This is a genomic window from Aquabacterium sp., from assembly GCF_044226965.1.
Classification (GTDB): domain Bacteria; phylum Pseudomonadota; class Gammaproteobacteria; order Burkholderiales; family Burkholderiaceae_C; genus Pseudaquabacterium.
In genome coordinates, this window is sequence record NZ_JBGAGA010000002.1 from 1 (window position 1) to 113,339 (window position 113,339).

Below are 113,339 nucleotides of genomic sequence, written 5' to 3' on the forward strand. Positions count from 1 at the left end.
TGGTTGTACACCGTCGAGGCGGGAATCGTGGTGCCGGAGTTCAGGTGGCCCACCACGCCGTTGACCTTGGCGTCGCACAGCTTCTGCGCCGCGGCCGTGCCCTGCTTCGGGTCGGCTGCATCGTCTTCGGCCACCAGCTCAAGCTTGACCTTCTTGCCGCCGATCGTCACGCCCTTCTTGTTCAGGTCGTCGATGGCCATGCGCGCGCCGTTCTCGTTGTCCTTGCCGTAGTGCGCCTGTGCGCCGGAGACGGGGCCAACGTGACCGATCTTGACGACCTCTTGCGCGTACAGCGCGCCGGCCCACAGGGTGATGGCCGCCGCGGCGACGTGGTTCAGACGAAAGCTCATGGTCTTGGATGCTCCTGGATAGAAATGGATGTGTGCGACCGCGCCGTTCATTCCCCATGGGCGTGCGGGTGGCCGCCCCGGTCGCGAGTCGATTCGAGAGAAACGCCCGCGTTGTGCTATTCCCCGAGGTAAGCGGCCTTGACCTTGGGATCCTCGGCCAGCGCCTTGGCCGGCCCGCTCATCGTGATTTCGCCGGAGTCCATCACGTAGGCGCGATCGGCCAGGCTCAGCGCGCGCATCGCGTTCTGCTCGACGAGCAGGATCGCGGTGCCCTGGCGGTGGATGTCGGCCACCACCTCGAAGATCTTGTCGACCATGATGGGCGACAGGCCCATCGAGGGCTCGTCCAGCAGCAGCAGCCTGGGCCGTGCCATCAGCGCGCGGCCCATGGCCAGCATCTGCTGCTCGCCGCCACTCATCGTGCCGGCCAGCTGGTGGCGCCGCTCCTTCAGGCGCGGGAACAGGCCGAAGACCTTCTCGATGTCGTCCTGCACGCCGCGCGGGTCGTTGCGCAGGAAGGCGCCCATCTGCAGGTTCTCGACGATGGTCATGCGGGTGAAGGTGCCGCGTCCTTCGGGCACCATCACCAGGCCCTGCTTGACCAGGTCCCAGGCGCCCTGGCCGCGGGTGGTCTTGCCCATCAGCGCGATCTCGCCATCGGCCAGCGGCTGCAGCCCGGTGATGGCCTTCAGCGTGGTGGTCTTGCCGGCGCCGTTGGCGCCGATCAGGCTGACCAGTTCGCCGGGGCGCACCTCGAAGCTCACGCGCTTGACGGCCAGGATGCCGCCATACGCCACCTTGATGCCGGTGGCCTTGAGCAGCGGGGTCGTGGAAGTCTGGGACATGGTTCAGTTCCTCGTCAGGCGGCGTGCGCGCCGAGATAGGCCTCGATGACCTTGGGATCGCGCTGCACTTCGGCCGGGCGGCCTTCGGCGATCTGCTTGCCGTAGTCGAGCACCGTGACGCGGTCGCACAGGCCCATCACCAGCTTCACGTCGTGCTCGATCAGCAGGATGGTGCGGCCGTCCTTGCGGATGCGGTCGATCAGCTCGCGCAGCACCACCTTCTCGGTGGCGTTCATGCCGGCGGCCGGCTCGTCCAGCGCCAGCAGCTGCGGGTCGGTGGCCAGCGCGCGGGCGATTTCGAGGCGGCGCTGATCGCCATAGCTCAAGGTGCGGGCCTTGAACTCGGCATAGCGGCCGATGCCCACGTAGTCGAGCAGCACCTGCGCGCGTTCGGCGATGCGTTCTTCCTCGGCGCGGAAGCCGCCGGTGCGGAACACCGCGCCGAGCAGGCCCGACTGCGTCCGCACATGGCAGCCGACCATCACGTTCTCCAGTGCCGTCATTTCCGAGAACAGGCGGATGTTCTGGAAGGTGCGGGCGATGCCGGCCTTGGCCACCTCGTGCACCGCGCTTGGCTTGTAGGCCTGGCCACCCAGCTCGAAGGTGCCACCATCGGGCGTGTAGAGCCCGGTGATGACGTTGAAGAAGGTGGTCTTGCCGGCGCCGTTCGGGCCGATCAGGCCATAGACCTGGCCGCGCTGGATCGTGACGCTCACGTCACTCAGCGCCTGCAGGCCGCCGAAGCGCTTGGACGCGCCGCTGACGCGCAACACCGGGGCGCTCATTGCACGGCCTCCGCGGTGGCGCGCACGGGGGTGGCGGTGGGTTCGGGGTCGACGCGTTTCGCAACGGACTTGCCACCATGCTCAGGCGCCGGCCACAGGCCGCGCGGACGCAGCAGCATCACCAGGATCATCGACAGCGCGATCAACAGTTGCCGAAGGATGGCTGCGTCCAGCCGGCCGTCGGTCATCGCCTGCAGCGGACCGGCCACATAGCGCAGCACCTCGGGCAGCGCGGCCAGCAGCACCGCGCCGGCCACCACGCCGGGGATGTGGCCGATGCCGCCGACCACCACCATCGCGATGATCATCACGCTCTCCTGCAGCGAGAACGATTCGGGCGAGACGAAGCCCTGGAAGCTGGCGAACATGGCGCCCGAGACACCGCCGAAGGTGGCGCCCATGCCGAAGGCCAGCAGCTTCAGGTTGCGCGTGTTGATGCCCATGGCCTTGGCGGCAATCTCATCCTCGCGGATCGCCATCCAGGCGCGCCCGATGCGGCTGCGCTCGAGCCGCCGGCACAGGAAGATGCTGCCCACCACCAGCACCAGGAACAGGTAGTAGTAGTTGCTGACGTTGGCGATCTCGAAGCCGAACAGCTCGTGCGGCTTCATGAAGTTCAGGCCGAAGATCGAGAACGCGTCGATCTGCGCGATGCCCTTGGGTCCGTTGGTGATGTTGACCGGCGCGTCCAGGTTGTTCATGAACACGCGGATGATTTCGCCAAAGCCCAGCGTCACGATGGCCAGGTAGTCGCCGCGTAATTTGAGTGTTGGCGCGCCCAGCAGCACGCCGGCCAGGCCGGCCAGCGCGGCGGCCGCCGGGATGATCAGCCACACCGGCATGTGCAGGCCGTGCGGGAACAGCGCCTGGATGGCCGGGAACGACTCGGTCAGGTGCGGCGAGGCCAGCAACGCGAACAGGTAGGCACCCACCGCGTAGAAGGCCACGTAGCCCAGGTCCAGCAGGCCGGCGAAGCCGACCACCACGTTCAGGCCCAGCGCCAGCAGCACGTACAGCAGCGCGATGTCGAGGATGCGCACCCAGGCATTGCCGAACTGCTGCGCCAGCAGCGGCAGCACGATCAGCGCCACAGCGGTCAGCAGCGTGCTGGCGGAAAGGAGTTTCTTGTTGCTCGTCGTCATGATGTGATCTGCCCTGCCCTGTTCATGCGCGGTCGGCCACGCGCTCGCCCAGCAGGCCGGAGGGCCGCAGGGTCAGCATCGCGATCAGCACCAGGAAGGCGAAGATGTCCTGGTAGTGGCTGCCCAGAATGCCGCCGGTCAGGCCGCCGATGTAGCCGGCGCCGAGCGACTCGATCAGGCCCAGCAGCAGGCCGCCGACCATCGCGCCCGGCAGGTTGCCGATGCCGCCGAAGACGGCCGCGGTGAAGGCCTTCAGGCCCGGCAGGAAGCCCATCGTGTGCGAGGCCGACCCATAGTTGGCTGCCCACATCACCCCCGCCAGCGCGGCCAGCGCGGCGCCGATCACGAAGGTGGCCGAGATCACCAGGTCGGGCTTCACGCCCATCAGCGCGGCCACGCGCGGGTTCTCGGCGGTGGCGCGCATCGCGCGGCCCAGCCGCGTGTGGTTGACCAGGAACATCAGCCCCGCCAGCGCCACCGCGGTGATGCCGAGGATCAGGATCTGCATGTTGTTGATCACCGCGCCGCCGACGTCGAAGGTCTGCACCGGCACCAGGCTCGGGTAGGGCTTGACGTTGGGCTGGAAGATCACCATCGCCAAGGTCTGCAGCAGCAGGCTCATGCCCATCGCGGTGATCAGCGGTGCCAGGCGCGGTGCATTGCGCAGCGGCCGATAGGCCACCTTCTCGATCGAGTAGTTCAGCGCGCAGCTGACGACGATGGCGGCGATCAGCGCAATCAGCAGCAGCAGCCAGCCCGGCAGGCCGTTGTCCTGCAGCACGTGGATGACCTGCCAGCTCGTGAGCGCGCCGATCATCAGCACCTCGCCGTGCGCGAAGTTGATCAGGTTGATGATGCCGTACACCATCGTGTAGCCCAACGCCACGAGGGCGTACATGCTGCCGAGCACGAGCCCGTTGATCAGCTGTTGAATGAAGGTCTCCATCGGATCTTTCTCGCGTCTTGGCGCTGTGTGCTTGGGAAAACCGGCGCTGTATTGCACGGCGTGTGCCAACCCGCGCCGCTGTGCCGGCACACGGGCCCGAAAGCGCTGCGTTTCACTCGTGGGCGGCGCCTGTTCGGCTGAAGCGCCGCACGCCACGCCAGCCGCCGGCAGCGCGGAAATCCACACCACCGAGCGAAGCCGCGGTATGGATTTCCGCCCACGACAAAGCCCGCCGGGCTTGGCACACTGATGGTCCCGGTTCCGCCTCCGTCTCCGCCGTTGCTTCCGCACCGCTCGATCCGTCGTTCGCTGGTCACCCTGGCCATGGGCCTGGTGATGCTTGCCCTGGTGGCCACCGGCGCCACGCTGGGCTATGGCTGGAGCGAACGCCAGGGCCTGGTGCAGCTGAGCGCGGTGGCCACCGAGCGGCTCGAGCTCTATGCCTCGGCGCTCGAAGCGGAGATCGCGCGCTATGCCTACCTGCCGGGGCTGATGGCCATCGACACCGACATTGCCGCGCTGCTGGCCAACCCCGGCGACGCCACCCGGCGCGAGCAGGCCAACCGCACGCTGGCGCGCATGAACGCGCGCGCGGGCTCGCTGCAGATGCAGATCCTGGGCAGCGACGGCAGGCCCATGGCCAGCAGCGATGCCCACCTGGCCGCGGCGCCGGTGGCGCGCCCGCCCTTGCCCGCGGCCGACGACATCACCGACTTCTTCGCCGCCAACCCGGTCAACGGCAACACCGAGTACTACTTCGTCTACGTGCTGCGGCGCGAGGCGGCCGGCAGCCCGAAGATCGTCGTCAAGGTCAGCCTGGCGCCGCTGGAGGCCACCTGGGTCGACCTGGGCGCGCGCTCGCAGAGCGAACGCCTGCTGGTGCTGGACGAGAACAACGTGATCGTGATGTGCTCGGTGCCGGCCTGGAAGTACCGCACGCTGGGCGTGCTGGACCCCGGCCGGCTGCGCAGCCTGGGTCGCTATGCGCAGGCGCCGCTGCTGCCGCTGACGCTGGCCACCGAGGTGCGGATGAACCCCGGCATCGTGCTGGTGCGCGCCACCGACCCGGCCGATGCCGACGGCCGCCAGCGCGTGGCACTGGAGCGCAACATCGTGCCGCTGGCCGCGCGGCTGATGGCAATGTCCGACTCCACCGAGGTCGAACGCAATGCGCGCTACGCGGCCTGGGGTGGCGCGGCGGGCGGCGCGGCGGTGGGGCTGCTGCTGCTGTACCTGCTGCAGCGCTGGCTGGCGGTGCGGCAGCTGCAGCGCGCGCGCAATGCGCTGCAGCGCGCGCACGACCAGCTCGAGCGCCAGGTGAGCGAGCGCACCAGCCAACTGCAAAGCGCGAACGACGAACTGAAGCGCCAGATCGAGCAGCGCCTGCAGGCCGAGGACGAACTGGTGCAGGCCGGCAAGCTGGCGGTGCTGGGCCAGATGTCCGCCGGCCTCTCGCACGAGATCAACCAGCCGCTGACCGCCCTGCGCGCCCTCTCGCGCAACACCATCCGCCTGCTCGAGGCGGGCCGCGTGTCGACCGTGGCCGACAACCTGCGCATCATCGACGAGATGACCGAGCGCATGGGCCGCATCATCACGCAGCTGAAGTCCTTCGCCCGCAAGGGCCAGACCTCCTCCGGTGCGGTCGACCTCGGCCAGGCGGTGCACGACGTGCTGGTGCTGCTGGATCACCGGCTGCGCGAGCTGCGGGTGCAGGTGAAGCTCGACCTGCCGCCCGAGGTGCGGGTGCGCGCCGACATCACGCGGCTCGAGCAGGTGCTGGTGAACCTGGCCACCAATGCCCTCGACGCGATGGCCCAGGCCCCGGTGCGCGAGCTGGTCATCGGCGCGCAGCGCCAGGGGCCGCGGCTGACGGTGAGCGTCAGCGATTCAGGCCATGGCGTCGACGAGGCGACGATGGCCCGGCTGCTCGAGCCCTTCTTCACCACCAAGCCCGCCGGCGAAGGTCTGGGCCTGGGCCTGGTGATCTCGTCCAAAATCATTCACGAATTCGGCGGCACGCTGCGCGCGCAGCGCGCTACCGTCGGCATGCGGTTCGAGTTCGATCTGGAAGTCGTCGAGGAAGAGAAGGACGTGCATGTTTGAGGGCTACAAGGTCATCTTCGTCGAGGATGACCCGCCGGTGCGGGCCAGCCTGGTGCAGACGCTGGAGCTGGCGGCGCTGGAGGTGATGGCCTTCGGCTCGGCCGAAGAGGCGCTGCCGCACATCACGCCCGGTGTGCAGGCGGTGCTGATCACCGACGTGCGGCTGCCCGGCATGGACGGGCTGACGCTGCTCGAACGCGTGGCCGCCATCGACCCCGGCCTGCCGGTGGTGCTGGTCACCGCGCACGGCGACGTGCCGATGGCCGTGCGGGCGATGCGCATGGGGGCCTACGACTTCATCGAGAAGCCCTTCGCGCCGGAACGCTTCGTCGACACCGCGATGCGCGCGCTGGACAAGCGCGTCATGCGCCTGGCTCTCGACGACCTGCGCTCGCAGCTGCAGGCGCGCATCGGCATCGAGGCGGTGCTGCTGGGCGATTCGGCCGCGATGCAGGAGGTGCGGCGCAAGATCCTGCGCCTGGCCGACACGGCCGCCGACGTGATGATCCACGGCGAGACCGGCACCGGCAAGGAACTGGTGGCGCGCTGTCTGCACGACCACAGCAGCCGGCGCGACCGCAACTTCGTCGCGATCAACTGTGGCGGCCTGCCCGAGACGCTGTTCGAGAGCGAGCTGTTCGGCCACGAGGCCGGCGCCTTCACCTCGGCCGGCAAGCGCCGCATCGGCAAGATCGAGCATGCCAACGGCGGCACGCTGCTGCTCGACGAGATCGAGTCGATGCCGATGGCGATGCAGATCAAGCTGCTGCGCGTGCTGCAGGAGCGCAAGGTCGAGCGCCTGGGCGCGAACGAGCCGGTGCCGGTGAACCTGCGCGTGCTGGCCGCAACCAAGGCCGACCTGCGCGAACTCAGCGAGCAGCAGAAGTTCCGCGGTGACCTGTACTACCGGCTCAACGTGGCGGTGCTGCAGCTGCCGCCGCTGCGCGAGCGGCGCGACGACATCCCGCTGCTGTTCGAGCACTTCGTGGCCGCTGCGACGCAGCGTTATGGACTCACCGCCCCCGAGCCCAGCCCGAGCTACCTGCGCGAGCTGATGGCGCACGACTGGCCCGGCAACGTGCGCGAGATGCGCAACGCGGCCGACCGCTTCGTGCTCGAAGGCGGCAGCGGCCCGCTGGACCCGGCCGCCGATTCACCGCTGAGCCTGGCGCAGCAGGTCGACCTGGTCGAGAAGGCGCTGATCGAGCAGGCCCTGCGCCGCCACCAGGGCCGCGTGCCCAAGGTGATGGAAGTGCTGGGCATCGCGAAGAAGACCCTGTACGACAAGCTGCACAAGCACGGCATCGATCCGGACCGCTACCGCGGCTGAAGCGGCGGCGCGGTATCGGCCACCACCACGCCCAGCCGCCACCAGCTCTGCAGCAGGCCGGCGGCCCCCTGTGCGCCGAGCCGCGCGGCCCAGGCCTGCAGCACGCGCGCGACGCTGCTGCCCGGCGCCAGCGCCGCCAGCAGGTCGGCCACCGGCTGGCCTTGCACGTAGCCGACCGGGCCAGGCAGGCCGGGATGCTGCAGCGCCGGGGCCGCGACGATCCAGTCGCCTTCGAGCATCGGTGCCGGCTGGAAGCGGCTGCGGCCGTCCAGGCGGATCGGAAGGTCCAGTGCCGGCAATGGGTCCGCCGGGCTGACCGAGGGCGCGGGCAGCTCGCGGCTGGCCGCGTCTTTTGCGCGCTGTGCCCAGAACGGCGTGCCGAAGTGGCGTGCGGCCTCGGCATCGTATCCGGCACGCCAGCGGCGGTGGCGCTGCCATTCACGCTCGACCTGCTCCTGGAGAAAGGCCTGCGCCAGCGCGGTGTCGGCCGGGCGGCCCAGCATCGTGTGCAGGCAGGCGGCGGCCTGCACGCCACTGCGCATCGCCGCGGCCACACCTTGCGACGACAGTGGATCGAGGCTGAAGGCGGCCTCGCCGGCGCGCACGCAGCGGGGCTCGACCGTGCCGGCCGCGCGGCGCGGCGTGGTGTCGGCCACGCGCAGCGGCCGCGCCAGGTGGCCGCGCAACATAGACGCTATCAACCCATACCCGGCCAGGCTGTCGCGGTACAGCCGCTCGCGCGCGGCGGCATCCAGGCCACCCAGGCGCTGCGCATCGACGAACAGCGCGGCCGTGCAGCCGCCGTCGGGCTGCGGCGCGGCCCAGGCCCAGCCCTCGGGACCGGCCTGCACGCGGCTGTCGTGGCCCAGCGGCTGTCCGTCGCCCGACCAGCGGCCGACCAGTGCGGCGCCGCAACGCTCGCCCGGTGCGGCATCACCACTGCGCCCGGTGGCCCAGACGATGCCGTCGGCCCGCAGCAGCCGGCCATCGTGCAGCGGCAGCTCGAAGCCGCCTTCGGGCGCGCGCCGCGCCGCCCGCGCATGGGCGCCCAGCAGCCGCACGCCGGCGGCGCACGCCGCCTCGCGCAGCAGCGCGTCGAAGCGCTGGCGGTCGATCAGGCCACCGGACTGCACTTCGCCCGCACGCTGCGGGCTGCCGGCCCATTGCACCCAGGCGCCGCTGCTGCGGCAGCAGCCCGCCGCATCGACTGCCTGCTGCAGCCCCAGGCTGGCCAGCAGTGGCCGGAGGCTGGCCGGCGCCGATTCCACCGCCGCCGGCCGCCCCGGGCCGCCGCGCTCGATCAGCGTGACGCGGTGCCCCAGCGCGGCCATGCGCAGCGCGGCCGTGCAGCCCGCCGGGCCGGCGCCGACCACCAGCACATGCGCGGAACGATGCTCAGTCGAACGAACTTGGCCTGGCATCGGTGATGCGCACATAGGCGCCCAGGCAATGCGCCAGCCAGCCGCGGATGAAGTCGCAGGCGATGCGGCCGCGTTGCTGCACCTCATGGTGGCAGCCGCCGCCGCACAGGTAGCGCGCCCAGCAGCCGCTGCAAGGCTGCTGGCGGTCGACATGCCGCGGCCCCAGCCAGGCCTGCCGTGCGCGGTCGTCGACGCCGCCCTGCCCCACATGCCCCAGTGCGGCGCTGTCGTCGCCGACGAAGCGGTGGCAGGCGCTCAGCTGGCCGTCCGCCGCGACACCGAGGTAGGCCGCGCCGGCGCCGCAAGGCCAGGGCCGGTGCGTGCCGCGGTGGATTTCCTGCAGCGCGGCCAGCAGGTTGCTGAAGGGGTAGCGCTCGCTGCGCAGCCAGCGCGCCTCGGCCTCCTGCGCCACATCCGTCATCTGTGCCAGCAACCCCTGCATGTGTTCGCGGTTCAGTGCCAGCGCGGCGTCGCGCGAATGCAGTGCCGGCGAGACGCCGACCGAGTGGAAGCCCAGGCCCATCAGGTGCTCGACGCTGGCACGCAGGTCGTGATGTCGCGTCGTGACGGTCAGGCGGGCGCTGGCCTGCAGGCCCTCGGTGCCCTGCCGCGCGAGCAAGGGTTCCAGCCGCGCCAGGATGCGCGCATGGCTGCCGGTGCCACCAAGCGTGGGCCGCAGCGCGTCCTGCAGTTCGGCCTCGCCGTCCAGGCTGACCGTGACGGTGAAGCGATGCGCGGCCAGGAAGCGCGCGTCGTCCTCGTTCAGCAGCGTGGCATTGGTCGTCAACGCGAACTGCAGCGCCACCCCGCGCTGCGCGGCGAGCGCTGCCGCATGCTCGGTGACGCGCCGCAGCAGCGCGCGCTCGGTCAGCGGCTCTCCGCCCATGAAAGCCAGGCTGGCGCGGCCGCCGCGCTCGACGCCGGCCAGCAAGCCGTCCACCGCCTGCCGCGCAACGTCCCAGGACATCGCCTGCGCGGCGCCGCCGAAGGTGCCGCCATCGGCATAGCAGTAGCCACAGGCCAGGTTGCAGCGCTGCGCGATGGCCAGCGACAGCGCGTTCACCGGCGGCAGCGCATCGTCGCCCGGCCGGATCGCCGGCTCGCCGAGCAGGCCCCAGGCCGCCAGCAGACCGCGCTCGGCCGCCGCCCCCCCTTTGAGCGCCGCGTCAGTCAGGCGCTGCGCGAAGCCCTCGTCGACGTCGTAGACCCGCGAGCCGTCGGCCACCAGCAGGTGGTGGCCGCGCCCGGTGCTGAACGCAAAGGCCTGCGAAGGCCCGTGCGGCGCAGCCGCCTTGCGCGCGATGGCCGAAACCGGGACGCTGGCCAGCTGCATCACAGGGCGGCGAAGAACGGGATGCCGATGCCCTGGGCGGCGAGCGACTCGGCGTTCACCCGCAGCGCGTCCATCACGTTGCGCGAGGTCTGGATCGCCACCTGCGCCTTTTCGGGATGGTTGTGATATTGCGCCAGGTACGCGTCATGCAACGCGGCCAGCAGCGCCTTCACCTGGGCCAGCGCGTCGGCCGTCTGCGCTGGCGTGCCCGGCTGCACCGGCCGCAGGTAGGGCAAGGTCGGGCCCTGGCCGCCGCCGGCATAGGCCATGAGCGTGCGCTTCATCTCGGTGAAACGGTCGAAGTGGTCGATGCCGTCGGAGTCGATCTTCACCGCCAGCTGCCACAGGTTGCGCGGGTAGGCCTTGTCGCGCTCCAGCGTCGCGACGCAGCGGGCATAGTGCTCGTCGATGTTGCCGCCCGAGCGCTCGACACGGATGTAGTCGTCCAGCGCCGCATAGTCCAGCGGCCGCAGCGGCACGGCTTTCGTCGCCAGCACCGGCTGGTACTGCTTGCCCTTGGGGTAGAAGCCGGCCTGGTCAAGCGACCACAGCAGTTGGTTGGCCCAGCGCAGGTGGGTCATCTCGCCGATCGCGACGATGGTGATCGATTGCCGCACCGCCACCAGGTCGGCCGGCATGTTGGGCCACTGCTTCGCGTCGATCTCGTCGGGCGTGTGCAGCGAGAACAGGCCGTACAGGTATTCCAGGCACAGGCGCAGCTCCAGCGGCGCCAGGTGGTTCGTCAGCTCGCCGATCATCTCGGCGGCGTTCTTGTACGGCTTGGCCGAATCGGGCAGTGCCGGCTTGTAGGTGCCGGCGATCTCGTGGCCGCCGATCACGAAGGCCAGCGTCTGCCACTTCTGGTTGATCTCGAAATGGTCGATCTGCAGCGGCCGCGCCTCGGCGCGCGAGGCCGGTGCCGCCACCTCGCCGGCCGGCGTGCGATCGCGGCGCAGCCAGTCGAGCCAGGTGTTGGCGGTGTCGGGGTTGTCGGAGGCCGAGAGCACCACGTCCGGATGGTTCGAGGCCCAGTAGTAGCAGGCACAGTCGCGGAAGTCGTGCTGCCAGGGGTTGCACAGGCTCTGCGTCAGCTCGCCGGGCTTGAAGGCCGCGTCGATCACGCCGCTGTCGGTCACGTACTTTCGGCGATAGCCCGACAGCACCACCTGGGGCACCGGCTGGGGCACGCCGCGCTGCACCAGGCCGATGGTCAGCGGCAGGTCGGGCGCGATGCAGCGGATGAAGCGCCACACCAGTTCGCCGTCGTAGGGCGTGCCGTCGACCTGGTCGCAGCTGATGCGGTTGCTGCCCTGTTCGATCCAGCTGAGGTACCAGCGGCCGCTGGACAGCTGCACGCCGGTGTCGCCCGAGAGCTGGCCCAGCAGGGTCTGCACCCAGGGTTCGCTGCTGGTGGGCGTGAGCATCGGGTCCTGCAGGTAGTCCAGCGCGTGCAGGCGGATGCCGGCCTGGTTGGGCAAGGCCTCCGGCACCGGTGCGGCCGGCGCGGTGACGACCCAGAACACCAACCCCGGAAAGAAGCGGCCATCGAGGTTGCGCACGTCGAGCTCGAGGCCCGGGAAGCAGTTGCCGACGCTGGCATCGAGCCCGGCGCTGGCCGGGTTGCCCAGCACGCGGTGCGCGGCGCGTGCCGTCAGATTGCGGGGCTTGATCGGAAGGTTCATGCGTCCGCCCTGTCCTGCTGCGCCAGCAGGTCGAGAAAGTCGATCATCATCCGGTACTGCCGCCGTGTCAGCGACAGCGGCACGTAATACGCATCGCGCATGTACGGCGGCATGCGCATGTCGTGCATCAGGTCGCGCACCACACGCGGGTCGCGGAAGTTGGGGTCCGGCGGCGGCAGCGGCTCGGGGTGCCATTCGGTGATCAACCCGAAGGCCGGGCGCAGCAGGCGCCGCACGTGCGCGTGGCGGCGGCGCAGGAAGTCGATCAGGATGGCCTCTTCCATCAGCTGCGAGTGCACGAAGGGCACGGCCTGCGTGTAGCTCAGGCGGTCGCCGCGCACGCTGATCGTGTAGTCGCCCGGAGGCTGGTTCAGCGTGAGGTCGGGCACGCGGTCGATGTAGGGCTCGTCCTGCTGCGTCATGCTGGCCGGACCGGTCTGCGGCAGGCGTGGCGCGGGCGGCGCGCTCATGCCTTCGTTGTCCTGCAGCGCTTCGGTGCGGGCCTGGTCCATGTTCATCGACGCGGCGGTCTCGAACACACGGCGGAACAGCTGCACCACCTCGGCCTTGACCTCGTCGAAGTTCCCGGGCGTGACGGTCTTCAGCGGCAGGTCGCGGTCGGCCAGGTCGTCGGCCACCGAGTAGAACGGCCGCCGGTCGGGCGCGAAGGCCGGCGGGCCGACGAACACCCGGCCCTGTGCGGCATAGCGGTTGCCGCGCCAGGCCACCGAAACGGTGATCACCGCATCGCAGCTGTCGTCCACCACGCCCCAGCTGCGGTTGGTGCCGTCATCCGACCCGTCGTAGCCGTCCTGCGGCTGCGGGTCTTCGTACAGGCCGGTCACCATCACGTACTGCGACCACGGCGTGTCGTCGCTGAGGATGCGCTGCTCGGGCGGCACGATGGTGTGCACGCGGCCCTCGACGCTGTTGGCCAGCTGCAGCACGTCCACCGGGCCGGTGATGGTCAGCCGGTCGGGGCCCTGCACCGCGCGCGGCGGGCCGTAGACCTTGCCGGCCGCTGGCGTGAAGCGCAGGCGCAGCACCGACAGGTCGACTTCCGGAAACTTCGCGTCCGGCTTCGCGCTGGGCTTGATCCACTGCACCTGGCCCAGCGGCACCGGCTTGTCCGGCAGCACCAGCGGCTGCACGCCCGAGGTGTGCGGGCTGACGGCCTGCAGCGCGTGCACCGCGTGGTTCTCGCCGTTGAAGGCCACGCGCGCCTCGAAGCCGCAGGCCGAATCGTCGGTGCGGCGCGCGGCCTTCAGGTTCGCGGCCCACACTTCCACCGACAGGTGCCCGAGCGTGATGCGCAGCTCTTCCAGCACCGCCAGCGTGACCGGCTCTTCGTCGATGCCGCCATCGCTGCGCTGCAGCCGCGCCCACAGCTCGAAGAACGGCGCCACCGGCCGCACCTGGCCGTCGGGGTCCTTGAAGTGGATCTCCTTCGGCAGGAAGGGCTTGAGCTTGCCATCGGCGGCGACGTCGAAGCTCAGGGCCGGCTCGACGATCGTCAGCACCCGGCCATGCGCATCGCGCGAGACATGCCACTCGAAGGCCTCGAGCGGCTTGGCCGACGCCCCGAAGCGCGCCACCGCCATCGGCGGATTGAAGAACACTTCGACCAATGAGCGCATCGGCGGCGCCTCCTCAAGGCTTGATCGGTGGGGGGCCGTAGGGCTCGTAGACGATGGGGCCGGGCGCCGGTTTCGGCCACTTCTCGCCGGGCTTCGGCTTCACGCTCTGCTCGTAGTGGAAGAAATTGCCCGGGTCGTACTTGCGCTTGATGGCCAAGAGCTTCGGGAACTGCTCGGCCCAGTACAGCTCGCGGTAGTTCTTCTGCGCGGCGCGCGGGTAGTTCTGGTAGGCCTCGCCGCTGCCGTAGGGTTCCAGCAGCACCATGAAGTCGTCGAGGTAGGCCTCGATCTCACGGTGCTCCTGCTCGTTCATCCAGAACACGTCGACGAACAGGTCCATGTCCGCGTCGCGGTGGATCCACGCGGTGGCGTCGCGCGGCACGCGGTTGATCGCGCCGCCATAGGCCTCGATCGCGACGCAGCTCCAGGGGTTCGGGCTTTCGGCGAAGCGGCGGCAGACCTTCTGCCAGTCGCTCACCTTCAGCTGCTTGGCGATGATGGTGGACTGCTTGTCCTCGCGCGCCAGGTCAGGGCAGTTGGGCACGCCGGTCCACAGCCACTCGTTCAGCTCGTCGTAGGTGCCAGTCTTGTTCAGTGCCAGCTTCTTCAGGCCGGTGGCCTTCATCAGCGGCTCCAGCACCTTGCGGCCCTGCTTCTCGTCGCCCCACCAGATGCCACGCATCACCAGGCAGGGCTCGGCCGGGTCGCCCAGGAAGGTGAGCGCGGCCATGTAGCCCAGCTCGTCGGGCGCGCCGTGGCGCATGTAGCCCTTCTGCATCTCGTACAGCGCCTGCGGCGCTTCCTTCATGCTCCACTGCAGGCCCCAGCCCCACAGCGTGGCCGGCATCGGGTGCAGCTGGTAGATGCATTGCAGCAGCACGCCGAAGTTGTTGCCGGTACCGCCGCGCATGGCCCAGAACAGGTCGGCGTTGACCTCGGGCGTGGCGCGCACGATGCGGCCATCGGCCAGCATCACCAGCAGCTCGAGCACGTTGTCGGAGTTCATGCCCCACTTGCGCGAGGTCTGGCCGTAGCCGCCGCCTTGCATGAAGCCGGCCACGCACACGCTGCCGCAGATGCCGGTGGGCACGTGCAGCTGGTAGTCGGCCAGCGTGGCGTTGAGCTTGGCCCAGTCGGTGCCGGGGCCGCAGGTGACGGTGCGCCGGTCGGGGTCGACCACGATGGAATCGAGCCGCGAGACGTCGATCACCATGCCGTCGTTGGCCGACCAGCCGGCGGTGTTGTGGCCGCCCGAGCGGGTGGTGATCCACAGCTTGTGCTGGTGCGCGAAGGCCAGGCTCTGGTAGACGTCGCTGATGACCTCGCAGTAGACGATCAGCAGCGGGAAGTGCTGGAAGGCCAGGTTCTGCAGCTGGCGCGCGGCGGCGTAGCTGTTGTCTGACAACACCACCACCTCGCCTTGCAGGCCGTTCTGGAAGTCACCGAGCTGCTTCGCGGTGAAGGGTGTGCCGAAGCCCTCGATGACCCCGGCCCAGCCGGAGATGCGTTGCAGGCGTTCGCGTTGCTTGGCCGTTCTGCGCCACATGCGGTGACTCCTCCCGATGATGGCGCCCCGGTAGCGCCGCGGGCAAACATAGCATGTGTGCGGCCAGGCGCCGCCGCGCGTGCGGAAAAATCAACCGCCGCGGGTTTTCACCAGGCGTGCGGCAGCTTCTTGCGGATGACGAGGTGCTTGGTGTTCTCGTCCGGCGTCACGTAGCCACCGATCGCCAGCTCCTTCATCACCCGGTGCACCATCTCGCGCGAAGAGCCCACCCGGTCGGCGATGTCCTGCTGCGTCAGCTTCTGCCGCACCACGCGCGGCTCGGTCTGGCCGTTGGCGGCGTGGGCCGGCGGGTCGGAGAGTTCCATCAGCACGCGCGCGACGCGGCCGTACACGTCCTGCAGCGCCAGGCTCTTCACCTGCTCGGTCAGGCGCCGCACCATGCGGATCAGCTTGCGGGTCAGGTGGCCGGCGAATTCCGGGTGCTCGACCAGGAAGGCATCGAAGCCTTCGCGCTGCACCACGCAGCAGGTGGTGGGCTCGAGCGTCTTGATCGAGATCGAGCGCGGCTCGCCGTCCATCGCCAGTTCGCCGACGAAATGGCCGGGGCCGAGTTCGTCCAGCACGATCTCGCGGCCCTGCGTGCCGGCCGAGTACGCCTTCACGCGGCCGCTCAGGATGATGTACAGCGCGTCGCCCGCATCGCCTTCGTGGATGAGCACCGTGTTCGCAGCGAAGGAGCGTGTGCCACCGTGGCGCGAGATGGCCACCAACAGGCTGTGGGGCAGGCGGTCGTCGGCGGCGGTGGCTTCGGGGGTCGGGGTCATCGGCTGATTATCGACAAAGGACGTGGATGTAAATAAGTCACAAAGGTCCAGTGCATTGTGCCGACGACATCGGGTGCCCCCAAGGCCTACAGTGGCTTCAGACCGCGTCAACGGCACCAGCTCAGGGATGCAACGGCGGGTGGTGTCCTCGGAGGCCCCACCCGCCGATTTGCTTGGCCCCTGGCCGGTCTCAGCCGCCCGCCGGTGCCGGGTAGCGCACGGCCAGCACCTCGATGGTCTCGACGCCGCCCGGCGTCTGCAGCTTCAGCTCGTCGCCCTCCCGCGACTTCAGCAGCGCCCGCGCGATCGGGGCCACCCAGCTCACCTCGCCTTTCAGGTTGTCAGCCTCGTCGATGCCCTTGATCGTGATCGTCCGTTCCTCGCCCTTGTGGTTGGCATAGGTCACGGTGGCGCCGAAGAACACCTGGTCGCTGCCGTGGTGCGCCGAAGGGTCGGCCACTTCGGCTATGTCCAGCCGCTTGGTCAGGAAGCGGATGCGGCGGTCGATCTCGCGCAGGCGCTTCTTGCCATACAGGTAGTCGCCGTTCTCCGAGCGGTCGCCATTGCTGGCGGCCCAGTGCACGATCTCGACGATCTTCGGCCGCTCGTCGTCGATGAGCTGCAGCAGTTCATCGCGCAGGCGCTGGTAGCCCTGCGGCGTCATGTAGTTGCGGCTGCCCGCCGGCAGCGGTGGCAGGCCCGGGCCGCCGTCGTCATCGTCGCCGGCATCGCCTTCGGGCTCGCGGGTGAAGGCCTTGTTCATGGGCCGTGATTCTCGGCCTGCGCGGCCCGCCGCGCCGCACCGGGGGCCAGGCCGCTGCGCCGGTGGAACGCGCGGTGGAAGGCGCTGGCGTCCTCGTAGCCCAGGCGCGAGGCGATCTCGGCCACGCTGTGGCGCCCTTCGGCCAGCAGCTGGCGCGCGCGCTCGTGGCGCAGCTCGTCCTTCAGCCGGCGCCAGCTGCTGCCCTCGGCCTGCAGTCGGCGCCGCAGCGTCGCGGGCGACAGGCGCCATTCGGCGGCCAGGCCCTCCAGCGTCGGCCAGTGGCTGCCCGCGCGCTGCAGCCGTCGGCGCACCCGCTCGCCGAACGCGGCATGGGCATCGGCCACCTGCTTCATGAACACCGAGCGCGGTGCATCGCGCAGGAAGGCCTTCAGCGCGGCCGCATCCACCGCGGTGCGCTGGGCCAGCACGCGCGGGTCGAACACCAGCATCGTGCGCGGCGCGTCGAAGCGCATCTCGGGCGAGAACATGCGGCGGTACTCGTCGGCATGTGGCGGCCGCGCATGCGCCATCTCCAGCCGCGCCACCGGCACGCGGGCACCCGCCAGCCAGCACAGCAGGCCGTGCAGCATGATCAGCAGGGTCTCGTCGGCAAAGCGCCGCGCTTCGGGCTCGGGCCGTGCCGGGTGCGCGGCAGGCACCAACTGCAGGCGCGCCTCGCGGCCCTGCAGCGACAGGCTGGCCAGCACGTCGTCGAAGAACAGGTTGAAGCCGCGCAGCGCCAGCGTCAGGCCGGCCTCCACCGTGGCCGCCCCTGCCAGCGCGTGGCACAGCAGCGCAAAGCTGCCTGGCTTCATGCGCCGGGCGTCGAGCCCGAAGAATTCGTCGTCGATCTCGCGTGCCACCGCCAGCCACAGCGCGCCGAAGGCCGCGGCCGGCACCCGCGCGGCGTCGTCGGCCAGCGCCGCGGGCAGGATGCCGCAACGCTGCAGCAGGGCCCCCTGGCGCGCCGCCGGCACGCGCTGCAGCGCGCTGCGCACGAAGGCGATGGAGATGCTGTTGCGACCGGGGGATGCCATGCCCTGCATTGTGGCAAAAGCGCTCAGCACTGTGAGCGATTCGGCCATGCACGGAACAGGCCCTGCGGCCTAGACTTGCGCCTTCAGGCGCGGCTGCTCCGCGCCCTGCCGGAGACAAGCACCATGACCGACCTGTCCGCCGAATACAAGGCGCTCGCCGACTACCGCCCGCAGCACAAGGTGCGCTTCGTCACCGCCGCCAGCCTGTTCGACGGCCACGACGCAGCGATCAACATCATGCGGCGCATCCTGCAGGGCATGGGCGCCGAGGTGATCCACCTGGGCCACAACCGCTCGGTCGACGAGGTCGTCACCGCCGCGCTGCAGGAGGACGTGCAGGGCATCGCGGTCTCCAGCTACCAGGGCGGGCACACCGAATACTTCGGCTACATGGTGGAACTGCTGCGCCAGCGCGGCGGCGCGCACATCCAGGTCTTCGGCGGCGGCGGCGGCGTGATCGTGCCGGCCGAGATCCGCGCGCTGGCCGACCAGGGCGTGCGCATCTACAGCCCCGAAGACGGCCAGCGCATGGGCCTGCAGGGCATGATCGGCGAGATGGTGATGCGCTGCGACAAGGACCTGTCGCCGCACGCCCCGAAGACGCTGGACGCCCTCCAGGGCCATGGCGAAACCGCCTGGCGCGCGCTGGCCCAGCTGATCACCGCGCTGGAGAACGGACGCGCCGATGCCGCCCTGGTGGCCGCACTGCACGAGCGCGCCAAGACGGCCAAGACCCCGGTGCTCGGCATCACCGGCACCGGCGGCGCCGGCAAGTCCAGCCTGACCGACGAGCTGGTACGCCGACTGCGCCTGGACCAGGACGATGCCCTGCGCATCGCCGTGATCTCGATCGACCCGAGCCGGCGCAAGAGCGGCGGCGCGCTGCTGGGCGACCGCATCCGCATGAATGCGATCGGCCCCTGGCAGCAAGGGCCACGGGTCTACATGCGCTCGCTCGCCACGCGCGACACCGGCAGCGAGGTGTCGGCCGCGCTGCCCGACGTGATCGCCGCCGCCAAGGTGGCAGGCTTCGACCTGGTGATCGTCGAGACCTCCGGCATCGGCCAGGGTGATGCAGCCATCGTGCCGCTGGTCGACGTGCCGATGTACGTGATGACGCCCGAGTTCGGCGCCGCCAGCCAGCTCGAGAAGATCGACATGCTGGACTTCGCCGAGTTCGTCGCCATCAACAAGTTCGACCGCAAGGGCGCCGCCGACGCGCTGCGCGACGTGGCCAAGCAGGTGCAGCGCAACCGCGGCACCTTCAACGTGATGCCCGACCAGATGCCGGTGTACGGCACCATGGCCAGCCGCTTCAACGACGACGGCGTGACCGCGCTGTACCAGGCGCTCAAACCCCGCCTGGCCGCGCTGGGCCTGCCGCTGGCCGAAGGCCGCCTGCCCCCCGCGAACACGCGGCACAGCACGCACCAGACGCCGGTGGTGCCCGGTGCCCGCGTGCGCTACCTGGCCGAGATCAGCGACACCGTGCGCGGCTACAAGGCGCGCGCCCGTGCGCAGGCCCGGCTGGCGCGCGAGGTGCAGCAGCTGCGCGAGACCGCCCGCATGCTGCTGGAGGACGATGCCAGCAAGGACGGCGCGCGCAGCACGGTGCTGAAGCTGGCCGACGAGCGCGAGACCCGGCTCGACCCGGCGGCCCGCAAGCTGCTGGCCCAATGGCCCGAGATGCAGAAGGCCTATGCCGGCGACGAGTACGTCGTGAAGATCCGCGACAAGGAGATCCGCACGGCGCTGGTCCACACCACCTTGAGCGGCAGCAAGATCCGCAAGGTGGCGCTGCCGCAGTACGAGGACCATGGCGAGATCCTGAAGTGGCTGATGCTGGACAACGTGCCCGGTAGCTACCCGTACACCGCGGGCACCTTTGCGTTCAAGCGCGAGAACGAGGACCCCACCCGCATGTTCGCCGGCGAAGGCGATGCCTTCCGTACCAACCGCCGCTTCAAGCTGGTGAGCGAAGGCATGCCGGCCAAGCGCCTGTCCACCGCCTTCGACTCGGTCACGCTGTACGGCAACGACCCCGACCTGCGGCCGGACATCTACGGCAAGGTCGGCAACTCGGGCGTCAGCATCGCCACGCTGGACGACCTGAAGGTGCTGTACTCGGGTTTCGACCTGTGTGCGCCCAACACCTCGGTGAGCATGACGATCAACGGCCCGGCGCCGACGATCCTGGCGATGTTCATGAACGCGGCCATCGACCAGCAGCTCGAGAAGTTCGCGCAGGACAACGGCCGCCAGCCGACGGACACGGAGAGCGAGAAGATCCGCGAATGGGCGCTGGCCAACGTGCGCGGCACGGTGCAGGCCGACATCCTGAAGGAAGACCAGGGCCAGAACACCTGCATCTTCTCGACCGAGTTCAGCCTGAAGGTGATGGGCGACATCGCGCAGTATTTCGTGCACCACCAGGTGCGCAATTTCTACTCCGTGTCGATCTCGGGTTATCACATCGCCGAGGCTGGCGCCAACCCGATCAGCCAGCTGGCCTTCACGCTGAGCAACGGCTTCACCTTCGTCGAGGCCTACCTGGCGCGCGGCATGCACATCGACGACTTCGCGCCGAACCTCTCCTTCTTCTTCAGCAACGGCATGGACCCCGAGTACACCGTGCTCGGCCGCGTGGCGCGCCGCATCTGGGCGGTGGCGATGAAGGAGAAGTACGGCGCCAACGAACGCAGCCAGAAGCTGAAGTACCACGTGCAGACCTCGGGCCGCTCACTTCACGCGCAGGAGATCGCCTTCAACGACATCCGCACCACGCTGCAGGCGCTGATCGCGATCTACGACAACTGCAACTCGCTGCACACCAACGCCTACGACGAGGCCATCACCACGCCCACCGAGGAGAGCGTGCGCCGCGCGATGGCGATCCAGCTGATCATCAACCGCGAATGGGGCCTGGCGAAGAACGAGAACCCGAACCAGGGTGCCTTCGTCATCGACGAGCTGACCGAGCTGGTGGAAGAAGCGGTGCTGGCCGAGTTCGAGAAGATTGCCGAGCGCGGCGGCGTGCTGGGCGCGATGGAAACCGGCTACCAGCGCAGCAAGATCCAGGAAGAGAGCATGCACTACGAGATGCTCAAGCACACCGGCGCGTACCCGATCATCGGCGTCAACACCTTCCGCAACCCGCACGGCGACCCGGTGCCCGAGCACATCGAGCTGGCCCGCTCGACCGAGGAGGAAAAGCAGAGCCAGCTCGCCCGCCTGGCCGACTTCCACGCGCGCCATGCCGCCGAGGCACCGGTGCTGCTGGCGCGGCTGCAGCAGGCGGTGATAGCCAACAGCAACGTCTTCGAGGTGCTGATGGACGCGGTGCGCTGCTGCTCGCTGGGGCAGATCACCCGCGCGCTGTTCGAGGTGGGCGGGCAGTACCGGCGCAGCATGTGAGCCGCCGCAGGCGTGCACATTGCACGCCTGCATCGCCGCATACTTGACTTTCGGCACCGCAGTGAACCCGGGTGCCGCGCCAGAATCCCAGCCGATGTTGACCATCGGTTTTGCAGAGGCTGGCATGACTTCGCCCGTCGATCGCCCGCACAGGCGGGTGCAACGCTTCGTCGCCATTGGCTGCGCAGTGATGATGGCGCTGCCGCCGGCCTTTCCGGTGCGCGCCGCAGGGCCCGAGCGCGTGGCATTGGTGATTGGCAACTCGGCCTATGGCGCCGCGGCGCTGCCCAACCCGAAGAACGACGCCCGGGCTGTGGCCGAGCTGCTGCAGAAGGCCGGCTTCCAGGTGGACATGCGCATCGATTCGACGCGCAGCGACATGGTGCAGTCGATCGGCCGTTTCGGCCAGCACCTGAAGAACCCTGAGGTCAAGTTCGCGGTCTTCTACTACGCCGGCCATGGCCTGCAGCAGGATTGGCGCAACTACCTGGTGCCCATCGACGCCAAGGTGGCCAATGCCACCGACGTGCAGAAGCAGACCGTGGACGTCAGCGAGCTGATGCGCTTCATGAGCGAAGCGCGCGGCCGCAGCTACCTGGTGATCCTGGACGCCTGCCGCGAAGACCCCTTCGTCGGCACCTACCGGCCGCCGGCCAAGGGCCTGAGCCCCTTCGATGCGCCTTCCGGCAGCCTGCTGGCCTACGCCACGGCACCGGGCCAGCTGGCCTACGACGGCAAAGGCAGCAACGGCCTGTACACCAAGTACCTGGTGCGCGAACTGGCGGTACCCGACACGCCGCTGGAAGACGCCTTCAAGCGCGTGCGCCTGAACGTGCGAATGGAGTCCGAAGGCCGGCAGATCCCCTGGGAGAGCACCTCGCTCGAACAGGACGTGATGATGTTCCCGCAGCACAAGGCCAAGTTGAGCGATGCCGAGCTCGAGAAGCGCTTCGAGGACGAGCTCGCCGCCTGGTCCAAGGTGCGCAACAGCAACAACATTGCCGGCCTGACCGAATTCATTCGCGCCTACCCCAGCGGCAACGCCAGCGAGCTGGCACAGGCCAGGCTGAACCGCCTGCTCGAAGAAGAGCTGCGCAAGGGCGACGAAGCCCGCCGTGCGGCGGCGCGCCAGAAGGTGGCGGAAGCCGACGCGCTGCGCCTGAAGGCCGAGGCCCAGGAACGTGATCGGCAGGCTGCCGCCATGAAGGAAGCCGCCCGCCTGGCCGCTGAACGCCAGGCGGCGGAGCGCCAGGCGGCGGCCGAGCTCAAGGCCCTGGAAGCCGCGCGCCAGAAGGCCGAAGCCCAGCAGCGCGAGGCCGACCGCCGCGAGGCGCTGCGCGTGGCCCAGCAGCGCGCGGCCGAGGCCGAGGCGCGCCAGCGCAAGGCCGAGGCCGAGGAACGCGCGGCAGCGGAAGCACGCCAGAAGCAGGCCGACGCCGCGCGCCAGGAGCTCGAGCGCCTGGCCTCGGCCGCCGACACGCAGCGCATCGTTGCCAACCAGCCGGCGCTGCTGCCCAGCGTCAGCCTGGCCTCGACACCCTACTTCCAGGGCCTGAATCCGCACCGGCGCGACTACCGCGTCGGCGATACCTACGAGTTCCGCGTGATCGACCAGTTCACCAAGGCCAGCCGGCCGCTGACGATGAAGGTCACGGCAGTGGACGAGGCGGCCGATCGCGTCGAATACAACAACGGCGAGACGAGCTCCGACCTGATGGGCAACACGACCGGCAACGCCCGCGGTTCGCTGAGCACGCCGCGCCAGTTCTACCCGGCCGAGTTGACGGTGGGCCACCGCTGGCGCACCACCTTCAAGCAGGCCCGCCCCAGCGGCTTGACCTACACCTTCAGCTACGACGTGAAGGTGGCGGCCAAGGAAACCATCACCGTGCCCGCCGGCACCTTCGAGGCCTACCGCATCGAAGCGCGCGGCTTCAACGTCGGCCTGGGCGCGCAGGTCAACCGCACGATCTGGGTGTCGCCCGGCATCAATGCCGACATCGCGCACGAAACCTATGTACGCCTGAGCAACGGCCGGATCGAACAGAATGACCGGCAGGAACTGGTGGCCTATTCCAGAAAGTAAGCGTGTCGCGGCCGCCGCGCTGCTGGCATTGCTGTCGGCCGCGGCGGCACGCGCGGCCGAGGCGCCATTGCCGGCGGCCGAGGCCGCCTCGGCACCGGTGGTTGCCGCCTCGGCCCCGCTGACCACCGCCTCGGCCCCCGCTGCGATGCCCCCGGAGGCGGACGCCCTGCCGCGCGTTGCCGCCGCGCCGGACGCCGACCCGCTCCGGTTCGAGCGCGGCACCCTGTGGCGCCTGCATGCCCCCAGCGGCGCGGTGGGCCACCTGCTGGGCACCATCCACATCGGCCAGCCAAAGGAACTGGCACTGCCGCCGCCCACCTGGTCGCTGCTGCAGACGGCCAACCGGCTGGTGGTGGAACTGGCACCCGGCAGCGTCGACCTCGCCGAGCTGGAGCGCCTGCAGCGCCTGCCGGCCGGCGAATCGCTGGTGCGCCAGCTCAGCCCGGCGGAACTGCAACGCCTGCACCTGCGCCTGTCGCGCGCCGGCCTGGCCTTGCGCAACCCGCAGTTGTACCGCCCGTGGGTGCTGGCGCAGCTGCTGCAATCGGCCGCGCCGCTGACGCTGGAGACCCTGGACGACCGCCTGGTCTGGCAGGCCAAGCAGCAGCGGCTGCCGGTGCAGTCCCTGGAAACCCTGAGCGAGCAGTTCGGCGCCTTCGATTGCATCGCGCCGGCCGAACAGCTGGCCTTGTTGAAGGACACTCTGGCCATGCCCGATGGCTTCTTCGAATCGCTGAACCGCGACGCGCTGGCCTTGTACCGCGGGCAGCGCACCGGCGAACTGGTCACGCAGATGGCCGCGCGCTTCCCGGTCAGTGCACAGGCCCGCGACGCCAGCGCCCGCGCGACACAATGCATCATCGGCGAGCGCAACCGGCGCTTCGCCGAGCGGCTGCAGCCGCTGCTGTCCGACAACGGGGTGTTCGCCGCCATCGGTGCGGCCCACCTCGTCGGGCCTGGCGGCGTGCTGGCGCGGCTGGCGGCGGCGGGCTTTCGCATCGAAGCCATCGGCAGCCCGACATTGGCGGACCCGGTGACGACAGGCACGACACCCGAGGACAAGTAGATGGCGCTGCGCGACACATTGCCGGCCGGCACGGTGGTGGGGGAGTTCGAGATCCGGCGCGTGCTCGGCCAGGGCGGCTTCGGCATCGTCTACGAGGCCTACGAGCCGATGCTCGACCGGCGCGTGGCGCTGAAGGAGTACTTCCTGCAAGGCTTCTCGCGCCGCGAAGGGCTGGACGTGCTGCCGGCCGAGGCCGATTCGGTGGAGATGTTCAACAGCGGCATGTCGCGCTTCATCCGCGAGGCGCGGCTGCTGTCGATGCTGAACGAACGCACCCGGGCCGACGGCTCGCTGGTGGCGGTGTACCGCGTGTTCCAGGCCCAGCGCACCGCCTTCATGGCGATGAAGCTGTACGAGGGGCAGACGCTGCGCCAGGAGGTGCTGGCCAAGCCCGAGATCGTCACCGAGCCGTGGCTGGTCTCGCTGCTGCTGCGCATGCTCGACGCGCTGCATGCGCTGCACTCGCTGGAAGGCGAGAACCTGGTGCACCGCGATGTCTCGCCCGACAACATCATCCTGCAGCCCGACGGCCGGCCGGTGCTGCTGGACTTCGGCGCCACGCGCAAGGCCAGCGATGCACAGACTTCGCTGATCTACAAGCCCGGCTACTCGCCGATCGAGCAGTACACCGACGCGATCAAGCAAGGCCCGTGGACCGACATCTACGCGCTCAGCGGCGTGGCCTACTTCGCGATCGCGCGGCAGTCGCCGGTGCCGGCGGTGGACCGCTATGCCGGCGCCGCCTTCCAGACCGCTGCCGAGCGCGGTGCGGGCCGCTTCTCGCCCGAGCTGCTGGCGCTGGTCGACAAGGGCATGTCGGTGCTGCCCGAGCACCGCTTCCAGAGCGCCGAGGCGATGCGCGAGGCGCTGACCCAGCTGCCCGCGGCGCACCACGCACCAGGGGTCACCCGCCAGGCGCCGATGTCGCGCACGCAGGCGGTGGCCACGCCCACCGCCACCGCGGTGTCGTCACCGGCCACCACGCCGCTGACGCCCACGGCGCAAGGCGTGGCCGACGACGACGACGTGACCCGCGTCAACCCCACTCCGACGCGCATTCCCGACGCCGGCGCGCCCACCGTCACCTGGTCGCCAACGGCGGTGCCCGAGGCCGAGCGCGAGGAGACCCGTGCCACGGTGATCCCGCTGCCGCCCAAGCCCGATCCTGGCCGGCGCAAGGGCCTGCTGATCGGCGCGGGCGTGGCCGCTGCGGTCGCCATCGGCGGTGCCATCGTCTACCTGCAGCGCGACGGCGGCGCGCCGGGCCCGCAGGGCGGCACGGCAGGCCTGGGCGGGGGCGCCGCGTCGCAGGCGCTGGCTGCATCTCAGTCCGGCGCCGCATCGCAGGTGGCGCAGGCCGCGTCGCCGGCTGCGGCCAGCGCGCCACCGGAAGAGGCCAGCAAGCCGGTGACGGCCGACACCGTGCCCGGCCTCGCCTGCACCGCCGCGCAGGCCGACTGGGCCTGCGTGCTCGACGGCCTGGCCCGCCTGTCCACGCGGGGCCAGGGTGTGGTGCTGCGGGTGTCTCCGGCCGAGGCCAGGCTCGGCAACGCGATCACGCTCGAAGTGGTGCCGGCCGCCGACGGCGTGCTGCAGATGCTGGCGGTGGACGACACGCCGGACGGCCGGCTGGTGTCGATCTTCCCGAACAGCCACGACAGCAGCAACCGCGTGAAGGCCGGCCAGGCGCTGAAGCTGCCGCGCCGCCCGCAGTGGGACATCGTGGCGCAGCCGCCCAAGGGCCGCAGCTGGATGATCGCGGTGCTCAGCCCCGAGCCCCTGAAGTTGCCGCCCAGCCTGAAGCAGGGCCTGGCGCTGAAGGATGCCGTGCGTGCCTTCGCCGAAGGCCAGCCCTTGCGCCTGCTAGGCGTGTCCGATTGCACGAGCGGCGGCGCAGGGTGTCCAAAGACACTGTCGATTCAGCCGGCGGACTTCATCATTCGCTGATGTTCACGCCGCATGCTGGTATGCGGCGACGCACGTTGGAGATACACATGGCACGTTCCTCGATTTTCGTCGCGCTGACCCTGGCGCTGGGCCTGTGCAGCGCCGCCGCGCTGGCCACCGATTTCGGCAACCGCACGCCCGAGGTCAAGGAGCTGGTCGATGCGCTGAAGCCCGCCGAGCGCACCCGCGGCATCGCGATCGTCGGCGCCTCGCAGGCCAACCGCAGCAAGGCCTCGATGCAGGTCGGCTTCGACTTCGGCTCGGCGCAGGTGATCCCGCGCGACCTGCCCAAGCTCGACCGCCTGGCCGATGCGCTGAAGAGCGAGACGCTGAAGGAATACCGCTACCAGGTGGTCGGCCACACCGACGCCAAGGGACCGATGGAGCTGAACATGAAGCTCTCGCGCGCCCGCGCCGACACGGTGGTGGCCTACCTGATGCAGCAGGGCATCCCGGCCGAGCGCCTGACGGCCGAGGGCAAGGGCCCCAGCGAGCTGCTGAACCCGCAGCAGCCCGAGGCAGCCGAGAACCGCCGCGTGGAAGTGCGCCTGATCCAGTAGCCGCCGGAGTTCAGCCAGCGCCTGGCCAAGCCGGGCATCGCCGGCCCCACCCTGGACTGGCGGCTGATCAAGGCCATGGTGCGGGTCGAGAGCGGCGGGCCCACCAATGCCGCCTGGAAGACCCGGCCGCTGCAGACCGGCAACCCCGGTGACCCGGGCCCGAGCGCACTGCCGGGCAACAGTGAAGGCGGCGAGCCGATCCACACGAGCACGCAGCGCACCACGATCCAGGCCGGCGCATCGACCCCTGCGGCCAACCTGCTGGCCGGCACCGCCTATCTGCCGATGCGAGCGGCCATCGCCCAATTCCAGTCCGTGGCGAGCACCACCACCTTCGCGGCGCAGAAGTACAACGTAGGCGATCCGAAGTACAAGGCCAAGCTCGACCATTGCCTCCAGCTGATGTCGGCCCCATGACGAGCCAGCCGCGCCCGCAACGGGCGGCTAGACATCCGCCGGCAGGCGCCGAGCTGGCGCAGCTCGTTCAGCCGCTGCACGAACCTGGCCTACAGCGCCGAAACCCCGGCGCCGCAGGAAGGCCTGCAGCGCACCGTGTTCCAGCTGGCGCAGCGGCCCGCCGGCTGCCACTACGCACTGATCGAGCTGCGCCACACGGGCAGCCCGGCCGCTGCCGATGAAGGCTGGGAGGCCGTGGGCTATCCCGATCGCGACAGCTGGCTCAAGGGCGACATGAGCCAGGCCATGGCCTGTCCGTTGGTGCGGCTGAAGTAGGCCTGCGGATGAATTAGGCCTGCGGCGGCGCTGCCGGCCGCGGTCAGGGCACCGCGCGGTAGTTCACCGGCACGAAGGTGTAGCCGCTGCCTTCGGCGCGCAGCCGCCCCAGCGCCGGGAACGACAGGTGGGCGGCGCCGACGTAGTAGCCCTGCGCCGCCGCCTCGGCATAGGCCTTGGCGCGGCGCTCGGCGGCGGCGGCCGAATCGCTGTCGAACTGGATCGTCACCGCCGGCTGCGCGAACTGCACCGCGGCCACGTGCATCAGGTCGCCCCAGAGCATCAGCTTCTCGCCCTTGCTCTCGATCGCGTAGACCGTGTGGCCGGGCGTGTGGCCGTAGCTGGCCAGCGCCTTCACGCCGGGCACCAGCTCGGTGTCGCCGTCGAAGGGCTTGAAGCGGCCGGCCGCCTGGTAGGGCCCGATCATCGCCATCGCGCCCTTGAAGCCGCCCTTGGCGGCCTCGGGCGCCTTGTCCATCACCGCGCTGCTGAGCCAGAACTCGGCATCGCGCTTGTCGGCGCGCACCACCGCATTCGGGAAGGCCGGCTTGTCCCCGGCCGTCAGCCCGCCGACATGGTCGCCATGCATGTGGGTGATGTAGATCTCGTCGATCTGCTCGGGCTGGTAGCCGGCGGCCTTGATCGCCGCCTGCAGCTTGCCGAGCGTGGGCCCGAACAGGCTGCCCGCGCCGCTGTCGATCATCACCAGCTTGCTGCCGGTGTTGACGAGGAAGGCATTGACCGAGGTTTCCAGCGGGCTGCGCAGGAAGCTGCGGGCCAGATCGGCGTTCACCTTCTCCGGCGTGGTGTTGGTAAGCAGCTGGTGCATGGGCAGGTTCACGGTGCCGTCGTTCAGCACGGTGATCTCGAAGTCGCCGAGCATCATGCGGTAGAAGCCCGGCGCCTGGGTCTTGACCATCGGCGCAGCGGCCTGGGCCGCGGGCAGCAGCGCGAAGCCGGCCGCCAGTGCGGCCAGCAGGGGGAGGAGGCGCATCGTCTTGTTCATGTGATGGTTCCGTGTCGGTTGTCGCCCCGACAGTAGGGCGGCGCGGACCTTAACCGCTGGAGGCCGACCCTGGCTGCATCAGGGGCGCCACCGTTCAGGCAGGCCGGGGCCTTGGGCTACGCTCGCGCGATGAACCGCCTCGAACCGCTGCAGCACGTCGACGCCGGCGTGCTGAACATCGCCTACCACGCGGCCGGTCCGACCGAGGGCCCGCCGGTGCTGCTGATGCACGGCTTCCCGTACGACATCCATGCCTATGCCGAGGTGGTGCCGCGCCTGGCGGCGCAAGGCTGCCGCGTGATCGTGCCCTACCTGCGCGGCTTCGGGCCGACGCGCTTCCTGTCGGCTGCCACGCCGCGCTCCGGCGAACAGGCCGCGCTGGGCGCCGACCTGCTGGCCCTGCTGGACGCGCTGCAGATCCCGCGCGCGGTGCTGGCCGGCTACGACTGGGGCGGCCGCGCGGCCTGCGTGGTGGCCGCGCTGTGGCCCGAGCGCTGTGCGGGGCTGGTCAGCTTCAACAGCTACAACATCCAGGACATCGCCCGCGCGATGGTGCCCGACCGGCCCGAGAACGAGCACCGCCTGTGGTACCAGTACTACTTCCACAGCGAACGCGGCGAACGCGGGCTGGCGCAGGACCGGCGCGGCGTGTGCCGGCTGCTGTGGCAGCTGTGGTCGCCGACCTGGGCCTTCGACGACGCCACCTTCGAGCGCAGCGCGCTGGCCTTCGACAACCCGGATTTCGTCGCGGTGGCGATCCAGTCCTACCGGCATCGCTTCGGCCTGGTGCCGGGCGACCCGGCCTACGCGGCCATCGAGGCACGGCTGGCGCTGCAGCCCACGATCACCGTGCCGACGCTCACTTTCGACGGTATCGACGACGGCGTGCGCCCGCCGGCCGATGCCAGCCAGCACGGCCACCGCTTCACCGGCCCGCGCGAGCACCGCTGGGTGCCCGGCGTGGGCCACAACATGCCGCAGGAGGTGCCGGCCATGTTCGCCGACGCGGTGATGGAAATGGTGCGCCGCCGCTGAGGCGGCCGCTGCGGCACCGGGCGTCAGTCCTCGTCGGCCGTGACGCGCAGGCCCAGGCGGCGCGCCTGGTGCACCTGCGTCGTCACGACGATGCGCAGCGCCTCGCCGGCCGGCAGCACGCGCCGGAAGCGGTAGTCCAGCGAATCGCGGCCGCCCGGCTGCGTGGCCTCGCGCCGCTGCCACTGCTGCGCGCCGTTCACCAGCACGCGCATCGCATGCCACGCGCCCGCGCGTCCGCCACCGTCGACCGCCAGCGAGCAGAAGATCTCGAAGCGGCGCTCGCGCTGCAGGTCTTCGGGTACCAGCAGCTGCGCCACATCGCCGTCACCGGCGTCGGCCTCCCAATGCTCGGGGCGGGAATCGGAGAAGACAGGCGAGGAGCGGACCATCCTCAGCAGTCTACCGAGGCCGTGCCCGACCGCACGCCCGCGCCCGGAATGGCTGGCACAACGCAATCCGCGCCACGCTGGACGGGCAGAATCCAGGCCCCAGGGCCGCATCGAGCCCATCGGGAGGACTCCAAGCCGTGTCGATCGCCAACTGGACGCTGGCGCAGGTCATTGCGCAGCTGAACACCGGCAACAAGTGGTCGGGCAGCACGATCACCTACGCCTTTCCCACCGATGCCGGCAGCCTCTACGCCGGCGGTGAAGGCGCGGGCTTTCGCGCCGTCAACGCCACGCAGCAGGCGATGATGACGCTGGCGCTGACCAGCTGGGACGAACTGATCGCGCCGAACATGCAGCGCGTCAGTGCCGGCAGCTCGACTACGGCAGCGCGTGGTTCAACGTCACCGAGCCCGATCTGGTGAGCTTGGTGCTCGGCCAGTACGGCTACATGGCGGTGATCCACGAGATCGGCCACACGCTCGGGCTGGACCACATGGGCGACTACGACGGCGAGGGCAGCTGGACGCCTTCGTCGTACCAGGATTCCAGCGTGCTGTCGGTGATGTCGTACTTCGGCCCGCGCGATGCGGCGGCCCTGTACTCGCCCGACGTGATGCAGGCGGACTGGACCGATGCCGCGGGCACCAGCTACTCGCCGCAGACGCCGATGCTCAATGACGTGGCGGCGATCCAGTCGATCTACGGCGCCTCGACGACCACGCGCACCGGCAACACCGTCTACGGCTTCGGCAGCAACGTCAGCGGCAGCACCGCGGCGATCTACGACTTCACGCAGAACGCCCACCCGGTGCTGACGATCTTCGATTCGGGCGGCCAGGACACGCTGAACCTGAGCGGCTGGAACACGCCCAGCCGCATCGACCTGCGCGGCGGCGGCTTTTCATCGACCAACGACCTGACGAACAACATCGCGATCAGCTACGACACGGTGATCGAGGACGCGGTGGGCGGTGGCGGCAACGACGTGATCACCGGCAATGCCGCGTCGAACCAGCTGGTCGGCGGCAGCGGCAACGATGAGCTCTACGGCCTGGCCGGCGACGACACCTTGATCGGTGGTGCCGGCAACGACTTCATCGACGGCGGCGATGGCAGCGCCGACACCGCGGTGTTCGATGGCGTCGCGGCGCTGTACAGCATCAGTGTCTCGGGTGGCACCGTCACGCTCAGCGGGCCGAGCGGCATCGACCGCGTGACGAACGTCGAGCGCTTCCGCTTTGCCGACCTCACGCGCCTGCTGACCGACCTGGTGCCCGGTGCCGACACCACCGCGCCGCTGCTGCAGAGCCTGAACCCGGTGGATGGCGGCGGACCGATCAGCGTCGGCGCGAACCTGGTGATCAGCTTCAACGAGCCGGTGCGCGCAGGCAGCGGCGCGATCGAGATCCACTTCAGCGACGGCACGCTGTGGCGCAGCATCGCCAGCAGCGACACGCAGCAGCTGCAGTTCAGCGGCAACACGCTGACGATTGACCCCGCGGCCAACCTGCCGGCCAGCCGCGGCTTCTACCTGACGGTGGGACCGGGCGCCGTGGCCGACCTGGCCGGCAACCCCTTTGCCGGCTGGAACGACAGCGCGAGCTGGAACTTCAGCAGCTCGGCGGTGGACAACACCGCGCCGCGCATCGTCAGCCTGAGCCCGGCTGACGACGCCACCAAGGTGGCCCTGAAGGCCGCGCTCGAGATCGACTTCGACGAGGCGGTGGTCGCCGGCAGCGGCAACATCGTGCTGCAGCGCGCCGGACAGGCTTCGATCGCCATCCCGGTCGGCGACGGCCAGCAGGTCCGGATCCAGGGCAACGTGGTCACGATCGACCCGACGGCGGATTTCGCCAGCGGGGCCAGCTACACGGTGACGATCGACGGCGGCGCCTTCCGGGACGCGGCAGGCAATGCCTTCACCGGACTCGGCGGCAACAGCGCGTGGAACTTCAGCACGGTCGCGCCGATCGCCGGCGACGACTACCCGATGAGCGTTGACACCACCGGCGTGCTGCGCACCACGGGCAGCATCGTCGGCGCGCGCATCGACGCCGCCAACGACGGCGACATGTTCAAGGTCGACCTCGTGAGAGGCACCCTGTACCGCTTCGACATGCTGGCCGCCAGCGCCGCGCTGAACCCCTACCTGGTGCTGTACGGCCCGCTGCCCGGGCTGGAACTGCTGGGCTACGACGACGACAGCGGCACCGGCAGCAATGCCCAGCTGTACTACACGCCCTCGGTCAGCGGCACCTACTACGTTGCCGCCTCGGACAACGCCGAGCACACCGGCAACTACAACATCTCGGCCTCCAGGCCGACCGACGACTACCCGGCCTCCACCGACACCCCCGGCGTGCTGCTGACCACCGGCTCGCTCATCTTCGGCGTTATCAGCGCGCCGACCGACAGCGACATGTTCGCGGTCGACCTGACGGCCGGCAACTACTACACCATCGACCTGCAGCGCTCGACCGATGGCCTGGTCGATCCCTATCTGCTGCTGTTCAATGGCGGCGGCGAGCTGATCACCTTCGACAACGATGGTGGCGGCCAGGGCAATGCCCAGCTGAACTTCGCGCCCACCGCCAGCGGACGCTACTACGTCAGTGCCGCCGACTTCAGTACCGGCATGGGCGCCTACCGGCTGCAGGCCAAGGCGCTGCCACTGCTTCGCGGCAGCGATGGTGCCGACACGCTCCAGGGCAGCGCCACCGCCGAAGCGCTGAGCGGCGGACCCGGCGACGACCGGCTGGGCGGCGGCGGCGGCGACGACGTGCTCGATGGCGGCGACGGCATCGACACCGCGCTGTACACCGGCGCCCGCGCGGGCTACGCGCTGATGCCCCTGGCCAACGGCTGGGCCGTGTCGGACTCGCTCGGCAGCGAAGGCCGCGATGTGCTGCATGGCATCGAGCGCCTGCAGTTCGCCGATGGCAAGCTGGCGCTGGACCTGGGTGGCAACGCCGGCGACGTGGCCCGCATCCTCGGCGTGGTGTTCGGCCCTGCATCGGTGCACGAGGCGGCCTATGTCGGCATCGGTCTCGGCCTGCGTGACGGTGGCATGAGCTACGAGGCGCTGATGCAGCTGGCGCTCGATGCCCGGCTGGGCGCCAACGCCACGTCGGCCGACGTGGTGAATCTGCTCTACACCAACCTGGTCGGCACCGGGCCGGGGCCCGACGCGCTGGCGCTGTACACCAGCCTGCTCGACGACGGCAGCTACACCCCGGCCACGCTGGCCCTGCTGGCCGCCGAGCAGGAACTCAACCTGGCGAACATCGATCTGGCCGGACTCGTGCAAACGGGCCTGGCCTACAGCTGATTCCGCACCCACGGCCGCGACGCCCGGCGGCAGAATGCCGGGATGACCGAGGCGTCTCGCAACGCGCCCAGTTCGCCACCTGACTTCCAGGACAGCGCGCCGCTGCTGCGGCTGATGTTCGACGACAGCGGCGAAGGCGTCTGCGTGTTCGACGCGCACCTGCGGCTGACGGCCTGGAACGACCGCTTCCTCGGCGCCAGCCGGCTGCAGGCCGGGCAGCTGCGCGTCGGCCTCGGGCTGCTGGCGCTGATGCAGTTGCTGGCGCGCAGCGGCGAGTTCGGCAGCCACGACCCCGAGGGCGAGGCCCAGCGCTGCTTCCTGGCCCTGCGCGACGAGCGGCCCAGCGCGCTGCACCACCTGCGACCCGACGGCCGCATCATCGAGATGCGGCGCAGCTTCACCGCCGATGGCGGGATGGTGCTGCTGTATGCCGACGTCACCGAGCGCCGCGCCACCGAAGCGGCCATGGCCGACAACCAGCGCATGCTCACGCTGCTGCTGGAGCGCACGCAGCAGGGCTTCTGGTTCATCGACAACGCCTTGCGCACCACCGATGCCAACCCCGCGATGTGCCGCATGCTGGGCTTGACGCTGGACCGGCTGCTCGGGCGCAACATCTTCGAGTTCGTCGACGAGGCCAATGCCGAGATCTTCCGCCGCCAGACCGTGCTGCGCGCCCAGGGCCATACCGGCGGCTACGAGATCACGCTGCGCCGCGCCGACGGCAGCCCGGTGCACTGCTTCAACAACGCCACCCCCACCTTCGATGCCGCGGGTCGCAAGATCGGCGCGGTCGGCATGTTCTCCGACATCAGCGCGCAGAAGCGCGCCGAGCAGCAGATCCGCCAGACCGGCGAGCTGCTGGCGCAGAAGTCGCGCGCGCTGGAGGTCACGCTGCAGAGCCTGTCGCAAGGCGTGCTGAGCATCGATGCGCAGGGCCATATCACCACCTGGAACCACCGCTGCCTCGAGCTGCTGGAGATTCCGGAATCGCTGATGCAGGGCCGGCCCACCCTGCAGGACATCACCCGCTACCAGGTCGAGCACGGGCAATTCGGGCCCCACCTGTCGGCGATGGCCGAACCGGGTCGCGAAGGGCTGCGGCGCTTCCTCGGCGGCGACAGCCAGTCGCTGGCGGCGCGCTACCAGCGCACGCGGCGCGACGGCGTGGTGCTGGATGTGCAGACCCATTTCGCCGACGACGGCAGTGTGGTGCGCACCTACACCGACGTCACCGCCAGCGTGCAGGCGCAGCAGGCGCTGCGCGAAAGCGAATCGCGCTTCCGCACGATGGCCGACGCGGCGCCGGCGCTGATCTGGCAGTCGGGCGCCGATGCCCGCCCGATCTGGTTCAACCAGCGCTGGCTGCAGTACACCGGGCGCGACATGGCAGCGGAGCTGGCCGCGACCTGGACCGAGCGCATGCACCCCGAGGACTACCTGCGCTGCCGCGTGGCCTTCGATGCGGCAGCGGCGGCACACGTGGCCTACGACATCGAGTTCCGCCTGAAGCGTGCCGACGGCGGCTGGGGCTGGATCGTCGACAACGGCATCCCGCGCTTCAGCAGCGAAGGCCGCTTCGAGGGCTTCATCGGCTACGGCTGGGAGATCACCGAGCGCAAGGCCGCCGAAGCGGCGCTGATCGCCGCCAAGGACGAGGCCGAGCGCGCCAGCCGCGCGAAATCGGAATTCCTCTCGCGCATGTCGCACGAGCTGCGCACGCCGCTGAACGCGGTGCTCGGCTTCGCGCAATTGCTGGAGTCCGACCGGCAGGACCCGCTGAGCCCCGCGCAGCGCGGCCGGGTGCAGGAACTGATGCGCGGCGGGCGCCACCTGCTGAGCCTGATCAACGAGGTGCTGGACCTGGCGAGCATCGAGGCCGGCACCCTGCACCTGCACCTGGCCCCGGTGGACCTGGCCGAGCTGGTTGGCGACTGCCTGCGGCTGGTGCAGCCGATGGCGGCGGACCGTCGCATCCGCCTGCAGGTGCGACCGGCCGGCGCGCCGGCGAAGCTGGTCCAGGCCGATCCGACGCGGCTGAAGCAGGTGCTGCTGAACCTGCTGTCCAACGCGATCAAGTACAACCGCGAAGGCGGCAGCGTCGAACTGGCCTGGCAGGTCGATCCGGAACTGCCGCAGGCCACGCGCATCGAGGTGCGCGACAGCGGCCCCGGTCTCACCAGCGCCCAATGTGAGCGGCTGTTCCAGGCCTTCGAACGCCTGGACGCCGAGCGTTCGGCGGTCGAAGGCACCGGCATCGGCCTGGCCCTGAGCAAGTGGCTGGTCGACCTGATGCGCGGCCAGATCGGCGTGCACAGCACGCTGGGCGTTGGCAGCACCTTCTGGGTGCGCCTGATGCAGGCCGAGGCCGTGGCCGGCCCCAGCCCGCCGCCCCCGGCCGCGGTGGCGCCGGTGGTTTCGCATGCCGTGACCGCGCCGGCTCCGCTGCTGCCACCGGCTGGCCGCAGCACCCGCACCGTGCTGTACATCGAGGACAACCCGGTGAACCAGGTGCTGATGGAAGGCATGCTGGCGCAGCGGCCGGGCATCCGCCTGCTGATCGCCGGCCTGCCCGGCGTGGGCCTGGCCATGGCCGCGCAGGCCCGGCCCGACCTGGTGCTGCTGGACATCCAGCTGCCCGAGATGGACGGCTTCGAGGTGATGCGCCGGCTGCGCGCCAGCCCGCACACCTGGGACATCCCGGTGGTGGCGGTCAGCGCCAACGCGATGCACGCCGACCTGGAACGGGCCGAACAGGCCGGCTTCGTCGACTACGTGGTCAAGCCGCTGGACATGCAGCGCCTGCTGTCGGTGGTGGACCGGCTGCTGGCCGAAGACCCTGACGAATGACCGATTGTTCACATCAGTCGTTCACCACTCGCGACCTAAATGAGAGAGAATCTCATTTAGATTTGCTTTGCCACCCCCGTCATGACCTTGCTGCTTGCCGATCTGCCCCTGGGTGCCCGCGCCCTGGTGCGCCAACTGCGATCGCCGGCTGACGGTCTGGATGCGCAGCAATTGCAGCGCCTGGGGGAACTGGGTTTTCTGCCGGGCGAGCCTGTGCAGCTGATCCGCCGCGGTCCGGGCGGCCGGGAGCCACTGGCCGTGCTGGTGGGCGACACGATGCTGGCGCTTCGGCTGCTGGAAGCCCGCTGCGTCGAGGTGACGCAGGACGCCGAGGCCCTGGCCGCGGCCTGAACAAGAAGCCCCGCCGTGTCTGCCGCCACCGCCCTGCCCGCCAGCCCGGACGCGCTGCGCTGCATCGCGCTGGTCGGCAACCCGAACTGCGGCAAGACCGCACTGTTCAACCTGCTGACCGGCGCGCGCCAGAAGGTGGCGAACTACGCGGGGGTCACGGTCGAGCGCAAGATCGGCACCGCCCGGCTGGCCGATGGCCGCAGCCTGCAGGTGATCGACCTGCCGGGTGCCTACAGCCTGAAGCCGGCGACGCCGGACGAGCAGGTCACGCTCGATGTCATCGAAGGTCGGCGCCCTGGCGAGGCGGCGCCCGATGCCATCGTCGCGGTGGTCGATGCCACCAACCTGCGCATGAACCTGCGCCTGGTGCTGGAACTCAAGCGCCTGGGCCGGCCGATGATCGTGGCGCTGAACATGGCCGATGTCGCGCGGGCGCGCGGCCTTGCCATCGATGTGCCGGCCCTGGCGCGCGAACTCGGCTGCCCGGTCGTCGAGACGGTCGCGGTCAAGCACGATGGCCATGCCCGGCTGCTGGCGCAGCTGCAGCAGCACCCGCTGCCGGCCGGCGGGCCTGCGGCCACCGGCCCGGCGCCCGATGCCGCCACGCTGCAGCGCGAAGTGCGGCGCCTGCTGGCCGCAGCGGCACCCGCCGCGCTGCACAGCCAGCGCTTCAACCTGCGGCTCGATGCCGTGCTGCTGCACCCGGTGTGGGGCCTGGTGATCCTGGCCGCGCTGCTGTTCGTCGTGTTCCAGGCGGTGTTCTCGTGGGCCACCTGGCCGATGGACCAGATCAAGGCCGGCATGGCCGGCTTGGGCACGCTGGTCCAGGGCCACATGGCCGATGGCCCGTTGCGCAGCCTGCTGGTCGACGGTGCGATCGCCGGCGCCGGCAGCGTGCTGGTGTTCCTGCCGCAGATCCTGATCCTCTTCTTCTTCATCCTGGTGCTGGAGGATTCGGGCTACCTGCCGCGTGCGGCCTTCCTGCTGGACAACGCGATGGGCAAAGTCGGCCTCTCGGGCCGCGCCTTCATCCCGCTGCTGTCCAGCTTCGCCTGTGCCGTGCCGGGCGTGATGGCCACCCGCACCATCGCCAATTGGCGTGACCGGCTGGCCACCATCATGATCGCGCCGCTGATGACCTGCTCGGCGCGGCTGCCGGTGTACGCGCTGCTGATCGGCGCCTTCGTGCCGGACCGTGCGCTGGGCCCTTTCAACCTGCGTGGGCTCACGCTCTTCGCGCTGTACGCCGCGGGCGTGCTGTCGGCCTGTGCGGTGGCCTGGGTGTTCAAGCGCGCGTGGCTGAAGAGCCGCTACCAGCCGCTGATGCTGGAGCTGCCGCCCTACCGGCTGCCGGGCCTGCGCAACCTGATGCTCGGGCTGTGGGAGCGTGCCCGCATCTTCATGCAGCGGGTCGGCACGATCATCTTCGCGCTGATGGTGCTGCTGTGGTTCCTGTCCACCTGGCCGTCGCCGCCGGCCGGCGCCACCGGACCGGCCATCCAGTACAGCCTGGCCGGCATGCTGGGCCGCGCACTCGAAGTGGTGTTCGCGCCGATCGGCTTCAACTGGCAGATCTCGATCGCGCTGGTGCCGGGCCTGGCTGCGCGCGAGGTGGCGGTGGGCGCGCTGGGCACGGTGTACGCGCTGTCGGCGGCCGGCGACGCGGTGGCCGAAAGCCTGTCGCCGGTGATCGCGCACAGCTGGTCGCTGGCCACCGCCTTCTCGCTGCTGGCCTGGTACGTGTTCGCGCCGCAATGCATTTCGACGCTGGTGGCGGTGCGCCGCGAGACCAACAGCTGGCGCTACCCGGTGGTCATGGCGGCCTACCTGTTCGCGCTGGCCTACGCCGCCGCCTTCGTCACCTACCGCGTCACATTGTGGTTAGGAGCCTGATGCCATGCTGCAGCAACTGATCGTTCTCGTGCTGGTGCTCGCCGCGCTGGCCTACGTGGTGTGGACCCTCCTGCTGCCCGCCACCTGGCGCGCCCGGCTCACGGGCAAGCCAGTGGCCGCTTCGGGCTGCGGCAGTTGCTCCGACTGCCCCAGCGGGCGCCGCGGAACCGGCTCTGCCGGGCCGCTGGCGTCGCCCCCCCGGGGGGGAAGCGCCGCAGGCGCTCCGGGGGGGAGTCAAGAGATACAGGTGCGGTTCTTCCCCGTGCGTTTCGCTTCGTACAAGGCCTCATCGGCGCGCTCCAGCGCCAGCTCCAGCGCCTCACCGGGACGGTAGGCCGTCACGCCGGCCGAGAAGGTGACGAACACCTCGCGCCCATCGTGCATGAACAGGCTCGCGCTGAGCTGGCGCTGCAGCCGCGTCAGCACCTGCTGAGCTTCCTCCACCGGCGTCGCCGTCAGCAGCACGACGAATTCCTCGCCGCCGAAGCGCGCCACATGGTCCACCGGGCGCAGCCACTCCTTCACGCGCGCGGCCAGTGACTTCAGAGCCACGTCGCCGGCCGCGTGGCCCAGCGTGTCGTTGAGCTTCTTGAAGTTGTCGATGTCGATCAGGCCGACCGCAAAGGTCGCGCCGCCGCGCTCGATGCGCGCGCGCTCGGCCTCGAAGGACTGCATCAGTCCACGGCGGTTGCTGATCTGCGTCAGCACGTCGGTCGACACCTCGTCGGACAGGCGGCGCAATTCGGCTTCGAGTTGCTGCACCTGGTTCTGCAGGGCGCTGGCACGCGCGTGCTCGTCGTTCATGCGCTGGCGCGCCGCGGCCACCACCTCGTGCACGGCGCGCGTGTCGCCGACCAGGCCGCGCACCACGTCGGCCAGGTGCTCGATCGAGTCGGCCTTCTCGATGACCTCGGCATAGCCGGCCACCTTGTCGTTGAAGCGGCCGGTGACCTGCCCCAGTTCGCCGATCTCGCTGAGCATGCTGCTGATCATCGCCTTCAGCGCGTCGCGCGCCTTGGCACGCTCGCCGCGCACCGCGCGCTGGCGCTCGCGGGTGTCGGCCAGCAGTTCGCGCGCCGCGCGCACCGCGCGCGTGCCGGCATGTTCGTCCAGCCGCTCGCGCAGGCTCTGGCTCTGGCCACGGGCCCAGCTCTCGTCCTCGGCCAGTTCGGTCAGGCCGTCGGTCAGCGAGCGGCACAGCGCCATCAGTTCCTCGACCAGGTGGTGCCGGTGCGCGAACAGCCGCCGCGCGCGCTGGCAGACCTCGACCACCGCCTCGGTCAGCGACAGCGTCGCCCCCTCGGCCTGGATGCGCTGCGCCAGTTGCGCCAGTTCGTCGGCCAGTTCGGCGGCGCGGGGCTGGTCCGGCGGCAGGCCCGCGCGTACCGCGCCTTCCAGCGCCTCGACCACCCGCGGGCGGTAGTCGACCGGCGACGCCGCCACGCGGATGCCGGCCGCGGCCGCCTCCCCGCCGCCCGAGGGCGACAGGTCCAGGCTGAGCTTCTCGATCGTGGGTGCGGGCGCCGCGGCCTGGGTCGGTGGCACCAGCGGGCCGGACCAGGGCCGCGTGCTGGTGACCTCGCTGTCGGCATCTTCGTTGACCTCGACCTGCGTGTCGGCGTCATCGCTCTCCCACGCAGACATCAGCTGGCGCAGGCGCTGCTGCAGCTTGGCCACGTCGCGGCGGCTGGAATCGAGCACGCGCTGCAGGCTTTCCTTCTTGCGCGCCGGCGTCCATTGCCGGCTGCCGCGCTCCAGCGCGCGCGCCAGCCGGTCGATCAGCGTGGCCCAGGCCTGGGCCTGCGCCACGCTGCTGTCGGTGCTGCGTTCCAGCAGGCGCTGCAGGTCGTCGAAGCGTCCCTCGAGCAATGCGCCGCTCAGCTCACCGCGCTGGGCCGGGTCGTCCGTCGCGCGGGCCACCAGGCGCTCGACCAGCGGCTTCGCCCGCGCCGGCAGGGCCCCTTCGGTCGGCGGCGCTTCGCCGGCTTCCTCGGCATAGCAGCGGGCGTAGTTGGCCGGTGTCGGCTCGAGCTTGGACAGGGCCAGCCGGCGCAGCGCGCCCTTGGCCAGGAGCGCTGGGGTCTGAGCGGCGGTACTGCGATTTGCGTCCATGGTCAGCAAGTGTCGCGCCGATCCCCGGCAGGGGACAGGCCGCTTCAGCGGCCAGGGGAGCGCGGTCGTTTCGGAAGGGCCAAACCCGATCCGGGTTGCCCGGTTGGGTTTGGTCAGCCCCTCGGGGGCGGCCGCCAGGCGGCCGGGGTCGTCATGATCAGGGGCGGAGACCCGCCGAACGGGCCGGGTCCGGCGCGCGATCGCCGCCTGCCTGCGCGATCCAGGGCGCCTTGCGCGGCAGCACGGTCTGCTGCAGCCACTTCTCGATGTCGTCGGGCGGGATCGGGCGGCTGAACAGGAAGCCCTGCATCACGCCGCAGCCCAGGCGGTGCAGCACTTCCATCTGGCGCAGGTTCTCCACGCCCTCGGCGATAACGCGCAAACCGAGCGACCGCGCCAGCGCGATGATCGCGGTGACCACGGCCGAGCTCTGCGGCGTGATGCCCAGCTCGCGCACGAAGCTGCGGTCGATCTTCAGCTCCGAGATCGGCAGGGTCGTCAGGTAGGCGAGCGACGAGTAGCCGGTGCCGAAGTCGTCGATCGAGATCTCGACGCCGATCTCGTTCAGCCGGTGCAGCGCCGGAATCACGTTCTGCAGGTCCTTCATCAGGCCCGTCTCGGTGATCTCGAGCTGGATCGAACGGTGCGGCACGCCGTAGGTCGACACCGACTGGTGGATGTGCTCGACCAGGTCCGAGCGCTCGAACAGCCGGTTCGGCAGGTTCACCGCAATGGAATCGGCGAAGCCGAAGCTCACGCCCCAGGCCTTGGCCTGGCGCGCCGCCTCGCGCAGCGCCCATTCCGAGAGCGGCACGATCAGCCCGGTTTCCTCGGCCAGCGGGATGAAGTCGCCCGGCGGCACCAGCGTGTTGCCGCGCTGCCAGCGCATCAGCGCCTCGGCGCCGACCATGCGCGCCGAGCGCACGTCGATCTTCGGCTGGTAGTGCAGCACCAGCTCGTTGCGCTCGATGGCCTTGTGCAGCGCGCTTTCCAGCTCCAGCTTCTCGCGACCACGGCCGGCCAGCTGCGGGCTGTAGATCGCCGACGAGTTGCGCCCGGCCGACTTCACCGAGTACATCGCGACGTCGGAGTTGCGCATCATGTCGGCCACCGAGAGGCCGTCGCGCGGATAGATCGCGATGCCGACCGACGCGGTGACGAAGCATTCCTGGCCGCCGACGAAGATCGGCTCGCGCATCGCATCGAGGATGCGCTGCGACACGCGCTCGGCATCGCTCTCGTCGACCACCTCGGGCAGCAGCGCGATGAACTCGTCGCCGCCCAGGCGGCCGACCGCTTCCAGCGTGCGGTGCGAACGCGAGCCCACCGATTCGAGCGCGCCTTCCATCACCTGGTCGGAATGGCGCACGCAGCCGCGCAGGCGGCGCGCCACTTCGACCAGCAGTTCGTCGCCGGCGGCATGGCCGAGCGTGTCGTTGATGACCTTGAAGCGGTCGAGGTCGATCAGCAGCAGCGCGGCCTGGTGGCCCAGGCGCCGCGCATGGTCCAGTGCGCGCTCGGTGCGCCAGATCAGCTGGCGGCGGTTCGGCAGGCCGGTGAGCGCGTCGAAGTTGGCCAGGTGGCGGATGCGGTCTTCGGCGACGCGGCGGTCGGTCACGTCCTGCACGATGCCGGTGTAGCCGACCGAATGGCCATGCTCGTTGAACTCGGGCTCGGCCTCGACGTGCACGATGCGCTGGCGCCCGTCCAGCAAGGTGACCGGCACGTCGATCGCCAGCACCGACGCGTAGGTCAGCACCTCGTGCAGCACGCGCGCCATGCCGCGGCGCTCGGGCGCCGGCACCATGCGCAGCAGGCGCCGCAGCGACACGCGCTCGTTGGGCATGAAGCCGAACACGCGCAGGCCCTCGGGCGCCAGCACCAGCCCGCCCGGCGAGCTGCCGCTCGGGCGCCGCCAGTCGAAGCTGCCCATGCGTGCCAGGTCCTGCGCGCGCGCCAGCTTGGTCTTGCTGCGCTCGAGCTCCTGCCGCGTGCGCGAGCTGCGCAGCAGGTAGCGCAGCCGGCCGGCCAGCAGGCTCCATTGGGTGGACTTGACGAAGAAGTCCGTCGCGCCGGCCTGGTAGGCGCGGGTGATGGAAGCGTCGTCGTCCAGGCCGGTCAGCATCAACACCGGCATGTTCTCGAAGCCGGCGAAGGTGCGCAGCTCGCGGCAGGTGTCGAAACCATCGAGCCCGGGCATCATCGCGTCGAGCACGATGATGTCGGGCGTCCAGTCGGTCAGCAGCGCGAGTGCGCGTTCGCCGCTGCCGGCCTCGGTGATCTCGAAGCCGCGTTCGCGCAGCGCGACGGCGGTCAACATCAGGTTGACCTCGTCGTCGTCGACCAGCAGCACCTTCGGCCGCTCTGGCGAGTCGTCAGTGTCGAAGGCGTGCGGCAGGATCATGAAGTCGGTGGGCTCAGGCAGACAGCATCGCTTGCACGGCCAAGGCCACGCGCCGGGCTTCGGACTGCAGGCTGTCCACGATGGTGGGCAGCGCATCGAGCTGCCCTTCGCGGATGGTTTGCTCGGCCGTCGCGCACAGACGCGAAAGATCCAGCGCACCAATGCTTGCCGACGAGGATTTTAGGGTGTGCGCCGCGAGCCTCACGGCGGCGTGGTCGGCGCGCTGGCGCCCGTCGTCGATCTGCTGCAGCAGCCGGCCCAGCGAAGCCTGGTAGGTGCTGAGCACGCGCTGCACCAGCTTGTTGGCGCCCGTGGGGTCGAGCATGGTCAGGCCCGCCAGGGCCTGGGCGTCCAGCACTGCCGGGCGGTCGGGATCGGTCTCGTGCGTGGCTTGGGTCATGGAGGGGTCACCGGGCATGGTTCGAGCGCCTGCACCCCACAGCGCCCAACACCCGGGTTCGCGCAAGCATGGTGGACCCATGGCGCCGCGTCAAGACGTAAAAGTCACCGCTGCGGCCAAAGCCTTGCGGCGTGTCGCTCGATTCCCACCCGTGTGCCTGCTTGTCCATGGTGTCAGGGCCTGGGCTACGCCGCGCTGTCGGCTGCCCGCCCGTGTTGGCATTCGTTCACGCTGTTTCGGACATCACCGCCACAACTTGAGTCCGCCAGCGCGGGAATCCACCCGTTCGGCGCAGCCCGCCACGGTCGCCCGGGGCGAACACAGGCGCTGCCTACAATGCCCGCCACCATGCCGCGCGACCGCGAAGCCAGGACCCTGTCTGCCCGCCTCAGCGACGCCGCGTTGCCGTTGGTGCTGGTTGCCGCTGCGGTGGTGGCCGCGCTGCTGGCCAGCCAGCGCGAAGGTGGCGGCGCGCTGGCCGCGCTGGCCCTGCTGCTCACCGCCGCGGCCTGCGTGCTGGCCGGTGCGTTGTGGGCCCGGCAACGCCAGCAGGCCCGCTTGCAGGAGGCTCGCCAGCAGACCCAGGCGCTGATGCAGCTGAGCGAAGCCTGGGTCTGGCAGACCGATGCCGAGCACCGACTGGTGCGCTTCCAGCCGCCGGCCGCGGCCCCGGCGTCGTCGTGGGCTGTCGGCTCCTTCAGCGGACAGCTGATCTGGGAGCGCTTCCAGCAACCCGATGCCAGCTTGCAGGCGCGCATGGAAGCGCAGGCCCCGCTGCCGGAGCTGCCGCTGTGGCAGCAGACCCCCGGCAACGGCCAGCGCCGCTGGCGCCTGCGCGGCCAGCCGCGTTTCGACAGCCGCGGCAACTTTGCCGGCTACATGGGCCTGGCGCGCCCGGCGGACGAGGCCGAGCAGGTCCTGGTGGAGCGCGAAGCCTTCGGCGCGCTGCTGCGCGAAGGACCGGTGGCGCTGTGCCTGGCGGCATCCGGCGCCGATGGCCAGCTGCAGCTGCAGCGCCTGAACCCGGCCGCACGCCGCGTGCTTGCGCTGGACGACGGCCCGGTGACCGGTCTGAGCTGGGGCCAGGCCCTGGCCGGCCTGCCGGAGGGTCTGCGCCAGCGCGTGCTGGCCCTGCAACCCGGGCAGAGCGCCGAGCACGACGGCTGGACCGCCTGGCTGGTGGCGGTGGGCGCCGAGCGCGGCGGCGAGCGCGACGGCGGAGCGGCCGCCGGCGGCCGCCTGCTGGCGCTGGTGCCGCGCGACAGCGACGGCAGCGCGCAGTCGCTGGCGGCCGAGCATGCGTCGTTCAGCTACACCGTCTCGCACGACCTGCGTGCGCCCATCCGCGTCGTCGAAGGCTTTGCCCGCATCCTGAAGGAGGACTACGGCAAGGCGCTGGACCGCATCGGCAACGACCACCTCGACCGCGTGCTCAGCGCCGCCGCGCGCATGAACAGCATGATCGACGCGCTGCTGTCGCTGTCGCAGCTGTCGACACAGCCCTTGCAGCGCCAGCCGGTCAACCTGTCGCAGCTGGCGCAGTTCGTCGTCGACGACCTGCGCCGCGCCAGCCCCGAGCGCGAGGCCGAGATCCGCATCACCCCGGGGATGACGACGCAAGGCGACCCGACCCTGCTGCGCATGGCGCTGGAGAACCTGCTGGGCAATGCGTGGAAGTATTCGAGCAAGTCGCCACGCGCCGAGATCACGTTCGAGCCCGCCGAGTTGCCCGGCCGCAAGGCCTATGTGGTGCGCGACAACGGCGCCGGCTTCGACATGCGGTTTGCCGACCGCCTGTTCGGCGTGTTCCAGCGCCTGCATTCGAGCGGTGACTTCCAGGGCACCGGCGTCGGCCTGGCCTCGGTGCGCCGCATCATCCGCCGCCATGGGGGCGAGATCTGGGCCGAGAGCGAAGTCGGGCAAGGCGCCCGCTTCTACTTCACCTTGAAGGGCTGAACCTCACAGCTGGCCCGGGCGGGCCAGCAACTCCACCGCCTCGATCAGGCGCTCGGCCTGGTCTTCGAGCGTGCGGCCTTCGTCCAGCGCCAGCTTCTGCAGGCGCTGCAGCGCCTCGGTGCGCTGCAGCGAGTAGCGGTGCATCAGCACACCCACCGCCATCGGCACCGTGTCGGCCAGCGGGGCGGCTGGCTGCGGCAGCGGCGCGGGCTCTGCCACGGGGCCGGCGACCGGACGCTCCATCGTGCGCGTCGGCAGGTTCGCGAACGCGGCCTCGACGGTGGGCACGATCTGGCCGATGTCCAGCGGCTTCACGAGGTAGGCCACCGCGCCCAGCGCGCGCACCTGCTGCACCGTCTCGTCGTCGGCAAAGGCCGACAGGAACATGAACGGCGTGTGCAGGTACTCGCGCAGGTAGGCCGCGACATCGAAGCCGCTCTTGCCTTCCATGCGGATGTCCAGCAGCGCCAGGTCGGGCTTGTGCTCGCGCGCCAGCAGGATGGCGTCGTCGCCGTTGTCCGCGTCGATCACCTCGTAGCCGGCCTGCGCCAGGCCGTGGGTCACGGTGGCCAGCACCAGCCGGTCGTCGTCCACCACCAGGATCTTGCCCTTGTCGGCCATCGAGTCGTCTTCCGTGAAACTGCCGGCCGGATTGTCACCGATGCCCCGGTGGCAAGGGGTTCACAAGGGTTCCAGCAGCGCGATGCTGGGCGGCACCAGCACGACGCTGGCCTGCACCTCGCGCCCCACCTGCAGCAGCGACAGCGTGGCCGTTCGCCGCGGCAGCAGCGCGCGCACCAGCCCCAGGCCCGAGACGCCCGGCGGCACCTGCGCCAGGCTGAAGCCGCTGCGCAGCTGGCCCTGGTTGGCCACGGTGATGCCGACACTGCCCTCCTCGCAACGCAGCACGCAGCGCACCGGCCCGCCGGCGCCATGCTTGATGGCATTGGTCAGCAGCTCGTTGACGGTCAGCGCGATCGGGATCGACTCGGCCTCCGGCAGCGCGAAGCGGTGCGGCGGCTGGCCTTCGGTCTCGACCGTGATCGGCCGGCCGAAGGTGCGCTGCACCGAGGCGGTGATGGCTTCGAGCAGCGGCTTGATGCGCAGCGGCCCCGAGATGCCCACCTGCAGCCCGTGCACCTGCGCGATCGCCTGCACCTGGCCCACCGCTTCGCTGATCAGCGTGGCCACCTCGGGGCGGCGCGCCGCCGTCTGCTGCAGCAGGCCGGCCACGCCCTGCAGGTTGTTCTTGATGCGGTGGTGCACTTCCTTCACCAGCATCTCGCGCTGCGACACCGCGGCCTCGAAGCGCGCCTGCTCGGCCGCGCGCTGCTCGGTCACGTCGCTGGCCACCAGCAGCAGTTGCGGCTCGCCGGTGGATTCGAGGCTGACGATGCGCATGTCCCACACCCGGCGCTCGCCGGCGCCATCGTGGCGATGCTGCTCGCGCCGCAGCACCTCGGTCTGCGCCTGCGCCTGTGCGAGTTCGTGGCGCAGCGCCTGCGCCTCGGCGGCCGGGAACCACTCTTCCGGCGCGCGGCCCAGCACGGCCTCGACCGGCTTGCCGAAGAACATCGCCGCCATGTGGTTCAGGCGCAGCACGCGGCCCGAGCCGGCATCGAACAGCGCGATGGCCAGCGGCGCGGTCTCGATGATGCGCTGCAGCGACGCCTGCGCCTGCGCGATGCTGATCTCGGCCTGGCGGCGGCGTTCGATGTCCAGCAGCGCGAAGGTGATCTGCATGCCGGTGGATTCGCGGCCGGTCACCACCGCGTTGCCGACGACCCAGAACTCGCGCCCGTCGCGCCCGCGCAGGCGGCACTCGAAGGTCTCGGCCTGGCCCTCCTCGAGAGACTTCAGGTAGTGGGTCGCGCGCAGCGGATGCTCGGGCTCGGCGGTGGCGACGATGGAGATCGGCTCGCCGACGAAATCGGCCAGCTCGCCGCCGAACATGCGCCGGGCCGAGCGGTTCATCCACTCGATGCCGGTGTCTCCGACGGTGACGATGCCCACCAGCACCGAATCGAGGATGGCGCGCGTGCGCTCGGCCTGCAACTGCACGGCCTCGCGTGCGCGGCGGCGCTCGTCGATGTCGACGTACGAGCAGATCAGCCCCGCCTCGGGCACGCGATCGTCGACGCTGCGCTTGCTGGCCTGCACCCAGGTCAGTCGGCCGTCGCGCCGGCGCATGCGGTACTCGCCACGCCACTGGCCGGCACGCCGCAGCGCGCCCTCCTGCTGTGCCTTCAGGCTCTCGAAAACGTCGTCGCTCTCGAAGAGCCGGTACAGCGGCAGCTGCGCCAGCGCTTCCACCGTGTAGCCGGTGAGCAGCGCCATCGCCTCGTTCGCGCGCTCGATGCGGCCGCCGCGCACGTAGGCGATGCCGACATCGGACAGGCTGAACATCAGCTCGCGCTCGCGGCCCAGTGCCTCGACCTCGGCCTGCTGCTGCTTGAGCCGCGTGATGTCGGTCAGCACCGCCACCGCTTCGGCCTCGCCGTCGGTCCCGGACGCGGCGCCCGGCGCGCGCGAGACCGACAGCGCGAACCAGGCCGCGCGATGCTGGAACTCGCTCTCGAAGCGGCCGTCCTCGGCCAGTGCCTGGCGCAACAGTGCCTGCACCGCCGGCTGGTCGGCGAACACGTCGTCGATCGAGGCACCGGCGCTGTGGCCTTCGGGCCGCTCGAGCATCAGCTCGAAGCGGCGGTTGCAGCGCACCAGGCGCTCGCCGCGCAGGTAGGCAATGCCGGCGGTGGTGCCGTCGAGGATGGTGGAGAGCTCGCGCAGCAGTTGTTCGCTGCGGCGGTGCGCCTCCTCCTGCTCGGTGATGTCCAGCGTGACCACCGACAGGGTGCTGCGGCCACCGGCCAGCTCGCCGGGCTCGACCCGGGTCAGCAGCCAGCGCGTGCCCATGTCGGGCAGGTGCACCGCATAGCGCACCTGGGCGCGCTGGCCTTCGCGCAGCGCGCGCTGCAGGCGCTCGAATTCGTCCATCGACGCGGCATCGACCTGGTCGCGGCCGATCGACTGCAGCGCGGCCTGCGAGCCCGACGCCGCCGAGCTGCCGGTGCGCGGCGCGGCGCGGCTCTTGAGCCAGCCACGCGAGGCCTCGTAGGTCGCGACGCCGACGCCGGCCGTGTCCATCAGCGCACCGATCTCCAGTTGCGCCAGGTCGCGCTCGTCCTCGAGGCTGCGGTCTTCCACCACCGCCATCACGCGCACCTCGCCGGTGTCGGTGCGGAAGGCGCGCAGGCGCGAGCGCAGGCGCAGCCGCCGTCCATCGGGCAGGCTGAGGCTGCCGCGTACTTCGAGTGCAGGGGCATCGGCCCGCAAGGCCGGGTGCGGACGGTCGCCCTCCCAGGCCAGCAGCTGGCACAGCTCGGCCGGGGCATCGCGCAGCATCACCGGCGCCGCGCCGACCAGCGACTCGAAGGCCGCATTGCTGCGCACGATCAGGCCGGTGGGGTCGTACACCAGCATGCCGATCGGGCTCAGGTCGAACCAGTGCTCCAGTTCGTAGACGCTGCGATCGGCCTGCTCGCGCGCGCTGTACTCGGGCGTCACGTCATGCAGGATGGCCAGCAGCAGCGGCTCGCCATCGTCCGCACTGACCCAGCGTGGCGCAAAGCGGAAGTGGCGCTCGCGGCCCTGGGCGTCGGTGAGCCGACGGTCGAGGCGGAAGTCGGGTTGCCGGCCCTCGCGCAGCGCCGCCGTCATCTGCTGGCGCGTCTCGCGCATCGCGGCGTGGTCTTCCGGCGGGGTGAATTCCAGCGGGTCATGGCCGAGCACCTGGTTCGGCAGGCGGCCGAAGGCCTCGCAGTAGGCGCGGTTGGCGGCGACGATGCGGAAGTCGGCCGACTGCACCGTCATCGGCTGCGGCGCGTCCCACAGCAGCCGGACGATCTCGCTGGTGGCCCGCGATGGCGGCGGCGGCTCCTGCGCTGCCGCGGGACCGGGCCGTGCGCGCAGCATGCGCCCGCCGCCGGGCACCACCGACATCACCAGCAGCAGCGGCCGCCCATCGGACAGGCGGGCCTGCCAATGCCCTTCGCCGGCCACCGCCGAGAGGGCGGCGATCAGCCCGGCACGCTCGGGCTCGGCCACCTGCGACAGCGCGGGCAGCGCATCCTGCCCCGCTTCGCAGCCGAGCATGCGCACCGCGCTGTGGTTGCACCAGCTGACGCGGCGCCGGTTGTCGAACAGGATGATCGGGTCATCGATGCTGTCCAGCAGCGCAGCCAGCTGCGCGTGCGAGGGCATCGCCTGGGGACGGGACAGGACCGACATCGGCCCAGTTTAAGCGGCCGACTTCTCGCGCTGATGTCCAGACCTTGAAACCGGCGGGCCTTCGGGCCCGGCGGTCAACGACGGCCGATCGGCGGCAGCCGCTGCGGGCGGCGACGCAGGCGCCAGCCCAGCGCCAGCAAGGCTGCCAGCACGCAGGCCAGCGTGCCGGGCTCGGGCACGGCATGGGCCGGATCGTCCGGGTCGGCCGCCATCAGGCGCAGCAGCGCCGGGCCGCCATGCGCGGTCTCGGCCAGCACCGGCAGCGGCACGCGCTTGCGGTTGCGCTCCAGGCGGGCACCCAGCACCGAGACATTGCCGCACACATCGGGCACCATCACCGAGTAGAGGTTGCCGCGCTTGTCGGCCGCCTCGTACAGGCTGGCCCGCTCGACATGGCCGGCCTTGAAGTTCACGCGCGTGTTCACGCACAAGGTCTTGCCGTAGGTCATGGCCACGTTGCGCGGCTCGAACTCGCGCTCGTCCTTGTGCGTGCGGATGCCGGCATTGGTGATCTCGAGCCGGTCGTCGAGCTGGCCGGCCCGCACCTTCATCGCGATGCGCTGGACCACCTCGGGCGGCAGCTTCGCGGTGACCAGGGCCTGGTCCACCGTGCCGCGGTACGGATTGGTGCCCGGGCGACCCCAGGCACAGCCCTGGCGCAGCGCCAGCCGTTCGATCTCCGCCGGCGCGCCGTCCTCGGCCTTCAGCAGCGGATGCTGCGGGTTCATCGCCACGCCTTCATGGTGCTCGCCGGGCGCCAGGAACTTGCCGCCCGCATGCGGCGCGGGCTCGGCATGCGGCAGCAGCTGCCACATCGCGGCGCTGGCGAGCACGGCGCCCGCCAAGCCGGCCAGCGCCAGCGGCAGGGCCGGGCGCACGGCCTTGAACCATTCACGCGCCCGGTTCGGTTTCGCGGCCTCGGCCACCGCCTCGAGCGTGCGCTGCGAGGTCGGCTGGCGCGGCAGCAGGCCCTGCCAGCCACAGCTGGCGCTGGTGCAGGCGTAGCGCCGCATCTGCGTGGCATAGCGCCCGGCATGATCGGCCTCGGTGCGGGGCACGCGGCGAATCTCCTCGCCACAGGCGGGGCAGTTGCTGCGGCGGTCGCGCGAGTCGTAGGCGTCTTCCATGGGCAGGGGTCGTGGCCGGTAGTGGCCCGGGTACAAATGCACGGGCCTCAACGACTTATCGGCCAAAGCCGCACAAGGTTGAGACCGGCTGCGCCACACTGGCGGGCCCATGACACAGCACCGCACCAGCCCCCTCGTCGTCCGCAGTCCCGTCCGCCGTGTCGTCCGCCGTGTCGTCCGCCGCCTCGGCGCACTGCTGCTGGCCGCCGCGCTGGCACCGGCCGTGCAGGCCGGCGCGGACGCGGCCTACGCCGATCGCGTGTTCGCGGCGATCAATGGCTACCGGCAGAGCCAGGGCCTGGAGCCGCTGCGGGTTTCGGCGGCCCTGACGGCGCTGGCGGCCGAGCACAGCGCCGCCATGGCCGGCCAGCACCGACCCAGCCACGACGGCTTCGCCGGCCGGGTCGAGCGCACCAGCAGCTCGCTGTGCGTCGAGAACGTCGCGCACAACTTCCAGGTGCCGGAGACGGTGATCAACGGCTGGCGCCGTGTGTCCACGCACCACCGCAACCTGCTGGAGCCGCGCGTGGCCTTCGCCGGTGTGGCGATGAACGACCGCTACGTGACCTTCTTCGCCTGCGACCTGGGCGAGTGAGTCGCTGCGGCGCGCGGCGGGTTCAGTCCAGCTGCCGCGCCGCGGCCAGGGCCCGCAGCACTGCGCGGTTGACCTCGGCCACCGCCAGCAGCATGGTGTCCGCCGCGGTGCGGATGTCGTAGATCGAGGCCGATTCGATCGCCCGCACCATCTCGAGGTACGGGTAGTACGGGCCGTCGTCGTCGACCAGCGCGGCGCGCACGCCCTCCGGCACCGGGATGGTCTGCAGCAGCTCGGCGAAGGGCTGGCGCATCATGCGGTCGAGCAGCGAGAACACGCCGCAGATGAACAGCTCGCCGCGCTTCTCGGGGTCGCCGTGCTCGCGCACCAGCTCCTCCATCAGCAGGCCGCGGCGCACCGCGGCGTAGATCACCGGCTTCATGTTCACGTCGCGGCTGGCCGAGGCCAGCAGCAGCGCCAGCCAGCGCTTCAGGCGCTGGTAGCCCAGCAGCATGATGGCGTGGCGGAACGAGGTGATCTCGACCGACAGCCCGAAGGCCGGCGAGTTGATGTAGCGCATCAGCTTGAACGCCATCGTCGGGTCGTTCTTCATCACCGCTTCGAGCCGCTCGACCGGCTCCTGCCGGTCGACGCGGTTGATCAGCTCGACGATCGCCTGCAGGTCGGGCTGCGCGGACGACTTGCCGGTGTTGACGATGGCGTCGTCGATCGGCCAGCCCAGCACCGCGATCGCGCCGCGGGCGAAGGCGTCGTTCATCTGCACCAGCGTGCGCACCTCGCCCTGCACGTGCGGGATGGTGCGCGAGACGCCGCCGGGCGCCGGCGTGCCGTCGCGCCGCTCGTCCGACAGGTCGATGATCGAGTAGGCGAAGCACGGCAGCACCTCGCGCGGCAGCGGCGTCAGCGGCCGGCCCTTGATCAGCAGCGTGTTGCCGCGCTGGTGCAGCGCGATCAGCGCCTCGGTGTGGGCGATGTCGGCGGCCATGAAGGCCGGCACCTCGACCATCATGTTCAGCGGCAGCTCCATCTGCATCAGGTCCTGCAGCAGGCTTTCGCCGACGATGTTCAGCGACACGCGGCCGGCATCGGCGGGCCAGGTCTCGGCAATCGCGGCCAGCAGGTCGCCGGCCTTGGGGTTGACCTCGGGCCGGATCGGAAACACCGTGACGCGCACCGCGGTGACGCTGCGGTGGCGGTCGATCATCGGTGCGTAGCCCAGGGCCACCTGCCCCAGCACGGGATGTGAACTCATCGCTTGGCTTGTACCCTGAATCGTCTCTGGCGTATCACTTGATGTAGTCGAACAGCGACAGCTTCTGCACCATCGAATAGCTCTGCAGGGCGGCCTGGTAGCTGGTCTGCTTGTTCTGGAAGTCGGACACGGCCTGCACCATGTCCAGGTCTTCGGCATCGGACTGTACCGACTTGGCCCACAGATCGCGATCCTGGTTGCGCGTGTCGATGCTGTCGAGGCGGCTGAGCGTGGCGCCGGCCACCGAGCGGGCGGCCGAGAACTGGCTCATCACCTGGTCCACGTCGCGCACGCCGTTGCTCACCGCCTGCGCCACGGCGCCGGCATTGGCGTTCGGGTTGTTCAGCACCGCGATGGCCCTGTCCAGCGCCTCGAAGGGGTCCAGGCCCACGGTGCTGGGCTTGATCGTGAACTGGTCGCCGTCGGCGGGCTTGCCGGCGAGCTTCAGCGACATGCCGTCCACGGTGATCGTGCCGCCGTCCTGGTAGGTGCCGGTCTGCCCGGTGGGATTGACCGTGTAGCTGGTGACGCCGGCGGCGACGCTGAACGTGATGTCGTAGTTGCCGCCGGTGAGCAGCGACGGGTCCGCGATGCCGCCCGGTGCGATGTAGGCGCTGCCGGTGTTGGTGGGCGCGGCATCGGTCTCGTAGACGCCGTTGCCGCTGCGCACCGAGAGCCAGACCTGCTGGCCGTCGACCGAGGTGGGCATCTGCTCGTTGACCGACAGCTGGCCCTGGCCGCCGGTGCCGGCGAAGGTGACGCCCGAGGGCGAATCGAGGAAGGGCTGCGAGGTCGTGCCCTGGCCACCGAAGATGTAGCCGCCCGCACCGTCGGTCTGGTTGGCCACGGCCAGCAACTGGCCGCGCAGCTGCTGCAGCTGCACCGCCAGCGCCTTGCGCTCGGCCGGGCTGTAGCTGGCGTTGCCGGCGGAGATCAGGGTCTCGCGGCTGCTCTGCAGCAGGTCGGTGGCCTGGCCCAGGGAAGACTCCACCAGCGTCATCGCATTGCGGCTGACGGAGACCGCGCGCTGCTCGGCGGTGATGCGCTGCTGCGAGATGAAGGCGCGCTCGGCGCGGGCCGCGGCGGTGGGGTCGTCGCTGGGCACGTTCACGCGCTTGCCGGCGGTCATCTGCATCTGCGCCTTGCTCAGCTCGGCCTGGCGCTGCTGCAGCGTGTCCAGCGCGCTGGCGTAGCGGCTGACGTTCGAAACCCGGAAGCTCATTCAAACACTCCTCGCGCCGGGGCTCAGTGGCCGAGCTCCAGCAAGGTGTCCATCATCGTCTGCGCGGTCTGCAGCATCTTCGCGGCAGCCTGGTAGTACTGCTGGTACTGGATCAGCTTGGCGGCTTCCTCGTCGAGGTTGACGCCGGTCTCGCTGGTCAGCGCCTCGTCGGCACGCTGGGCGACGGCGGCGCTGGTCTGCGCCGCGGCGCTGGCGCCCTGCACCCGCACGCCCACCGACGACAGCGTCTCGGCATAGGCATCGGTCACCGTCTGGCCGTCGACCAGCGGGCGCCCGGACATGCCGTCGAAGGCCAGCGCATTGCCGTTGCTCGCGTTCGGGAAGGCCGTGGGCACGACCGAGATCGCGTCGCCACTGGCGGGCACGCCGTTCAGGTGCAGCTCGAAGCCGTTGTAGGCAATCGGCGAGCCGGCGGTCCAGGTGCCGGTGGCCAGCACCGCGCCGCCGCTGTCGCGCACCTCGTAGTCGCCGGTGCCGCTGGTGAAGGCGATCGTCAGGTCCTGGTACGGCGCGCTGGGCGCGGCCGTCACCACCAGCGAGCTGACCGCCGCCGAGCCGGTGTTGGCCACCGCGACCGAGGCGGTCACCGGGCTGGCCGCGGCAATGGCGCGCGGGTTGGTCAGCGCACTGGCAGCACCCATCTGCGCGGTGCTCACCGGCTTGAGCAGGAAACGATCGCCAGGGCTGGGCGCCGGGCTGCCGAAATTGAAGGTGAAGCCGTCCACCGTCGCGCCATCGGCAAGGCCGCTGAACTGCTGCCCGTCGGACAGCCGGGTCACGCGGTACTGGCCCGGGCTGGCCGGATCGTCTTCCAGCGTGTACTCGCTGGCCTTGAGCTGGCTCGCGTCGGTGATGCTCAGGCTCACCTGGCCCGGGGGCTGCGTGTTCGAGCTGGCCGGCAGGGCCACCGGGGCGCCCAGCTTGAACAGCGGCGCGCCCGCCGCGCCGGACAAGTCGATGCCGTAGGACTGCTGGTTGTTCACCGCAGTGCCCAGGCTGGCGACGAGCTGGCCCAGCCGGTTGCGCGCGTCGACCAGGTCGCTGTCCTGGAACTGCATCAGCCCGGCGATCGCGCCGCTGCCGAGCGATCGCGTCGGCAGCGCGGTGACGGAGCCGGACACCGAGATGCCCACCGCCACGCGGGCGGGGTCGAAGGCATCGGGCAGCGCCACCAGCTTGTTCGCCAGCCCGCCCAGCACCAGGCTCTGGCCACCGGCGACGAAGACGCTGGTGCTGCCGTCCGCCGCATGGATGGTCTGCACCTCGATCTTCTCGCTGATCTGGCTGATCAGCCGGTCGCGCGCGTCGATCAGGTCGTTCGGCTCGTGGCCGTTGCCCTGCGCGCCGGCGATCTTGGCGTTGAGTTCGGCCACGCCCTGCGCCATCTCGTTGACGTCCTTCACCGAGTTGCGCACGTCGCTGACGACGTTGAGCTGCATCGCCTCGAGCTGGTCGCTGTTCGAGCGCGCGAGCGAGGCGAAGTCCTCGGCGCGCGACAGCACCGCCTGGCGCGCGGACAGGTCGCCCGGCGAGCCTGCCAGGTCGGAGAAGGCGTTGAACAGCTGCGTGGCCGAGTTGCCCAGGCCCGCGCTGCCGGTGCCGAACACGCGCTCGAGCTGCTGCAGCATGCCCAGCCGCGCCGAGTCGGCCGAGGCCACTGCCTTGGTCGCCGCGGCCTGCGAGGTGAGGAACATGTTGGAGGCACGCGTCACCGTCTGCACCGTGACGCCGCGGCCGAAATAGCCCGAGCCGGTGTACTGCCCCGGCGTGGTCGTCAGCACCACCTGCTGGCGCGAATAGCCTACCGTGTTGGCATTCGCGATGTTCTGGCCGGTGGTCTGCAGTTGGGCGTAGGCCGCGAACATCGCCCGCGTGCCCAGTTGCATCAGCATCGACATGGCGTGTACTCCGTCAAGCCTGCTCGCGCTGCAGGCGCAGCGTGGTGTTGATCACGCGGGTCAGCTTCTCGGCATAGGCCGGGTCGGTGGCGTAACCGGCCTTCTGCAGGCCCTGCGCGAAGGCGCGCGCGTCGCTGCCGGCGGCGACCACGGCGTGGTAGCGCGGGCTGTCCTTCATCAGCTTGGCGTAGTCGGCAAAGGACTCGGCATGGCTGGCATAGGCGCGGAACTTCTGCACCACCTTCTGCGCACGGCCGCCGATGTACTCGGTGGTCATCACGTCCACCGTCGGGCCGCTCCAGTTGGCACCGGCCTTGATGCCGAACAGGTTGTGCGAGTTGGTGCCGTCGCGGCCGATGATTTCCTTCTTGCCCCAGCCGGTCTCGTGCGCCGACTGCGCCAGCATGAAGGCCGCCGGAATGCCGGTGGCGGCTTCGGCGGCCTGTGCGGCCTGGGTGTGCTGCTGCACGAAGCCGGCCGCGCTCTTCTCGGGGATCTTCGGCGTGCTGTTCGGGCTGCTGACGAGCGGCAGGCTGGTGTTGGCCGGCTTGGTGCTGGGAATCGGTCCCGGCGTCAGGCCCATCTGGCGCTCGAGCTGGCGCGCGATGATGTCGGCCAGGCCGCCGGGCTGGCCGCTCAGTTTGGTCGCCAGCTGCGCATCGAGCATCTCGGTGCCCATCTTGCTGGCCTCGTTGTCCATCATGCCGCTGCTCATGCTGGCCGCGCGCATGCTCTTGAGCAGCTCGTTCATGAACAGCGATTCGAACTGCTTGGCCGCCTCGCGCGCCGCGGTCTTGGGGTCCTTGGCCGCCGTCTGGCGCAGCGACTCCAGGCCCCGGGCGTCGGTGGCCAGTGCGGTGGTGGGGATGGTCGCCATGCGGTGCTGCCTGTGAACGGCGTCAGATCACTTCGAGCTCGGCCCTGAGGGCGCCTGCGCTCTTCAGGGCCTGCAGGATGGCCAGCAGGTCCTGTGGCGTCGCGCCGAGGGAATTGAGCGCCTTCACCACCTCGGCCAGCTTGGCGCCGGCGGGCAGCTGGATCAGCGAGCCGCCCTGCTGCGTGATGGCGATGTCGGTCTTCTCGGTCACCACCGTTTGCCCGGACGACAGCGCGCCGGGCTGGCTGACCACCGGCGTCGAGCTGATCGTGACGGACAGCGAGCCATGCGCCACCGCGCATTCGGCCAGCGTGACCGATTCGTTCATCACCACCGAGCCGGTGCGCGCGTTCAGCACCACGCGTGCCGCCGGCTTGGCCAGCGTCACCGGCAGGTTCTCGATGTCGGCGATGAAGCCCACCAGCTCGCCGGCGTCTGCCGGCAGCCGCACGCGGACCACGCGGCCGTCGATGGCCTGCGCGTTGCCGGCGCCCTTGGCTTCGTTGATCGCGCCGGCCACCGCGCGGGCGGTGGCGAAGTCGTTGCTGTTCAGGTCCAGCTGCAGCACGCCGCCCTGGCCCAGCGGCGTGGGCACCGCGCGTTCCACCGTCGCGCCCTCGGGCAGCCGGCCCGCGGCGAGGTGGTTGATCTGCACCTTCGAGCCGCCGGCCGCGGCACCAGCGCCGCCGACGATGATGTTGCCCTGGGCCATCGCGTAGATCTGGCCGTCGGCGCCCTTCAGCGGCGTGGCCACCAGCGTGCCGCCGCGCAGGCTCTTGGCATTGCCCACCGACGAGACGTTGACGTCGATGCGCTGGCCCGGCTGCGCGAAGGCCGGCAGCTCGGCGGTGATCAGCACCGCGGCCACGTTCTTCGGCTGCATCTGCACGCCCGGCGGCAGCGCCACGCCCATCTGCTGCAGCATCGCGGCCAGGCTCTGGGGCGTGAACGGCGCCTGGGTCGACTGGTCGCCGGTGCCGTCGAGGCCGACGACCAGGCCGTAGCCGGTGAGCTGGTTGGAGCGCACGCCCTGCACGCTGGCCAGCTCCTTGATGCGGGCGGCCTGCGCCGGCCACCACACGGCGGCGAAGGCGACGAAGAAGCCGGCGGTGATGACCCAGCGCAGCGTGCGGTCGGTGTTCAGGCGCATGGTGGTGCTCAAATCGGCATGAGGGTCAGGAAGAAGCGCGACAGCCAGCCCATCGACTGCGCCTCGGCCTGCTGGCCGCGGCCGCGCTGCTCGATGCGCACATTGGCGATCTGCGTCGAGGCCACGCTGTTGCCCGGCACGATGGCGCGCGGGTCGACCTGGCCCGAGAAGCGCAGCACGTCGACGTTGGCGTTGACGCCGATCTGCTTCTCGCCGGCAATGATCAGGTGGCCATTGGGCAGCACCTGCACCACGGTGGCGGTGATGGTGCCGGAGAAGTCGTTGCTGCTCTCGGTGACGCCCTTGCCGTCGAACTTGTTGGCATTGCTGCCGGCGGCGTTCAGGCGCGCCAGCTTGCTGACGTTCTTGACGCCCGGGAAGGCGGTGAGGCCGAAGTCGGTCTCGCCGCTCTTGTCGATGGTGCTGGTGGCCTTCTGCGTGGCCGAGACCTTCTCGGTGATCTGCACCGTCAAGGTGTCGCCCACCAGGCGCGCCCGGTAGTCCTCGACCAGCGGGCGGTAGCGGTCGGCCTGGAAGATGGCGCCGTTGGCCGCCGGGGCCGGCGCCGCCTGCGGCGCGGCGGCCACGAAGACCGGCTGCTGGGTGGGCAGCACGTCGACATGCGGCACGCGCTGCATCGACTCGCAGCCGCCGAGCAGCATGAAGCCGGCGCAGGCTGCCAGCGTGAGAGCGGAGCGGAAGGTCATGGCGCGGTCCGTGCGAGGTCAGGTCAGAGCTGCGCGAGCTTCTGCAGCATCTGGTCGGAGGTCGTGATGGCCTTGGAGTTGATCTCGTAGGCGCGCTGGGTCTGGATCATCGTGACCAGCTCCTCGACCATGTTCACGTTGCTGGTCTCGACGAAGTTCTGCGCCACCGAGCCCAGGCCGTTGGCCATCGGCGCGCCGGTGCTGGGGTTGCCCGAGGCGGCGGTCTCGACGAAGAGGTTCTCGCCACGCGGATCCAGGCCGGCCGGGTTCACGAAGGTCGCCAGCTGCAGCTGGCCCAGCGCCTGCGGTGCGGTCTGGTTCGGCAGCATGACCGAGACGGTGCCGTCGGTCGACACCGAGATCGATTGCGCATTGGCCGGCACCGTGATGCCGGGCTGCACCACGTAGCCGTTCTGCGTGACGATCTGGCCCTGCGCGCTGAGCTGGAACGAGCCGTCACGCGTGTAGGCGGTGGAGCCGTCGGGCATCGTCACCTGGAAGAAGCCCTGGCCCTTGATGGCCATGTCCAGCGAGTTGCCGGTCTGCTGCAGGTTGCCCTGGCTGAAGTTGCGGGCCATGCCGACCGCGCGCGTGCCCAGGCCCATCTGCAGGCCGGTGGGCAGCGCACTGCCCTCGGAGGTGTTGGCCCCGGCCTGGCGCAGGTTCTGGTACATCAGGTCCTCGAACACCGCGTGGCCGCGCTTGTACCCGTTGGTGCCGGTGTTGGCCAGGTTGTGCGCAATGGCGTCCAGCTGGGTTTGCTGGGCTTCCATGCCGGTCTTCGAGATCCACAGCGAACGCATCATGGCGACGCTCCTTCGGTCGTGATGCCATGATGATCCGCGCAACTTGAGGCCGGCGATGCCGCGAAAAGCGGCCGCGGAAGGCGCTATTCCGGCGCCATGTCCGGTCGCGCTATTCCTTGTAGTAGACGAGCTGGTGCGATGTGGCCAGCAGATCGCCGGCTTCGCTCCACAGTTGCGCGCTCTGGTCGAAGTAGCCGCGCCGGTAGCCCTGCGCCTGGGCCTGGCCCAGCAGGTAGCCGCTGCCGACGCGGTGCAGCTGGGCCGCATCGGCGTGGAAGTACACCGTCATCGTCACGGTGCCGATCGGCACGCGCATCGCGCGGCGGCGCCAGATGCGCGGGAAGAAGGCATCGCTGAGCGCGGTCAGCGAGGCATGGTCCAGCGGCCGCGGCGGCGCGTCGCGCAGCCACAGTCGGGTCAGGCTGCTGCCGTGGTCCTCGCCGTCCCATTCGGTCGGCAGGCTGCCTTCGACGAAGCGCATCTCGTAGCGCTCGAGCCAGGCCACGCCGCGCGCCGGGGCCTGCGGGCATTGCGCGGGCGCCGGCACCGCGGGCTTGCGCAGCTCGTCGCTGCCCCAGGTGTCGCGCCGCAGCGCGGTGAACACGGTGGCGCTGAGCTGGGTCTCGCCCTGCTGCTGCAGCTCCACCAGCCAGTGCTGGGTCGAGCGGTTGGTGCGCAGCGGCCGCGCGATGGCGGTGAACGGCCCATCGGCCAGCGCGGCACAGAAGTTGACGGTCAGCGCGGTGGGTTCGCCCAGGCGCTGCGGATGCTGCATGACCACCTGGAGCGCCTGCGCGGCACTGATGCCGCCATAGGGGCCCACCATGTTGGCGTAGGCCGGGCTGGTGTGGCCCAGCCAGCGTTCGTGGTCCTGCGGCTCGAGCGCGATCGCGCGGTCGAAGGGGTGGCGGGCATCGTCGGCGTTCATGCCGACATTCTGGGCGGCAGCGGCCGCCGCATCAGTCCGCAGGGCGACAGTCCGGGCTCAGCTCGCGCCGAGCAGCTTGGTCGCCGCCTGTTCCTTGTCCTGCGCGGTCTGCAGCATCTTCATCTGCTGCTCGAACTGGCGGGCGGCCGAGATCATCGCCACCATGCTCTCGATGGTGCTGACGTTGCTGCCCTCGAGCGCGCCATCCTGCAGGCGGGCGTTGGGGTCGGCGGGCAGCTCTTCGGCGGCACGCATCAGGCCGTCGGCGCCGCGCGTCAGCGGCGCCTCGGGCGTCACCAGCTTGAGCTTGCCCACCTGCTGCGGCCGGCCGGTGCTGCCGACCTTGGCCGTGATGGTGCCGTCCTCGCCGATGGCGTACTCGCCGTTGGCCGGCATCGTGATCGGTCCGCCATCGCCGATCACCGTCAGGCCGCTGCTGGTGGTCAGCAGGCCGTCGGCATTGATCTGCAGGTGGCCGGCACGGGTGTAGGCCTCGGTGCCGTCGGTGGCCTGCACCGCGAGCCAGGCCTTGCCCTGCATCGCGACGTCGAGGTTGCGGCCGGTGGCCTGCACCGGGCCGGCGTCGGGGTTGTAGCCCGGCGTCGACTCCAGCGTGTAGGCCCGCGTGCTGGCGCCCTGCCCCACCACCGGCACCGCGCGGAATGCCGCGAGCTCGGCCTTGAAGCCGGTGGTCGAGGCATTGGCCAGGTTGTGGGCCACGATGTCCTGGCGCTGCATCGTGGCCTTGGCCCCGCTCATCGCCAGGTAGATCATCCGATCCATGTCGCAGCCCCGCTCTCTTTACGAATTAGCGCAGGTTGACCAGGGTCTGCATGACCTGGTCTTCCGTCTTGATCGACTGCGCATTGGCCTGGTAGGCGCGCTGCGCGGTGATCATGTTCACCAGCTCGGCGGTCAGGTCGACGTTGGACTCTTCCAGCGCGCCGGCCTGCAGCATGCCGATGTTGCCGTCGCCCGGCTTGCCGACATTGGGGTCGCCCGACGCGAAGGTGGCGGCCCAGGCGTTGCCGCCCAGCGGCTGCAGGCCCTGCGGGTTGCGGAAGGTGGCCAGCATGATCTGGCCGGCGGCCTTCGACTGCCCGTTCGAGTACTGCGCCTTGATGATGCCGCTCTTGTCGATCGAGATGCCGGTCAGCTGGCCGGGGGCGTAGCCGTCCTGCGCCAGGTCGGTCACCGCATAGTTCGAGCCGAACTGCGTGGCCCCGTTCAGGTCCAGCGTCAGCCCGGTGATCGGCACCGAATTGCCGCCGGTGGTCAGCGGGATCGAGGCGATGTCGGGCACCGTGAACGAGGCCGGCGGCACCAGGGCCCCGGTGTTGGTGTCGAAGGCCAGCGAGGTCACCAGCGTCGGCGTGGTGCTGGCGCCGTCGAGCGACTTGCCGTTGACCGTGGCGTACACGTCCCAGGCATCGTCGGCGGTCTTCGAGAAGTAGTAGGTCAGCGCCATCTCCTGACCCTTGTTGTCGTAGATGGTGACCGAGGTGGCGTTGTTGTAGCTGGTGCTGTCGTTGGCGTCGATCGGCGTGGTCGTCGGCACGGCCAGGCGCGAATCGAGGTTCAGCTCCAGTTCCACCTTGGTGGTGGCCTTGGGGTCCACGCCCTTGGTCGGCAGGTTCAGCGGCGCCGGGGTGCCCTGGCCGGCCGGAATGCCCAGCAGCTTCTGGCCCGCGGCGTTGACGATGAAGCCTTCCTGGTTCAGCTGGAACTGGCCGTTGCGCGAGTACACCGGCGTGCCGCCCGCGTCGAGCTGGAAGAAGCCGTTGCCGTTGATCGCGAGGTCGAGCCCGCTCTCGGTGGTGGTGATGTTGCCCTGCGTGAAGCGCTGCGTCACCGCGGCCAGGTTCACGCCGATGCCGATGGCGCTGCCGGTGCCGCCGCCGCCGATGGCGTTGGCGTACATGTCGGCGAACTCGGCCCGCGAGGCCTTGGCACCAAACGTGTTGGCATTGGCAATGTTGTTGCCGATGACGCTGAGGTTCTTGCTGGTCGCGTTGAGGCCGGACAGGCCTTGCTGGAATGCCATGGTGGGCTCCTTCGGGGAATCGGGATTGCGTTGTGCTGCGGGCGGGTTTGGGGCGGCGGCCTAGCTCACGGCCTTCACGTCGCTGTAGGCCACGATGCCGTGCTTGAGGGTCTCGACCTTCAACTGCCCGCCTTCGGTGTAGACGGCGCCGACGGTGTCGGCCACCAGCGCGGTGCTGCCCACGGCCACGCCGCCGTTGGTGGCCGAGACCTCGAAGGTCAGGCCGGTGGCGTTGGCGTCGGGCGACTTCCAGGTGAAGCCGTGGCGGCCCTGGTCGACCGCGCCGAGCTTGACGGTGTCGATCAGCTTGCCGCCCTGGTCGTAGATCTTCACGTTCACCTGGTCGGCCGGGCCGGCCAGCTCGAAGCCGCCCGCGGTGCTGCCGTCCTTGGCCAGCTGCAGCTCCTTGCCGGGCACCAGCACGTTCTTGCCGACCAGCGAAGCCGCCTCGAGCGACTGCGACTGCAGCAGCATGGTGTTCATGCTGGTGATGCTCTTGTTCAGGTCGTCGATGCCGGTGACGGTGGAGATCTGCGCCATCTGCGTCGTGATCTGCGCGTTGTCCATCGGGTTGAGCGGATCCTGGTTCTGCATCTGCGTGACCAGCAGCTTCAGGAAGCGGTCGCTCTGCTCGGTGGCCGAGTTCGGCGCGGCCGTCTTGGTGGTGCTGGTGACCGGCGTCGGCGGCGCCTTCGCCGTGGTGTCGACGGTGCTGAAGTCAAACGTGGAGGCCATGGATGTTCCCGAGGTTCAGCGTGCCGATCACGACTGGCCGAGCTGCAGCGTCTTCAGCAGCAGGCTCTTGGCCGTGTTCATCACTTCGATGTTGTTCTGGTACGAGCGCGAGGCCGAGATCATGTTGACCATCTCCTCGACCGGATTGACGTTGCTGTAGGTCACGTAGCCCTGCGCATCGGCGGCCGGGTGCTTGGGGTCGTGCACGCGGCGTCCGGGCGAATCGTCCTCGCGCACGGTGGACACGCGCACGCCGGCGGCGGGCGACGCGCCATCGGCCGTCTCGCCCATCAGCACGGTCTGGAACACCACCTGGCGCGCCTTGTAGGCCTGGCCGTCGGGGCCGGCCACCGTGTCGGCGTTGGCGAGGTTCGAGGCCACGGCGTTGAGCCGCTGCGACTGCGCGCTGACCGCGCTGCCCGATACGTCGAAGATCTGGAACATGCTCATCGCCGCGGCTCCTGCAGGTCAATCAACCCTGGCTCGGGTTGCGCATCGCCTCGGTGAGGTTGCGCACGTGGTTGTTGATGAAGCGCAGCGTGGCTTCGTACTTCACCGCGTTCTCGGCGAAGGCGGCACGCTCGCGGTCCAGGTCGACCGTGTTGCGGTCCAGGCTGTCCTGCGGACCGGTGGCGTACAGCAGCTCGTTGTCGCTGGCCGCGCCGGCGGCCACGCTCATGTGGCCGGCATGGGTCGTGGTCATCGCGCCGGGCACCGGCAGCGCGCCGGTGGCCTGCTGCAGCGCCTTGCCGAAGTCCATGTCCCGCGCCTGGTAGCCGGGCGTGTCCGCGTTCGCGATGTTGCTGGCGATCAGGCGCTGGCGCTCGGCACGCAGCATCAGTGCCTGGGCGTGGAAATCGAGCGGGGAGATCGTGCTGGACATGGTGGCGTGCGGGGCGGCGCGAGGTTGCTGGAAGGCCGAGGGCAGCGGATGAGGGTTTCGATGCCAGGCATTCTGGGCAAGCGCCCGCCGGACATGAGCCGGAAAAGGGGCCCTGCAACCGCCCAATTCGCGCCACTGCGGCTGGGCCTGCGGCCTCAGCATCGCGGGGTGATGAAGATCGCCCTGCCCCTGCCCCGCGCGCCCGTCGCACTCGCCTGTGCGCTCGCCTGCGCGACCGCCGTGCTGCTGCCGCTGCCGGCCCGCGCCGAAGGTGTCGATGCCGGCCTGGCCGAGCAGCTCCAGCGCCTGGCCAGCCATTCGGCCACCCAGGCGCTGGGCAACCACCAGGATGGGCCGCCGGTGCGCGTCGAAGTCGAACTGGGCCAGCTGGACCCGCGACTGAAGCTCGCGCCGTGCGAACAGATCCAGCCCTACCTGCCGGGCGGCGCACGGCCGGTGGGCCGCACCCGCATCGGCCTGCGCTGCGTGCAGGGGGCGGTGCGCTGGAACGTCTACCTGCCGGTGACGGTCAGGCTCTTCGGCCAGGCCCTGGTGACCGAGAGCGCGCTGCCCGCCGGCACGCTGCTGGAAGCGCGCCACCTGCACTTCGCCGAGGTCGACCTTGCGGCCAGCGCCGACCCCGCCATCACCACCGGCGCGCTGGCCATCGGCCGCACGCTGGCACGGCCGCTCGCCGCCGGCGAGACCCTGCGCCGCACCGACCTGCGTGCGCGCCAGTTCTTCAATGCCGGCGACGTGGTGCGGGTGGTGGCCGTGGGTGCCGGCTATGCCGTGAGTGCCGAGGGCCAGGCGGTGACGCCGGGCATCGAAGGCCAGCCGGCCCGCGTGAAGGTCGAATCGGGCCGTGTGCTCAGCGGCACGCCCACCGGCAATCGGCGCGTGGAGCTGGCACTTTGATCAGTTGCATCACAATGGCGGGCGCTGAAGGGCTCTGCCCCCCGCGAACCGGGGATCGGATGAAAAGAATGTGCGAAAGCCCTAAAGTCCCGTTATTGCGGGCCGATACCCCGAGCATGTCTCAGGGCAACGCTAGGTGACCCGCCCTGTTGGAGTCCACCATGAAGATCGGTTCAATCGAAAACAAGGCGATCACACCCGCCGTCACCGACCGCAAGTCGGCCTCGCCCAAGCCCGCTGGCGGCTCGGCCGAGCCCAGCGCCAAGGTCGAGCTGTCGGCCGGTGCCCTGCTGGGCGCCGGTGGCACTGACGCGGTGTTCGATGCGGACAAGGTCAAGCGCATCTCGGACGCCATCCGCGACGGCAAGTTCCAGGTCAATCCCGAGGCGATTGCCGACAAGCTGATCGCCAACGCGCACGAACTGCTGGCACCGAAGTCGCGCGGTTGAAGCCGCGGCCGATGGCGCTGCAGGCCATCACCCGCCTCGACCGAGTTCCCTGTCCCCCGATTGCATTCACGGCCATACCGCAATGATCACCACGCACAACGAGCAGCAGGCCCTGGCGCAGACTTGCGAGCTGGAATCGGCGGTGGCCCATGTCGAGCAAGGCCTGGCCTTCCTGGCCGAATCGTTGCGCGAGCGCGACGCGCGCGCGGTCGAATCGCGGGCCAATGAATTGCATCGCGCCCTGGCGGCCGCGGTGCAGCGCTTCATGCATGCGGCCCGCCACGGCGGCGTGCCCGAGCCGATGCGCCGCCGACTCGCACGCGCCAGCGCGCAGGTTGCGCTGCAGCGCGAAACCCTGGCCCGCGCCACTGCGGCCCTCGATCGCGCGATCGATGTGCTGATGCCCGACAGCACACCCGGCAACGCGTTGTACGGCGCCCGCGGGCTGCCCGATTCGCCGCTGCGCGGCGGCTCGCTGCAGGCCTGAGCAGGCCCTCGCCGCCGCGCCCGGCGCGCGCGGTCTTCCCGGTGCGACGCTGCGCACCGCTGCCCCCGGTACAAAACTCCGATTGCCCTCGTCCGCGACGCAAGGCACACTCAGCCTCGACCCCGTACATTCCGAAACGTCGTTCTAGGCCTCACGGCCAAGCCCGGCGACAAAAAGAGGTCGTTGATTGGGAATCGCAGTTCTTCGGCCGCGCACGCGGCCCGATGCCACATTGCACGCTGAAGGCGAAACTTTGCCGTGGTCCGAGACCGCGGCGCCATCGGCCACTGACACCGGCTCCAGCCGCCGCATTCGTCGCCTCGTGTTCGTGCTGGGGCTGGCGTGCCTGGCCAGCGCCGTGCTGGCGCTGATCTGGCTGATGCCGGTGCTGGCCGATGACGGCGCGGACGCCGCCACGCTGCGCCGCCACCTCGCCCCCAGCCTGCTGGCCGGCGGCACCTGCGTGCTGCTGCTGGCGGCGCTGGCCACGGCGCTGTGGCGCTCGCAGCGCGTGGCGGCCAACACGCTGCGCCAGACCGTCAACGAGCTGCGCCGCGGCACCTGGGAATCGGCGGTCGCCGGCCTGCGCGAACCGCGCCGTGCGGTGCCCTCGGCCTTCGGCGACCTGGCCACGCAGGTCGAAGGCGTGCTCGGCGAGTCCGAGCGCCGCTGGCGCGCGCGCGCCGAGCTGTCGACCGACTGGTACTGGGAGATCGACGCGCGCTACCGGCTCTCCTCACTGTCGGCCGATGCGCCCATCGCCAAGCCCGCGGGCCGCGCGCTGGGCGACCTGCTGGGCCGCCGGCACGACGAGCTCGGCTTCTGCCAGCCGCCGGCCATGGGCTGGCACGGCTTCCACGACCTGCTGGAACGGCAGGAACCCTTTCGCGACATCGAGATGGCCGTCAGCGGCCTGGGCGAACGCGCGCAGGGCTGGGTGGCGCTCAGCGGCCGCCCGCGCTTCCACCGCGACGGCAGCTTTGCCGGCTACGAGGGCGTGGCGCGCGACATCACCGCGTCGAAGGAAGCCTTCCGCCGGCTGCAGGCCAGCGAGCAGCGCTATGCGGTGATGGCCGGGCTCTCGTCCGACTGGTACTGGGTCACCGATGCCGAGCACCGCTTTCCGCCGCCCTCGCCCGAGCTGCTGCGCCGCTTCGGCAGCATGGCGCAGCGCCAGGTCGGCAAGACGCACTGGGAAGCCTATGCCGATGCGCTGACGCCCGAGCAGTGGGAGGCCCACCGCCGCGAGGTGGACGCGCGCCAGCCCTTTCGCGCGCTGGAGTTCGCGGTGCAGCGCGACGACGGGCGCACCATCTGGCTGTCGCTGGCCGGCGCCCCCCGCTTCGACGAACACGGGGACTTCATCGGTTATCACGGCGTCGGCCGCGACATCACGCTGCGCAAGATGACCGAGCAGATGCTGGTGCAGCACAACCACGAACTGCAGCTGGCCGTGACGGCCCGCACCCGCGAGCTGGAGCTGGCCAACCGCGACCTCGACGCCTTCGGCCGCCAGCTGGCGCACGAGCTGCGCACGCCCATCGGCCATGTGCAGGGCCTGGCCGACCTGCTGCGCCAGCGCCTGGGCGACCGGCTGCAGCCCGGCGAGAGCGAACTGCTCGACCTGCAGTCGCGTGCCGCGCACGAGATGCTGGTGACGCTGGAAGCCCTGCTCGAGCTGGCACGTTCCTCCAGCGCGGCGATCGAGCGCCAGGCGGTGGACCTGGGCGGGCTGGCGCAGGACGTGATTGCCAGCCTGCCGGCCATGGAGCGTGCCGCGCCGGTGAAATGGGACATCCAGCCCGGGCTGGTGGTGTGGGCCTCGCCGCCGCAGCTGCGCATCGTGCTGCAGAACCTGCTGGGCAATGCCGCGAAGTTCACGCGCCGCACGCTGCAGCCCGAGGTGCGGCTCAGCGGCATGCGGGACGAGGACGGTCAGCTCACGATCACCATCGCCGACAACGGTGCCGGCTTCGGCCCCGACCAGGCGCGCCGGCTGTTCCAGCCCTTCCAGCGCCTGCATCGCCACGACGAGTTCGACGGCACCGGCATCGGCCTGACCATCGTGCAGCGCATCGTGCAGCGGCACGGCGGCAGCATCAGCGCACGGGGCGAGCCCGGCGTCGGGGCCACCTTCGAATTCACGCTGGGTCAGCGCGAATCGTCACGGCCCGAACCGATCACCGTGCCCGACCGCCTGCCCCAGGTGATGCTGTAGGCAGGCGCTGCGGGGGCTGTCAGTACACCCCGCCCTTGCGGTAGACCTGCTGGCAGGCCGGCGACCGGCCTTCGGGCCGCTCGACGAAACGCTGCACGATCTGGCGCGTCGGCGGCTCGCTGCGCAGTTCGTAGATGGCCACGTCGCAGTCCTGCTCGCGCCACGAGAAGAACACCTCGTAGGCCTTGCCCGCCTGGAAGACATGGTTCCAGGCCACCGCGCAGCGCTGCGCCGAATCGGACTCCGAGCCCTGCCCGACGAACAGTCCGTGCACCGGCTGGCCGGCATCGACCGTGGTCTCGGGGTACTGGCCCGCGTACTGGATGCGCGCCACCTCGCGCTCGCCGCTGCGGCAGCTGGCATCGGCATAGGTGAACAGCCGCACCGGGCGCACGGCATCGGTGGCCAGCCGCAGGCGGGCGTGGGGCCCGCTGGGCGGCACGGGCGGCGGCGGGGGCTCGGGTTTCGTCGGGGTGCCGCACGACGCGACGAGCGCGGCGAGCAGAATGGCCAGGATGCGCGTGTTCATGCCCGGCATCGTACCGGGCCGGCGCGCGGTGTCAGCTCACCATTCGCGCAGGCGGCTGCGCACTACCACTCGCGCAGCCTGCTCCGCAGGCGGGCAATGCTCTGGCTGTGCAGCTGGCACACGCGGCTCTCGGTCACGCCGAGCACCGCGGCGATTTCCTTCAGGTTCATGTCGTGCTCGTAGTACATGCTCATCACGTACTGCTCGCGCTCGGGCAGGTTCTTGATGGCCTCCACCAGCGCCGCGCGCATGCGGTGGTCGTTCAGCAGCGACAGCGGATTGCTGGACTCGTCGGCGACATGGCGGTCCAGGTAGTCGTCGTCGCCGTCGTCGCCGGTCATGTCCTCCAGGTACACCAGCTGGGTGCCGCGCACCTTGCTCAGCAGTTCCTGGTAGTCGATGAGCGACAGGCCCATCTCCTTGGCAATCTCGCTCTCGTTGGGCGCGCGCCCGAGCTTCTGCTCCAGCTTGTGCACGGCGGCCTCGATCGAGCGCTGGTGGCGGCGGTCGCCACGGCTCATCCAGTCGCTGCCGCGCAGCTCGTCGAGCATCGCGCCGCGGATGCGCTGCGTCGCGAAGGTCTCGAACTGCACGCCCTGCGCGGAATCGAAGCGGGTCAGCGCGTCCGACAGGCCGATCATGCCGACCTGGATCAGGTCGTCGATCTCCACATTGGCCGGCAGCTTGGCGATCATCTGGTGCGCAAGCCGGCGCACCAGCGGGCTGTACTGCTTGAGCATCGCGTTGGCGTCGAGGCGGCCTTTGGCGGTGTACATGGATCGAGGCTCCGGACAGGTCAGTTCGCGTGGGCGGCAGCCATCCGGTACGCCTGCGGCGCCCGGGCCGCTGGCACCAGGGAATGGGATTCGTGGGTGAGGTCGTCGCCGCTGCGCAGCTGCGCGGCGGCCAGCCGCCGCAGTTCAGGCGGCAGCGGCTCGTCGTCGTCGACCAGCGGATCGGCCAGCGCCCAGTCGGACAGCGCGGCACCGAGGAAGCGGTCGGCACAGTCGGCCAGCCGTTCGGCGATGCGCGGCACGCGCGGCGAGGCACCGTCGGCGGCCACCAGCAGGTCGTAGGCCATCACGCCCAGCCGCTGCGTCAGCAGCTTCATCGACGCGTAGGCATGGGTCAGGCTCTCGGGATGATCGGCCGCCTGCAGGATGGGACGCGGCAGGCGGTGTGCGAACAGGCGGGCGATGTCGGACGCGCCGGCATGCACCAGCACCACGTCGGCGCGCGGGGCGGCGTCGGCCACCGCGGTCAGGAAGCCGCTGGTCGCGCCCCGGGCGTCGAGGTAGCGCATCGGCAGGCCGCGCGCGGCCAGGTACGAGACATCGGCCGACAGCGGTTCGATGCAGGCCGAGAGATCGACCTGCGCCAGCTCGTGCGCGGCGCTGGCCGTGTCGGCCGCGTCGACCACCAGCGTGTGCAGCTGGCTTGCAGCGAACGCGGCGCACAGGCGCTCCATCGACACGCCGCCGAAGGCCACGTGCGGGTTGTGCACCAGCGGCACGAAACGCCGGCGCCGTGCCGCGAACAGCTGGCGCAGGCCGTGGGCCTGGTCGAGCGGAGCGTGGCGGCTGTTCATGTGGAAATCGTGCATGTCTCGAGTGGACGTGTTTTTCGGACGTTATCTCTGATCAGGCATGCGCGGCCGCGCTGGTGACCGCATGGCGGCCCGCGAAGATCAGGTTGATCTCGCCGGCATCCAGCCGCCAGGAGGAGCCGCCACCGCCGCGCAGCGCGCGCTGCACCAGCGCCTGCGCCGACAAGCGGTGCCAGTCTTCGGGCACCCGCTGGCCGTTGGCCACGCCCACCACCTTGCACTTGTGGCGGATCACCGCGTCGAGCGCGGGGCCGAGCTTGACGGCCTCGTCCAGCTTGCTGATCACGATGCCGCGGCAGGAGGCGGCGTTGTAGGCCGTCATCACGTCTTCCACCGTCTCGCCCTGCGCGGCGGCGTTCACCACCAGCAGCTTCTGGATCGAGCGGTGCGACAGCATGTCCAGCAGTTCGCGGGTGCGGCTGTCGCGCTGGGCCATGCCGGCGGTGTCGATCAGCACCATCTTCTTGCCCGCCAGCAGCTCCAGCAGGTCTTCCAGCGAGGCGCGGTCGTGCGCGGTGTGCACCGGCACGCCGAGGATGCGGCCGTAGGTGCGCAGCTGTTCGTGGGCCGCGACGCGGTAGGCGTCCAGCGTGATCAGGCCGAGGTTCGCGGCGCCATGCTTGGTGGCGAAGGCGGCGGCGATCTTGGCGGTGGAGGTGGTCTTGCCGACACCGGTGGAGCCGATCAGCGCGAACACGCCGCCCTGGTCCTCGATCGCGGCCTCGTTCTCGTCGGTGAGCACATTGCGCTCGAGGATGCTGGCGGCCCAGGCCATCTCGTCGCTCGCGTCCGCCGGCAGGCTGGCCACCAGCTTGCGGATCAGCGCGGGCGACAGGCCGCTGTCGAGCAGGCGCTGCGACAGCTCGGCCTGGCGCGGGTTGCGCTGCAGCTTCTCCATGAAGGCCAGCATGCCGAAGCGCTCTTCGATCAGGTTCTTCATCGAGCGCAGTTCGCCGAGCATCTCGTTGCGCTCGCGCTGCACGGCCGCAGCGCTCAGGTCCACGCGCGGCGCGGGCTCGGGCTCGGCCAGGCGCACTTCGTCGCGCAGCACCGGAATCTCGCGGCGCGCGGCCGGGGCCGGCGCGGCGGCGGCACGCGCGGCGGCTTGCGGCGCGGCGGCCGGGGCCGCGGCGCGCGGGGCGGCTTGCGCCGCCGCCATGCGCGGCGTGCCTTGCGGTGCGCCGGCAGCGCTTTGTTCCAGCTCGGCCTGGCGGCGCTTCAACATGCGTTCGCGCACGTAGTCCTGGAAGGTCAGCGTGCTCATGCCCAGCGCCTCGACATCCTTCTCGACACCGGCGTCCAGCGGCGACTCCATGCGCGGCTCGATGCGCTCGCGCGCGGCGCGCTGCGCCAGCGTGGGCCTGGGTTCGGCGGCGCGGGCGCGCGGCGCGGCCTGCGCGGCGCGCACCGGCGCGGTCTGCGCGGCGGCCTGCTCGATCTGCGCCAGGCCGTCCGGCGCCATCGCCAGCACCTCGACGCCCTCGGCACCGGGCCGGGTGGACAGCACGATCGCGTCCTCGCCCAGGGCCTGCTTCACGAGCGCGAGCGCATCGCGCGAGGTCTTGCCGGTGAAGCGCTTGACTTGGGGAGTGGTCATGTCGTGCCTCCGATGATCGAGCCGATCCGGATCGAGTGGGTCTCAGGAATCTCGCTGTGGCCCAGCACCTTCAGGCGCGGGGCGGAACGCTTGAGCAGGCGGGCCATCGGCGCGCGGATCAGGTCCGGCACCAGCAGGCAGGCCGGGTGGCCCATGTCTTCGGCGCGGCGCGCGGTGTTCGCGGCCTCGCGGGTCAGCGTGTCGGCGACACCGGGGTCCAGCGCTGCGCCGTGCGGCGAGGTCAGCGCCTGGGTCACCAGGCGTTCGAGTTCGGGGTCCATCGCGATCACGTCGAGCTCGCGCGTCGGGCCGTAGATCTGCTGCACGATCACCGGCGCCAGGTGGATGCGGATGCGGCGGGCCAGTTCGCCCGGGTCGGTCACCGTGGCGGCATGCTCGGCCAGGCATTCGACGATCGAGCGCATGTCGCGGATGTGCACGCCCTCTTCCAGCAGCAGCTGGAGGACTTTTTGCACCGCGGCGATACCGACCATCTTGGGAATCACGTCTTCGATGAGCTTGGGGGCGAGCTTGGTGACATGCTCGACCAGCTGTTGCGTCTCCACGCGGCCCAGCAGCTTGGCGGCATTCACCTGCATCAAGTGTGAAAGATGGGTCGCCACCACGGTCGAGCAATCAACGACCGTAAACCCATTCATTTGGGCCATCTCGCGCTGCCGCTCCTCGATCCACACCGCGGGCAGGCCGAAGGCCGGGTCGGTGGTGGCGGTGCCGGGCAGCTTGATGGTGGCGCCGCCGGGGTTGATGGCCAGGAACATGCCCGGGAAGGCCTCGCCCTCGCCCACCACGGCGCCGCGCAGCATCACGCGGTACAGGCTGGGCTTGAGTTCCAGGTTGTCGCGGATGTGCACCGGCGGCGGCAGGAAGCCGACCTCCTGCGCGAACTTCTTGCGCACGCCCTTGATGCGGCTGAGCAGGTCGCCCTGGCGTTCCTTGTCGACCAGCGCGATCAGCCGGTAGCCCACTTCCAGGCCCAGCGTGTCCACCGGCTGCAGGTCGTCCCAGCTGGCCTCGGCATTGGCCGGCGGCTCGGCCCGCGCGGGCAGCGCCGGAGCCTCGGCGGCCTTCTTCTGCTGCTTGGCCATCCACCAGGCGCCGTAGCCGATGCCCGACGAGAGCATCAGGAACACCACGTGCGGCATGCCCGGGATGACCCCCAGCGCGCCGATGATGCCGGCGGTGATGGCCAGCGCCTTCGGGCTGGAGAAGACCTGCTTGCGGATCTGGCTGCCGATGTCGGTTTCCTTGCCGACGCGCGACACCACCATCGCCGCGGCCACCGAGATCAGCAGCGCGGGAATCTGCGCCACCAGCGCGTCGCCGACGGCCAGCAGGATGTAGCTCTCGGCCGCCTGGCCGGCCGACAGCGCATGCTGGGCCACGCCGATGACAAAGCCGCCGATGATGTTGATGACCAGGATCAGGATGCCGGCGATGGCGTCGCCGCGCACGAACTTGCTGGCACCGTCCATGGAGCCGAAGAACTCGGCTTCCTCGCCCACCTCGATGCGGCGGCGCTTGGCTTCCTTCTCGTCGATCAGGCCGGCGTTCAGGTCGGCGTCGATCGCCATCTGCTTGCCGGGCATCGCGTCCAGGGTGAAGCGCGCGCCGACCTCGGCGATGCGCTCGGCGCCCTTGGTGACGACGATGAAGTTGATGACCACCAGGATCGCGAACACGATCAGGCCGACCGCGAAGTTGCCGCCGATCAGGAAGTGGCCGAAGGATTCGATCACCTTGCCGGCCGCGCCGGTGCCGGTGTGGCCTTCCATCAGCACCACGCGGGTCGATGCCACGTTGAGCGACAGGCGCAGCAGCGTGGTCACCAGCAGGATGGTGGGGAACGCGGCGAAGTCCAGCGGCCGCACCATGTTGGCGGCCACCAGCATCACCATCAGCGCCAGCGCGATGTTGAAGGTGAAGAACAGGTCCAGCGCGAACGGCGGCAGCGGCAGCACCATCATCGCCAGCACCATGACGATGAACAGCGGCAGCACCATCATCGCCAGCACCATGACGATGAACAACGGTGCCATCAGCGCCTTCAGCACGCCGGCCCGGGGGCCGACGAGCGATTGCAGTTGGGCAAGGAATCCGTTCATGGAGCGGGATTGTTTCCGGCCCCGCCGAAATCTTTAGCGCGAAAAGCGGGGAGAAAGGCCGGCTAAAGCGGCGGTCCCCTCACCGGCGGCGGCTCACCCCGCGTCGGGCTCTTCGGCCGCCTTCGGCTTGTTGTGCGGGTCCAGGTCCTCGGGCACCACCACCTGCGGCAGTTCGCGCGGCGGCGCGCCGCGGCCGGTGGCCGCCGCCCGCAGCTGGTAGACATAGGCCAGCACCTGGGCCACGGCCTGGAACAGGCGCGAGGGCACTTCCTGGTCGACCTCGGTGTGGGCATACAGCGCGCGCGCCAGGGCCGGCGACTCGAGCACCGGCACCTTGTTCTCGCGCGCGATGTCGCGGATGCGCAGCGCCAGCAGGTCGGCGCCCTTGGCGGTGACGCGCGGCGCGCTCATCGTGCCGTCCTCGTACTTCAGCGCCACCGCGTAGTGGGTCGGGTTCATCACCACCAGGTCGGCCTTGGGCACCGCGGCGAGCATGCGCTTCTTGGCCATCTCGCGCATGCGCGCCTTGACCTTGGCCTTGACCTCCACGTTCCCTTCGGCGTCCTTGTGCTCCTGCTTCATTTCCTGGTGGCTCATCTTCAGCCGCTTCAGGACCATGAAGCGCTGCAGCGGCACGTCGATCACCGCAAACACCACCAGCGCCAGCAGCAGCAGCACCAGGCCGCCCAGCAGCGTGGCCTGCACATGGCCAAGCGCGCGCGGCAGCGGCATCGCCAGCGCGTCGTGGAAGTCGCCCAGGTGGCCAACCAGGTAGAAGCCGCCGATGGTGCCCAGCACCAGCGCCAGCGCGCAGGCCTTGCCCACCTGCGCCAGCTGTTCGCCCGAGACCATGCGGCCCAGGCCGGACAGCGGGTTGAGCTTGCCGAAGTTCGGCGCCAGCGGCTTGAGCGTGAAGTTCCAGCCGCCGGCGGCAATGCCCGAGGCCACCGCCAGCCCGATGCCGATGGCGCCCAGCGGCAGCAGCACCAGCAGCCAGGCCCAGGTCAGCTCGGCCAGGCGATGCGTCAGCACGTCGGGCCGGGCCAGGAACTGCGCGTCGAAGCGCAGGCCGGTGCCCAGCAGGCGCAGCAGCCAGCCGCCGAGCATCGGCGCAAAGGCCACCAGGATCGCGCCGCCGCCGCCCACGATGGCCAGGTGCGCCAGGTCGCGCGAACGGGCCACCTGCCCGTCTTCACGGGCCTTGCGGATCTTTCTTTCTGAGGCGGGAAGGTTGCGGTCCTGTGCGTCGGCCATGGCTCATCGCGCGGTGCGCCTGATGCGCCCGCACACCCCCGATGCTGCCGGCCCGGCGTGCGAAACAGCGCGAAAAAAGCGACGCGAATCGGGCCGTATTCGTTCGCGCGCGGCCGGCCGGCGGCCGAAAACGGCAAATAAGTCGGCTTTTGGCCGCCAGATCGGGTCGCGGCTCAAGTTCCCCAACCCCGGCCCGATAACCCGACGAAGGCTGGTTTGAAGCACGTCCAGCCGCCCGAACGACCGACCCGAACGATCCGACTGACCGACCAGCACCCGCTGACCAGTTACCGCCACAAGGAAGACGACCATGGCAACGACCATTCCGAGCAAGACCACGACTGAAATCGCGGCGCTGACCACGACGGAAATCGCGGCATTGACGACGGAAGACTGGGCAGCGTTCAGCGCCGCACAGGTCACGGCCCTGCAGGCCAGCCAGATGCCGGCGGTCTCGACCAGCGGCCTGCGGGTGCTGGACGCCACGCGGCTGGCAGCACTGGACACGACCGACCTGGTGGCGCTGTCGGTCACGCAGCTGAATGCGTTGACGACGACGCAGGTCGATTCGCTGACGACCTCACAGTTCAACGCGCTGACGCCGACGCTGTTCTCCGGCCTCACGACCAGCCAGCTGCATGCCATCGGCGCAGCCGACCTGGCGGCGGTGGGCACCAGCTCGCTGGCCGCGCTGAGCGCCACGCAGGTCGGCAAGCTGCTGGCCGATTCGGTCAACGGCATGTCGACCACCCAGCTGACGTCGCTGGGTGCCACGCAGCTGGCCGGCCTGACCAGCTCGCAGGTGGCCGGCCTGTCCAACAGCAACCTGGCCGCGTTCACCACCACCCAGTACAGCGAGCTCAGCACCACGCAGCTGCGCTCGATCACCGCAGCCCAAGTCGTCGCGCTGGAAACCAGTGACCTGGCCGCACTCGGCAACTCGCAGCTCGCCGGCTTCAACACGACGCAGATGGATGCGTTCTCGACGACGCAGCTGGCGGCCTTCAGCGCCTCGCAATTCGGCGCCTTCAGCAGCTCGCAGCTGCGGGCGCTGTCGGCGGCCGATTTCGCCACCGTCGGCACCAGCCAGATCGCCGGCCTGAGCACCAGCCAGGTGGGCGCGCTCACCGCCGCGCAGGTCGACGGCATGACGACCACGCAGCTGTCCGCGCTGGGCACCAACGTGGCCGCCCTGAACTCGGCCCAGCTGGCCGGCCTGGGCACCACCGAGCTGAATTCGCTGTCCACCACGCAGTTCGCCGCCTTCCGCAGCTCGCAGCTGGCCTCGCTGACCGCCTCGCAGGTCGGCGCGCTCGAAACCAGCGACCTGGCCGCGCTGGGCACGAGCCAGGTGCGCGGCTTCACGACCACGCAGATGGACGCCTTCACGACCAGCCAGCTGGACGCGCTGAGCGACACGCAGTGGAGCGCCTTCACCACCACGCAGCTGCGCGGCATTTCCGCCGCCGACATGGCCACGGTGAGCACCACGCACCTGGTGGCGCTGGGCACCGGCCAGATCGCCGGCCTGACGACCACGCAGGTCGACGGCCTGGTCACCAACCAGCTGGTGGCGTTGAGCGCCGGCCAGGTGGGCGCATTTACCAGCGCCCAGCTGCGCGCATTGGACTCGAATGACCTGAACAGCTTCACGACCTCGCAGTTCGCGGGCATGAAGACCTCGCAGCTCGGCGCGCTGACCACCACGCAGATGGCCGGCCTGGAAACCGCCGACCTGAACGCGCTGAGCACCGCGCAGATCCGCGCCTTCAACAGCGCGCAGATCGATGCGATGACCACGGCCCAGCTGGCCGCGCTGTCGACCACGTTGGTCGGCGCGCTGACCAGCGCGGAAGTCCGCGGCCTCTCGACCACCGACCTGGCCGCGCTGGGCACCACCTTCCTGGCCGGCCTGTCGACCGCGCAGATCGCCGGCCTGTCGACCTCGCAGGTCGAGGGCCTGGGCACCGACCAGCTGTCGGCGCTGAGCACCGGCCAGGTGGCCGCCTTGACCAGCGCCCAACTGCGTGCGCTGGATTCGAACGACCTGGACAGCTTCACGACCACGCAGTTCGCGTCGATGAAGACCTCGCAGCTCGCCGCGCTGACGACCACCCAGGTCGCCGGCCTGGAAACGGCCGACCTGGCCGTCCTGAGCACCGCGCAGCTGCGTGCCTTCAGCTCGGCGCAGACGCTGGCCATGACCAGCGCCGAACTCGCCGCGCTGAGCACCACGCAACTGGCCGCGCTGAGCTCGGCCCAGATCCGCGGCCTGGACACCACCGATGTCTCGACGCTGGGCACCACCCAGCTGGCCGCGCTGACCACCGGCCAGATCGCCAGCCTGACGACGGCGCAACTGGATTCGCTGGACACCAACCAGCTGGTGGCGCTGACGACTGGCCAGGTGGCCGCGCTGACCAGCGCGCAGCTGCGCAGCATGGGCACGACCGATCTCGACGCCTTCACGACGACCCAGTTCGCCGCGATGAAGAGCTCGCAGATCGCCGCGCTGACGACGGCGCAGATCGCCGGACTGGAAACGGACGACGTGGTCGCGCTGAGCACGTCGCAGATCCGTGCCATGACCACTGCGCAGGTCGCCTCGCTGACCTTCGGCACCAGCTCCGCGCTGGAAGCGATGTCGACGACGCAGATCGCCGCCTTCAGCAGCTCGCAGATCCGTGCGTTGAACACCACCGCCTTCTCGGCTTTCAACTCGAACGAGATTCCCTCGCTGACGACCGCCCAGGTGGCCTCGCTCACCACGGCGCAGCTTGACGCGCTCGACGCCACGCGGCTCGGCTACTTCTCCACCACGCAGATCGGTGCGCTCACCTCCGCGCAGCTGCGCTCGCTGTCGACAACCAGCCTCGACGCGCTGACGACCACGGAGTTCGCCGCGCTGAAGACCTCGCAGATCGCCGCGCTCACGACCACGCAGGTGGCCAACCTCGAGACCAGCGACCTGGCTGTGCTCGGCACCGCGCAGATCCGTGCCTTCTCGACCGCGCAGATCAATGCGATGAGCAGCGCCGAGCTGAACGCGCTGACGACCACGCAGTTCGCCGCGCTCACCAGCTCGCAGCTGCGCGGCCTGTCGACCACCGACCTGGCCGACATCAGCACCACCAACTTCGCCGCGCTGACCAGCGGCCAGATCGCCGGCCTCACCACCGTGCAGATCGACAGCCTGACGACCAACCAGCTCGTCGCGCTGACCACCGGCCAGCTGATCGGCCTGAACAGCGTGCAGCTGCGTGCCCTGGGCACGACCGAGCTCGACGCGCTGACCACCACGCAGTTCGCCGCGATGACCAGCGGCCAGCTCGGCGCGCTGACCACCACGCAGGTGGCCAACCTCGAGACCAATGACCTCGTCGTGCTGAGCACGGCGCAGCTGCACGGCTTCAGCAGTGCCCAGGTGGCCGCGATGAGCAGCGCCGAACTCGGCGCGCTGTCGACGACGCAGCTCGCCGCGCTCGGCACCGCGCAGACGCGCGGCATCGAGACCAGCGACCTGTCCTCGCTGAGCACCACGCAGATCGCCGCGCTGACCAGCGGCCAGATCGGCGCGCTGACCACCGCGCAGGTCGACTCGCTGACCACGAACCAGCTCGTCGCGATGAGCACCGGCCAGGTGGCCGCGCTCAACAGCGCCCAGCTGCGCGTGCTGCCCACCGACGACCTGAACGCCTTCACGACGACGCAGTTCGCCGCGATGAAGACCTCGCAGATCGCCGCGCTGACGACGACGCAGGTGGTCAACCTCGAGACCAACGACGTCGCCGCGATGACGACGGCCGAGTGGGCCGCCTTCACCACCGCGCAGGTCAATGCGCTGGCCTTCGGCACCGCCAATGGCCCGGCCGGCCTGTTCGACGATGAAGCCGCCTACCTGTCCAAGTTCGGCACGGCGCAGATCCGCGCGCTGTCGAGCACGCTGCTCAACGGCTTCGGCACCTCGCACATCCAGGCGCTGAGCACGGCGCAGATCGCCGCGATGACCTCGACGCAGCTGGACGTCTTCAGCGGCACCACCGACCTGCAGGCCTTCACGACCGCCCAGCTGCACGCGTTCACCACCGCGCAGATGAAGGCGTTCAACGAGCTCGACCTGGCCGACTTCTCGACCACGCAGATCCAGGCGCTGAGCACCTCGCAGATCGGCGCGCTCGACGGCGCGGTGATCGGCGCGCTCGGCACCAACGTGATCGCCGCGCTGTCGACCGCGCAGATCCGTGGCCTGACCTCGGCCCAGGTGGATGACCTGACCGCCACGCAGCTCAATGCGATGTCCACCGCCCAGGTGGCCGCGCTGACCAGCTCGCAGATGCGCCGCCTCGACCCGACCGACCTGGGCCAGATGGACACCACCCACATCGCCGCGCTCAGCACGGCGGCGGTGGCCGGCATCAACACCACGCAGATCCAGTCCCTGAGCACCACCCAGCTGCAGTCGCTGACCACGGCCGAAGTGGCCGCCATCGCCACCGCTTCGCTGCGTATCCTGGGCACCTCCGAGCTGGATGCGCTGACGACGACGCAGTTCGCCGCACTGACCACCGGCCAGATCGCCGGCCTGTCGGTGACCCAGGTGAACAACCTCGAGACCAGCGACCTGGCCGCACTGAGCAGCGCGCAGATGCGCGGCTTCACGACGGCGCACATCGTCGCGATGTCCACCACCGAGCTGAGCTCGCTGACGACCGCGCAGCTCAGCGGCCTGGGCACCGCGCAGGTGGCCGCGATCACGACGACGCAGTTCGCCGCGCTCGACACCACCGACCTCGGCGCCTTCACCAGCGCGCAATGGCATGCGGTGAGCACCGGCGACATCGCCGCGCTGGACACCATGCACATCGCCGCGCTGATGACCGATGACCTGCAGGCGCTGAGCGCCGCGCAGCTCAACGCGATGGGCACCACCGGCTTCAACGCGCTGACGACGTCGCAGTTCGCCGCGCTGACCACCGGCCAGATCCACGGCCTGGGCACGACGATGATCGAGTCGCTGTCGACCAACGACATCGTCGCCTTCACCACCGCCGAGATCCGGGCGCTGACGACGGCGCAGATCCATGCCTTCACCACCACCCAGGTGCAGGCGCTGGAAACCAGCGACATCGCGGCGATGACGACGAGCCAGATCCAGGGCTTCGAGTCGGCCGACATCCAGGCGATGAGCGGCGCGCAGCTCTCGGCCCTGCTCAGCGTGACCCCGCTGGTGCTGGACCTCGACGGCAACGGCGTCACCACCCAGGCCATCGGCCAGGGCGCGGTGTTCGACCTGACCGGCTCGGGCCATGCCACGCAAGTGAGCTGGGTCGGCGGCAAGGACGGCCTGCTGGTGATGGACCGCAACGGCGACGGCCTGATCAACGACGGCCGCGAGCTGTTCGGTGCCGTCACGCCGCTGGCCGATGGCAGCCGCGCCGGCAACGGCTTCAACGCCCTGGCCGCGCTGGACACCAACCACGACGGCATCATCAACGCCGCCGACGCGCAGTTCAACCAGCTGCGGGTGTGGGTCGACGCCAACCACAACGGCCGCACCGACGCCGGTGAGCTGAAGACGCTGGCCGAGCTGCACATCACCAGCCTGAACCTGGCCCACACCGCCAGCGACAAGGTGGACCACGGCAATGCCGTGGGCCTGGTGTCCAGCTACACCACCGACGACGGCAAGACGCACGAGATGGCCGACGTGTGGTTCCAGCGCCAGAACGGCAGCGGCAACGCCAGCAGCGACGCGCCCACCGCGGCCGACCTGCTGGCCCCGGCACCGGCCGAGCTGCTGGGCAGCACGGCCAGCGTGGCAGCCACGCCGTCGCCGAGCACCGAGCACCAGGCCCACGCCGCCGTGATGCCGGGCCACCGCACCGCGATGGAAGAAGAGCTGCTGCGCAACCACCAGCCGCTCATGTAAGCGACCTGTCCTCCGGCCTGCTCGCCATTGGCAGGCACCTGCGCCGAGCATCGCCCGAATAGCGGGAATGTTCGGCGCTTTTTTTCGTGATCGGCCGCCGCCAGCCGTGCTGGCCGCTCAAGGCCCGTGTCATCGCAGTCGATAAGACCGCATGGCCTCCTCGATCCCCAGCAAGAGCACCACCGAGATCGCGGCACTGACCACGACCGAGGTGGCCGCGCTCACCACGCAGGACTGGGTGGCCTTCAGCGCCGAGCAGATCGTCGCGATCACCGAAACCCAGGTCCCGTACATCTCGACCGCCGGCATCCGCGTGCTCAGCGGCGCGCAACTGGCGGCGCTGGACACCAGCGACCTGGTGCTGCTGTCGGCCAGCCAGTTCAATGCCATCGGTTCGTCGCAGATCAGCGGCCTGAGCGCGGGCCAGTTCGCCGCGCTGACGCCGGCGCTGGTGGGCAGCCTGACGACCACGCAGATGCGCGGCATGGCAGCGGACGACCTCGGCGCCATCGGCACCACCGCGTTCGGGTCCTTCAGCGCCGCGCAGCTCGGCATGCTGAGCGCCAGCGCCGCGGCCGGCCTCGGCTCCGACCAGATGGGCGCGATGAGCGCCGCGCAGCTGGCCGGCCTGGGCAGCACGCAGATCCGCGCGCTCGGCGTCGACAGCCTCAACGGCCTGAGTGCGGCCAACTTCGCCGCGCTGCGCAGCTCGCAGATCGCCGCGCTCACCACCACGCAGCTGGGCTCGCTGGAAGTGGCCGACGTCGAGGCGCTGGGCACCGGCCAGATCCGCGCGCTCACCACCGCGCAGGTGGCCAGCCTGTCCTTCGTGCCGCTGGTGGGCAACACCAGCACGATGGACGCGCTGAGCGAGGCGCAGATCGGCGCCTTCAGCTCCTCGCAGATCCGCGCGCTGGCACCCGACGTGATCGGCGCCTTCAACTCGAACGAGATTCCCGCGCTGGGCACCGCGCAGGTGGCCGCGCTCACCACCACGCAGCTGGCGGCGCTGGACGCCACGCAGCTGGCCAGCCTGGGCGGCGCGCAGGTGGCGGCGCTGACCAGCACGCAACTGCGCGCGCTGGATTCGAGCGTGCTCGACGGGCTGACGACGACGCAGTTCGCGGCGCTGCGCAGCTCGCAGATCGCCGCCCTCGCCACCAGCCAGGTGGCCGGGCTGGAGACCGGCGATCTGGCCGTGCTGTCGAGCGCGCAGATCCGCGGCTTCACCAGCGCGCAGATCGACGCGCTGGACACCACGCAGCTCGCGGCGCTGAGCACCACGCAGTTCGCCGCCTTCACCACCTCGCAGATCCGCGCGATCTCCACCGCCGACTTCGCCGCGCTGGGCACCACCGTGCTGGCGGCGCTGGGCACCGGCCAGATCGCCGCGTTCAGCACCACGCAGTTCGACGCGCTGGGCACCACGCAGCTGGTGGCGCTGGGCACCGCGCAGGTGGCCGCGCTGACCAGTGCGCAACTGGCCACGCTGAGCAGTGGCGAGCTCGACGCCTTCGGCACCAGCCAGTTCGCCGCGCTGCGCAGCTCGCAGCTGGCCAGCCTGTCGACCAGCCAGGTGGCCGGACTCGAGACCACCGACCTGGCCGCGCTCTCCACCGCGCAGATCCGCGCCTTCAGCAGCGTGCAGATCGCCGCGCTCACCAGCGCCGAGCTGGCCGCGCTGAGCTCTTCGCAACTGGCCGCGTTCAGCAGCTCGCAAACGCGCAGCCTGGACAGCGGCGACATCGCCTCGCTGGGCACCAGCTCGCTGGCGGTGCTGTCGAGCTCGCAGATCGCTGCGCTGTCGACCGCGCAGCTCGACGCACTGTCCACCACCCAGCTGGTCAGCCTGAGCACCACCCAGGTGGCCGCGCTCACCAGCGTGCAGCTGCGCAGCCTGGACACCGCCGACCTCGACGCACTGACCACCACGCAGTTCGCCGCGCTGCGCAGCTCGCAGATCGCCGCGCTGACGACCACGCAGGTGGACAAGCTCGAAACGGCCGACCTCGCGGCGCTGAGCACCGCGCAGATCCGCAGCTTCAGCAGCGCACAGATCGACGCCTTCGGCACCGCGTCGCTGAGCGCGCTGTCCAGCAGCCAGCTTGGCGCGCTGACCAGCGGCCAGCTGCGCGCCATCGGCAGCACCGAACTCGGCGCGCTGGGCACGACGACCCTCGCCGCCTTCGGCAGCGGCCAGATCGCCGCGCTGACGACCGGGCAGGTCACCGGCTTCGACAGCGTGCAGCTGATGGCCCTGTCCACCGCCCAGGTGGCGGCCTTCACCAGCCTGCAGCTGCGCGCGCTGGATTCGACCCACCTGGACGCACTGACGACCACGCAGTTCGCCGCCCTGCGCAGCTCGCAGATCGCCGCGCTGACGGCCACGCAGGCCGCCAGCCTGGAGACCAGCGACCTGGCGGTGCTGGGCAGCGCGCAGATCCGCGGCTTCAGCACCGCGGCCATCGCGGCCTTCGAGACCAGCGAGCTCGCCGCCTTCAGCTCGGCGCAATGGGCCGGCTTCAGCACCGCGCAGGTCCTGGCGCTCACCACCACCCAGGTGGCGGCCTTCGACTCGGCCGACTTCGCGGCGATGAGCAGCTCGCAGATCCGCGCACTCGGCACCGACGACATCGCGGCGATGAGCAGCGCGCAGCTGGTGGCCTTCGACACCACGCACATCGCAATGCTCACCACGGCCCAGCTCAATGCGCTGGGCTCGGCCGACCTGAACGCGCTGACGACCACGCAGTTCGCCGCGCTGACGACCGGCCAGGTCGCCGGCCTGTCGACCAGCTACATCGCGACGCTGGAAACCGCCGACATCGCGGCGATGACAACGGCTGAAATACGCGGCCTCACCACCGCCCAGATCCAGGCTTTCACGACCACGCAGATCCAGGCGCTGGAAACTGCCGACATCGCGGCGATGACCACCGCGCAGATCCGCGCCTTCGACACCGCCGACATCCAGGCGATGAGCGGCGAACAGCTGAGCGCGCTGCTGCACGTGACGCCGCTGGTGCTGGACCTGGACGGCAACGGCGTGACGACGCAGGCCATCGGCGCCGGCGCGGTGTTCGACCTGACCGGTACCGGCCATGCCACGCAGGTCGGCTGGGTCGGCGGACACGACGGCCTGCTGGCACTGGACCGCAACCACGACGGCCTCATCAACGACGGCCGCGAACTCTTCGGCGCGGTGACGCCGCTGCTGGACGGCCACCGCGCCGGCAACGGCTTCAATGCGCTGGCCGCGCTGGACAGCAACCACGACGGCATCATCAGCGCCGCCGACCGGCAGTTCCACGACCTGAAGGTGTGGGTCGATGCCAACCACGACGGCCGCACCGACCCCGGCGAGCTGAAGACGCTGAAGGAGCTGGGCATCGTCAGCCTGAACCTCGCGCACACCGAGAGCGACCGCGAGGAGCATGGCAACGGCATCGGCCTGATCGGCAGCTACACCACCGCAGACGGCAAGGCGCACGAGATGGCGGACGTGTGGCTAACGCGCGAAGCGAGCGCCACGGCAGGCACCGGCAGCGAGCCGCCGCCCGGCGCTGCCGACCTGCTGGCCGCACCGGCCGATGCATTGCCGGGCCTGGCCGGCGACAGCGCCGCGCACACCGCGGCAACGACCGAAGTCCCTGCAGCGCCGATGAAACACACGCTGCCGCTCGACGAGGAATTGCAACGACACGGGCATGTGCTGCTTTGATGATGTCCGCCGGTTGCGATGCGTTGCAATCGCGGCCGACCAAAGTCAATAGCGGCTGAGGCACACGGTTCCTAGACTGCTCTCCATCGACGCCCGGTCCTTTTCCCCGGGACGCAGGAGCACCCGATGACCGTGACCCTTCTGGCGCCGCAATGGGCGGCTAACCAGCGGCTTCAGCGCGCCGCGAACAACAACCCGCCGATGCGCCAGGGCGAGCCCGACAAGGCCGCCGTCAAGCTGCTGCAGCAGGCCTTGATCGCCGCGGGCTTCAACATGGCCGCCGGCGCCGACGGCGCCTTCGGCCAGCAGACCGCGAACGCCGTGATCGCCGCCGAGAAGCACTTCGGCTTCACGCCCGACAACGGGGTCGCCGGCCGCGAGGTGCTGGGCGCACTGGACCTCGCGCAGCGCGGCTGGAAGCCGCCGGCCACCGGCGCGCACTGGGGCGGCCAGCTGGCGCGCACCATCGTGCCGCTGGCCCAGCGCAAGATCGGCCGTGCGATTGCCGCGCTGACCGACGTGCGCACGATGCTGGCCACCGGCGGCTTCGACTTCGTCACCGCCGACGGCGTGACGATGACCGCGCTGAAGACCCATTTCAAGCTCGTGCCGCCCGGCGGCGCACGCTTGCCGATCGAGGCCTTCATCGCCACCGGCACCATCGACCCGCTGCTGGCCAACTTCCGCGCCGTGCAGCGCACGCTGAACAACGCGCTGATGCTGAAGCACTCGATCTGCACGCTGGGGCTGGACATCGCGGCCGAAGCTCCGTTCGGCGGCCCGGTGCTGTTCGGCCCGGCCTACTCCGACTTCAAGTTCGACCCGGTGGCGGTGACCAACATCGACGTGACCGGCCCGAACTCGCTGGCCGCGATGATGATGCACGAGGCCACGCACGTGATCGACAACCTCTCGGGCAGCGACGCGACGCACATCTCCGAGTTCACGCCCGAGTACGAAACGCAACCGGCCGCGCAGGCGCGCCACAACCCGAGTGCCTACGCCACCTTCGCGGCGCACATGGACGAGCGCGCAGACCGCCCGCGTGCGCAGCGCTACGGCCTGGGTACGGGCCGGCCGCTCTGAGACCGCCACGCTGAGGCAGCCACATCGAACTGCCGGGCCTTCCGGCCGCTGTTCGCGGCATGTGCCCCGGGCCCGCCGGCCTAGACTGCCGGCGACATGGAAACGGCCGTCCACCTCTACCAGATCGCGTATTCCGAGGCCTCGCGCGCCGCGCTCGAGCCCGGCTACCGCATGCTCGACAACCTGGGCAACGAGCGGCCCGACTGGTACGAGTACTGGCCGATCCGCCGCCACCTGCTCAGCGAACCGCTGGACGACGCGGCCTTCTACGGCTTCTTCTCGCCGAAGTTCGGCACCAAGACCGGCCTGAGCCACGTGCAGGTGCAGGCCTTCGTGCGCGAGGCCGCACCGCAGGCCGACGTGGTGCTGTTCTCGCCTCAGCCCGACATGGGCGCCTTCTTCCTCAACGTGTTCGAGCAGGCCGAGGCCTTCGATGCCGGCCTGATCGCCGCCTACGAAGCCTTCCTGCAGCACATCGGCCGACCGGTGCCGCTGGCGCAGCTGGTGATGGACTCGCGCCAGACGGTGTTCTCGAACTACTTCGTCGCGCGGCCCGCGTTCTGGCGCGAATGGCTGGCGCTGAACGAGGCAATGTTCGCGGTGTGCGAAGGCCCCGACAGCGCGCTGAGGGCGGCGCTGTGCCAGGCCACCACCTACTCCGGCCCGAACGGCGCCGCGCAGCGCAAGGTGTTCCTGATGGAACGCGCCGCCTCGCTGCTGCTGACCACGCAGCCGCACTGGCGCAGCGTGGCGCACAACCCCTTCGGCATGGGCTGGTCGATGTCGCGTTTCCGCGAGCATCCGAACGAGGCCTTCATCAGCGACGCCTTGAAGATCGCGTGGCGCGACCAGCGCTACCCGCAGTACCTGCAGGCCTTCATCGCGGTGCGCGAGCGCTTCCGCGCTGGCGCATCGCGCTAGCCCCTCCGGCCGCGCGCCTGTCGCACGAAGCCGGCCGCCAGTGCCGCCGGCGTGCGGAACATGCTGTTGGGCTGCGTGAAGGCGGCGGTGGACCAGCCGAAGTCGAAGCCGACATCGCGGGCCACGTCTTCCAGCGCCAGGCACAGTTCCACCAGGTCGCGGGTGTCGAGCAGGCCGCCTTCGCCGGCCAGCAGGCTTTCGGTGCCGATGGCGATGCCGAGTTCGTCGGTGATGTCGCGGATCGCGGTGTAGACCCGGGCCTCCAGGATCGCCGGGTCCAGCTTGTGGGCGGGGCGGTTCATCTCGGCACCGCCCGGCCGTTCCGAAGGGGCCGAGCGCCCCCGCGGGGGGCAGCGCACGAAGTGAGCTCGGGGGCTCTCATCGCAGCAGCTCCCAGGCCACCGGCGTGCCGCGCCTGGCACCGCGCGGCACGCGCATGCCCAGCACCAGGTCCAGGTGCTTGGGCGGCAGGCCCAGGCCGGGGCGGATGGCGCGCACGTTCTCGCGCGTGAGCACGTCGCCGGGCTGCAGGTCCTGCACGATGTAGAGCGAGCGGCGGTGCAGCATCGACTGCGCCTCGGCCTTCGAGCCGCCGAAGCGCACCTCGCCCAGGCCCTGCCAGGCGCGCTCGGTTTCGATGCGCAGGGCCTTCAGCTCGGCCGGCTCCAGCGAGAAGGCCGAGTCGACGCCGCCGTCGGCGCGCGCCAGCGTGAAGTGCTTCTCCACCACGCAGGCGCCCAGCGCCACTGCGGCCACGGCCACGCCGCAGCCCATGGTGTGGTCGGACAGGCCGATGTGCACGCCGAAGGTCTCGCGCATCACCGGGATCGTGCGCAGGTTGGTGTTCGCTGGCGTGGCCGGGTAGGTGCTGGTGCACTTCAGCAGCACGATGTCCGGGCAGCCGGCGGCACGGGCCTCGCGCACGGTCTCGTCGATCTCGGCGACCGTGGCCATGCCGGTGGAAATGATCATCGGCTTGCCGGTGGCCGCCACCTTGCGGATCAGCGGGATATCCGTGCATTCGAACGAGGCGATCTTGTACGCCGGCGCGCCCAGCGACTCGAGGAAGTCGACCGCGGTGTCGTCGAAGGGCGTGCTGAAGCAGTGGATGCCGCGCTGGGCCGCACGCTCGAAGATCGGCCCGTGCCAGGCCCAGGGCGTGTGCGCCTCCTCGTACAGGTCGTACAGGTGGCGGCCGGCCCACAGGCTCTTCGGGTCGTCGACCACGAAGCCGGGCGCGTCGACCTTGATCGTCATCGTGTCGGCGGTGTAGGTCTGCAGCTTGATCGCGTCGGCCCCGGCATCGGCCGCGGCGTCGACGATGGCCAGTGCGCGGTCCAGCGACTGGTTGTGGTTGCCCGACATCTCGGCAATCACGTAAGGGCGTGCGTTCGGGCCGATCTCGCGTTGGCCGATCTTCATGGGGGCAGCACTCCGGGCAAGGGATGGAACGTTGCCGCCGATCTTCGCGCGCGGGCGCTGCCGCCGAGCGCCGGAAAAGCAGGGGAAACGGCGCTCAGTCGTCCACAAAACCCGCTTTGAAGAAGCTCCAGCGCGTGCCGTCGTGCAGGTAGAAGCTGCCGTTGTCGCAGGCGTCCTTGCCGGGAAAGTAGTCGCGGTAGGCCTTGGGCACCAGGCGCTCGAGCTGCTCTTCGTCGAGCTCGTCGAACTGTTCGGGCGTGATTGGCCGGCCCACGCGCAGCCTGCGTTCCTGTTCCATCGTTTCAGTGTAGCGACAGCCTTCCTACGGGCCCGCCTACGGGACGGCGTGTCCGCTTAAGGGATCGCTAAGGCACGCCCTCCACAGTTCCGCCGCGCCGCTGCCAGGCGCACACTCGACTTGCCCGTGACCACCGCCAACACCCTCGATGTCGACCGTGCCGGACGCGACGGCGCCGCCGCCGACGCACGCCCTGCCACGCCCGCCAGTGCGGGCCGGCCGGGCACGCTGCATCGCCGCACCCTGCCGCCGGCCCTGTCCTGCGTGGTGCCTTGCCGCAACGAGGCGGCCAACCTCGACCTGCTGCTGCCGCGGCTGCGCGCCGCACTGGACGGCCTGGTGCCGGTGTGGGAAATCGTGCTGGTGGACGACGGCAGCAGCGACGCCACGGCCGACCGCATCGAGGCCTGGGTCGCCGCCGGCGGCGTGCGCGTGCTGCAGCTGTCGCGCAACTTCGGCAAGGAAGCGGCGCTGACGGCCGGCATGGAAGCGGCCCAGGGCGATGTGGTGGTGCTGATGGACGCCGACCTGCAGCACCCGGTCGAGCTGATCGAGACCTTCCTGCGCCACTGGCGTGCCGGCGCCGACGTGGTGTACGCGCTGCGCCAGGACCGGCAGCAGGAGTCCTGGTTCAAGCGCATCGGCGTGCGCGGCTTCTATGGCCTGCTCAACGGCGGCGGTCGCTTCGAGGTGCCGGCCGGCGCCGGGGACTTCCGCCTGATGGACCGTGCGGTGGTCGACGCCCTGCTCGCCATGCCGGAGCGCAACCGCTTCCTCAAGGGCCTGTACGCCTGGGTCGGCTTCGAGTCGGTGGCCGTGCCCTACACGCCCAACGAGCGCCAGCATGGCCGCAGCCACTTCGACGCGCTGCGCCTGGTCGGCCTGGCGCTCGACGGGCTCACCGCCTTCACCACGCTGCCGCTGCGCGCGGTCAGCGTGCTGGGCTTCGCGATGGCGCTGCTGGCCTTCGGCTACGGCGCCTACCTGAGCGGGCGCTACCTGCTCTACGGCAACGAGGTCAGCGGCTGGACGACCATCGTGGTCAGCCTGATGCTGCTGGTGGGCATCCAGCTGATTTCGCTGGGCGTGGTCGGCGAATACGTGGGCCGCATCTTCGAAGAGGTGAAGTTCAGGCCGCTGTACGTGGTGAAGCGCCGCTGGGGCCGCGGCCTGAAGCGCGAGGACGCATGACGGCCGCCGTCGCTGGAGCCAGCCAGTCCGCGGCCGTGCGGCGCGAGGCCTGGCGCATCGGACTGCTGGTCTTCGCCTGGCTGGCCTTCACCGCCTGGGCCCGGCCGCTGATGCTGCCCGACGAGGGCCGCTATGCCGGCGTGGCCTGGGAGATGATGCGCTCGCAGGACTGGCTGACACCGACGCTGAACGGCCTGCCCTTCTTCCACAAGCCGCCGCTGTTCTACTGGATCACCGCGGCCTCGATGTCGCTGCTGGGCCCGGGGCAATGGTCCGCACGCACCGCTTCGCTGCTCGGCGCCACGCTGGGCGCGATGGCGCTGTACCTGTTCACGCGGCGCTGGTATGGCGAGCGCCCCGCGCGCTCGGCCCTGCTGGTGCTGCTGGTGCAGCCGATGTGGTTCCTGGGTGGCCAGTTCGCCAACCTGGACATGCTGGTGGCCGGCTGCATCGTCGCCTGCACGCTGGCGCTGGCCCATGCCGCGCTGCTGGTCGAGGCGGCGCGGCCGCATCGCGCCAGCCTGCTCGCGGCCTACGCGCTGGCGGCGCTGGGCGTGCTGGCCAAGGGCCTGATCGGCTTCGTGATCCCGGCCCTCATCGTGACGGCATGGCTGCTGCTGCGCCGGCGCTGGGGCAGCGTGTGGCGGCTGCTGTCGCTGCCCGGCGCGCTGCTGTTCCTGGCGATTGCCGGGCCGTGGTTCTACGCGATGGCCACGCGCTTCGAAGGCTTCCTGCACTACTTCTTCGTGGTCCAGCACTTCCAGCGCTTTGCCGCCGGCGGCTTCAACAACGTGCAGCCATTCTGGTTCTACCCTGCCGTGCTGGCGCTGTTCAGCCTGCCCTGGCTGCCCTGGTGGCGCGCGCCCCTGCCGGCGAGCGACCAGGCGCCCGCGCCGGCGCAACGGGCCGGCGTGCTGCTGATGCAGGTGGCGCTGGCCACCGTGCTGCTGTTCTTCTCGCTGCCGCAGTCCAAGCTGCTCGGCTACATCCTGCCGGCCGTGCCGCCGCTGGCCTGGCTGCTGGCCCGGCACCGCCCGGCGCCGCAGGCCACGCTGCGGGCGCAGCGCTGGTGGTGGGCCACCGTGGCGTTCACGGCCTGCGTCGGGCTGGTGGCCGTGGGGGCCCTGGCGCTGGACCGCAAGCACAGCGCCCGCGCGCTGGGCCAGGCGCTGGCCGCGGCGCGCCAGCCCGGGGAACCGGTGCTGATGCTCGGGCTCTACCTGTACGACGTGCCGCTCTACGCGCGGCTGACCGAGCCGGTGATGGTGATGGACGACTGGACCGACCCCGACGTGACGCAGCGCGACTCCTGGCGCAAGGAGCTGTGGGACGCCGGCCAGTTCGCGCCCGCGCGGGCCGCGCGCCTGCTGGTGGGCGCCGACGCGGCCCGGGCCGCGCTGTGCCATGCGCCGGTGGCCTGGGTGATCGGCTGGACGCCGGCCGGCAATGGTCCCGGCCTGCCGCGCTGGATGGGGCAGGCCACGGCCATCCGCCAGGGGCATGCGCAGACGCTCTGGCGCGTCACTCCCGCGCCGTGCGCGCAAACGCCCAATGGCGGCTGAGCAGGTAGGTCAGCCCGGCGACGCCGACCAGCACCGCCGCCAGCAGCAGCCCGTAGTGGGCGGGTGCCCAGGCCAGCAGCAGGGCGTAGGCGGCCTCGTTGATCGCGAAGCTGAGGGCCGACAGCGCGACGAAGCGCAGCGCCGCACGCCCCAGCGGCCCGCCATGGCCGCGGAAACTGAGCCGGTGATGCCCGCTGATCGAGACGCCCAGCGCCACCAACCAGGCCCCGACGTTGGCCAGCAGCGGCGGCCAGCCCGCCTGCCCGACCAGCAGCATCGCGACGCACCAGTGCACGGCGGCGGCCGCGCAGCCGACGGCGACGAACCAGCCGACGCGGCCATGCGGGGCGGCACTCATGCAGGGAAACGGAAGCTGTGCATCTGCGCCGACGATTTTGGCCTGCATCCGGCCGTCGACGCGGGCATCCTGCAGCTGGCCGCCCGCGGCCGTCTGCAGGCGGCGTCGGTGATGAGCCTCGGGCCGGCCTGGGCCGCCGATGCGCCGGCCCTGTGCGCCCTGGCCGACGCCGCGCGGCAGGGGCCGGGCCTGGACATCGGCCTGCACCTGGACCTGACCGCCTTCACCACACCCGGGCTGCGGCACGGCCTGGCCTGGTGGATCGCGGCGAGCCACCTGCACCTGGTCGACCGCCCCGCGCTGGCCGCCGAGATCGATCGCCAGCTCGCCGCCTTCGAGCGCCATCGCGGCGCGCCACCGGACTACATCGACGGCCACCAGCATGTGCACCAGCTGCCGGTGGTGCGCGACAGCCTGCTGCACGCCCTGCTGCAACGCTGGCCGCAGCACCGCCCCTGGCTGCGCGCGACGCGGCAGGCGCGCGGCCCGGGCGACGGCGCGGGCCAGGCCTTCAAGCGCCGCGTGATCGAAGGGCTGGGCGCCCGCGGGCTGCGCGACCTGGCCCGTCGCCACGGTCTGGCGCAGAACCGGCGCCTGCTCGGCGTCTACGACTTCCGGGGCGGCGAGGCCCGCTACCGGCAGCTGCTGGCCGGCTGGCTGGCCCAGGCCGAGGACGGTGACCTGCTGATGTGCCACCCGGCGATCGACAGCGTCCCCGGCGACGCCATCGCCGCGGCCCGGGTCGCCGAGTTCGCGGTGCTCGCCTCCGACGCGTTCGCCGCCAGGTGCGCCAGCGCGGACCTGCGGCTGTCAGCGCCGAGCCGCTGGCCTCCGTCAGGCCGCTGAGCGCCCGACCTGGCCGGTTTTCCCCGGCTTTTCCGCGGCTCGGCGGGCTCAAGGCCCGACTACAGTGCCCCAGGCAATGCCCGGAATGCCGCTGGAGAACCCATGGAAGCCTGCCTGACGACCGAGAACCACGAGAAGCTGACCCACGCCTTCGTCGAGGTGATGAAGATCGACGCGGCCCGCGTCGTCGACAGCCTGGCCTATGGCGAAGCGCCCGAGTGGGATTCGCTGGCCCACATGGCGCTGGTGGCCGAGCTGGAGAACGCCTTCGGCCTGATGCTGGACACCGAAGACATCATCGCGATGAGCTCGGTGGCCGAGGTGCGCCGCATCCTCGGCAAGCAGGGCGTCGAGTTCTGATCCCGCACCGATGGTTCAGACGCTCGCGCTGACCGGCCGCGTGGCCGTCGTCACCGGCGCCGGCCGCGGCATCGGCCGCGCCTGCGCCGAAGCGCTGGCCGCGCAAGGCGCGCACGTGCTGCTGGCCGGCCGCCAGGCCGAACCGCTGGAGGCCCTGGCCGCCGCGCTGGCCGAAACCCAAGGCCGTGCCTGCGCGACCGCCCTGCCCTGCGACGTGGCCGACCCCGCCGCGGTGCGCGACCTGTTCCAACGCGTCTTCAAGGACCACAAGCGCCTGGACACGCTGGTGGCCAATGCCGGCGTGATGGACGATGCGCTGATCGGCATGGTCACGCCCGAGCTGATCCAGCGCGTGTTCGCCACCAACACCTTCGGCCTGCTGCACTGCGCGCAGTACGCCAGCCGGCTGATGGCGCGATCCGGCGGCGGCAGCATCGTCGCGCTGTCGTCCATCGTCGGCGTCGAAGGCCACGCCGGCCAGTCGGTGTACGCCGGCAGCAAGGCCGCGGTGCTGGGCATCGTGCAATCGCTGGCGCAGGAGCTGGCGCCGCAGGCCATCCGCGTCAATGCGGTGGCGCCCGGCTTCATCGACACCGAGCTGACCCGCACACTGCCCGAGGCCAAACGCGCCGCAGCGCTGGCGCGCATCGCACTGCAGCGCGCCGGCACGCCCGAGGACGTGGCCGCCACCGTGCTGTTCCTGGCCAGCGACATGGCACGTTATGTCACCGGCCAGGTGATCGGTGTCGATGGCGGCATGAAGATCTAGCGCCGGACTGCCATGCGTGCCCTCGACCTGCCCCTGCCGCTGAACCTGACGCTGAACCGCACCCGCACGATCGAGGCGGCGCCGGGCACCTGGCATGCGCCGATCTGGGCGCTGGAACGCTTCGGCGACCAGCCGGCCCTCACCGAGGCCGATGGCCGCACGCACAGCTACCGCGCACTGGCCGCGCTGGCCGACGAAGCCGCCGCGCCGCTGCAGGCCGGCAGCGTGTTCGCGCTGGCCTGCAGCAACACGCTGGCCAGCGTCAGCACCTACCTCGGCGCGCTGCGCAAGCACGCGGTGCCGCTGATGCTGGACGCCGCGCTGCTCCCCGAACAGACCGAAGCACTGCTGCAGCGCTACGGCATCCGCCAGTGCTTCGACGGCGCCAGCGGCCAGTGGCGCGAAGTGCCCGGCACGGTGCCGGCGCCCACGCTGCACGCGGACCTGGGCCTGCTGCTGTCCACCTCCGGCAGCACCGCCTCGCCCAAGCTGGTGCGCCTGTCGCGCGACAACCTCGCGGCCAACGCCGCCAGCATCGCGCACTACCTGCAGCTCGATGCCGGCGAGGTGGCCATCACCACGCTGCCGCTGCACTACTCCTACGGCCTGTCGGTGCTGAACTCGCACCTGGGCTGCGGCGCCCGCGTCGTGCTCACCGAGGCCTCGGTGGCCCAGGCCGGCTTCTGGCAGCAGATGCGTGACCACGGCGTCACCAGCCTGGCCGGCGTGCCCACGCTGTGGCGACTGCTGCGCCGCCTGCGCTTCGAGCGCATGAGCCTGCCCGCGCTGCGCACGCTGACGCAGGCCGGCGGCCGGCTCGAACCCGAAGAGATCCAGTGGCTGGCCGATGGCGCACGCGCCGCCGGCCGCCGCGTGTTCATCATGTACGGCCAGACCGAGGCCACCGCCCGCATCGCCTACCTGCCGCCTTCGCTGCTGCCCACCAAGGTCGGCAGCATCGGCGTGGCCATTCCCGGTGGCCGGCTGCGCGTGCTGGACGCCGAGGGCCAGGCCATCACCGCCCCCGGCGTCGACGGCCAGCTGGCCTACAGCGGTCCGAACGTGATGATGGGCTATGCCGAGACGCCCGAACAGCTGGCCGACGGCGCGCAGCTGAACGAGCTGCTGACCGGCGACCTCGGCCATGTCGACGACGAAGGCTGCTTCTGGGTCACCGGCCGGCTGAAGCGCTTCGTCAAGGTGTTCGGCCACCGCGTCAGCCTCGACGAGGTCGAGCGGGATGTCCGGGCGATCGTCGGCGCCATCGGCCTGGAGGCCGGCGTGACCGGCCGCGACGACTGCGTGATGATCGGCCTGGCCGGTGGTGCCGATGCCGCGCGCTGTGCCGAGCTGCAGCGCACGCTGGCACAGCGCTATCGCTGGCTGCCGGCCGCGCTGCGGGTGCTGCCGGTCGCGGCGCTACCACTGGCCAGCAACGGCAAGCCGCAGTACGGCGAACTCCTGGCGCTGCTGGATGCGCAGGCCGAAAGCCCGAAGGCCGCTGCAGGAGCGCGTTAGGTGCCCGACGAGACCACAACCTCCTTCCTCGACTGGCCAGTCTACGAACTGCCACGCGAGGACAAGCGCGCCCGCCTCGAAGCCGAGCTGAACGCGCTGACGCGCCACCACGCCGCGCACTGCGAGCCCTATGCCCGCGTGCTGGCCGCACAGGGCGTGGACCCGCAGCAGGACCGCCGCCTCGAAGACCTGCCCTTCCTGCCGGTGCGCCTGTTCAAGCACCGGCTGCTGGCCAGCGTGCCGCAAGACCAGGTGTTCAAGGTGCTGACGTCCTCCGGCACCAGCGGCCAGACGCCTTCGCGCATCACGCTGGACAAGACCACCGCGGCGCGCCAGACCACCGCGCTGGCGCGCATCATGCAACGCTACGTCGGCCGCGCGCGGCTGCCGATGCTGATCATCGACCACCCCGGCGTCATCAAGGACCGCAAGAGCTTCTCGGCGCGCGGCGCCGGCATCCTGGGCCTGGCCAACCTGGGCCGCGAGCATGTCTACGCGCTGCGCGACGACATGAGCCTGGATATCGAGGCCGTGCAGGCCTTCTGCGCCAAGCACGCCGGCCAGCCCAAGCTGCTGTTCGGCTTCACCTTCATGGTCTGGCAATATCTCGTTCTATCGCTTGAAAAGAGCGGCCATACGATCGACCTGTCCGGCTCGGTGCTGATCCACAGCGGCGGCTGGAAGAAGCTGCTGGACATCGCGGTCGACAACGAGCAGTTCAAGGCCCGCTTCGCGGCGGTGGCCGGCGGAAACGTGAAGGTGCACAACTTCTACGGCATGGTCGAGCAGGTGGGCTCGGTGTTCGTCGAGTGCGAAGCCGGGCACCTGCATGCGCCGGCCTTTGCCGACGTGCTGGTGCGCAGCCCCGAGGACTGGCGCGTGCTGCCGCACGGCCAGGCCGGCGTGGTGCAGGTGCTGTCCTGCCTGCCGGGCAGCTACCCCGGCCACAGCCTGCTGACCGAGGACCTCGGCACCGTGCTCGGCGAAGACGATTGCGCCTGCGGCCGCCTGGGCAAATACTTCGCGATCCACGGCCGCGTGCCCGCCGCCGAAATGCGCGGTTGCAGCGATACCCACGCCGCCGCCTGAGCCCCATGCCGCACGCCCTCGTCCTGTCGCCCGAACAACTCGACCTGCCCCGCCTGCAGGCGCTGGACGACCTGCCGCCCTTCGGCACGCTGCAGATCGACTTCGCGGCGGCGCTGTCGCGCGCGCTCACCACCTCGGCCGCGGCGCGCGCGCATCCGGAACTGGTGGCGCTGGGCTTCTGGCTGCGGCCGGCGCACGTCAAGCGCCTGATCGACGAGCTGCTCTCGGGCCACGGCCAGCAGACCGAGCTGCTGCCGCGCGGCCTGGCCTTCCACATCGCGCCGGGCAACGTCGACACCATCTTCGTCTACTCGTGGCTGCTGTCGCTGCTGTGCGGCAACCGCAGCATCGTGCGTCTGTCCTCGCGCGCCAGCGCGCAGACCGAGCTGCTGCTGGACACGCTGGCCACGCTGCTGGCCGAGCCCGCCTGGGCGCCGATTGCCGAGCGCGTGGCGCTGCTGCGCTACGGGCATGACGAGGCCATCACCGCGCGCCTGTCCGCCGCCTGCGACCTGCGCGTGATCTGGGGCGGCGACGCCACCGTGAACACCGTGCGCGCGCTGCCCTTGCCGCCGCATGCCACCGAGCTGTGCTTCCCGGACAAGTTCTCGCTCACCGTGCTCAAGGCCGGCAGCGTCGACGCGCTGGACGACACCGCGCTCGCCGCGCTGGCCCGCGCCTTCTGCAACGACGCGTACAGCTTCGGCCAGATGGCCTGCTCGTCGCCGCGCCTCGTGCTGTGGCTGGGCGACGACGCGGCCACGCAGGCCGCGCGCCGGCGGCTGTGGCCCGCAATCGAGGCGCGCGCCGCGCAGATGGCCCATGGCCTGGGCACCGCCGACATGGTGAACAAGACCGTCGCCGCCGACCTGCTGGCGATGCAGGCCGCGGTGCGCATCGAGCCCGGGCCCAACCTGGTCACCCGCGTGTGGCTGCACGAGCCCGCGGTGCACGCCGAGCTGCATTGCGGCGGCGGCCTGTTCCACGAGGCCCGGCTGGCCACGCTGGACGACATCGCGCCGCTGCTGAACCGCCGCATCCAGACCGTCTCGCACCACGGCTTCACGCGCGACGAGTTGCAGACCTTCGTGCGCCGCGCCCGGCCACGCGGCATCGACCGCTTCGTGCCGGTGGGCCAGGCGCTCGACTTCGCGCCGGTGTGGGACGGCCTCAACCTGTGGCGCGCCTTCCTGCGCGAAGTCGACATCCGCGCTTGAGCGCCCCTGCCACGATGCGCGCCGTCATTCGCGCCGATGCTTCCGCCACCATCGGCCATGGCCATGTGATGCGCTGCCTGGCGCTGGCCGGCGCCTTGCGCGAGCGCGGCTTCGCGTCCATCCACTTCCTGCTGCGCCGCCAGCCCGGCGATGCGGTGGCCGCCATCGAACAGGCCGGCTGCGACTGGCATGCGCTGCCCGATGACGCGGCCGACGCGCAGCGCGACGCCGAAGCCAGCGCCGCGCTGCTGCGCACGCTGGGCGGCACCGACCTGCTGGTGCTGGACCACTACCAGCGTGGTGCCGACTGGGTGACCACCGTGCGGCCGCAGGCCCGCTGCGTGCTGGTGATCGACGACCTGGCCGACCGGCCCCTGGCCGGCGACCTGCTGCTCGACCAGAACTGGCATGACGACGCCTTTGCACGTTATCGGCCCGTCTGGCCCGCCGGCGGCAAGACCCTGTTCGGCCCTGCCTACGCGCTGCTGCGCCCCGAGTTTGCTGCCGCGCGCGCGGCCCGCGGCCCGCGTGACGGCCCACTGAAGCGCGTGGTGATCGCCTTCGGCGGTAGCGACCCCGACAACGCCACCGAGGCCTGCCTGGCCACGCTGCATGGCGCACACCCGGCGCTGCACTACGACGTGATCATCGGCAGCGGCGCGCCGCAAGGGCCCGCGGTGCGCGAGCGCTGGGCCAAAATGCCGCAGGTCGAGGTGACGATCGGCGCCCACGACATCGCGCGCCGCTTCGCCCTGGCCGATCTCTTCGTCGGCGCCGGCGGCTCGATGACCTGGGAGCGTGCGAGCCTGGGCCTGCCCGGCATCACCCTGCCGATCGCCGCCAACCAGCAGCCGCTGTGCGCGAAGCTGGCCGCGGCCGGCGAAGGCATCGACCTCGGCGCCTTCGATGCCTCGAAGATGCCGCCGCTGTGCGCGGCGCTGAGCGTTCTCGCAGCGCGTCCGGAAGCCGTTCGCGACATGGCCACGAAGATCGCTCGACGCTGCGATGGGGCAGGCGCGAGCCGGGTGGCTGCAGCCGTGCATGCAAGACTGGATGCCGTGTGACCCTTCGTTAGGGATGGGCTGTCCCCTTCGCGGCCAGTAGTCTGCCGCACCGCATCAGCCTCGCCAGGCTGCGCAAACAAGGGGGAACAACGAGTGAGCGATGACTTGAGCAGTGGCGGCATTCCGTATGCCATTGGGCAGAGTTCGGTGGTGCGCATCCCGATCCCGGGTACGCAAGGCTTGGCCATCGAACTGACGCCGCGCGGCTGGGTACCTCGCGGCGGATCGACTTCCGTCCTGTTCTTTCAGGACCTCACCGGCAAACGGCACCTGCGGCTCGACTTTGGCTACAACGTAGCCACCAAGACGATTGACTACCACTGGAACCAGGCCCGCACGCATCAGCAATTTGGCATCGCAGACCACACGCCGGTCGGCCGAGCCGGACCGAGCGCCTATGCCGTGGCCAAATACTTTCGATACGCTGGCCGCGTCTTTCTGGTGGCGGGTGCCGCGCTCGACATTGCCTCAGTCGTTTACTCCAGCCAACCGATTCGACGCGCTACCGAAGTCGTCGCGGGATGGGCAGGCGCGTGGGTTGGCTGCAAGGCAGTCGGTGCCGGCGGTGCCGCGCTGGGCACGCTCGCGTCGCCACTGGGGTCGGCCATCGGTGGTGTGGGCGGCTGCATCATTGGCGGTGCAGCCGGCTACTATGCTGCATCGACGGCAGCCGGACAGGTGTATGTCTGGATAGAGGGCACGACCTTCGCCAGGCTTCCAGAGTCCGCTGCGCCATGAGGACAGCAACCTGCGAGCCGCAATGACTGCAGATGGCGAACAAACCCTCCTGCTTTGCAGGGCACCGGCTGGCCGACAGTGGGAGCTCGGTCCTGTTGCGGAATTGCCGTTTCCACACTGGCTGATCGGCTGGCCCCCCGCCGGTCGCATCGACGCGATCGTGCCGACCGTGGTGCGCCGGGTCCTCACCGGGGCCTTGACATCCTTGGCACCACTCGCCTTTCTGGCTTCGTCGGCCAGCGGCGGCGACAAGCCCTTCGATGGCAGTTCCACGCTGGCTGACTTGGGCCGAAGCATTGCGCGGCGTGTCGGGTTGGCCAGTCCGTCTCCAGCTTGCTGGCGCCAAGAAGCCGCTGCCAAGGACGCGGAAGCAGTCTTCGACCAGCACGGCTTCGACTGGGCATTGCGTGCACAGCTTGGCCTCGTGTGTCCAGCGGTCTCGGATCTGCCGACCCCTTCCAAGGAATTCGTCGACGCGATCCTGGGTGAGCGTTGGGCCGACCAACTGCCTGCGCTTGTTGGCCGCGGCGTTCTGGCCATGTTGCGACCCGGTGTCGACGGTGACGTCGCCCTGCTTGTCGCGGCCACGCCTGCGGTCGAGGCCAGAATCGCCGACGCGCTGGATCGGACCGCCGCCGAAACCGGCGTTCGCCTGATCACACTCGACGAACCCGCATTCGCAGAACGGCTGGCGCAGCGACGCCTGGGCATCCCGAGCTGAGCAGCACAAGGCCGGCGATCCGGCGACGACCTGGACCTGCGGGCCGCGCTGGGCTGACGCCCGTTCAGGCCACCGGCGCCGGCGCGAATTCGCGGTACAGCCGCACCACCTCGTGCGTCTCGCCGCCGCGCGGGCGCTGGTAGCGGTCGCGCTCGGTGAAGCGGAAGCGCTTGTGCAGCGCCAGCACCGCGGCGTTGAAGCTGAACACTTCGCAGTCGATGCGCCGGGCCTGCAGCTGCTGTTGCGCCCAGGCGATCGATTGCTCTTCCATCCCGCTCCACGCGCGCAGCTGCTGCAGTGGCTGCGCGAAGGCATCGGGGTCGAGGTAGAAGCCCCAGTCCCACACGCCGGCTTCCTTCGCTTCGGTCTTGCTGCGGGTGAAGGTGACGACGCCGCAATCGCGGCCCTCGTGCACCAGGATCAGCAGATGGTGATCCGCCGACGCCAGCACGCGCGCGAACCAGGCCGCATGCTCGTCCGGCCCGATCACGTGATCGGTGAACATCACCCGCCGCACCGCCGGATGGTTGCGCCAGGCCAGCACCGTGGCGCTGTCGGCGGCCTCGGCGGGCCGAAGGCGCGTCGTCAGCGACATCAGCGGACCTTGAAGAGAGGCACCAGCGGATCGCAGCGCAGCTGCTGGCGCAGCGTGCCAGCGTCCAGTGCCTTGCCGATCATCGGCAGCACCTCGCGGTACATGCCCAGCAGTTGCTGGATGTCGGCGTCGCTGTGGGCATAACTCAGATTGTGAGCGCCCAGGCACAGGATGCCGCGCTGGTGCTGTTCCTGCATCAGCAAGGTCTTGATGTCGAACACCGTCGAGCCGCGGGCGTCCTTGATGTTCAGGAAGCTCCAGGTCGGGTGGCCGCTGACCGAGAACACGTCGTCGAGCCTATGCTCGGCAATGGTCTGCTTCAGCCCGGCCTGGATGGTCTCGCCGTGCTGCGTGAGGCGCGCCACCACCGGCTCGCGTTGCAGCTTCTGCAGCGTGGCCTTGGCCGCGGCCAGCGAGAGTGCCTCGCCGCCGAAGGTGAACGAGAAGAAGATCTCCTCCATCAGCTTCATCACGTCGGCGCGGCCGGCAATCGCCGACACCGGGTAGCCATTGGCCATGCCCTTGCCAAAGGTGGCGAGGTCGGGCGTCACGCCGAACCAGGCCTGCGCGCCGCCGTTGGCGAGGCGGAAGCCGGTGATCGTCTCGTCGAACACCAGCAGCGCGCCATGGGCATGCGCCAGGTCCTTCACCGCCTGCAGGTAGCCCGCGGCCGGCGCGGTGGCGCCCACCGGCTCCATGATCACCGCGGCAATCTGGCCCGGGTGCTTGGCGAACAGCGCTTCCAGCGCGGCGATGTCGTTGTACGGGAACGGGTGCGTCAGCTCGCGCGTCGAGACCGGCACGCCGCGGTTGCGCGCCGTGGTGCCGATGTACCAGTCCTGCCAGCCGTGGTAGCCGCATTGCGCGATGTGCTCGCGGTTGGTGAAGGCGCGCGCCAGGCGCACCGCGCCGGCGGTGGCGTCGGACCCGTTCTTGCCGAAGCGCACCATCTGCGCACAGGGCACCATCTCGCAGATCAGCTCGGCCACCTCGGTCTCCAACCGGTGCGGCAGCGAGAAGATCACGCCGTCCTGCAGCTGCGCTGCCACCGCGGCGGTGACGTCGGCATCGCCGTAGCCCAAGGTGATCGACGCCAGGCTCATGATGAAGTCGACGTACTCGTTGCCGTCCATGTCCCACACATGCGAGCCCTTGCCGCGCTCGATGAAGTACGGCGACACGCCCTTGGGGTACTGCGTGCGGCTCTTGCTGAAGGTCTGGCTGCCCAGCGGAATGACGCGCTCGGCACGCTGCAGGAAGGCTTCGGATCGGGTGAACTGGCGCATGGTGGTTCCTTGCGGGAAGTCAGGGGGAGTCGGTCTCAGGCCGCGAGCGAGGCCGCGTCCTGCTGCAGGCTTTTCAGGTAGCCCTCGTTGCGCTGGTGCGGGTTGACCTTCAGCAGCGCAGGCCGGGCATCCAGCACGCGCAGGAAGTCGAACAGGTCGGCCTGCAGTGCGGCCTCGGCGCCGAAGGCGTCGACCAGCGCACGCACCACGGCCAGGTCGTCGGCATGGTCCACGGTCCAGCGCAGCGAGGACAGGTCCACCGCGCCGGCCAGGCTGCCGCGGCGGAAGCCGGCTTCGGGCACGCGCAGGTAGGGCGTGACGTGCTCGCGCTCGCTCGGCAGCTTCGCCTCGACGAAGGCGCGCTGCAGCGCGGCGTGCGTGAAGGCCTCGACGTCCAAGCCGTCGGGGTACATCGCCGGCTCGCCGTTGGTCACGTAGTCCAGGCCGTTGCCGCGCAGGTGCTCCACCGCGCGGTCGATCAGCGTCGGGTCGATCAGCGGGCAGTCGCCGGTCAGGCGCACCAGCACGTCGGCGCCGCGGCCTTCGGCGGCGCCGGCAAAGCGCGCCAGCACGTCGTCCAAGCTGCCGCGATGCACACCGAAGCCCAGGGCCTGCACGGTGGCGGCCAGCTCGTCGTCGCTGGCATCGGTGCTGGTGGCCAGCACGATCTCGTCGATATGCCGGGCGCGCCTGACGCGTTCGAGCATGAAGCCGATCAGCGGCCGGCCGCCGAGTTCCTTCAGCACCTTGCCGGGCAGGCGGGTGCTGGACATGCGGGCTTGGACGATGGCCAGGGTCTTGCTCATGCTCAGGCCGCTTTCTTCCAGACGCGGGGGTCGATGACGGCGGGCTCGTCGGTGGCCAGGTCGGGCCAGGCCAGCGGGGTCGCGCGAGTCCAGGCGGTGGCAATCTGTGCCAGCTGCGCCACGCTCTCGACGCCGACCACGCAGTAGCGCACGCCGGGCAGCGCCTTCACCGCACTCAGCGCGGCGGTCAGCGGCGACAGGCCGTGCTCCAGGCAGCGCTGTTGCCAACGCGCCAGATGAGCGGCCGCATCCGGTACGCGCGCCCCGCCCTGCTCGGCCGGGGCCAGCAGCAGGCCTTGCAGGAAGGCCGAGCGCAGGTGCAGCTCGACACCGTCGAATTGATGCTCGGCCAGCCGCTGGTCCAGCACGTTGCCGGGCAGCTGGGCAATGCGGATGTCGTAGCGGCGGCGCAGCGCTTCGAGCTGCTGCGGGCCGTAGCACGAGACGCCGAGCCGGATGTGCGCTGGCCCACAGCCATCGGCAGCGGCACGCCACAGCGCGTCGCCCAGCGGGCCGGCCAGGTTGTCGGCGCTGTGGAACAGCACCGACTGCAGCAGCGTGCCCAGGCGTTGCTGCGAGCGTTCGAGCGAGCTGCGCACGAACGCAGCCGCAGCATCAGCCGTGTTCACCTCGGCCGGCAGCGGCGGAATCTTGCTGACCACCGAGAACGGCGCGCCGCCGGTCAGGCCGGCCAGCCGCTGTTCGATGTCGCCGTAGGCCGCCGCGGTGTCGAGCACGCGAATGCCCAGCGCCGCGGCCTGCTCGAGGATGCGGCGCGCCTCGTCGTCGGGCACCTGCTGGCCCGAGCCGACCACGCCATAGGCCAGGCCGAACTGAACTGTCCCCAGCGCCAGTTCCATCAGCGCACCTTCACCGCCGCAGCCAGCGTCGCGACCACATGGTCCTGCTCGGCGGCCGTCATGTCGGGGAACAGCGGCAGCGAGATCGCGCCGGCGTAGTAGGCCTCGGCGTTGGGGAAGTCGCCGCGCCGGAAGCCCAGGCGCTGGTAGTGCGGCTGGGTGTGAATCGGGATGTAGTGCACGTTGACACCGATCTGCGCGTCGCGCAACGCCTGGAACACGTCGGCACGCTTGGCGGCGCAGCGCTCGGCATCGACCTCGATCACGTACAGGTGCCAGGCCGAGACACGGTCGGCCGCGCGCGCGGGGCGCTTCACCGGCAGGCCGGCCAGCAGGCCGTCATAACGTTCCGCCAGCGCGGCCCGCTGCGAATGCATCTGCGGCAGGCGCTTCAGCTGCGAGGAGCCGAGCGCCGCCTGCAGTTCGGTCATCCGATAGTTGTAGCCCAGGCATTGCTGCTCGTAGACCCACGGGCCCTCGGGCTCGGCGTCCATCTGCGAACGCTCGCGCGTCATGCCGTGCGAACGCAGCAGGCGCAGGCGCTCGGCGACCTTCGCATCCTGCGTGGTGACCAGGCCGCCCTCGGCCGTGGTGACGATCTTCACCGCATGGAAGCTGAACACGCTGGCATCGGCCCAGGCCGCGCCCACCGGCTGGCCGAGGTAGCGCGCACCGGTGGCATGCGAAGCGTCTTCGAGGATGCGGAAGCCGTAGCGGTCGGCCAGCGCGCGCATCTCGCGCAGGTCGGCCGGCAAGCCGGCGAAGTCCACCGGAATCAGCAGCTGCGGCAGCGTGCCGCTGCGCTCGGCGGCCACCAGCTTGTCGGCCAGCGCGGCCACCGAGAGGTTGCGCGTGGCCGGGTCGATGTCGACGAAATCGATGCTGGCGCCGCAGTACAGCGCGCAGTTGGCCGAGGCCAGGAAGCTGTTCGGCGTGGTCCACACGCGCGCGCCGGGCCCGATGCCCAGCGCCAGGCAGGCGATGTGCAGGCCGGCGGTGGCGTTGCTCACCGCCACCGCATGCGCCACGCCGTGCAGCGCGGCGAACGTCGCCTCGAAGCGCGGCACCTCGGCGCCTTGCGTCAGGTACTCCGAGCGCAGCACCGCGGTGACGGCGGCAATGTCGTCTTCGGTGATGCTCTGGCGGCTGTAGGGGATGAAGGCCATCGTCGGGTGCTCCGCGGGCCCTGTTCTCCGCCGCCGGACCACCGGTGCGCGCGCCCCCAAAGGCTCGCGCGGCCGCGGCAGGCGCAGGACCACGCTGTCGATGATCCTGCAATGCCGCCGGCGCAATGCGCCGAATAGCGCGGGTTTCCCCGCCGATCAATGCGCCTGCTTCAGTGCGTCCCGTTCACGGCGCCTTGCCGCTGGCCACGTCCATCACCAGGCGGGTGGCCAGGTACAGCCGCGGCACGATGGAGTCGAGCTTGACGTACTCGGCATTGTTGGAATGCGAGCCGGAACCGCTCAGGCCGAAGCCTTCGATCACCGGGCCGCGCGCCTTGACGAAGGCAAAGGCCGCATCGGTGCCGCCGCCCGTGGCCTTTTCCAGCACCTTCAACGGCAGGCCCAGCTCACGGTAGATGGCCACGGCCCGGTCGCCCAGGCTGCGCGAGGCGGGCGTGGCCTCCAGCGGCGGGCGCCGGATCTCGAAGTGCAGGCCCACCTTGGCCTCGGGCAGGCGCTGGGTCTTCACCCGCTGCTGCAGCGTGGCCTGCAACGCGTCGAAATCGGCCAGGCGCAGCGCGCGCGCATCGGCCTGCGCGCTGGCACGCGCGGGAATCACGTTGCGGTTGGTGCCGGCCTGCGAGACGGTCCAGTGCAGCGTCAGGCCCTCGGCCGGTTTCGACAGGTCGCTGAGCTGCAGGATCTGGTGCGACAGCTCGACCAGCGCATTGACGCCCTTCTCCGGCGCCGCGCCGGCATGCGAGGCGCGGCCTTCCACCGTGAGGTAGGCCGAGCCGATGCCGCTGGTGGCCAGCCGCAGGTTGCCGCTGTCGCCACCGCCCTCGAACGAGAACACCGCGTCCTGGTCGGCCGCCATGCGGGTGATGGTGCTGCGCGAAGCGGGCGAGCTGATCTCCTCGTCGCCGTTGATCAACACGGTCAGCGTGTCGTAGTCGCGGAAGCCCAGCTTCTGCAGCATCGCCACCGTGTGCAGGATCAGTGCGACGCCCTGCTTGTCGTCCAGGATGGCCAGGCCATAGGCCCGGTCGCCGTCGATGCGGAAGGGCTGGTCCTTCAGCATGCCGCGCAGGTACACGGTGTCCATGTGCGCGATCAGCATGATTTTCTTGCTGCCCTGGCCCTTGAACTCGGCATGCACCATCGCGCCCTGCCGCGGCGGCGTGTCTTCCATGCGGTAGACGTCCTCGGACTGGATCAGCCGCACCTGGCCGCCCAGCTGGACCAGGCGGTCGCGGATCAGCGCGGCCAGCTGGGCCAGGCCCTGCGGGTCCTTGCTGCCGGACTCGATGCCGACGAGCTCGCGCAGGGTGTCCAGCAGCGGCGCCTGCTCGGCACTGGCCAGCGCATGGATGTCGGCCACGGGTTCGGCCCAGGCGGCGGGGGCATGCAGGCCGGCCAGCAGCGCGGCCGCGGCAAGACAAGGGGTCCAGGAACGCATGAATGCCTTTCTTCGGTGAACCGGCGCACTCTAGGCAAGGACGGGGATGCTGAAAAGATGTCAGCCTCTTGCCAGCGATCAGCTTTGCTGATCATCATGCCGGCATGAAACTGCAGCAGCTCGAAGTCTTCGTCGCCGTCGCGCGTGAACGCAGCCTGCGTGCCGCGGCCCGGCGCCTGGCGCTCACCCAGCCGGCGGTGACGCGCAGCATCCAGGAGCTGGAAGCCGACCTCGGCGCGGTGCTGATGAACCGCAGCGTGAAGGGCGTGGACCTCACGCCGGCCGGCCAGGCGCTGGAGGTGCGCGCCGGCCAGCTGCTGGAAGACGCGCGCCGCGCCCGCGAGGAGATCGAGCAGCTGCAGGGCGAGCTGCGCGGGCGGCTGAGCTTCGGCACCACCTCGTCGATTGCGCTGGCGCTGCTGCCGCAGGCCATCCAGCAGTTCCGGCAGGCGGCCCCGCTGGCCGAGCTGTCCATCACCGAGCTGAAGTTCCCGCAAGGCGCGCAGCGGCTGCGCGACGGCCAGGTGGACTTCGCCGCCACCCACATGCTGCCGGACATGCTGGACGAGGACCTGCGCAGCATTCCGCTGCTGGAGACCGAGTTCGTCGCGATGGCGCGCGCCGGGCATCCGCTGATCGGCGCACGCACGCTGGCCGAGCTGGTGGACGCCGAATGGCTGCAGCCGCTGACCGACGAGGCTCGTCCGTCGTCGGTGGTGGCCCGGGCCTTCAGCGAAGCCGGCCTGCCGCCGCCGCGCGGCATGGTGCGCTATGCCTCGCTGGCGGTGATGCTGGCGCTGGTGTCGTCCACCGACATGCTGGGCGCCGCCTCGCGCCCGCTGGCGCAACGCCTGGCCGCCTTCGGCCTGCAGCCGGTGCAGCTGCAGGCGCCGCTGGCGCGGGTGCAGATGGGCGTGGTGATGCGCAGGTCCTATCGGCCAACGCCGATGGCCACGCAGTTCCTGTCCTGCCTGCAGACGGCCGCACGGGCCGCCCAGGCCTGACGACAGGTCAATGCTGGCGCGCGCCGCCCACTTCCGAGGAGATCATCTCGCGCAGCTGCGGCACCGACAGGAAGTCGGTGTTGCTGCCGCTGTCGTAGCTGAAGCCGGGCTTGACGCGGGTGGCGCCGGTACGGGCGCAGTAGTCGTCCACCGAGTACTGGCCGCCCGAGGGCAGGATGGCGTAGTAGCCGCCCAGGTCCACGGTGTTGGGGCTGTCGCTGGCGGTGATCATTTCCTCGTGGATCTTTTCACCGGGGCGGATGCCGACGATCTTCTGCTCGGCTTCCGGCGCCACCGCGCTGGCCACGTCGGTGATGCGGTAGGACGGGATCTTGGGCACCAGGATCTCGCCGCCCCAGGCATGCTCGATCGACCACAGCACCATGTCCACGCCTTCCTGCAGCGAGATGTTGAAGCGCGTCATGTTCGGGTCGGTGATCGGCAGCACGCCGCTGGCACGCTTGTCGACGAAGAACGGGATCACCGAGCCGCGGCTGCCCATCACGTTGCCGTAGCGCACCACCGAGAAGCGCAGGTCGCGGCTGCCCTTGATGTTGTTGGCGGCGACGAACAGCTTGTCCGAGCACAGCTTGGTGGCGCCGTACAGGTTGATCGGCGCGGCGGCCTTGTCGGTGGACAGCGCGACGACGCGCCGGACCTGCGTGTCCATGCAGGCCTCGATCAGGTTCTGCGCGCCCAGCACGTTGGTCTTGATGCACTCGAAGGGGTTGTACTCGGCGGCCGGCACCTGCTTCAGCGCGGCGGCGTGCACGACGATGTCGACGTTCTCCAGCGCGCGCGTCAGGCGGGCCTGGTCGCGGATGTCGCCGATGAAGAAGCGCAGCTGCGGGTACTTGCTGGCGGGCAGCTGCTGCGCCATCTCGAACTGCTTGAGCTCGTCGCGCGAGTAGATGACCAGGCGCTTGACGTCCGGGTAACGCGCCAGCACCGTGTGCACGAAAGCCTTGCCGAACGAGCCGGTGCCGCCGGTGATCAGGATGGACTTGTTGTTCAGCATGGCTGCATGCTCCTTGCGTCAGACGGGTGAGGTGGGAGAAGAGGGAAAGAAGGTGTCGTGCGCATCGGCACGGCGTTGCGCGTAGCGCGCGGCCTGCAGCTGCTGCAGGCGGGTGTATTCGGCGGGCTGCTCGAACAGCTGCTGCACCAGCTGCAGCGCCTGGGCTATGTGCAGCGAGCGCACCAGCCGCTCCTGCAGGAACGGCGCCTGCGGGGCCAGCTGGGTCGGCCAGTCTTCCTCGCTGACATGCACGACCAGGCTCGCCGCATCGAGGAAGTTGATGCTGCCGGTGGTGAGTTCGCCCCAGGCGATGCAGAGATCGGTGTCGCGCGCGATGTCGTCGATCGACGGCTGCGTGGTACGCAGGAAGTAGTCCGCCGGCGCGCCCAGGGCGCCCGAGACGACGTTGATCGCCGGCGTGCTGGGCTTGAGCCGCACCGCCAGCTCGGCGCCATGCCGCGCGCACAGCGCCTGCAGGCCGCGGAACAGCGCGCGCAGGCCGAACAGGTCGATCTGGTACTGGCCGTCGCTGTACATCGTGTTGACCAGGATGGTCAGCCGCTTCAGCGCGGGCCGGTGCTGCGCCGGCTGCGTGGCGCGGAAGCGCACCGCGCGCGTCGGCACGGCCTGGCCCAGCAGCGTGGCCACGCGGGTGCCATAACCGTCACGTTCGATGGCCGTCACGCGGTGGGCATGCGGCAGCGCGGCATTGGTGTAGCCCGAGTGCGGGAACACGGTGATCTCGCTGCCCAGCGCATCGGCCAGCGAGAACAGCGGGCCCAGGTGGCCGTTGTCGTGGTCGGCGATCACCAGGTGCGGCCGCTGGCCGGCCAGCGCACGTTTCAGGCCCAGGAAGTTCAGGGCCTGCAGGTAGCTGCGGCGCGCCAGCACGTCGGCCTGCGCCTCGAGCGTGCGGCGCGAAGGGATCAGGTCGGCCAGCTGCTCGGTGAACACGCGGCGCGCGGCCTCGCGGTACAGCACGCAGCTGGGGTCGATCTGCTCGGGCTTCAGCGTGGCGATGTCCTTCAGCAGCATCGCGCCGCGGCGCACCGGCACATCGCAATAGATGCTGGGCAGGTCGAGGTTGCTCGCGAAGGCTTCGCTGATGGCCTGCGTGAAGGCCTTGACGTCGTAGAAGCAGCTGCCCAGGTGCGTGAGCGCCGGCACGGGCCCCCGCGCGGCAATGGCCGCGATGGCGTCGAAGTCGAAGCAGGCGGTCAGCTGCAGCGGGTTCCAGAAGCGGCCGGCCGGGTAGCGGTCGACGAAGCTCCAGCGCTGGGCGTCGGCGCCGTAGATCTCGGCCTGCACCGCGGAATCGAAGTTGAACAGCAGCAGGTTGTCCGGCCGCAGCAGGCCCAGGCGCTTCTCGGGGAAGTCGCGCTCGACCACCGGGCGCAGCGCCTGCGCGGTGAGCATCACGTGCAGCGGCTGGAACAGCACGCCGCGGTCCCAGCCGATGAAGCTGCCGGGGCCCCACAGGTGCTCGCGCTCGCGCGTCAGCAGCAGGTCGATGGTGGTGGCCCGCGCCACCGTCTCGGTGTAGACGCGCGCCGGCATGTCGCGGCCCGTATCCAGGCGCCGCAGCTCGTAGTTCGTGAAGCCGGCCTGCAGCACCGTCTCCAGGATGCCAGGGTCGGTGCACAGCAGCGGCAGCCCGGCGAAGCGCTCGCGGTTCGCCTCCAGGTGCGCCACGTCGCTGCGCTGCAGGACCAGCAGCGCGTCCACCGCGGCGGGGCTCATGCCGACCTCCGGCAGGGATGCGAATCAGGGCGAACGGGCATGGGCTCGGAGCGTGCAATCACTGGGCTCCAGTAGACCCCGCCGGGGTCCGGCGCAATCGGCGGAAAGCCGGCGCTTTTCGGCCTCAATTTCCCGCTGGCGGTGCCGAGCGGCTCAGCGCAGGTAGTCGAGCAGGCCCGGGCCGAGCGACTGCAGCGTCGCGGCCAGTTGCTGGCCGTCGTGCAGCGCATTGACCTGCGCGATGCGCAGGCTGAAGTGGTCGCTTTCGGCGGCCATCACGTCGAACAGCGAGCGGCGGCCGAGCTGCTGCCACTGCTGCAGCGTGAAGCCGCGCAGGCGTTCGCTGTCGCGCAGGATGGCCTCGGTCTGGCGCGCGCGGTCGAAGGCCGAGCTGGCCTGGTCGTACAGGTCGGTGATGCGGGACCTGCGCGCTTCCAGCGCATCGTCGCGCTGCAGCAGCGCGGCCTGCGCGCGCTTGCGGGCGGCCTCGGCAGCGGCATCGGTGCCGGGGTTCAGCAGCGGAATGTTCAGGTTCAGCCCGACGCTCAGGCCGGTGCTGCGGCTGCCGGGGATGTTGCCGCCGTAGTTGTTGGCCTGGGTGAGCCCGGCACTCCAGCTCAGCTGCGGCTTGTTGCCGGCGGCGATGGACTCCGTCAGCGCCTCGGCCGCGCGGGCCTGCACCTCGAGCTGGGTGACCTCGGCCGAGTGCTCGGCGGCGGCCAGCAAGGTGTTCATCGACGGCAGCTGCAGCAAGGCGCCGCTCAAGACGCCGGGTCCGAGGGACTGCTCGCCGACGAAGCGCTGCAGCCGCAGCGCCGCCTGGCGCACCGTGGCATCGGTCTGCGATTGCGTGAGCTCCACCTGCAGCAGGGTCTTGCGCGCCTGCACCAGCTCGCTCAGGCGGCCGCGGTCGGCGGCCACCACCTGCTCCAGCGCCTCGACCAGGCAGGCCGCACTCTGGCGGTACTCGGCATACACCTGGGCCTGCTGGCGGTAGCGGCTCAACTCGAAGGCGGCGGACACCGCGCTCAGCGCCAGCTGCTCGCGCTGGCTAAGATGGCTCAGGCGCAGGGCCTCGCCCTGCAGGCGACGCACGTCGATCAGGCGGTCGGTGCGGCCGCCGTCGTAGAGCAGCTGGCTCACCGTGAGCCCGGCGCGCAGCTGGTTGGCGCTGCTTTCGGTGACGCCGGCGCCATGAATCGCCGCCGGCCCGGTGGTGACGGACAGCGAGGCCTGCGGGCGCTTCGCGGCCTCGCCCTCGCGCACATCGTCGAGCCCGGCATCGGCCAGCAGGCGTGCAGCGGCCACGCCCGGGTTGCGCTCGATGGCGCTGAAGGTCAGCGTGCGCAGCGCCTGGCGTGCGGCCTGGGCATCTGCCGTGGCGGCCACCGGTGTCGCCGGCGCATCGGTGCAGCCCGCCGCCTGCACCAGGCGCCCCGGCCAGGCCACGGCCAGCGCCAGCAGCGCGGCACAGGCGAGGCGACGGCGGGCAACACGGCAGACAGCGAAGGCAGAAGGCAGCACGGCGGACGGGCGGGCACGGGGCCCCGGCGGGACGCAGCCGCCAGTAGATGCCAAGGCCGCCCGGCCCGATCGGCGGAAAAGCCGCGGCAATCCCGCCGCTGTTCGCGCCGGTGGACGTGCGCCGCCCTCAGGGCTGCGCGACGTACTTGTTGCCGTTGGCCTTGAAGCGTGCCACCGCTTCCTTCAGGTCCTTGTATTCCTCGCAGGGCAGGAAGCAGGCCTTGTCCAGCGTGGCCAGGCGGGCCTCGGCCTTCGGCAGGTCGCCCAGCATCAGGTACAGCTCGCCGGAGTATTCGAGCGCGCCGCGGTGCTTGGGGTCGATGCGCAGCGCCTCGTTGTAGTAGCGCTCGGCGGCGGCGTAGTCGGGCGTCTTGGCCTTGCGGTGGCTGTAGCCCATCAGGTTGTTCCAGTCGGCGCTGCCGGTGTCGTTGACCTTCTTCAGCTCGTCGATCGCCGCCACCCAGCGGCCGGCCTTGATCTCGGCGCGGGCCGGGGCCAGCTTGTCGGGCGCGGCGGGCGCGGTGTCGGCGGCGCGGGCGGCGCCGCAGGCGCTGGTGGCGATGATCAGCGCGGCGGCAAGGCGGGCCAGGGGGGCAGCGTTCATGGGGCGGTTCCTCGGGTTGGGGTGGATGGATGGACACCTTGTGCTGGGCGTCCTGCCCGCACTTACGAGACCGGGTGGCGCGGCGGACGCAGCCGCCCGCAGGAAATCCTGCGCCCGGCTACCAGAGCTTGACGCAATGCCCCGACAGCACGAAGGGCGCTGCCGGCGCCTCGCCAGGCAGGGCCGGCGCGGGCTGCAGGCTGACCGCCAGCCGCGCGGTGTTGAAGAACAGCTTTTCGGCGCTGTCGCGCAGCGGCAGCGTGACCGTGATGCCGGCCTTGTCCCCGGCCGGCACCACGCCGATCGGGAACGGCGCGCCGCCGTCCTTCGGCAGGCCCCAGAGCTGCGCGACCTGGCCCGCCGGCACCACCAGCGGCTGCAGCAGCTTGACGTCCAGGCGCCGGCCGTGGCGGCGCGAGCTGGCCAGCACCGCGGGCTTGCCGCCCACGTCCAGCAGCAGGCCGACATAGCTGGCCGGCAGCGCTTCCTGGCGCGTTTCCAGCCCGCCCAGCTGCGGCTGCTGGCGCAGCACCAGCACGCACAGCAGCGCACCGGCCAGCGCCCCGGCCCAGAGCTGGCCGCCGCCGAACAGCGCCTGCCACCACGGCTTGCGGGCGGCCGGTGCCGGCGCCTCGTGGAACAGGCGCTGCTGCAGGCCCTGCCAGACCTCGGCCCGCGGCGCCAGCGGCGGCACCGGCGCAGCCAGGTGTGCCAGCCGGCCCTGCCAGTGCGCCACGGCCTGCTGCGCGGCCAGCTGTTCGCGCAACAGGTGATCGAAGCGGCGCCGCGCGCCACCGACCATGGTGCCCAGCGCGTAGTCGCGCGCCAGCGCGTCCAGCCGTTCGGGCAGCAGCAGGTTCATGCGCCGGCCCTCATGCGGCGGTGACCCCGGCCGTCTCGAGGCAGCTCTTGAGCTTGTCGACGCCGCGCCGCACCCAGGCCTTCACGGTGCCCAGCGGGGCGTTCAGGATCTCGGCGATCTCGGTGTGCACCAGGCCGCGGTAATAGGCCAGCGCAATGGCCTGCCGCTGCGCCGCGGCCAGGCCGGCCATGCAGGCATCGATGCGCACGCGCATCAGGCTGTCTTCCAGCAGCTGCTGCGGCTGGCGCGCGTCCTCGTCGGGCAGCTGCATCGCCTCGTCGTCCAGTTCGACGGTGGCCGCGCGTTCGCTCTTGCCGCTGCGCAGCTTGTCGATCGCCTTGTTGCGCACGATGTTGATCAGCCAGGTCATCGGCGTGGCCAGCGCCGGGTTGAAGCCCGCGGCGCCATGCCAGACGTTGATGAAGGCTTCCTGCAGCACGTCCTCGGCGCGGTCGCGCCGGTTCAGGATGCCGTAGGCCAGGCCCAGCAGGTGGTCGCAGGTCAGGCGGTACACCTGCTCGAAGGCGCCGCGGTCGCGCAGCGCCACGCGCGCCAGCAGGCGCGAGAGCTCGGCATTCGATCGTTCGGGCAGCGCGGGGGACATGGGGGGCGAGGGTAACGCAGCGCGTCGCTGCGACCTACCCCCACCTACGTCGCCGCGGCCGGGACGGACGCCTTTCGCCGGCTCAGGCCG

General features: G+C 70.4%; 94 protein-coding genes (1 of these 94 running past the window's edge). 37 read left to right on the forward strand and 57 right to left on the reverse strand.

Annotated elements, in window-relative coordinates:
* From ACILR4_RS01040 to ACILR4_RS01060, 5 genes are all read right to left on the reverse strand, one after another.
* On the reverse strand, nucleotides 1-350 hold a 350-nt coding region (locus ACILR4_RS01040; protein ID WP_395698954.1), incomplete at its 3' end, for an ABC transporter substrate-binding protein.
* A gap of 116 nt (nucleotides 351-466) precedes the next feature.
* Nucleotides 467-1,195, reverse strand: coding sequence for an ABC transporter ATP-binding protein (locus ACILR4_RS01045; RefSeq protein ID WP_395698955.1), 729 nt, complete (start codon nucleotides 1,193-1,195; stop codon nucleotides 467-469).
* A 14-nt stretch (nucleotides 1,196-1,209) separates the two neighbouring features.
* Nucleotides 1,210-1,980, reverse strand: a complete 771-nt coding sequence (locus ACILR4_RS01050) for an ABC transporter ATP-binding protein (protein WP_395698956.1) — start codon at nucleotides 1,978-1,980, stop codon at nucleotides 1,210-1,212.
* Complete coding sequence (locus tag ACILR4_RS01055; protein ID WP_395698957.1) at nucleotides 1,977-3,122, reverse strand: branched-chain amino acid ABC transporter permease; 1,146 nt, start codon at nucleotides 3,120-3,122, stop codon at nucleotides 1,977-1,979. Before ACILR4_RS01055 ends, ACILR4_RS01050 begins: the two co-directional genes overlap by 4 nt.
* A 22-nt stretch (nucleotides 3,123-3,144) precedes the next feature.
* Nucleotides 3,145-4,068: a branched-chain amino acid ABC transporter permease gene (locus ACILR4_RS01060; protein WP_395698958.1), complete on the reverse strand. Its 924-nt coding sequence runs from the start codon at nucleotides 4,066-4,068 to the stop codon at nucleotides 3,145-3,147.
* A 279-nt stretch (nucleotides 4,069-4,347) separates the two neighbouring features.
* Here ACILR4_RS01060 and ACILR4_RS01065 point away from each other — a divergent pair, with 279 nt between their 5' ends.
* Nucleotides 4,348-6,174, forward strand: coding sequence for a sensor histidine kinase (locus ACILR4_RS01065; protein ID WP_395698959.1), 1,827 nt, complete (start codon nucleotides 4,348-4,350; stop codon nucleotides 6,172-6,174).
* The gene (locus ACILR4_RS01070; RefSeq protein WP_395698960.1) at nucleotides 6,167-7,504 is read left to right on the forward strand and encodes a sigma-54-dependent transcriptional regulator; all 1,338 of its coding nucleotides are present in this window, start codon (nucleotides 6,167-6,169) and stop codon (nucleotides 7,502-7,504) included. Before ACILR4_RS01065 ends, ACILR4_RS01070 begins: the two co-directional genes overlap by 8 nt.
* Here the strand turns inward: ACILR4_RS01070 and ACILR4_RS01075 are convergent.
* The 8 genes from ACILR4_RS01075 to ACILR4_RS01110 all read right to left on the reverse strand — a co-directional run bounded on the left by ACILR4_RS01075 (nucleotide 7,492) and on the right by ACILR4_RS01110 (nucleotide 17,708).
* Nucleotides 7,492-8,925: an NAD(P)/FAD-dependent oxidoreductase gene (locus tag ACILR4_RS01075; protein WP_395698961.1), complete on the reverse strand. Its 1,434-nt coding sequence runs from the start codon at nucleotides 8,923-8,925 to the stop codon at nucleotides 7,492-7,494. The two genes, ACILR4_RS01070 and ACILR4_RS01075, sit on opposite strands and share 13 nt — an antisense overlap.
* On the reverse strand, nucleotides 8,900-10,258 hold the full coding sequence (locus ACILR4_RS01080; RefSeq protein WP_395698962.1) for an SPASM domain-containing protein: 1,359 nt from the start codon (nucleotides 10,256-10,258) through the stop codon (nucleotides 8,900-8,902). Before ACILR4_RS01080 ends, ACILR4_RS01075 begins: the two co-directional genes overlap by 26 nt.
* The gene (locus ACILR4_RS01085; RefSeq protein WP_395698963.1) at nucleotides 10,258-11,940 is read right to left on the reverse strand and encodes a ferritin-like domain-containing protein; all 1,683 of its coding nucleotides are present in this window, start codon (nucleotides 11,938-11,940) and stop codon (nucleotides 10,258-10,260) included. Before ACILR4_RS01085 ends, ACILR4_RS01080 begins: the two co-directional genes overlap by 1 nt.
* The gene (locus ACILR4_RS01090; protein ID WP_395698964.1) at nucleotides 11,937-13,577 is read right to left on the reverse strand and encodes a hypothetical protein; all 1,641 of its coding nucleotides are present in this window, start codon (nucleotides 13,575-13,577) and stop codon (nucleotides 11,937-11,939) included. The genes ACILR4_RS01085 and ACILR4_RS01090 overlap by 4 nt, the downstream gene beginning before the upstream one ends.
* Nucleotides 13,578-13,590: 13 nt before the next feature.
* Nucleotides 13,591-15,123, reverse strand: a complete 1,533-nt coding sequence (locus ACILR4_RS01095; protein ID WP_395698965.1) for an FAD-binding oxidoreductase — start codon at nucleotides 15,121-15,123, stop codon at nucleotides 13,591-13,593.
* A 107-nt stretch (nucleotides 15,124-15,230) separates the two neighbouring features.
* Nucleotides 15,231-15,908: a Crp/Fnr family transcriptional regulator gene (locus ACILR4_RS01100; RefSeq protein WP_395698966.1), complete on the reverse strand. Its 678-nt coding sequence runs from the start codon at nucleotides 15,906-15,908 to the stop codon at nucleotides 15,231-15,233.
* A 190-nt stretch (nucleotides 15,909-16,098) separates the two neighbouring features.
* Nucleotides 16,099-16,671 carry a transcription elongation factor GreB gene (greB, locus tag ACILR4_RS01105; RefSeq protein WP_395698967.1) on the reverse strand — a complete coding sequence of 191 codons (573 nt, stop codon included), beginning with the start codon at nucleotides 16,669-16,671 and terminating at the stop codon, nucleotides 16,099-16,101.
* Nucleotides 16,668-17,708 (reverse strand): AraC family transcriptional regulator, encoded by a 1,041-nt coding sequence (locus tag ACILR4_RS01110; protein ID WP_395698968.1) that lies wholly within the window; start codon nucleotides 17,706-17,708, stop codon nucleotides 16,668-16,670. Before ACILR4_RS01110 ends, greB begins: the two co-directional genes overlap by 4 nt.
* A gap of 123 nt (nucleotides 17,709-17,831) precedes the next feature.
* Between ACILR4_RS01110 and icmF the strand changes: the two genes are divergently transcribed.
* The 7 genes from icmF to ACILR4_RS01145 all read left to right on the forward strand — a co-directional run bounded on the left by icmF (nucleotide 17,832) and on the right by ACILR4_RS01145 (nucleotide 27,513).
* Entirely contained in the window at nucleotides 17,832-21,122 is a 3,291-nt protein-coding gene (gene icmF / locus ACILR4_RS01115) for a fused isobutyryl-CoA mutase/GTPase IcmF (RefSeq protein ID WP_395698969.1), read from the forward strand.
* Between the two features lie 124 nt (nucleotides 21,123-21,246).
* The gene (locus tag ACILR4_RS01120; protein ID WP_395698970.1) at nucleotides 21,247-23,208 is read left to right on the forward strand and encodes a caspase family protein; all 1,962 of its coding nucleotides are present in this window, start codon (nucleotides 21,247-21,249) and stop codon (nucleotides 23,206-23,208) included.
* A complete protein-coding gene (locus ACILR4_RS01125; protein WP_395698971.1) occupies nucleotides 23,171-24,274 on the forward strand; it encodes a TraB/GumN family protein in 1,104 nt (367 codons plus the stop codon). The genes ACILR4_RS01120 and ACILR4_RS01125 overlap by 38 nt, the downstream gene beginning before the upstream one ends.
* Nucleotides 24,275-26,221, forward strand: coding sequence for a protein kinase domain-containing protein (locus tag ACILR4_RS01130; protein ID WP_395698972.1), 1,947 nt, complete (start codon nucleotides 24,275-24,277; stop codon nucleotides 26,219-26,221). It begins immediately after the preceding gene.
* A gap of 47 nt (nucleotides 26,222-26,268) precedes the next feature.
* Nucleotides 26,269-26,781 (forward strand): OmpA family protein, encoded by a 513-nt coding sequence (locus tag ACILR4_RS01135; protein ID WP_395698973.1) that lies wholly within the window; start codon nucleotides 26,269-26,271, stop codon nucleotides 26,779-26,781.
* A gap of 75 nt (nucleotides 26,782-26,856) precedes the next feature.
* The gene (locus tag ACILR4_RS01140) at nucleotides 26,857-27,198 is read left to right on the forward strand and encodes a hypothetical protein (protein WP_395698974.1); all 342 of its coding nucleotides are present in this window, start codon (nucleotides 26,857-26,859) and stop codon (nucleotides 27,196-27,198) included.
* A gap of 135 nt (nucleotides 27,199-27,333) precedes the next feature.
* Nucleotides 27,334-27,513 carry a hypothetical protein gene (locus tag ACILR4_RS01145; protein WP_395698975.1) on the forward strand — a complete coding sequence of 60 codons (180 nt, stop codon included), beginning with the start codon at nucleotides 27,334-27,336 and terminating at the stop codon, nucleotides 27,511-27,513.
* Nucleotides 27,514-27,556: 43 nt separating this feature from the next.
* Here ACILR4_RS01145 and ACILR4_RS01150 read toward each other — a convergent pair whose 3' ends face one another.
* Nucleotides 27,557-28,507 carry an MBL fold metallo-hydrolase gene (locus ACILR4_RS01150; RefSeq protein ID WP_395698976.1) on the reverse strand — a complete coding sequence of 317 codons (951 nt, stop codon included), beginning with the start codon at nucleotides 28,505-28,507 and terminating at the stop codon, nucleotides 27,557-27,559.
* Nucleotides 28,508-28,648: 141 nt separating this feature from the next.
* Here ACILR4_RS01150 and ACILR4_RS01155 point away from each other — a divergent pair, with 141 nt between their 5' ends.
* Nucleotides 28,649-29,554 (forward strand): alpha/beta fold hydrolase, encoded by a 906-nt coding sequence (locus tag ACILR4_RS01155; protein WP_395698977.1) that lies wholly within the window; start codon nucleotides 28,649-28,651, stop codon nucleotides 29,552-29,554.
* A 23-nt stretch (nucleotides 29,555-29,577) separates the two neighbouring features.
* Here ACILR4_RS01155 and ACILR4_RS01160 read toward each other — a convergent pair whose 3' ends face one another.
* Nucleotides 29,578-29,943 (reverse strand): hypothetical protein, encoded by a 366-nt coding sequence (locus tag ACILR4_RS01160; protein WP_395698978.1) that lies wholly within the window; start codon nucleotides 29,941-29,943, stop codon nucleotides 29,578-29,580.
* A 137-nt stretch (nucleotides 29,944-30,080) separates the two neighbouring features.
* Here ACILR4_RS01160 and ACILR4_RS01165 point away from each other — a divergent pair, with 137 nt between their 5' ends.
* From ACILR4_RS01165 to ACILR4_RS01185, 5 genes are all read left to right on the forward strand, one after another.
* Nucleotides 30,081-30,365: a hypothetical protein gene (locus tag ACILR4_RS01165; RefSeq protein ID WP_395698979.1), complete on the forward strand. Its 285-nt coding sequence runs from the start codon at nucleotides 30,081-30,083 to the stop codon at nucleotides 30,363-30,365.
* Nucleotides 30,362-33,271 carry an Ig-like domain-containing protein gene (locus ACILR4_RS01170; protein WP_395698980.1) on the forward strand — a complete coding sequence of 970 codons (2,910 nt, stop codon included), beginning with the start codon at nucleotides 30,362-30,364 and terminating at the stop codon, nucleotides 33,269-33,271. Before ACILR4_RS01165 ends, ACILR4_RS01170 begins: the two co-directional genes overlap by 4 nt.
* A 42-nt stretch (nucleotides 33,272-33,313) precedes the next feature.
* Nucleotides 33,314-36,121, forward strand: a complete 2,808-nt coding sequence (locus ACILR4_RS01175) for a PAS-domain containing protein (RefSeq protein WP_395698981.1) — start codon at nucleotides 33,314-33,316, stop codon at nucleotides 36,119-36,121.
* Between the two features lie 81 nt (nucleotides 36,122-36,202).
* The gene (locus tag ACILR4_RS01180; protein ID WP_395698982.1) at nucleotides 36,203-36,472 is read left to right on the forward strand and encodes a ferrous iron transport protein A; all 270 of its coding nucleotides are present in this window, start codon (nucleotides 36,203-36,205) and stop codon (nucleotides 36,470-36,472) included.
* A gap of 15 nt (nucleotides 36,473-36,487) precedes the next feature.
* Nucleotides 36,488-38,365: a ferrous iron transporter B gene (locus tag ACILR4_RS01185; RefSeq protein WP_395698983.1), complete on the forward strand. Its 1,878-nt coding sequence runs from the start codon at nucleotides 36,488-36,490 to the stop codon at nucleotides 38,363-38,365.
* Nucleotides 38,366-38,599: 234 nt separating this feature from the next.
* Here the strand turns inward: ACILR4_RS01185 and ACILR4_RS01190 are convergent, their stop codons facing one another.
* The 3 genes from ACILR4_RS01190 to ACILR4_RS01200 all read right to left on the reverse strand — a co-directional run bounded on the left by ACILR4_RS01190 (nucleotide 38,600) and on the right by ACILR4_RS01200 (nucleotide 43,281).
* Complete coding sequence (locus ACILR4_RS01190; protein WP_395698984.1) at nucleotides 38,600-40,477, reverse strand: diguanylate cyclase; 1,878 nt, start codon at nucleotides 40,475-40,477, stop codon at nucleotides 38,600-38,602.
* 157 nt (nucleotides 40,478-40,634) lie between these two features.
* The gene (locus tag ACILR4_RS01195; protein WP_395698985.1) at nucleotides 40,635-42,881 is read right to left on the reverse strand and encodes a putative bifunctional diguanylate cyclase/phosphodiesterase; all 2,247 of its coding nucleotides are present in this window, start codon (nucleotides 42,879-42,881) and stop codon (nucleotides 40,635-40,637) included.
* Nucleotides 42,882-42,894: 13 nt separating this feature from the next.
* Nucleotides 42,895-43,281 carry an Hpt domain-containing protein gene (locus ACILR4_RS01200; protein ID WP_395698986.1) on the reverse strand — a complete coding sequence of 129 codons (387 nt, stop codon included), beginning with the start codon at nucleotides 43,279-43,281 and terminating at the stop codon, nucleotides 42,895-42,897.
* A gap of 348 nt (nucleotides 43,282-43,629) precedes the next feature.
* Here ACILR4_RS01200 and ACILR4_RS01205 point away from each other — a divergent pair, with 348 nt between their 5' ends.
* Nucleotides 43,630-45,237, forward strand: coding sequence for an ATP-binding protein (locus ACILR4_RS01205; protein ID WP_395698987.1), 1,608 nt, complete (start codon nucleotides 43,630-43,632; stop codon nucleotides 45,235-45,237).
* A 3-nt stretch (nucleotides 45,238-45,240) separates the two neighbouring features.
* On the opposite strand, the gene ACILR4_RS01210 is transcribed toward ACILR4_RS01205, so the two are convergent.
* The 3 genes from ACILR4_RS01210 to ACILR4_RS01220 all read right to left on the reverse strand — a co-directional run bounded on the left by ACILR4_RS01210 (nucleotide 45,241) and on the right by ACILR4_RS01220 (nucleotide 50,651).
* Nucleotides 45,241-45,858 (reverse strand): response regulator, encoded by a 618-nt coding sequence (locus ACILR4_RS01210; RefSeq protein WP_395698988.1) that lies wholly within the window; start codon nucleotides 45,856-45,858, stop codon nucleotides 45,241-45,243.
* Nucleotides 45,859-45,918: 60 nt separating this feature from the next.
* A complete protein-coding gene (locus tag ACILR4_RS01215) occupies nucleotides 45,919-49,524 on the reverse strand; it encodes a PAS domain S-box protein (RefSeq protein WP_395698989.1) in 3,606 nt (1,201 codons plus the stop codon).
* Between the two features lie 74 nt (nucleotides 49,525-49,598).
* On the reverse strand, nucleotides 49,599-50,651 hold the full coding sequence (locus ACILR4_RS01220) for a PEP-CTERM sorting domain-containing protein (protein WP_395698990.1): 1,053 nt from the start codon (nucleotides 50,649-50,651) through the stop codon (nucleotides 49,599-49,601).
* A 109-nt stretch (nucleotides 50,652-50,760) separates the two neighbouring features.
* Between ACILR4_RS01220 and ACILR4_RS01225 the strand changes: the two genes are divergently transcribed.
* On the forward strand, nucleotides 50,761-51,246 hold the full coding sequence (locus ACILR4_RS01225) for a CAP domain-containing protein (RefSeq protein ID WP_395698991.1): 486 nt from the start codon (nucleotides 50,761-50,763) through the stop codon (nucleotides 51,244-51,246).
* A gap of 22 nt (nucleotides 51,247-51,268) precedes the next feature.
* Here the strand turns inward: ACILR4_RS01225 and ACILR4_RS01230 are convergent, their stop codons facing one another.
* From ACILR4_RS01230 to flgB, 13 genes are all read right to left on the reverse strand, one after another.
* Nucleotides 51,269-52,459, reverse strand: coding sequence for an EAL and HDOD domain-containing protein (locus ACILR4_RS01230; RefSeq protein ID WP_395698992.1), 1,191 nt, complete (start codon nucleotides 52,457-52,459; stop codon nucleotides 51,269-51,271).
* A 34-nt stretch (nucleotides 52,460-52,493) separates the two neighbouring features.
* Nucleotides 52,494-53,681, reverse strand: a complete 1,188-nt coding sequence (gene flgL, locus ACILR4_RS01235) for a flagellar hook-associated protein FlgL (protein WP_395698993.1) — start codon at nucleotides 53,679-53,681, stop codon at nucleotides 52,494-52,496.
* 23 nt (nucleotides 53,682-53,704) lie between these two features.
* The gene (gene flgK / locus ACILR4_RS01240; RefSeq protein ID WP_395698994.1) at nucleotides 53,705-55,600 is read right to left on the reverse strand and encodes a flagellar hook-associated protein FlgK; all 1,896 of its coding nucleotides are present in this window, start codon (nucleotides 55,598-55,600) and stop codon (nucleotides 53,705-53,707) included.
* Nucleotides 55,601-55,613: 13 nt separating this feature from the next.
* Nucleotides 55,614-56,477, reverse strand: a complete 864-nt coding sequence (flgJ, locus tag ACILR4_RS01245) for a flagellar assembly peptidoglycan hydrolase FlgJ (RefSeq protein ID WP_395698995.1) — start codon at nucleotides 56,475-56,477, stop codon at nucleotides 55,614-55,616.
* Nucleotides 56,478-56,499: 22 nt separating this feature from the next.
* Nucleotides 56,500-57,627: a flagellar basal body P-ring protein FlgI gene (locus ACILR4_RS01250; protein WP_395698996.1), complete on the reverse strand. Its 1,128-nt coding sequence runs from the start codon at nucleotides 57,625-57,627 to the stop codon at nucleotides 56,500-56,502.
* A gap of 8 nt (nucleotides 57,628-57,635) precedes the next feature.
* The gene (locus tag ACILR4_RS01255; RefSeq protein WP_395698997.1) at nucleotides 57,636-58,334 is read right to left on the reverse strand and encodes a flagellar basal body L-ring protein FlgH; all 699 of its coding nucleotides are present in this window, start codon (nucleotides 58,332-58,334) and stop codon (nucleotides 57,636-57,638) included.
* 23 nt (nucleotides 58,335-58,357) lie between these two features.
* Nucleotides 58,358-59,140, reverse strand: coding sequence for a flagellar basal-body rod protein FlgG (gene flgG / locus ACILR4_RS01260; RefSeq protein WP_395698998.1), 783 nt, complete (start codon nucleotides 59,138-59,140; stop codon nucleotides 58,358-58,360).
* A gap of 109 nt (nucleotides 59,141-59,249) precedes the next feature.
* The gene (locus ACILR4_RS01265) at nucleotides 59,250-60,068 is read right to left on the reverse strand and encodes an acyl-CoA thioesterase (RefSeq protein WP_395698999.1); all 819 of its coding nucleotides are present in this window, start codon (nucleotides 60,066-60,068) and stop codon (nucleotides 59,250-59,252) included.
* A 57-nt stretch (nucleotides 60,069-60,125) separates the two neighbouring features.
* Complete coding sequence (flgF, locus tag ACILR4_RS01270; protein WP_395699000.1) at nucleotides 60,126-60,851, reverse strand: flagellar basal-body rod protein FlgF; 726 nt, start codon at nucleotides 60,849-60,851, stop codon at nucleotides 60,126-60,128.
* Between the two features lie 25 nt (nucleotides 60,852-60,876).
* Complete coding sequence (flgE, locus tag ACILR4_RS01275) at nucleotides 60,877-62,112, reverse strand: flagellar hook protein FlgE (RefSeq protein ID WP_395699001.1); 1,236 nt, start codon at nucleotides 62,110-62,112, stop codon at nucleotides 60,877-60,879.
* 60 nt (nucleotides 62,113-62,172) lie between these two features.
* Nucleotides 62,173-62,847: a flagellar hook assembly protein FlgD gene (locus tag ACILR4_RS01280; protein WP_395699002.1), complete on the reverse strand. Its 675-nt coding sequence runs from the start codon at nucleotides 62,845-62,847 to the stop codon at nucleotides 62,173-62,175.
* 27 nt (nucleotides 62,848-62,874) lie between these two features.
* Nucleotides 62,875-63,297, reverse strand: coding sequence for a flagellar basal body rod protein FlgC (gene flgC / locus ACILR4_RS01285; protein ID WP_395699003.1), 423 nt, complete (start codon nucleotides 63,295-63,297; stop codon nucleotides 62,875-62,877).
* Nucleotides 63,298-63,319: 22 nt separating this feature from the next.
* Entirely contained in the window at nucleotides 63,320-63,730 is a 411-nt protein-coding gene (flgB, locus tag ACILR4_RS01290; RefSeq protein ID WP_395699004.1) for a flagellar basal body rod protein FlgB, read from the reverse strand.
* A gap of 171 nt (nucleotides 63,731-63,901) precedes the next feature.
* Here flgB and flgA point away from each other — a divergent pair, with 171 nt between their 5' ends.
* From flgA to ACILR4_RS01310, 4 genes are all read left to right on the forward strand, one after another.
* Entirely contained in the window at nucleotides 63,902-64,648 is a 747-nt protein-coding gene (gene flgA / locus ACILR4_RS01295) for a flagellar basal body P-ring formation chaperone FlgA (RefSeq protein ID WP_395699005.1), read from the forward strand.
* Between the two features lie 161 nt (nucleotides 64,649-64,809).
* Nucleotides 64,810-65,097 carry a flagellar biosynthesis anti-sigma factor FlgM gene (gene flgM / locus ACILR4_RS01300; protein WP_395699006.1) on the forward strand — a complete coding sequence of 96 codons (288 nt, stop codon included), beginning with the start codon at nucleotides 64,810-64,812 and terminating at the stop codon, nucleotides 65,095-65,097.
* Between the two features lie 82 nt (nucleotides 65,098-65,179).
* Nucleotides 65,180-65,584 carry a hypothetical protein gene (locus ACILR4_RS01305; protein ID WP_395699007.1) on the forward strand — a complete coding sequence of 135 codons (405 nt, stop codon included), beginning with the start codon at nucleotides 65,180-65,182 and terminating at the stop codon, nucleotides 65,582-65,584.
* Nucleotides 65,585-65,837: 253 nt separating this feature from the next.
* The gene (locus ACILR4_RS01310) at nucleotides 65,838-67,802 is read left to right on the forward strand and encodes an ATP-binding protein (RefSeq protein WP_395699008.1); all 1,965 of its coding nucleotides are present in this window, start codon (nucleotides 65,838-65,840) and stop codon (nucleotides 67,800-67,802) included.
* 19 nt (nucleotides 67,803-67,821) lie between these two features.
* Here ACILR4_RS01310 and ACILR4_RS01315 read toward each other — a convergent pair whose 3' ends face one another.
* The 6 genes from ACILR4_RS01315 to ACILR4_RS01340 form a co-directional block, all read right to left on the reverse strand.
* Nucleotides 67,822-68,331 carry a hypothetical protein gene (locus ACILR4_RS01315; RefSeq protein WP_395699009.1) on the reverse strand — a complete coding sequence of 170 codons (510 nt, stop codon included), beginning with the start codon at nucleotides 68,329-68,331 and terminating at the stop codon, nucleotides 67,822-67,824.
* Nucleotides 68,332-68,393: 62 nt separating this feature from the next.
* A complete protein-coding gene (locus ACILR4_RS01320) occupies nucleotides 68,394-69,107 on the reverse strand; it encodes an RNA polymerase sigma factor FliA (protein WP_395699010.1) in 714 nt (237 codons plus the stop codon).
* Nucleotides 69,108-69,127: 20 nt separating this feature from the next.
* Nucleotides 69,128-69,919 carry a MinD/ParA family protein gene (locus ACILR4_RS01325; RefSeq protein ID WP_395699011.1) on the reverse strand — a complete coding sequence of 264 codons (792 nt, stop codon included), beginning with the start codon at nucleotides 69,917-69,919 and terminating at the stop codon, nucleotides 69,128-69,130.
* A 52-nt stretch (nucleotides 69,920-69,971) separates the two neighbouring features.
* Entirely contained in the window at nucleotides 69,972-71,534 is a 1,563-nt protein-coding gene (gene flhF / locus ACILR4_RS01330; protein ID WP_395699012.1) for a flagellar biosynthesis protein FlhF, read from the reverse strand.
* The gene (gene flhA, locus ACILR4_RS01335) at nucleotides 71,531-73,657 is read right to left on the reverse strand and encodes a flagellar biosynthesis protein FlhA (protein ID WP_395699013.1); all 2,127 of its coding nucleotides are present in this window, start codon (nucleotides 73,655-73,657) and stop codon (nucleotides 71,531-71,533) included. Before flhA ends, flhF begins: the two co-directional genes overlap by 4 nt.
* Nucleotides 73,658-73,750: 93 nt before the next feature.
* Nucleotides 73,751-74,911: a flagellar biosynthesis protein FlhB gene (locus ACILR4_RS01340; RefSeq protein WP_395699014.1), complete on the reverse strand. Its 1,161-nt coding sequence runs from the start codon at nucleotides 74,909-74,911 to the stop codon at nucleotides 73,751-73,753.
* 310 nt (nucleotides 74,912-75,221) lie between these two features.
* On the opposite strand from ACILR4_RS01340, the gene ACILR4_RS01345 reads away from it, so the two are divergent.
* From ACILR4_RS01345 to ACILR4_RS01360, 4 genes are all read left to right on the forward strand, one after another.
* Nucleotides 75,222-80,840, forward strand: coding sequence for a beta strand repeat-containing protein (locus tag ACILR4_RS01345; RefSeq protein ID WP_395699015.1), 5,619 nt, complete (start codon nucleotides 75,222-75,224; stop codon nucleotides 80,838-80,840).
* Nucleotides 80,841-80,991: 151 nt separating this feature from the next.
* Nucleotides 80,992-84,561, forward strand: coding sequence for a beta strand repeat-containing protein (locus ACILR4_RS01350; protein WP_395699016.1), 3,570 nt, complete (start codon nucleotides 80,992-80,994; stop codon nucleotides 84,559-84,561).
* 126 nt (nucleotides 84,562-84,687) lie between these two features.
* On the forward strand, nucleotides 84,688-85,647 hold the full coding sequence (locus tag ACILR4_RS01355) for a peptidoglycan-binding protein (protein ID WP_395699017.1): 960 nt from the start codon (nucleotides 84,688-84,690) through the stop codon (nucleotides 85,645-85,647).
* Nucleotides 85,648-85,743: 96 nt separating this feature from the next.
* Nucleotides 85,744-86,568, forward strand: a complete 825-nt coding sequence (locus ACILR4_RS01360) for a hypothetical protein (protein ID WP_395699018.1) — start codon at nucleotides 85,744-85,746, stop codon at nucleotides 86,566-86,568.
* On the opposite strand, the gene ACILR4_RS01365 is transcribed toward ACILR4_RS01360, so the two are convergent.
* The 3 genes from ACILR4_RS01365 to ACILR4_RS01375 form a co-directional block, all read right to left on the reverse strand.
* Nucleotides 86,565-86,870, reverse strand: a complete 306-nt coding sequence (locus ACILR4_RS01365; RefSeq protein ID WP_395699019.1) for a hypothetical protein — start codon at nucleotides 86,868-86,870, stop codon at nucleotides 86,565-86,567. The two genes, ACILR4_RS01360 and ACILR4_RS01365, sit on opposite strands and share 4 nt — an antisense overlap.
* Before the next feature lie 76 nt (nucleotides 86,871-86,946).
* Nucleotides 86,947-87,990, reverse strand: coding sequence for a pseudaminic acid synthase (gene pseI, locus ACILR4_RS01370; RefSeq protein ID WP_395699020.1), 1,044 nt, complete (start codon nucleotides 87,988-87,990; stop codon nucleotides 86,947-86,949).
* 94 nt (nucleotides 87,991-88,084) lie between these two features.
* Complete coding sequence (locus tag ACILR4_RS01375; RefSeq protein WP_395699021.1) at nucleotides 88,085-88,288, reverse strand: hypothetical protein; 204 nt, start codon at nucleotides 88,286-88,288, stop codon at nucleotides 88,085-88,087.
* A gap of 126 nt (nucleotides 88,289-88,414) precedes the next feature.
* Between ACILR4_RS01375 and ACILR4_RS01380 the strand changes: the two genes are divergently transcribed.
* Together ACILR4_RS01380 and ACILR4_RS01385 are read left to right on the forward strand one after the other, a co-directional pair.
* Nucleotides 88,415-89,479, forward strand: coding sequence for a glycosyltransferase family 2 protein (locus ACILR4_RS01380; protein ID WP_395699022.1), 1,065 nt, complete (start codon nucleotides 88,415-88,417; stop codon nucleotides 89,477-89,479).
* Nucleotides 89,476-91,041, forward strand: coding sequence for an ArnT family glycosyltransferase (locus ACILR4_RS01385; RefSeq protein WP_395699023.1), 1,566 nt, complete (start codon nucleotides 89,476-89,478; stop codon nucleotides 91,039-91,041). The genes ACILR4_RS01380 and ACILR4_RS01385 overlap by 4 nt, the downstream gene beginning before the upstream one ends.
* Here the strand turns inward: ACILR4_RS01385 and ACILR4_RS01390 are convergent.
* A complete protein-coding gene (locus ACILR4_RS01390; protein WP_395699024.1) occupies nucleotides 91,001-91,399 on the reverse strand; it encodes a GtrA family protein in 399 nt (132 codons plus the stop codon). The genes ACILR4_RS01385 and ACILR4_RS01390 overlap by 41 nt on opposite strands.
* Between ACILR4_RS01390 and ACILR4_RS01395 the strand changes: the two genes are divergently transcribed.
* The 9 genes from ACILR4_RS01395 (at nucleotide 91,382) to ACILR4_RS01435 (ending at nucleotide 99,721) form a co-directional block, all read left to right on the forward strand.
* A complete protein-coding gene (locus ACILR4_RS01395) occupies nucleotides 91,382-92,245 on the forward strand; it encodes a ChbG/HpnK family deacetylase (RefSeq protein ID WP_395699025.1) in 864 nt (287 codons plus the stop codon). The two genes, ACILR4_RS01390 and ACILR4_RS01395, sit on opposite strands and share 18 nt — an antisense overlap.
* Before the next feature lie 102 nt (nucleotides 92,246-92,347).
* Nucleotides 92,348-92,605 (forward strand): acyl carrier protein, encoded by a 258-nt coding sequence (locus tag ACILR4_RS01400; RefSeq protein ID WP_395699026.1) that lies wholly within the window; start codon nucleotides 92,348-92,350, stop codon nucleotides 92,603-92,605.
* A gap of 10 nt (nucleotides 92,606-92,615) precedes the next feature.
* Entirely contained in the window at nucleotides 92,616-93,374 is a 759-nt protein-coding gene (locus ACILR4_RS01405; RefSeq protein WP_395699027.1) for an SDR family NAD(P)-dependent oxidoreductase, read from the forward strand.
* Nucleotides 93,375-93,386: 12 nt separating this feature from the next.
* The gene (locus ACILR4_RS01410; protein ID WP_395699028.1) at nucleotides 93,387-94,892 is read left to right on the forward strand and encodes an AMP-binding protein; all 1,506 of its coding nucleotides are present in this window, start codon (nucleotides 93,387-93,389) and stop codon (nucleotides 94,890-94,892) included.
* Nucleotides 94,893-95,981, forward strand: a complete 1,089-nt coding sequence (locus tag ACILR4_RS01415; protein WP_395699029.1) for an acyl-protein synthetase — start codon at nucleotides 94,893-94,895, stop codon at nucleotides 95,979-95,981.
* Nucleotides 95,982-95,986: 5 nt separating this feature from the next.
* Complete coding sequence (locus ACILR4_RS01420; protein ID WP_395699030.1) at nucleotides 95,987-97,198, forward strand: acyl-CoA reductase; 1,212 nt, start codon at nucleotides 95,987-95,989, stop codon at nucleotides 97,196-97,198.
* Between the two features lie 14 nt (nucleotides 97,199-97,212).
* The gene (gene pseG / locus ACILR4_RS01425; RefSeq protein ID WP_395699031.1) at nucleotides 97,213-98,262 is read left to right on the forward strand and encodes a UDP-2,4-diacetamido-2,4,6-trideoxy-beta-L-altropyranose hydrolase; all 1,050 of its coding nucleotides are present in this window, start codon (nucleotides 97,213-97,215) and stop codon (nucleotides 98,260-98,262) included.
* Between the two features lie 93 nt (nucleotides 98,263-98,355).
* On the forward strand, nucleotides 98,356-99,000 hold the full coding sequence (locus ACILR4_RS01430; protein ID WP_395699032.1) for a hypothetical protein: 645 nt from the start codon (nucleotides 98,356-98,358) through the stop codon (nucleotides 98,998-99,000).
* Nucleotides 99,001-99,022: 22 nt separating this feature from the next.
* The gene (locus ACILR4_RS01435; RefSeq protein WP_395699033.1) at nucleotides 99,023-99,721 is read left to right on the forward strand and encodes a hypothetical protein; all 699 of its coding nucleotides are present in this window, start codon (nucleotides 99,023-99,025) and stop codon (nucleotides 99,719-99,721) included.
* A 64-nt stretch (nucleotides 99,722-99,785) separates the two neighbouring features.
* On the opposite strand, the gene ACILR4_RS01440 is transcribed toward ACILR4_RS01435, so the two are convergent.
* From ACILR4_RS01440 to ACILR4_RS01465, 6 genes are all read right to left on the reverse strand, one after another.
* Nucleotides 99,786-100,316, reverse strand: a complete 531-nt coding sequence (locus tag ACILR4_RS01440; protein WP_395699034.1) for a GNAT family N-acetyltransferase — start codon at nucleotides 100,314-100,316, stop codon at nucleotides 99,786-99,788.
* Nucleotides 100,316-101,602 (reverse strand): aminotransferase class III-fold pyridoxal phosphate-dependent enzyme, encoded by a 1,287-nt coding sequence (locus ACILR4_RS01445; protein ID WP_395699035.1) that lies wholly within the window; start codon nucleotides 101,600-101,602, stop codon nucleotides 100,316-100,318. The genes ACILR4_RS01440 and ACILR4_RS01445 overlap by 1 nt, the downstream gene beginning before the upstream one ends.
* A 35-nt stretch (nucleotides 101,603-101,637) precedes the next feature.
* On the reverse strand, nucleotides 101,638-102,408 hold the full coding sequence (locus ACILR4_RS01450; RefSeq protein WP_395699036.1) for a cytidylyltransferase domain-containing protein: 771 nt from the start codon (nucleotides 102,406-102,408) through the stop codon (nucleotides 101,638-101,640).
* A gap of 2 nt (nucleotides 102,409-102,410) precedes the next feature.
* A complete protein-coding gene (locus ACILR4_RS01455; protein WP_395699037.1) occupies nucleotides 102,411-103,268 on the reverse strand; it encodes an aldo/keto reductase in 858 nt (285 codons plus the stop codon).
* Nucleotides 103,268-104,434 (reverse strand): UDP-4-amino-4,6-dideoxy-N-acetyl-beta-L-altrosamine transaminase, encoded by a 1,167-nt coding sequence (pseC, locus tag ACILR4_RS01460; protein WP_395699038.1) that lies wholly within the window; start codon nucleotides 104,432-104,434, stop codon nucleotides 103,268-103,270. The genes ACILR4_RS01455 and pseC overlap by 1 nt, the downstream gene beginning before the upstream one ends.
* 184 nt (nucleotides 104,435-104,618) lie before the next feature.
* Nucleotides 104,619-105,893 carry a M20/M25/M40 family metallo-hydrolase gene (locus ACILR4_RS01465; RefSeq protein ID WP_395699039.1) on the reverse strand — a complete coding sequence of 425 codons (1,275 nt, stop codon included), beginning with the start codon at nucleotides 105,891-105,893 and terminating at the stop codon, nucleotides 104,619-104,621.
* Nucleotides 105,894-105,997: 104 nt separating this feature from the next.
* On the opposite strand from ACILR4_RS01465, the gene ACILR4_RS01470 reads away from it, so the two are divergent.
* Complete coding sequence (locus ACILR4_RS01470) at nucleotides 105,998-106,897, forward strand: LysR substrate-binding domain-containing protein (RefSeq protein ID WP_395699040.1); 900 nt, start codon at nucleotides 105,998-106,000, stop codon at nucleotides 106,895-106,897.
* A 7-nt stretch (nucleotides 106,898-106,904) separates the two neighbouring features.
* Here ACILR4_RS01470 and pseB read toward each other — a convergent pair whose 3' ends face one another.
* The 7 genes from pseB to ACILR4_RS01505 all read right to left on the reverse strand — a co-directional run.
* Complete coding sequence (pseB, locus tag ACILR4_RS01475; protein ID WP_395699041.1) at nucleotides 106,905-107,915, reverse strand: UDP-N-acetylglucosamine 4,6-dehydratase (inverting); 1,011 nt, start codon at nucleotides 107,913-107,915, stop codon at nucleotides 106,905-106,907.
* A gap of 18 nt (nucleotides 107,916-107,933) precedes the next feature.
* Nucleotides 107,934-109,655: a hypothetical protein gene (locus ACILR4_RS01480; RefSeq protein ID WP_395699042.1), complete on the reverse strand. Its 1,722-nt coding sequence runs from the start codon at nucleotides 109,653-109,655 to the stop codon at nucleotides 107,934-107,936.
* 153 nt (nucleotides 109,656-109,808) lie between these two features.
* Nucleotides 109,809-111,179, reverse strand: coding sequence for a TolC family protein (locus ACILR4_RS01485; protein WP_395699043.1), 1,371 nt, complete (start codon nucleotides 111,177-111,179; stop codon nucleotides 109,809-109,811).
* A gap of 127 nt (nucleotides 111,180-111,306) precedes the next feature.
* The gene (locus ACILR4_RS01490) at nucleotides 111,307-111,783 is read right to left on the reverse strand and encodes a tetratricopeptide repeat protein (protein WP_395699044.1); all 477 of its coding nucleotides are present in this window, start codon (nucleotides 111,781-111,783) and stop codon (nucleotides 111,307-111,309) included.
* A 118-nt stretch (nucleotides 111,784-111,901) separates the two neighbouring features.
* Nucleotides 111,902-112,645 (reverse strand): anti-sigma factor domain-containing protein, encoded by a 744-nt coding sequence (locus ACILR4_RS01495; RefSeq protein ID WP_395699045.1) that lies wholly within the window; start codon nucleotides 112,643-112,645, stop codon nucleotides 111,902-111,904.
* A 10-nt stretch (nucleotides 112,646-112,655) separates the two neighbouring features.
* Nucleotides 112,656-113,249: a sigma-70 family RNA polymerase sigma factor gene (locus ACILR4_RS01500; protein ID WP_395699046.1), complete on the reverse strand. Its 594-nt coding sequence runs from the start codon at nucleotides 113,247-113,249 to the stop codon at nucleotides 112,656-112,658.
* 82 nt (nucleotides 113,250-113,331) lie between these two features.
* Nucleotides 113,332-113,339 carry the end of a Tim44 domain-containing protein gene (locus ACILR4_RS01505; protein ID WP_395699047.1) on the reverse strand. Its footprint extends 892 nt past the window's final position, so only the last 8 of its 900 coding nucleotides appear in the window; the start codon falls outside the window, past its right edge; the stop codon is at nucleotides 113,332-113,334.

What these genes read in the sequence shown, in the direction of transcription:
- ACILR4_RS01045 (WP_395698955.1), bottom strand. Translation starts at nt 1,195, where the DNA reads ATGTCCCAGACTTCCACGACCCCGCTGCTCAAGGCCACCGGCATCAAG.
- ACILR4_RS01050 (WP_395698956.1), bottom strand. Translation starts at nt 1,980, where the DNA reads ATGAGCGCCCCGGTGTTGCGCGTCAGCGGCGCGTCCAAGCGCTTCGGC.
- ACILR4_RS01055 (WP_395698957.1), bottom strand. Translation starts at nt 3,122, where the DNA reads ATGACGACGAGCAACAAGAAACTCCTTTCCGCCAGCACGCTGCTGACC.
- ACILR4_RS01060 (WP_395698958.1), bottom strand. Translation starts at nt 4,068, where the DNA reads ATGGAGACCTTCATTCAACAGCTGATCAACGGGCTCGTGCTCGGCAGC.
- ACILR4_RS01070 (WP_395698960.1), top strand. Translation starts at nt 6,167, where the DNA reads ATGTTTGAGGGCTACAAGGTCATCTTCGTCGAGGATGACCCGCCGGTG.
- ACILR4_RS01075 (WP_395698961.1), bottom strand. Translation starts at nt 8,925, where the DNA reads ATGCCAGGCCAAGTTCGTTCGACTGAGCATCGTTCCGCGCATGTGCTG.
- ACILR4_RS01080 (WP_395698962.1), bottom strand. Translation starts at nt 10,258, where the DNA reads ATGCAGCTGGCCAGCGTCCCGGTTTCGGCCATCGCGCGCAAGGCGGCT.
- ACILR4_RS01085 (WP_395698963.1), bottom strand. Translation starts at nt 11,940, where the DNA reads ATGAACCTTCCGATCAAGCCCCGCAATCTGACGGCACGCGCCGCGCAC.
- ACILR4_RS01090 (WP_395698964.1), bottom strand. Translation starts at nt 13,577, where the DNA reads ATGCGCTCATTGGTCGAAGTGTTCTTCAATCCGCCGATGGCGGTGGCG.
- ACILR4_RS01095 (WP_395698965.1), bottom strand. Translation starts at nt 15,123, where the DNA reads ATGTGGCGCAGAACGGCCAAGCAACGCGAACGCCTGCAACGCATCTCC.
- ACILR4_RS01100 (WP_395698966.1), bottom strand. Translation starts at nt 15,908, where the DNA reads ATGACCCCGACCCCCGAAGCCACCGCCGCCGACGACCGCCTGCCCCAC.
- greB (WP_395698967.1), bottom strand. Translation starts at nt 16,671, where the DNA reads ATGAACAAGGCCTTCACCCGCGAGCCCGAAGGCGATGCCGGCGACGAT.
- ACILR4_RS01110 (WP_395698968.1), bottom strand. Translation starts at nt 17,708, where the DNA reads ATGGCATCCCCCGGTCGCAACAGCATCTCCATCGCCTTCGTGCGCAGC.
- icmF (WP_395698969.1), top strand. Translation starts at nt 17,832, where the DNA reads ATGACCGACCTGTCCGCCGAATACAAGGCGCTCGCCGACTACCGCCCG.
- ACILR4_RS01120 (WP_395698970.1), top strand. Translation starts at nt 21,247, where the DNA reads ATGACTTCGCCCGTCGATCGCCCGCACAGGCGGGTGCAACGCTTCGTC.
- ACILR4_RS01125 (WP_395698971.1), top strand. Translation starts at nt 23,171, where the DNA reads ATGACCGGCAGGAACTGGTGGCCTATTCCAGAAAGTAAGCGTGTCGCG.
- ACILR4_RS01130 (WP_395698972.1), top strand. Translation starts at nt 24,275, where the DNA reads ATGGCGCTGCGCGACACATTGCCGGCCGGCACGGTGGTGGGGGAGTTC.
- ACILR4_RS01135 (WP_395698973.1), top strand. Translation starts at nt 26,269, where the DNA reads ATGGCACGTTCCTCGATTTTCGTCGCGCTGACCCTGGCGCTGGGCCTG.
- ACILR4_RS01140 (WP_395698974.1), top strand. Translation starts at nt 26,857, where the DNA reads ATGGTGCGGGTCGAGAGCGGCGGGCCCACCAATGCCGCCTGGAAGACC.
- ACILR4_RS01150 (WP_395698976.1), bottom strand. Translation starts at nt 28,507, where the DNA reads ATGCGCCTCCTCCCCCTGCTGGCCGCACTGGCGGCCGGCTTCGCGCTG.
- ACILR4_RS01155 (WP_395698977.1), top strand. Translation starts at nt 28,649, where the DNA reads ATGAACCGCCTCGAACCGCTGCAGCACGTCGACGCCGGCGTGCTGAAC.
- ACILR4_RS01160 (WP_395698978.1), bottom strand. Translation starts at nt 29,943, where the DNA reads ATGGTCCGCTCCTCGCCTGTCTTCTCCGATTCCCGCCCCGAGCATTGG.
- ACILR4_RS01175 (WP_395698981.1), top strand. Translation starts at nt 33,314, where the DNA reads ATGACCGAGGCGTCTCGCAACGCGCCCAGTTCGCCACCTGACTTCCAG.
- ACILR4_RS01180 (WP_395698982.1), top strand. Translation starts at nt 36,203, where the DNA reads ATGACCTTGCTGCTTGCCGATCTGCCCCTGGGTGCCCGCGCCCTGGTG.
- ACILR4_RS01190 (WP_395698984.1), bottom strand. Translation starts at nt 40,477, where the DNA reads ATGGACGCAAATCGCAGTACCGCCGCTCAGACCCCAGCGCTCCTGGCC.
- ACILR4_RS01195 (WP_395698985.1), bottom strand. Translation starts at nt 42,881, where the DNA reads ATGATCCTGCCGCACGCCTTCGACACTGACGACTCGCCAGAGCGGCCG.
- ACILR4_RS01200 (WP_395698986.1), bottom strand. Translation starts at nt 43,281, where the DNA reads ATGACCCAAGCCACGCACGAGACCGATCCCGACCGCCCGGCAGTGCTG.
- ACILR4_RS01205 (WP_395698987.1), top strand. Translation starts at nt 43,630, where the DNA reads ATGCCGCGCGACCGCGAAGCCAGGACCCTGTCTGCCCGCCTCAGCGAC.
- ACILR4_RS01210 (WP_395698988.1), bottom strand. Translation starts at nt 45,858, where the DNA reads ATGGCCGACAAGGGCAAGATCCTGGTGGTGGACGACGACCGGCTGGTG.
- ACILR4_RS01215 (WP_395698989.1), bottom strand. Translation starts at nt 49,524, where the DNA reads ATGTCGGTCCTGTCCCGTCCCCAGGCGATGCCCTCGCACGCGCAGCTG.
- ACILR4_RS01220 (WP_395698990.1), bottom strand. Translation starts at nt 50,651, where the DNA reads ATGGAAGACGCCTACGACTCGCGCGACCGCCGCAGCAACTGCCCCGCC.
- ACILR4_RS01225 (WP_395698991.1), top strand. Translation starts at nt 50,761, where the DNA reads ATGACACAGCACCGCACCAGCCCCCTCGTCGTCCGCAGTCCCGTCCGC.
- ACILR4_RS01230 (WP_395698992.1), bottom strand. Translation starts at nt 52,459, where the DNA reads ATGAGTTCACATCCCGTGCTGGGGCAGGTGGCCCTGGGCTACGCACCG.
- flgL (WP_395698993.1), bottom strand. Translation starts at nt 53,681, where the DNA reads ATGAGCTTCCGGGTTTCGAACGTCAGCCGCTACGCCAGCGCGCTGGAC.
- flgK (WP_395698994.1), bottom strand. Translation starts at nt 55,600, where the DNA reads ATGTCGATGCTGATGCAACTGGGCACGCGGGCGATGTTCGCGGCCTAC.
- flgJ (WP_395698995.1), bottom strand. Translation starts at nt 56,477, where the DNA reads ATGGCGACCATCCCCACCACCGCACTGGCCACCGACGCCCGGGGCCTG.
- ACILR4_RS01250 (WP_395698996.1), bottom strand. Translation starts at nt 57,627, where the DNA reads ATGCGCCTGAACACCGACCGCACGCTGCGCTGGGTCATCACCGCCGGC.
- ACILR4_RS01255 (WP_395698997.1), bottom strand. Translation starts at nt 58,334, where the DNA reads ATGACCTTCCGCTCCGCTCTCACGCTGGCAGCCTGCGCCGGCTTCATG.
- flgG (WP_395698998.1), bottom strand. Translation starts at nt 59,140, where the DNA reads ATGATGCGTTCGCTGTGGATCTCGAAGACCGGCATGGAAGCCCAGCAA.
- ACILR4_RS01265 (WP_395698999.1), bottom strand. Translation starts at nt 60,068, where the DNA reads ATGAACGCCGACGATGCCCGCCACCCCTTCGACCGCGCGATCGCGCTC.
- flgF (WP_395699000.1), bottom strand. Translation starts at nt 60,851, where the DNA reads ATGGATCGGATGATCTACCTGGCGATGAGCGGGGCCAAGGCCACGATG.
- flgE (WP_395699001.1), bottom strand. Translation starts at nt 62,112, where the DNA reads ATGGCATTCCAGCAAGGCCTGTCCGGCCTCAACGCGACCAGCAAGAAC.
- ACILR4_RS01280 (WP_395699002.1), bottom strand. Translation starts at nt 62,847, where the DNA reads ATGGCCTCCACGTTTGACTTCAGCACCGTCGACACCACGGCGAAGGCG.
- flgC (WP_395699003.1), bottom strand. Translation starts at nt 63,297, where the DNA reads ATGAGCATGTTCCAGATCTTCGACGTATCGGGCAGCGCGGTCAGCGCG.
- flgB (WP_395699004.1), bottom strand. Translation starts at nt 63,730, where the DNA reads ATGTCCAGCACGATCTCCCCGCTCGATTTCCACGCCCAGGCACTGATG.
- flgA (WP_395699005.1), top strand. Translation starts at nt 63,902, where the DNA reads ATGAAGATCGCCCTGCCCCTGCCCCGCGCGCCCGTCGCACTCGCCTGT.
- flgM (WP_395699006.1), top strand. Translation starts at nt 64,810, where the DNA reads ATGAAGATCGGTTCAATCGAAAACAAGGCGATCACACCCGCCGTCACC.
- ACILR4_RS01305 (WP_395699007.1), top strand. Translation starts at nt 65,180, where the DNA reads ATGATCACCACGCACAACGAGCAGCAGGCCCTGGCGCAGACTTGCGAG.
- ACILR4_RS01315 (WP_395699009.1), bottom strand. Translation starts at nt 68,331, where the DNA reads ATGAACACGCGCATCCTGGCCATTCTGCTCGCCGCGCTCGTCGCGTCG.
- ACILR4_RS01320 (WP_395699010.1), bottom strand. Translation starts at nt 69,107, where the DNA reads ATGTACACCGCCAAAGGCCGCCTCGACGCCAACGCGATGCTCAAGCAG.
- ACILR4_RS01325 (WP_395699011.1), bottom strand. Translation starts at nt 69,919, where the DNA reads ATGAACAGCCGCCACGCTCCGCTCGACCAGGCCCACGGCCTGCGCCAG.
- flhF (WP_395699012.1), bottom strand. Translation starts at nt 71,534, where the DNA reads ATGACCACTCCCCAAGTCAAGCGCTTCACCGGCAAGACCTCGCGCGAT.
- flhA (WP_395699013.1), bottom strand. Translation starts at nt 73,657, where the DNA reads ATGAACGGATTCCTTGCCCAACTGCAATCGCTCGTCGGCCCCCGGGCC.
- ACILR4_RS01340 (WP_395699014.1), bottom strand. Translation starts at nt 74,911, where the DNA reads ATGGCCGACGCACAGGACCGCAACCTTCCCGCCTCAGAAAGAAAGATC.
- ACILR4_RS01345 (WP_395699015.1), top strand. Translation starts at nt 75,222, where the DNA reads ATGGCAACGACCATTCCGAGCAAGACCACGACTGAAATCGCGGCGCTG.
- ACILR4_RS01350 (WP_395699016.1), top strand. Translation starts at nt 80,992, where the DNA reads ATGGCCTCCTCGATCCCCAGCAAGAGCACCACCGAGATCGCGGCACTG.
- ACILR4_RS01355 (WP_395699017.1), top strand. Translation starts at nt 84,688, where the DNA reads ATGACCGTGACCCTTCTGGCGCCGCAATGGGCGGCTAACCAGCGGCTT.
- ACILR4_RS01360 (WP_395699018.1), top strand. Translation starts at nt 85,744, where the DNA reads ATGGAAACGGCCGTCCACCTCTACCAGATCGCGTATTCCGAGGCCTCG.
- ACILR4_RS01365 (WP_395699019.1), bottom strand. Translation starts at nt 86,870, where the DNA reads ATGAACCGCCCCGCCCACAAGCTGGACCCGGCGATCCTGGAGGCCCGG.
- pseI (WP_395699020.1), bottom strand. Translation starts at nt 87,990, where the DNA reads ATGAAGATCGGCCAACGCGAGATCGGCCCGAACGCACGCCCTTACGTG.
- ACILR4_RS01375 (WP_395699021.1), bottom strand. Translation starts at nt 88,288, where the DNA reads ATGGAACAGGAACGCAGGCTGCGCGTGGGCCGGCCAATCACGCCCGAA.
- ACILR4_RS01385 (WP_395699023.1), top strand. Translation starts at nt 89,476, where the DNA reads ATGACGGCCGCCGTCGCTGGAGCCAGCCAGTCCGCGGCCGTGCGGCGC.
- ACILR4_RS01395 (WP_395699025.1), top strand. Translation starts at nt 91,382, where the DNA reads ATGCGGGGCGGCACTCATGCAGGGAAACGGAAGCTGTGCATCTGCGCC.
- ACILR4_RS01390 (WP_395699024.1), bottom strand. Translation starts at nt 91,399, where the DNA reads ATGAGTGCCGCCCCGCATGGCCGCGTCGGCTGGTTCGTCGCCGTCGGC.
- ACILR4_RS01400 (WP_395699026.1), top strand. Translation starts at nt 92,348, where the DNA reads ATGGAAGCCTGCCTGACGACCGAGAACCACGAGAAGCTGACCCACGCC.
- ACILR4_RS01405 (WP_395699027.1), top strand. Translation starts at nt 92,616, where the DNA reads ATGGTTCAGACGCTCGCGCTGACCGGCCGCGTGGCCGTCGTCACCGGC.
- ACILR4_RS01410 (WP_395699028.1), top strand. Translation starts at nt 93,387, where the DNA reads ATGCGTGCCCTCGACCTGCCCCTGCCGCTGAACCTGACGCTGAACCGC.
- ACILR4_RS01420 (WP_395699030.1), top strand. Translation starts at nt 95,987, where the DNA reads ATGCCGCACGCCCTCGTCCTGTCGCCCGAACAACTCGACCTGCCCCGC.
- pseG (WP_395699031.1), top strand. Translation starts at nt 97,213, where the DNA reads ATGCGCGCCGTCATTCGCGCCGATGCTTCCGCCACCATCGGCCATGGC.
- ACILR4_RS01435 (WP_395699033.1), top strand. Translation starts at nt 99,023, where the DNA reads ATGACTGCAGATGGCGAACAAACCCTCCTGCTTTGCAGGGCACCGGCT.
- ACILR4_RS01440 (WP_395699034.1), bottom strand. Translation starts at nt 100,316, where the DNA reads ATGTCGCTGACGACGCGCCTTCGGCCCGCCGAGGCCGCCGACAGCGCC.
- ACILR4_RS01445 (WP_395699035.1), bottom strand. Translation starts at nt 101,602, where the DNA reads ATGCGCCAGTTCACCCGATCCGAAGCCTTCCTGCAGCGTGCCGAGCGC.
- ACILR4_RS01450 (WP_395699036.1), bottom strand. Translation starts at nt 102,408, where the DNA reads ATGAGCAAGACCCTGGCCATCGTCCAAGCCCGCATGTCCAGCACCCGC.
- ACILR4_RS01455 (WP_395699037.1), bottom strand. Translation starts at nt 103,268, where the DNA reads ATGGAACTGGCGCTGGGGACAGTTCAGTTCGGCCTGGCCTATGGCGTG.
- pseC (WP_395699038.1), bottom strand. Translation starts at nt 104,434, where the DNA reads ATGGCCTTCATCCCCTACAGCCGCCAGAGCATCACCGAAGACGACATT.
- ACILR4_RS01465 (WP_395699039.1), bottom strand. Translation starts at nt 105,893, where the DNA reads ATGCGTTCCTGGACCCCTTGTCTTGCCGCGGCCGCGCTGCTGGCCGGC.
- ACILR4_RS01470 (WP_395699040.1), top strand. Translation starts at nt 105,998, where the DNA reads ATGAAACTGCAGCAGCTCGAAGTCTTCGTCGCCGTCGCGCGTGAACGC.
- pseB (WP_395699041.1), bottom strand. Translation starts at nt 107,915, where the DNA reads ATGCTGAACAACAAGTCCATCCTGATCACCGGCGGCACCGGCTCGTTC.
- ACILR4_RS01480 (WP_395699042.1), bottom strand. Translation starts at nt 109,655, where the DNA reads ATGAGCCCCGCCGCGGTGGACGCGCTGCTGGTCCTGCAGCGCAGCGAC.
- ACILR4_RS01490 (WP_395699044.1), bottom strand. Translation starts at nt 111,783, where the DNA reads ATGAACGCTGCCCCCCTGGCCCGCCTTGCCGCCGCGCTGATCATCGCC.
- ACILR4_RS01495 (WP_395699045.1), bottom strand. Translation starts at nt 112,645, where the DNA reads ATGAACCTGCTGCTGCCCGAACGGCTGGACGCGCTGGCGCGCGACTAC.
- ACILR4_RS01500 (WP_395699046.1), bottom strand. Translation starts at nt 113,249, where the DNA reads ATGTCCCCCGCGCTGCCCGAACGATCGAATGCCGAGCTCTCGCGCCTG.